The sequence below is a fragment of the Flavobacterium nitratireducens genome, assembly GCF_029625335.1.
Lineage (GTDB): Bacteria > Bacteroidota > Bacteroidia > Flavobacteriales > Flavobacteriaceae > Flavobacterium > Flavobacterium nitratireducens.
Genome location: NZ_CP121111.1, coordinates 2,306,719 through 2,422,061, shown reverse-complemented (window position 1 = coordinate 2,422,061; position 115,343 = coordinate 2,306,719). Strand labels below are relative to the sequence as shown.

99 protein-coding genes, 1 tRNA gene, 5 pseudogenes and 1 riboswitch (2 of these 106 only partly in view) are annotated in these 115,343 nt (G+C 33.9%); of the genes and pseudogenes, 55 read left to right on the top strand and 50 right to left on the bottom strand.

Annotated features, from left to right (window positions below):
- The 3 genes from P5P90_RS11370 to P5P90_RS11360 form a co-directional block, all read right to left on the bottom strand.
- A protein-coding gene (locus P5P90_RS11370; protein ID WP_278034796.1) for a SusC/RagA family TonB-linked outer membrane protein crosses the window boundary here: on the bottom strand, positions 1-2,698 show its 5' portion. Its footprint begins 257 nt before the window's first position; 2,698 of the gene's 2,955 nt are visible here — the first part of the coding sequence; the start codon lies at positions 2,696-2,698; the stop codon falls past the left edge of the window.
- 391 nt (positions 2,699-3,089) lie between these two features.
- On the bottom strand, positions 3,090-5,099 hold the full coding sequence (locus tag P5P90_RS11365) for a kojibiose hydrolase (RefSeq protein WP_278034795.1): 2,010 nt from the start codon (positions 5,097-5,099) through the stop codon (positions 3,090-3,092).
- A 135-nt stretch (positions 5,100-5,234) separates the two neighbouring features.
- Positions 5,235-7,454, bottom strand: coding sequence for an alpha-galactosidase (locus P5P90_RS11360; protein ID WP_278034794.1), 2,220 nt, complete (start codon positions 7,452-7,454; stop codon positions 5,235-5,237).
- A gap of 201 nt (positions 7,455-7,655) precedes the next feature.
- On the opposite strand from P5P90_RS11360, the gene P5P90_RS11355 reads away from it, so the two are divergent.
- From P5P90_RS11355 to P5P90_RS11320, 8 genes are all read left to right on the top strand, one after another.
- Positions 7,656-9,242: a glycoside hydrolase family 32 protein gene (locus P5P90_RS11355; RefSeq protein WP_278034793.1), complete on the top strand. Its 1,587-nt coding sequence runs from the start codon at positions 7,656-7,658 to the stop codon at positions 9,240-9,242.
- A gap of 45 nt (positions 9,243-9,287) precedes the next feature.
- The gene (locus P5P90_RS11350; protein ID WP_422851711.1) at positions 9,288-10,616 is read left to right on the top strand and encodes a sugar porter family MFS transporter; all 1,329 of its coding nucleotides are present in this window, start codon (positions 9,288-9,290) and stop codon (positions 10,614-10,616) included.
- Between the two features lie 2 nt (positions 10,617-10,618).
- Positions 10,619-11,503, top strand: coding sequence for a carbohydrate kinase family protein (locus P5P90_RS11345; protein ID WP_278034792.1), 885 nt, complete (start codon positions 10,619-10,621; stop codon positions 11,501-11,503).
- A gap of 80 nt (positions 11,504-11,583) precedes the next feature.
- Positions 11,584-12,300, top strand: coding sequence for an alpha-amylase family glycosyl hydrolase (locus P5P90_RS11340; RefSeq protein ID WP_278034791.1), 717 nt, complete (start codon positions 11,584-11,586; stop codon positions 12,298-12,300).
- A 35-nt stretch (positions 12,301-12,335) separates the two neighbouring features.
- On the top strand, positions 12,336-13,280 hold the full coding sequence (locus P5P90_RS11335; RefSeq protein WP_278034790.1) for an alpha-amylase family glycosyl hydrolase: 945 nt from the start codon (positions 12,336-12,338) through the stop codon (positions 13,278-13,280).
- Positions 13,281-13,403: 123 nt separating this feature from the next.
- On the top strand, positions 13,404-15,098 hold the full coding sequence (locus P5P90_RS11330; protein WP_278034789.1) for a glycoside hydrolase family 13 protein: 1,695 nt from the start codon (positions 13,404-13,406) through the stop codon (positions 15,096-15,098).
- 110 nt (positions 15,099-15,208) lie between these two features.
- A complete protein-coding gene (locus P5P90_RS11325; protein ID WP_278034788.1) occupies positions 15,209-16,228 on the top strand; it encodes a LacI family DNA-binding transcriptional regulator in 1,020 nt (339 codons plus the stop codon).
- 79 nt (positions 16,229-16,307) lie between these two features.
- A complete protein-coding gene (locus tag P5P90_RS11320; RefSeq protein ID WP_278034787.1) occupies positions 16,308-17,333 on the top strand; it encodes a LacI family DNA-binding transcriptional regulator in 1,026 nt (341 codons plus the stop codon).
- Between the two features lies 1 nt (position 17,334).
- On the opposite strand, the gene queG is transcribed toward P5P90_RS11320, so the two are convergent.
- The 10 genes from queG to P5P90_RS11270 all read right to left on the bottom strand — a co-directional run bounded on the left by queG (position 17,335) and on the right by P5P90_RS11270 (position 30,768).
- The gene (gene queG / locus P5P90_RS11315; RefSeq protein ID WP_278036517.1) at positions 17,335-18,258 is read right to left on the bottom strand and encodes a tRNA epoxyqueuosine(34) reductase QueG; all 924 of its coding nucleotides are present in this window, start codon (positions 18,256-18,258) and stop codon (positions 17,335-17,337) included.
- A 69-nt stretch (positions 18,259-18,327) separates the two neighbouring features.
- Complete coding sequence (gene ruvB / locus P5P90_RS11310; protein WP_278034786.1) at positions 18,328-19,350, bottom strand: Holliday junction branch migration DNA helicase RuvB; 1,023 nt, start codon at positions 19,348-19,350, stop codon at positions 18,328-18,330.
- Between the two features lie 100 nt (positions 19,351-19,450).
- Positions 19,451-21,247 (bottom strand): cytochrome c oxidase subunit I, encoded by a 1,797-nt coding sequence (locus P5P90_RS11305; RefSeq protein WP_278034785.1) that lies wholly within the window; start codon positions 21,245-21,247, stop codon positions 19,451-19,453.
- A 27-nt stretch (positions 21,248-21,274) separates the two neighbouring features.
- A complete protein-coding gene (locus P5P90_RS11300) occupies positions 21,275-22,429 on the bottom strand; it encodes a cytochrome c oxidase subunit II (protein ID WP_278034784.1) in 1,155 nt (384 codons plus the stop codon).
- Between the two features lie 19 nt (positions 22,430-22,448).
- Entirely contained in the window at positions 22,449-23,816 is a 1,368-nt protein-coding gene (locus P5P90_RS11295; RefSeq protein WP_278034783.1) for a quinol:cytochrome C oxidoreductase, read from the bottom strand.
- 27 nt (positions 23,817-23,843) lie between these two features.
- Positions 23,844-24,389, bottom strand: coding sequence for a c-type cytochrome (locus P5P90_RS11290; RefSeq protein ID WP_278034782.1), 546 nt, complete (start codon positions 24,387-24,389; stop codon positions 23,844-23,846).
- Positions 24,390-24,396: 7 nt separating this feature from the next.
- On the bottom strand, positions 24,397-24,921 hold the full coding sequence (locus P5P90_RS11285; RefSeq protein ID WP_278034781.1) for a DUF3341 domain-containing protein: 525 nt from the start codon (positions 24,919-24,921) through the stop codon (positions 24,397-24,399).
- Entirely contained in the window at positions 24,914-26,317 is a 1,404-nt protein-coding gene (gene nrfD / locus P5P90_RS11280; RefSeq protein WP_278034780.1) for an NrfD/PsrC family molybdoenzyme membrane anchor subunit, read from the bottom strand. Before nrfD ends, P5P90_RS11285 begins: the two co-directional genes overlap by 8 nt.
- A 33-nt stretch (positions 26,318-26,350) precedes the next feature.
- Complete coding sequence (locus P5P90_RS11275; RefSeq protein ID WP_278034779.1) at positions 26,351-29,404, bottom strand: TAT-variant-translocated molybdopterin oxidoreductase; 3,054 nt, start codon at positions 29,402-29,404, stop codon at positions 26,351-26,353.
- Between the two features lie 32 nt (positions 29,405-29,436).
- Positions 29,437-30,768 (bottom strand): c-type cytochrome, encoded by a 1,332-nt coding sequence (locus tag P5P90_RS11270; RefSeq protein ID WP_278034778.1) that lies wholly within the window; start codon positions 30,766-30,768, stop codon positions 29,437-29,439.
- A 217-nt stretch (positions 30,769-30,985) separates the two neighbouring features.
- Here P5P90_RS11270 and P5P90_RS11265 point away from each other — a divergent pair, with 217 nt between their 5' ends.
- The gene (locus P5P90_RS11265; protein ID WP_278034777.1) at positions 30,986-31,375 is read left to right on the top strand and encodes an SPOR domain-containing protein; all 390 of its coding nucleotides are present in this window, start codon (positions 30,986-30,988) and stop codon (positions 31,373-31,375) included.
- A 636-nt stretch (positions 31,376-32,011) separates the two neighbouring features.
- Here P5P90_RS11265 and infB read toward each other — a convergent pair.
- The 3 genes and pseudogenes from infB to rimP all read right to left on the bottom strand — a co-directional run bounded on the left by infB (position 32,012) and on the right by rimP (position 36,691).
- A pseudogene (gene infB / locus P5P90_RS11260) lies at positions 32,012-34,908 on the bottom strand (translation initiation factor IF-2).
- Positions 34,909-34,958: 50 nt separating this feature from the next.
- Positions 34,959-36,212, bottom strand: coding sequence for a transcription termination factor NusA (nusA, locus tag P5P90_RS11255; protein ID WP_278034776.1), 1,254 nt, complete (start codon positions 36,210-36,212; stop codon positions 34,959-34,961).
- A gap of 14 nt (positions 36,213-36,226) precedes the next feature.
- On the bottom strand, positions 36,227-36,691 hold the full coding sequence (gene rimP / locus P5P90_RS11250) for a ribosome assembly cofactor RimP (RefSeq protein WP_278034775.1): 465 nt from the start codon (positions 36,689-36,691) through the stop codon (positions 36,227-36,229).
- Positions 36,692-36,868: 177 nt separating this feature from the next.
- On the opposite strand from rimP, the gene P5P90_RS11245 reads away from it, so the two are divergent.
- Positions 36,869-37,693, top strand: a complete 825-nt coding sequence (locus P5P90_RS11245) for a universal stress protein (RefSeq protein ID WP_278034774.1) — start codon at positions 36,869-36,871, stop codon at positions 37,691-37,693.
- Between the two features lie 42 nt (positions 37,694-37,735).
- Here the strand turns inward: P5P90_RS11245 and P5P90_RS11240 are convergent.
- Positions 37,736-37,806 (bottom strand) — tRNA-Gln (locus tag P5P90_RS11240).
- Positions 37,807-38,044: 238 nt separating this feature from the next.
- Between P5P90_RS11240 and P5P90_RS11235 the strand changes: the two genes are divergently transcribed.
- Entirely contained in the window at positions 38,045-41,323 is a 3,279-nt protein-coding gene (locus P5P90_RS11235) for a glycosyltransferase family 117 protein (protein WP_278034773.1), read from the top strand.
- Between the two features lie 93 nt (positions 41,324-41,416).
- Complete coding sequence (locus P5P90_RS11230; RefSeq protein ID WP_278034772.1) at positions 41,417-42,064, top strand: polysaccharide deacetylase family protein; 648 nt, start codon at positions 41,417-41,419, stop codon at positions 42,062-42,064.
- Between the two features lie 2 nt (positions 42,065-42,066).
- Here P5P90_RS11230 and P5P90_RS11225 read toward each other — a convergent pair whose 3' ends face one another.
- Both P5P90_RS11225 and P5P90_RS11220 read right to left on the bottom strand, forming a co-directional pair.
- Entirely contained in the window at positions 42,067-42,363 is a 297-nt protein-coding gene (locus P5P90_RS11225) for a thioredoxin family protein (RefSeq protein ID WP_278034771.1), read from the bottom strand.
- An 81-nt stretch (positions 42,364-42,444) separates the two neighbouring features.
- Entirely contained in the window at positions 42,445-43,674 is a 1,230-nt protein-coding gene (locus tag P5P90_RS11220; protein WP_278034770.1) for a metallophosphoesterase, read from the bottom strand.
- A gap of 253 nt (positions 43,675-43,927) precedes the next feature.
- On the opposite strand from P5P90_RS11220, the gene P5P90_RS11215 reads away from it, so the two are divergent.
- Positions 43,928-44,368, top strand: coding sequence for a DUF3805 domain-containing protein (locus tag P5P90_RS11215; protein WP_278034769.1), 441 nt, complete (start codon positions 43,928-43,930; stop codon positions 44,366-44,368).
- A gap of 194 nt (positions 44,369-44,562) precedes the next feature.
- On the opposite strand, the gene P5P90_RS11210 is transcribed toward P5P90_RS11215, so the two are convergent.
- Entirely contained in the window at positions 44,563-44,910 is a 348-nt protein-coding gene (locus P5P90_RS11210; RefSeq protein ID WP_278034768.1) for a transposase, read from the bottom strand.
- A gap of 48 nt (positions 44,911-44,958) precedes the next feature.
- Between P5P90_RS11210 and P5P90_RS11205 the strand changes: the two genes are divergently transcribed.
- Together P5P90_RS11205 and P5P90_RS11200 are read left to right on the top strand one after the other, a co-directional pair.
- Positions 44,959-45,786: a helix-turn-helix transcriptional regulator gene (locus P5P90_RS11205; RefSeq protein ID WP_278034767.1), complete on the top strand. Its 828-nt coding sequence runs from the start codon at positions 44,959-44,961 to the stop codon at positions 45,784-45,786.
- 89 nt (positions 45,787-45,875) lie between these two features.
- Positions 45,876-48,113: a TonB-dependent receptor family protein gene (locus tag P5P90_RS11200; RefSeq protein WP_278034766.1), complete on the top strand. Its 2,238-nt coding sequence runs from the start codon at positions 45,876-45,878 to the stop codon at positions 48,111-48,113.
- A gap of 102 nt (positions 48,114-48,215) precedes the next feature.
- Here P5P90_RS11200 and ltrA read toward each other — a convergent pair whose 3' ends face one another.
- Complete coding sequence (ltrA, locus tag P5P90_RS11195) at positions 48,216-49,478, bottom strand: group II intron reverse transcriptase/maturase (RefSeq protein ID WP_278034765.1); 1,263 nt, start codon at positions 49,476-49,478, stop codon at positions 48,216-48,218.
- A 1,192-nt stretch (positions 49,479-50,670) separates the two neighbouring features.
- Between ltrA and P5P90_RS11190 the strand changes: the two genes are divergently transcribed.
- From P5P90_RS11190 to polA, 3 genes are all read left to right on the top strand, one after another.
- Positions 50,671-50,871 (top strand): hypothetical protein, encoded by a 201-nt coding sequence (locus P5P90_RS11190; protein WP_278034764.1) that lies wholly within the window; start codon positions 50,671-50,673, stop codon positions 50,869-50,871.
- Positions 50,859-51,182 (top strand): hypothetical protein, encoded by a 324-nt coding sequence (locus tag P5P90_RS11185; RefSeq protein ID WP_278034763.1) that lies wholly within the window; start codon positions 50,859-50,861, stop codon positions 51,180-51,182. The genes P5P90_RS11190 and P5P90_RS11185 overlap by 13 nt, the downstream gene beginning before the upstream one ends.
- A gap of 389 nt (positions 51,183-51,571) precedes the next feature.
- Positions 51,572-54,415: a DNA polymerase I gene (polA, locus tag P5P90_RS11180; protein ID WP_278034762.1), complete on the top strand. Its 2,844-nt coding sequence runs from the start codon at positions 51,572-51,574 to the stop codon at positions 54,413-54,415.
- 65 nt (positions 54,416-54,480) lie between these two features.
- On the opposite strand, the gene P5P90_RS11175 is transcribed toward polA, so the two are convergent.
- Positions 54,481-55,530 (bottom strand): LacI family DNA-binding transcriptional regulator, encoded by a 1,050-nt coding sequence (locus P5P90_RS11175; RefSeq protein ID WP_278034761.1) that lies wholly within the window; start codon positions 55,528-55,530, stop codon positions 54,481-54,483.
- A gap of 355 nt (positions 55,531-55,885) precedes the next feature.
- Between P5P90_RS11175 and rplM the strand changes: the two genes are divergently transcribed.
- The 17 genes and pseudogenes from rplM (at position 55,886) to P5P90_RS11090 (ending at position 69,457) form a co-directional block, all read left to right on the top strand.
- Entirely contained in the window at positions 55,886-56,341 is a 456-nt protein-coding gene (rplM, locus tag P5P90_RS11170; RefSeq protein WP_278034760.1) for a 50S ribosomal protein L13, read from the top strand.
- Positions 56,341-56,727: a 30S ribosomal protein S9 gene (gene rpsI / locus P5P90_RS11165; RefSeq protein ID WP_278034759.1), complete on the top strand. Its 387-nt coding sequence runs from the start codon at positions 56,341-56,343 to the stop codon at positions 56,725-56,727. Before rplM ends, rpsI begins: the two co-directional genes overlap by 1 nt.
- Before the next feature lie 176 nt (positions 56,728-56,903).
- Positions 56,904-57,668: a 30S ribosomal protein S2 gene (gene rpsB / locus P5P90_RS11160; protein WP_278034758.1), complete on the top strand. Its 765-nt coding sequence runs from the start codon at positions 56,904-56,906 to the stop codon at positions 57,666-57,668.
- 147 nt (positions 57,669-57,815) lie between these two features.
- On the top strand, positions 57,816-58,778 hold the full coding sequence (gene tsf, locus P5P90_RS11155) for a translation elongation factor Ts (protein ID WP_278034757.1): 963 nt from the start codon (positions 57,816-57,818) through the stop codon (positions 58,776-58,778).
- Positions 58,779-58,868: 90 nt separating this feature from the next.
- Positions 58,869-59,354, top strand: coding sequence for a transposase (locus tag P5P90_RS11150; protein ID WP_278034756.1), 486 nt, complete (start codon positions 58,869-58,871; stop codon positions 59,352-59,354).
- The gene (locus P5P90_RS11145; RefSeq protein WP_278034755.1) at positions 59,323-59,994 is read left to right on the top strand and encodes a glycoside hydrolase 100 family protein; all 672 of its coding nucleotides are present in this window, start codon (positions 59,323-59,325) and stop codon (positions 59,992-59,994) included. The genes P5P90_RS11150 and P5P90_RS11145 overlap by 32 nt, the downstream gene beginning before the upstream one ends.
- Before the next feature lie 148 nt (positions 59,995-60,142).
- Positions 60,143-60,919 (top strand): annotated as a pseudogene (locus P5P90_RS11140) (carbohydrate kinase family protein).
- A gap of 131 nt (positions 60,920-61,050) precedes the next feature.
- Positions 61,051-61,698, top strand: a complete 648-nt coding sequence (locus tag P5P90_RS11135; protein ID WP_278034754.1) for a queuosine precursor transporter — start codon at positions 61,051-61,053, stop codon at positions 61,696-61,698.
- Positions 61,699-61,700: 2 nt separating this feature from the next.
- Positions 61,701-62,261 carry a DNA-3-methyladenine glycosylase I gene (locus P5P90_RS11130; protein ID WP_278034753.1) on the top strand — a complete coding sequence of 187 codons (561 nt, stop codon included), beginning with the start codon at positions 61,701-61,703 and terminating at the stop codon, positions 62,259-62,261.
- 160 nt (positions 62,262-62,421) lie between these two features.
- Positions 62,422-62,517: riboswitch (TPP riboswitch) on the top strand.
- Positions 62,518-62,585: 68 nt separating this feature from the next.
- Entirely contained in the window at positions 62,586-62,792 is a 207-nt protein-coding gene (gene thiS, locus P5P90_RS11125; protein WP_278034752.1) for a sulfur carrier protein ThiS, read from the top strand.
- Between the two features lie 114 nt (positions 62,793-62,906).
- Positions 62,907-64,730: a phosphomethylpyrimidine synthase ThiC gene (gene thiC / locus P5P90_RS11120; RefSeq protein ID WP_278034751.1), complete on the top strand. Its 1,824-nt coding sequence runs from the start codon at positions 62,907-62,909 to the stop codon at positions 64,728-64,730.
- A 59-nt stretch (positions 64,731-64,789) separates the two neighbouring features.
- The gene (locus P5P90_RS11115; RefSeq protein WP_278034750.1) at positions 64,790-65,389 is read left to right on the top strand and encodes a thiamine phosphate synthase; all 600 of its coding nucleotides are present in this window, start codon (positions 64,790-64,792) and stop codon (positions 65,387-65,389) included.
- Positions 65,362-66,117 (top strand): hydroxymethylpyrimidine/phosphomethylpyrimidine kinase, encoded by a 756-nt coding sequence (locus P5P90_RS11110; RefSeq protein ID WP_278034749.1) that lies wholly within the window; start codon positions 65,362-65,364, stop codon positions 66,115-66,117. The genes P5P90_RS11115 and P5P90_RS11110 overlap by 28 nt, the downstream gene beginning before the upstream one ends.
- Positions 66,110-66,748, top strand: a complete 639-nt coding sequence (locus P5P90_RS11105; RefSeq protein WP_278034748.1) for a thiamine phosphate synthase — start codon at positions 66,110-66,112, stop codon at positions 66,746-66,748. Before P5P90_RS11110 ends, P5P90_RS11105 begins: the two co-directional genes overlap by 8 nt.
- A complete protein-coding gene (locus P5P90_RS11100; RefSeq protein WP_278034747.1) occupies positions 66,729-67,505 on the top strand; it encodes a thiazole synthase in 777 nt (258 codons plus the stop codon). Before P5P90_RS11105 ends, P5P90_RS11100 begins: the two co-directional genes overlap by 20 nt.
- Positions 67,506-67,598: 93 nt before the next feature.
- Positions 67,599-68,720, top strand: a complete 1,122-nt coding sequence (gene thiH / locus P5P90_RS11095) for a 2-iminoacetate synthase ThiH (protein WP_278034746.1) — start codon at positions 67,599-67,601, stop codon at positions 68,718-68,720.
- Positions 68,721-68,746: 26 nt separating this feature from the next.
- Positions 68,747-69,457 (top strand): HesA/MoeB/ThiF family protein, encoded by a 711-nt coding sequence (locus P5P90_RS11090; RefSeq protein ID WP_278034745.1) that lies wholly within the window; start codon positions 68,747-68,749, stop codon positions 69,455-69,457.
- On the opposite strand, the gene aat is transcribed toward P5P90_RS11090, so the two are convergent.
- The gene (aat, locus tag P5P90_RS11085) at positions 69,446-70,081 is read right to left on the bottom strand and encodes a leucyl/phenylalanyl-tRNA--protein transferase (RefSeq protein ID WP_278034744.1); all 636 of its coding nucleotides are present in this window, start codon (positions 70,079-70,081) and stop codon (positions 69,446-69,448) included. The two genes, P5P90_RS11090 and aat, sit on opposite strands and share 12 nt — an antisense overlap.
- Before the next feature lie 326 nt (positions 70,082-70,407).
- Positions 70,408-70,779, bottom strand: coding sequence for a DUF3127 domain-containing protein (locus tag P5P90_RS11080; protein WP_278034743.1), 372 nt, complete (start codon positions 70,777-70,779; stop codon positions 70,408-70,410).
- 326 nt (positions 70,780-71,105) lie between these two features.
- On the opposite strand from P5P90_RS11080, the gene P5P90_RS11075 reads away from it, so the two are divergent.
- On the top strand, positions 71,106-72,254 hold the full coding sequence (locus P5P90_RS11075; protein ID WP_278034742.1) for a sensor histidine kinase: 1,149 nt from the start codon (positions 71,106-71,108) through the stop codon (positions 72,252-72,254).
- Here the strand turns inward: P5P90_RS11075 and P5P90_RS11070 are convergent.
- The 4 genes from P5P90_RS11070 to greA form a co-directional block, all read right to left on the bottom strand.
- Positions 72,251-72,916, bottom strand: coding sequence for a hypothetical protein (locus tag P5P90_RS11070; RefSeq protein ID WP_278034741.1), 666 nt, complete (start codon positions 72,914-72,916; stop codon positions 72,251-72,253). The genes P5P90_RS11075 and P5P90_RS11070 overlap by 4 nt on opposite strands.
- 23 nt (positions 72,917-72,939) lie before the next feature.
- A complete protein-coding gene (locus P5P90_RS11065) occupies positions 72,940-73,422 on the bottom strand; it encodes a transglutaminase domain-containing protein (RefSeq protein WP_278034740.1) in 483 nt (160 codons plus the stop codon).
- A 63-nt stretch (positions 73,423-73,485) separates the two neighbouring features.
- Positions 73,486-73,875, bottom strand: coding sequence for an HIT family protein (locus P5P90_RS11060; RefSeq protein ID WP_278036516.1), 390 nt, complete (start codon positions 73,873-73,875; stop codon positions 73,486-73,488).
- 63 nt (positions 73,876-73,938) lie between these two features.
- The gene (gene greA / locus P5P90_RS11055; protein ID WP_278034739.1) at positions 73,939-74,415 is read right to left on the bottom strand and encodes a transcription elongation factor GreA; all 477 of its coding nucleotides are present in this window, start codon (positions 74,413-74,415) and stop codon (positions 73,939-73,941) included.
- A 162-nt stretch (positions 74,416-74,577) separates the two neighbouring features.
- Between greA and P5P90_RS11050 the strand changes: the two genes are divergently transcribed.
- Positions 74,578-74,997 (top strand): Rieske (2Fe-2S) protein, encoded by a 420-nt coding sequence (locus tag P5P90_RS11050; protein WP_278034738.1) that lies wholly within the window; start codon positions 74,578-74,580, stop codon positions 74,995-74,997.
- Positions 74,998-75,051: 54 nt separating this feature from the next.
- Here P5P90_RS11050 and P5P90_RS11045 read toward each other — a convergent pair whose 3' ends face one another.
- The 5 genes and pseudogenes from P5P90_RS11045 to P5P90_RS11025 form a co-directional block, all read right to left on the bottom strand.
- A complete protein-coding gene (locus tag P5P90_RS11045; RefSeq protein WP_278034737.1) occupies positions 75,052-77,250 on the bottom strand; it encodes a TonB-dependent receptor in 2,199 nt (732 codons plus the stop codon).
- Between the two features lie 281 nt (positions 77,251-77,531).
- Positions 77,532-77,933 (bottom strand): alternative ribosome rescue aminoacyl-tRNA hydrolase ArfB, encoded by a 402-nt coding sequence (gene arfB, locus P5P90_RS11040; RefSeq protein WP_278034736.1) that lies wholly within the window; start codon positions 77,931-77,933, stop codon positions 77,532-77,534.
- 25 nt (positions 77,934-77,958) lie between these two features.
- A complete protein-coding gene (locus tag P5P90_RS11035; RefSeq protein ID WP_278034735.1) occupies positions 77,959-79,557 on the bottom strand; it encodes a DUF4301 family protein in 1,599 nt (532 codons plus the stop codon).
- Positions 79,558-79,568: 11 nt separating this feature from the next.
- A pseudogene (pnuC, locus tag P5P90_RS11030) lies at positions 79,569-80,170 on the bottom strand (nicotinamide riboside transporter PnuC).
- Between the two features lie 38 nt (positions 80,171-80,208).
- Positions 80,209-80,934: a phosphoglycerol geranylgeranyltransferase gene (locus tag P5P90_RS11025; protein WP_278034734.1), complete on the bottom strand. Its 726-nt coding sequence runs from the start codon at positions 80,932-80,934 to the stop codon at positions 80,209-80,211.
- Between the two features lie 91 nt (positions 80,935-81,025).
- Between P5P90_RS11025 and P5P90_RS11020 the strand changes: the two genes are divergently transcribed.
- The 3 genes from P5P90_RS11020 to P5P90_RS11010 all read left to right on the top strand — a co-directional run bounded on the left by P5P90_RS11020 (position 81,026) and on the right by P5P90_RS11010 (position 82,371).
- Positions 81,026-81,622 carry a Crp/Fnr family transcriptional regulator gene (locus tag P5P90_RS11020; RefSeq protein WP_278034733.1) on the top strand — a complete coding sequence of 199 codons (597 nt, stop codon included), beginning with the start codon at positions 81,026-81,028 and terminating at the stop codon, positions 81,620-81,622.
- A 74-nt stretch (positions 81,623-81,696) separates the two neighbouring features.
- On the top strand, positions 81,697-81,978 hold the full coding sequence (locus P5P90_RS11015; RefSeq protein WP_278034732.1) for a hypothetical protein: 282 nt from the start codon (positions 81,697-81,699) through the stop codon (positions 81,976-81,978).
- Positions 81,979-82,371 carry a group III truncated hemoglobin gene (locus tag P5P90_RS11010; protein ID WP_278034731.1) on the top strand — a complete coding sequence of 131 codons (393 nt, stop codon included), beginning with the start codon at positions 81,979-81,981 and terminating at the stop codon, positions 82,369-82,371.
- A 1-nt stretch (position 82,372) separates the two neighbouring features.
- Here the strand turns inward: P5P90_RS11010 and P5P90_RS11005 are convergent, their stop codons facing one another.
- A complete protein-coding gene (locus tag P5P90_RS11005) occupies positions 82,373-83,005 on the bottom strand; it encodes a 4'-phosphopantetheinyl transferase family protein (RefSeq protein WP_278034730.1) in 633 nt (210 codons plus the stop codon).
- Positions 83,006-83,330: 325 nt separating this feature from the next.
- Here P5P90_RS11005 and ahcY point away from each other — a divergent pair, with 325 nt between their 5' ends.
- Entirely contained in the window at positions 83,331-84,647 is a 1,317-nt protein-coding gene (gene ahcY / locus P5P90_RS11000) for an adenosylhomocysteinase (protein ID WP_278034729.1), read from the top strand.
- Between the two features lie 178 nt (positions 84,648-84,825).
- Positions 84,826-87,615, top strand: a complete 2,790-nt coding sequence (locus P5P90_RS10995; RefSeq protein WP_278034728.1) for an outer membrane beta-barrel protein — start codon at positions 84,826-84,828, stop codon at positions 87,613-87,615.
- 325 nt (positions 87,616-87,940) lie between these two features.
- Here P5P90_RS10995 and rpmA read toward each other — a convergent pair whose 3' ends face one another.
- Both rpmA and rplU read right to left on the bottom strand, forming a co-directional pair.
- Positions 87,941-88,207 carry a 50S ribosomal protein L27 gene (gene rpmA, locus P5P90_RS10990; protein ID WP_026712573.1) on the bottom strand — a complete coding sequence of 89 codons (267 nt, stop codon included), beginning with the start codon at positions 88,205-88,207 and terminating at the stop codon, positions 87,941-87,943.
- A 24-nt stretch (positions 88,208-88,231) separates the two neighbouring features.
- On the bottom strand, positions 88,232-88,654 hold the full coding sequence (gene rplU, locus P5P90_RS10985) for a 50S ribosomal protein L21 (protein ID WP_278034727.1): 423 nt from the start codon (positions 88,652-88,654) through the stop codon (positions 88,232-88,234).
- 240 nt (positions 88,655-88,894) lie between these two features.
- Here rplU and P5P90_RS10980 point away from each other — a divergent pair, with 240 nt between their 5' ends.
- The 3 genes from P5P90_RS10980 to P5P90_RS10970 are packed head-to-tail and all read left to right on the top strand — an operon-like array spanning position 88,895 to position 91,651.
- Positions 88,895-90,220, top strand: coding sequence for a M16 family metallopeptidase (locus tag P5P90_RS10980; RefSeq protein ID WP_278034726.1), 1,326 nt, complete (start codon positions 88,895-88,897; stop codon positions 90,218-90,220).
- Positions 90,210-90,785 carry an insulinase family protein gene (locus P5P90_RS10975; protein WP_278034725.1) on the top strand — a complete coding sequence of 192 codons (576 nt, stop codon included), beginning with the start codon at positions 90,210-90,212 and terminating at the stop codon, positions 90,783-90,785. Before P5P90_RS10980 ends, P5P90_RS10975 begins: the two co-directional genes overlap by 11 nt.
- Before the next feature lie 8 nt (positions 90,786-90,793).
- Positions 90,794-91,651, top strand: coding sequence for a M16 family metallopeptidase (locus tag P5P90_RS10970; protein WP_340696468.1), 858 nt, complete (start codon positions 90,794-90,796; stop codon positions 91,649-91,651).
- A gap of 74 nt (positions 91,652-91,725) precedes the next feature.
- Here P5P90_RS10970 and P5P90_RS10965 read toward each other — a convergent pair.
- The 5 genes and pseudogenes from P5P90_RS10965 to mutY all read right to left on the bottom strand — a co-directional run bounded on the left by P5P90_RS10965 (position 91,726) and on the right by mutY (position 96,085).
- Positions 91,726-92,591: pseudogene (locus P5P90_RS10965) on the bottom strand (DMT family transporter).
- 61 nt (positions 92,592-92,652) lie between these two features.
- Positions 92,653-93,240 (bottom strand): gliding motility lipoprotein GldD, encoded by a 588-nt coding sequence (gldD, locus tag P5P90_RS10960; RefSeq protein ID WP_278034724.1) that lies wholly within the window; start codon positions 93,238-93,240, stop codon positions 92,653-92,655.
- A complete protein-coding gene (locus P5P90_RS10955) occupies positions 93,233-94,531 on the bottom strand; it encodes a gliding motility-associated protein GldE (protein WP_278034723.1) in 1,299 nt (432 codons plus the stop codon). Before P5P90_RS10955 ends, gldD begins: the two co-directional genes overlap by 8 nt.
- Before the next feature lie 23 nt (positions 94,532-94,554).
- Positions 94,555-94,995, bottom strand: coding sequence for a single-stranded DNA-binding protein (locus tag P5P90_RS10950; RefSeq protein WP_278034722.1), 441 nt, complete (start codon positions 94,993-94,995; stop codon positions 94,555-94,557).
- Positions 94,996-95,050: 55 nt separating this feature from the next.
- Positions 95,051-96,085 carry an A/G-specific adenine glycosylase gene (gene mutY, locus P5P90_RS10945; protein ID WP_278034721.1) on the bottom strand — a complete coding sequence of 345 codons (1,035 nt, stop codon included), beginning with the start codon at positions 96,083-96,085 and terminating at the stop codon, positions 95,051-95,053.
- An 83-nt stretch (positions 96,086-96,168) separates the two neighbouring features.
- Between mutY and P5P90_RS10940 the strand changes: the two genes are divergently transcribed.
- The 5 genes from P5P90_RS10940 to P5P90_RS10920 all read left to right on the top strand — a co-directional run bounded on the left by P5P90_RS10940 (position 96,169) and on the right by P5P90_RS10920 (position 101,232).
- Positions 96,169-96,510: an HU family DNA-binding protein gene (locus P5P90_RS10940; protein WP_255283850.1), complete on the top strand. Its 342-nt coding sequence runs from the start codon at positions 96,169-96,171 to the stop codon at positions 96,508-96,510.
- 383 nt (positions 96,511-96,893) lie between these two features.
- The gene (locus P5P90_RS10935; RefSeq protein ID WP_278034720.1) at positions 96,894-98,441 is read left to right on the top strand and encodes a ribonuclease E/G; all 1,548 of its coding nucleotides are present in this window, start codon (positions 96,894-96,896) and stop codon (positions 98,439-98,441) included.
- A gap of 188 nt (positions 98,442-98,629) precedes the next feature.
- Positions 98,630-99,334 (top strand): phosphatase PAP2 family protein, encoded by a 705-nt coding sequence (locus P5P90_RS10930; RefSeq protein WP_278034719.1) that lies wholly within the window; start codon positions 98,630-98,632, stop codon positions 99,332-99,334.
- Complete coding sequence (locus P5P90_RS10925) at positions 99,335-99,712, top strand: GtrA family protein (RefSeq protein WP_278034718.1); 378 nt, start codon at positions 99,335-99,337, stop codon at positions 99,710-99,712. It begins immediately after the preceding gene.
- A 2-nt stretch (positions 99,713-99,714) separates the two neighbouring features.
- Complete coding sequence (locus tag P5P90_RS10920) at positions 99,715-101,232, top strand: ArnT family glycosyltransferase (RefSeq protein WP_278034717.1); 1,518 nt, start codon at positions 99,715-99,717, stop codon at positions 101,230-101,232.
- A 4-nt stretch (positions 101,233-101,236) separates the two neighbouring features.
- On the opposite strand, the gene P5P90_RS10915 is transcribed toward P5P90_RS10920, so the two are convergent.
- Positions 101,237-101,680, bottom strand: a complete 444-nt coding sequence (locus P5P90_RS10915) for a nucleoside deaminase (protein WP_278034716.1) — start codon at positions 101,678-101,680, stop codon at positions 101,237-101,239.
- 38 nt (positions 101,681-101,718) lie between these two features.
- On the opposite strand from P5P90_RS10915, the gene P5P90_RS10910 reads away from it, so the two are divergent.
- Both P5P90_RS10910 and P5P90_RS10905 read left to right on the top strand, forming a co-directional pair.
- Positions 101,719-103,512 carry a 1-deoxy-D-xylulose-5-phosphate synthase gene (locus P5P90_RS10910; protein ID WP_278034715.1) on the top strand — a complete coding sequence of 598 codons (1,794 nt, stop codon included), beginning with the start codon at positions 101,719-101,721 and terminating at the stop codon, positions 103,510-103,512.
- 24 nt (positions 103,513-103,536) lie between these two features.
- Positions 103,537-104,610 (top strand): DUF3078 domain-containing protein, encoded by a 1,074-nt coding sequence (locus P5P90_RS10905; protein WP_278034714.1) that lies wholly within the window; start codon positions 103,537-103,539, stop codon positions 104,608-104,610.
- Between the two features lie 4 nt (positions 104,611-104,614).
- Here P5P90_RS10905 and P5P90_RS10900 read toward each other — a convergent pair whose 3' ends face one another.
- The 7 genes and pseudogenes from P5P90_RS10900 to P5P90_RS10870 form a co-directional block, all read right to left on the bottom strand.
- Entirely contained in the window at positions 104,615-105,961 is a 1,347-nt protein-coding gene (locus tag P5P90_RS10900; RefSeq protein ID WP_278034713.1) for a deoxyguanosinetriphosphate triphosphohydrolase, read from the bottom strand.
- Between the two features lie 76 nt (positions 105,962-106,037).
- Positions 106,038-106,358, bottom strand: coding sequence for an RDD family protein (locus P5P90_RS10895; RefSeq protein WP_278034712.1), 321 nt, complete (start codon positions 106,356-106,358; stop codon positions 106,038-106,040).
- A gap of 132 nt (positions 106,359-106,490) precedes the next feature.
- A pseudogene (locus tag P5P90_RS10890) lies at positions 106,491-107,665 on the bottom strand (IS3 family transposase).
- A gap of 137 nt (positions 107,666-107,802) precedes the next feature.
- Positions 107,803-108,300 carry an RDD family protein gene (locus tag P5P90_RS10885; protein ID WP_278034711.1) on the bottom strand — a complete coding sequence of 166 codons (498 nt, stop codon included), beginning with the start codon at positions 108,298-108,300 and terminating at the stop codon, positions 107,803-107,805.
- Between the two features lie 175 nt (positions 108,301-108,475).
- The gene (locus P5P90_RS10880; RefSeq protein WP_278034710.1) at positions 108,476-110,866 is read right to left on the bottom strand and encodes a ribonucleoside-diphosphate reductase subunit alpha; all 2,391 of its coding nucleotides are present in this window, start codon (positions 110,864-110,866) and stop codon (positions 108,476-108,478) included.
- Positions 110,867-111,047: 181 nt separating this feature from the next.
- Positions 111,048-112,037 carry a ribonucleotide-diphosphate reductase subunit beta gene (locus tag P5P90_RS10875; RefSeq protein ID WP_278034709.1) on the bottom strand — a complete coding sequence of 330 codons (990 nt, stop codon included), beginning with the start codon at positions 112,035-112,037 and terminating at the stop codon, positions 111,048-111,050.
- A gap of 253 nt (positions 112,038-112,290) precedes the next feature.
- Positions 112,291-112,869: a DUF3109 family protein gene (locus tag P5P90_RS10870; RefSeq protein WP_278034708.1), complete on the bottom strand. Its 579-nt coding sequence runs from the start codon at positions 112,867-112,869 to the stop codon at positions 112,291-112,293.
- A gap of 203 nt (positions 112,870-113,072) precedes the next feature.
- On the opposite strand from P5P90_RS10870, the gene P5P90_RS10865 reads away from it, so the two are divergent.
- The 3 genes from P5P90_RS10865 (at position 113,073) to P5P90_RS10855 (ending at position 114,586) form a co-directional block, all read left to right on the top strand.
- Complete coding sequence (locus P5P90_RS10865) at positions 113,073-113,651, top strand: MarC family protein (protein ID WP_278034707.1); 579 nt, start codon at positions 113,073-113,075, stop codon at positions 113,649-113,651.
- Positions 113,652-113,772: 121 nt separating this feature from the next.
- Entirely contained in the window at positions 113,773-113,976 is a 204-nt protein-coding gene (locus P5P90_RS10860) for a hypothetical protein (RefSeq protein WP_278034706.1), read from the top strand.
- A gap of 4 nt (positions 113,977-113,980) precedes the next feature.
- Positions 113,981-114,586, top strand: coding sequence for an FAD-dependent oxidoreductase (locus P5P90_RS10855; protein WP_278034705.1), 606 nt, complete (start codon positions 113,981-113,983; stop codon positions 114,584-114,586).
- A gap of 3 nt (positions 114,587-114,589) precedes the next feature.
- Here P5P90_RS10855 and P5P90_RS10850 read toward each other — a convergent pair whose 3' ends face one another.
- A protein-coding gene (locus tag P5P90_RS10850; RefSeq protein ID WP_278034704.1) for a S41 family peptidase crosses the window boundary here: on the bottom strand, positions 114,590-115,343 show its end. It continues 821 nt past the right edge of the window; 754 of the gene's 1,575 nt are visible here — the last part of the coding sequence; its start codon lies off the right edge, out of view; it ends in the stop codon at positions 114,590-114,592.

Genomic DNA, 115,343 nt, shown 5'->3' with positions numbered 1-115,343 from the left:
CAAGATATTTAGTAGATGGTGTATTAGCATCAGAATTTGATTGAACTGAATTAGCAACTTCCGGAGTTACGTTTTTACCTCCCAATTGGTTTTTATAGAACAAAGCTACATTAGTATTATTGAATAAATAATGACCAAAATTACCATAAAGTGATGTTGAGAAATCGAAATCTTTATAAGCTAAACTTGTTGAAAATCCTAAAGTCATTTTTGGAAGAGGTTGTTTATTCAACATTTTTGGAGCACCTCCGTCAGCATACTGAGAAAGACCATTTGCATCATACCCAGTGAATTCAGCTAAGTAATAATTATACAAAGGATATCCATCTTGTATTCTTTGAACATAAGAATCAGTTAAACCTGCACCATCAATTGCACCAACATTATAAATATTAGATGCGCCTAAATCTTTTACTTCATTTTTTAAGAAAGCAGCATTTCCTGAAACATCCCATCTTAAATCTTGAGTATCAATTACATTGTAATTTAATGCAACTTCAACACCTTTATTAATTAAATTCGCTGGTAAATTAACATATTTAATACCTTGTGGTGATGGCTGTCCAGATGTTGAAGGAATACCAACAATCAAATCAGTTGTATTTTTTTGGAAATAATCAACAGATCCAGATAATTTATTTTTTAACAAAGTAAAATCAACACCAACACCATATGACGTAGTAGTTTCCCAAGATAAATTTGGATTAGCATTATTCACTACATTAAATTTATAAGGATCTTGGTACTCAATAATACTAACAGATGAGTTACGAGGGAATTCTGTATTACCAGTTTTTCCAACATTAGCTCTTAATTTCAAGTCATTTACATTTCCGTCTTTTCCAGAAACTAATTTATATGCAAGACCTAAAGAAGGGAAATTACCATACTTTTTACCAGCAGCAGCTTTAGAAGAACCGTCACGACGGATTGTTAAATCTACATTTAATTTATCATAAAAAGCCATAGAAGCTCTTGCGAAAACAGATTGCATTTCAACCAAACCTTTGTAAGAAGCTGTTCTGGTTTCAGTCGAAATTCCTCCCTCCATATTTTCCAATAAATTTCTTTGCGTAGAAGCAAATCCTTTAGCAGATACAAAATTTCCAGTAGATAAGTAATTATAGTAAGAATAACCTGCAACTGCATTTAAACTAAAGTTTTTACTAAATTCTTTATTGTAAGTAATATTATGCTCAACTGTTTTATTCACTCTCTCATCGTTTGATACAACAGCTTGCCCTCTATACTCTTTCAAATCAGAAGGGTTTGTAGCTCTTGCAAAATCTTGAATATCTAAATCCGGTGTAGCTTGTTGTTTAACTATAGAGTTAGATGTTTCAAAACCTATCAATGCAGTATATTTCAAATTATCAGTCAATTTTACAGTAGTCGTAAGACTTCCTAAAAATTTAGACAAATCACCTCTGTTAGAATAAGAATTCAACAAATGAACAGGGTTAATATAATCTCCTGAAACTCTAACATATGACCCATCAGAATTTTTAACATTTCTTGTTGGATTCCAGTACAATGCAGAACTTAATACGTCACCAATATATCCAGTATTGGTAGTTGTTAAAGCTCTTTGATCTTTTAGATTTGAATAAGAAATACGAGTTTCTAATTTCACTCTTCCATCTATTAAATCATTTGAATTATACAAACTAGCAGTGTATTTATCTAATCCAGTATTTCTGATAATACCATCAGTATTAGACATACCCAAGGAAATTCTTGTATTTGATTTATCTGTACCGCTTGAATATGATAAATCATGATTCATAGCCCCTCCTGTTTGTAACACTTGTTTTTTCCAGTTATAAGACCCTCCAAATTGTTTTTCTGGCGCAGTAAGCTTAATGAATTCTGAAGTTGACAAAACATCAAAGTCTGAAGCAAAAGAAGAAGTTGCAAAAGATGTAGAATAAGTCAATTCAGGATCTTTAGATTTTCCTTTTTTAGTTGTAATGATAATTACCCCATTTGCACCACGAGCACCATAAATTGCAGTAGAAGAAGCATCTTTCAAAATAGTCATACTTTCGATATCATTTTGATTGATGAAACTTAATGGATCTTTGGCACTCATTGTACCATTACCTAAACTTGCACCTCCAGCACTAACGTCTCCTCCAGCCAAAGGCACACCGTCTACAACGATAAGAGGACCATTTCCTGAACGCAATGTACCATTACCACGAATTCTGATTGAATTTGAAGCTCCTGGCTCACCACTTGAAGATGTAATTTGAACACCTGCTACTTTTCCTTGTAACAATGATGCTGGGTTTGTAGCAGCCACATTATCAAATTTCTTTGCTGAAATTTGATCTACTGCTCCAGTTGCATCTTTTTTCTTCACGGATCCGTAACCAACTACAACAACTTCTTTCAATTCTGCTGACTCTTCTTTTAAAGTTACATTTACCGTCGACTTGCCATCCGCACTAATTTCTTGTGTTTTAAAACCAATAAAAGTAAAAACTAATACAGCTTTAGACCCAATATTTTTGATGGTGTATTTACCAGCAAAATCTGTCTGAGTTGATTTAGTAGTTCCTTTAATTGATACAGTAACCCCCGGAAGAGGACCTCCTGCGTCTGATACAGTTCCTGACACATCCTGCGAATATGTCAAACTTGTACATAGAATGGTTACAAGCACCATCAAGCCTTTAAGTAGACTATTTTTCATACGTAATAAATAAGTTGGTTAATAATAATTTTGAATGGTTTTTAAATTCGAGGATAAACATAATGATAAAATTATGTTAAATAATCAAAATCGAAAATCGAAAACGTTTTAGATGAATCGAAAACGTTTTCGATTTTTAGATGATAATATTATAAAATATCAATATCAATATTAATTTTACATTAATAATAATTATTTAATTTAAAAAAAACACATATTACATTTTTTACAGGATTTGCTTTGTGATTCACAAATTAGTAAAACTTTAACTTTTATAAGATTTTAAGACAACTTCATCATTAATATAAAAAAAGGACTGCCTCAAAAGCCGAGACAGTCCTTAAAAAAACTTTTTCAAAAACGATAAAAGATTTATTTAATTTTTCGATTTTTATTTTTTGATTACAATTGTATTTTCTTCAGAACCTACACCAATAATTTTTAAAGATTTCCATTTTTCGGGTAAAATTCCTTTATTGAATTTCAAACCACTATCCGTTAACTCAACTCCTCCAAAACCATAAATAACTGCTTGCAGCATAGCTCCAGCGCCTGTAGCAAAATAGGGATTATTACTATTAGCCGATTCAGAAAACACTCCGAATGGAGGTCGACTATTTGGTAAATACGATTTTACAAAATAATCATAAGCTTTTTGGGCATTGCCCTGACGGGCATATAAAACAGATAATACACCGGATGCCATAGCCGGACCATCTTTAGGATCAATCTTAGCAGAATAATACTCTAAATCTCTTTCAATTTGTTTTGTATCTGTAATTACATGCAATGGATAAGCTAACAAATTTACATCAGCCTGTTTAATCATTTGCCCATCATAACCTCTGTAATTTTGTGTAATACCATTTTTGGCATGAATTAATAAACGCTCAGACACCTCTACCCACCGCTTATCAATTGGCTCACCAAGAATTGTAGCTGCCTTAATAGTGTTTTTTAAAGATTCAATTACAGATGCATTTGTAAATGCATTATCATCAATGTGCTGTGCATACTCATCTGCACCAACAACATTTAAAATCGAATAACTCCCATCACTATTCTTATGCACACGACTAACCCAAAAATCGGCAGTTTCTTTTAAAACATTCCATTCTTTTTTTAACCAAACCTTATCTTGCGTATAAGAGAAGTAATTCCAAAATGCAATTGAAACATCTGCGGTAATATGTTGTTCAAAAATTCCTGTCAATGCCCAGGTTGGGGTAGCTTCTTCACCAGTATCATCAGATTCCCAGGGATACATTGCTCCTTTGTAACCGTAAACAATCGCTTTTTGCTTGGCTTTTTCTAAACGGTCAGAACGGTAATCCAAACAGGATTTTGCCATATCAGGCTGAAAGGCCAAAATAGTTGGATACATCCAAAGTTCACTATCCCAAAAAACATGACCATTATAACCTTGAGAAGAAAGTCCCATAGGAGTGAAACTTTGTCTCGAACCAGGACGGATAAAAGAATATAAATTATAAAGGGCAAATCTTACTCTTTGTTGCGCATCTAAATCACCTTCAATTTGTATATCTCCAGTTTTCCATAATTCATCCCATGCAACTTTATGTTTTTCTAATAATTTATCAATTCCTTCCTGCAAAGCAAAAATAGGCTGCCTTTCAGATTCATTTATTGGATCATTAAAATCTTTAGAAGTACAAATCCCACCCGCAATTGCAAATCGATACTTTTGTCCTTTTAAAAGTTTTTTTGAAAAACCTACTTCATCAGCTGTTTGTTTTAACAGCTCCTTTCGACCATCAAATAAAAAGGTTGTTGAAGCCGATACCGTATATTTCCCAAACAATGTTTTTGCAGTGGTTCTAAAAACCGGCATAACAAACTCATTATCTTTTAAAACCCTATATACACTTTTAACATCTTTCAATTCCTCCGGAACATTCATATAATTATTGACAGAAAGAAAAACATCTTCTTTTGGAAGTATTTCCACAATAGCCATTCCGGAATATGGAATAGCTCTATTGGCTAAAATGGTATAATTCACTGAAACCAAATTATTAAATGTAAAAGTAGTTGTACTCAATCCTTCTTTCATATTAATAGATTGACTCCAATTATCAATATTATCTGAAGTGATTTCCTTATTATTTACTGACAAATGAAGATTTAAAAATTCAATTCCTTTTACAATTCTGCTAATTCCGTTTTCAGGACTTCCTTCATAAACCCCGTTTAGGATAATTTCTTTTGTTTTTAACGGTGTATCATCCGTAACAATCCCTATCTGACCATTAGCCATAGCTACACCATTATAATTTTCTCTTGAAGTAGTGTACAAATTCCATTCATCAGATTTAGACTGCCCTGAGACAATAGAAGTTAAGAAAAAAATTGACACAATAGTTTTTAAATTTGAAATCATATTTTTTTAATTTACTATTATTTAAAGCTTTTGAATTTATTCACATCCATTATTTTAAAAAAGCAAAATCATTTTCTAAGCATAAAAAAGCGTCTAGGTTTTTTATAATTAAACACTAGACGCTAAAAAAACCTATTATTTTACTTCATTTATCTCTAAAATGACACTTGTTCTTTTTAAATTAACATCAGGATTATACCCCGCTTTCATCAAAAAATCACCAGAATAAACTTTGTTTTGCTCTAAGGTTGACGGAATATCAGGATATAAGTTAATTTCTTTTATTGAATATTTTTTATTTTTATCCAATCCGTTAAAAACAACCGGTCTTTTGGTAGCTGTAATATTAAATCTGTTATTAACAAGATAATTAAAAACAACTGCCCTTGATTTATCTTTCGTAACATACATTATAGAAGCAATATCATTTTTATATGGATCTACTAATCTATATTGATTTCCATGCCAAACAATATTTTTAAAAGTTTGATAATTAGAAATAGCTTGCTTACAAAATATTCTATCTTTTGGACTCAAATGATCGGTTACAATATCGAATCCAAGTTTCCCCATACTTGCAACATCTACTCTAAATTTCAAGGGTTGTTTACCCCAATCGGTTACGTGATTATCTGTAGTTATTGACGGGAAAAAATACGAATAATTCCATTGTAAAAAAATTCTCTCCAAAGGTTCTGTATCATCACTTGGCCAAAATTCCGTAAAATATTTAAGAAACTCATAATCAGCTCTACCCCCGCCTCCAGAACATAACATCATTGGAACTTTAGGATATTTTGCACGTAAACGCTCTAAAACACTATATAGGCCTTTTACATAATCGACATACAAGTTAGACTGAGGTATCCCTTGTTTATGTAAGTATTCTGAATATGCATTAAAAATTACAGCATTACAATCCCATTTAATAAATGCTAATTCAGGATTTTTTACAAATAAATCATCTACAATACCAAACACAAAGTCTTGAACTTCAGGATTGGTCAAATCCAAAACCATTTGATTTCTATAATAAATTTCAGGACGTTGCGGTTGTCTAATAACCCAATCTAAATGTTTTTCATATAATTCACTTTTAGGATTTACCATTTCTGGCTCAATCCAAATTCCAAATTTAACACCTTCCTTCTTGGCTTCTTTTACCAAGTAACCAATACCATGCGGTAATTTCTTTTTATTCTCCTGCCAATCTCCTAATCCGGCATCATCATTATTCCTAGGATATTTATTTCCAAACCAACCGTCATCTAATAAAAACAAATCAACACCAATATCCTTGGCTCCTTTAAATAATCCTACTATTTTATTTTCATTGAAATCAAAATAAGTGGCTTCCCAGTTATTTAATAACGTAAGACGTTCGCCCTGACCATCTAAAACCCTATATTTTCTAGCCCAGTCTTGTAAATTCCTACTCGCTTCGCCAACACCATTATTTGACAAAGCATAAATCAAAGAAGGAGTTGTGAATGTCTTATTAGGAGCGAGCGAATATTCTGAGGCAAATGGATTAATTCCCGTTATTAATCTTAAATTTTTATTTGAATCTATTTCAAAATCTAATTTAAAACTTCCACTCCATGCTAATTGTCCAAGTAGTACAGTCCCTTCAGTTTCTGAAGCCGGATGACCGAATGAAATCATAAAATTAGGAGTTTGCATAAGCATTGCTCTGGTCCCTAATTTAGAATCAATAGTTTTTATTCCTTGTTCCAATTTATTTTCAATTGGCTGCATCTCTTTTAAATATTCTCCCTGAAAACTTGTCAAATAAAAGTCCTTATTCGAGAAAAACAAATTAGCAGAAGCATATTTTTGAAGTAAAACAGGATTACTTTCATTGTGTTTTATTGCTACCCATTGCTCTACCAAGTTCTCATTCTTCCATACTTTATAATACAAATTTACTTCAAAAGGATAAACTGGATCTTTAAGTAAAATATTAATTAATGTAACATTTCCATCTAATTGTTCCTGTTTATGACTAACATACTTTAATTCTAATGAAGTATTACCGTCTGCATGTTTCACCTGAATTGCAGGATCAGAAAGATTCCAAGTTCCTGCCGGAGTATATGCATTATTATAAATACCTGAATTATTCTCGTCATACTTTGATAATGAACTTACCGATTCCCATTCACTTTCATTCTCAATAGGTTTACCAAAATAAACTGTTCTAAGTCGATTCTGATTATCAGTCTGCAACAGAAACATATGATCTGCAGTAGCGATTGGAATAGTTACTTTTTGAGCAAATGATGGACTAAGTAAAAATGTAAAAAAATATAATATAAGCAAATAATCAAATCTGGTAATATGTTTTCGGTTCATAGTAATATGTTTTCGGTTCATAGTAAAATATTTATTGTGTCAAACTTAAAACTTTTAAAGTTATAATAATTTGAATCTCAAGCAAAATAACTTGATTTATGACCGATAACGTTTTCGAAATATCGAAAACGTTATCGGTCATAAATTCCCCTTCATTAATGAAAAATTTATACTAATTTGGAAATCCTAAAATTCATTCTAATGAAATTTAAACCCAATAAAACCTTAATTTTTAAACTCTTAACAAGCTTCCTTTTCTATTTTCCTTGTTTGGCACAAGAGAAGAATAGTTTTTCTATTTCATCAAAAAATAATATCACAGCAGACTCAACACTATACTACAAAGAATCATACAGATCTCAATTCCATTTTTCCCCTGAAAAAAACTGGATGAACGATCCAAATGGAATGGTATATTATAAAGGCATTTATCATTTGTTTTACCAACACTATCCGGAAGATATTGTCTGGGGGCCTATGCATTGGGGACATGCCACCAGTACTGACTTAATTCATTGGGAACATAAAAAAATAGCATTGTACCCGGATCAGTTGGGATTGATATTTTCAGGAAGTACAGTCATTGATTTCAATAACACTTCAGGATTGGGAACAAAAGACAACCCTCCTATGGTTGCTATTTTTACTTACCATAATATGGAAAATGAAAAAGCAGCTAAAATCAACATACAAACTCAAGGTTTAGCTTATAGTCTCGATGGAGGTGAAACCTGGATTAAATTCAAAAACAATCCTATTATTGACAATTCCTCTTTTCGTGATTTCAGAGACCCAAAAGTTTTCTGGAATGACGAAATGAAAATATGGAATTTGGTTTTAGTTGCTGGTGATCGTGCACAATTTTATACTTCAAAAAATTTAATCAATTGGAAATTAGAGAGTGAATTTGGGCAAAATTCAGGCGCACATGAAGGCGTATGGGAATGTCCGGATTTATTTAAAATAAAAGTAAAAAACACTCAGGAGGAAAAATGGGTACTTTTAACAAGCATAAATCTTGGTGCCCCTAATGGAGGATCTGGTACACAATATTTCATTGGTGATTTTAACGGAAAAACATTTAAAACAGAACAAAAAGACATCAAATGGATTGATTATGGCACCGACAATTATGCGGGAGTCACTTTCAATAATACACCTAATGGAGAACGTATTTTTCTGGGTTGGATGAGTAATTGGAACTATGCACGAAATACTCCTACTACAAATTGGAGAAGTGCAATGACACTTCCAAGAACACTATCACTTTCCAAAATTAATAATGCATATTGTTTGCAGAGTCAAATTATTGAACCATTCAAAAAACAATTAACTACTGATTTTTTGAAAAAAAATATTATACTACAAAAAGACCAAGAAAAAGTTTTTTCATACCCCAATCTGAACCAATCACAAATCAGTTTAAAAACAGCAAACAAAGATTTAAAATTAGTTTTTTCAAATGATTCAAAAGATTCACTGTTTCTAAATTATAATGCTAAAAAACAAAGCTTTTCTATTGACAGACGCCATTCAGGAAAAGTAAATTTTGAAAAAAGTTTTGGAGAAAAAACACACATCACAGCTACACCAAATCTTATTTCAAAAACAATTGATTATCAAATCATTTTAGACTGGTCGTCAATTGAAATTTTCTTAGATGGAGGTATTTATACTTTTACGGAGCAAATATTCCCTAACCACCCTTACACCAAATTAACCATTCAGTCTAATGAAAATCAAAAGATTCATAATATAAAATTCCAATCTATAACCAGAATTTGGTAAGAACAGCAACTATTAACTTTAAAATTAACCAACCAAAACCAAAAAATGAACAAAAAAAAATTATTATACTGGTCAGTTGTAGTAGCTCTAGCGGGCTTCCTATTCGGATTTGACACCGTAGTCATTTCAGGAGCAGACAAACAATTACAATTATTATGGGGATCGTCTGATCTTTACCACGGATTAGTAGTAATGTCCTCTGCTTTATGGGGAACAGTAATTGGAGCCCTTTTTGGTTCCTACCCAACAAATATTTTAGGAAGAAAAAAGACCTTAATATTAATTGGTGTACTGTTTTTTATTTCAGCAATAGGAACAGCTTTTGCCAATGATTCTATCATTTTTTCAATTTTCAGATTCCTTGGCGGAATTGGAATTGGGACATCTACTATTGCAGCTCCTACCTATGTTTCCGAAATAGCTCCTGCAAAAGACCGTGGAAAATTGGTGGCATTATATCAATTTAATATCGTTTTTGGGATACTCATTGCCTTTACTTCAAATTTCTACTTACAAGACATTGGTGAAAACTCCTGGCGTTGGATGTTAGGAATCCAATCTTTCCCAGCTTTTATTTACACTTTACTCGTTTTAGGAATTCCGGAAAGTCCACGTTGGATTTTCGAATATAAAAAAGACAGAACGCAAGCAATTGCGATTTTAAAACAAATCAATACAGATGAACAAGTAGCGGAAGAAATTGCAGCAATAGAAAATGAAACTGCTCACGAAATAGACAATGAATCTATTTTTATGAAAAAATACAGAAAACCATTATTATTAGCATTTTTTATTGCTTTTTTCAATCAACTTTCCGGAATTAATGCCTTTTTATACTATGCACCCCGCATTTTTGAATTAGCTGGATTAGAAAAATCAGCTTCTTTTTTGAGTAGTATTGGTATTGGTATTATCAATTTGTTATTTACTCTAATTGGAATATCATTAATCGACAAATTTGGCCGAAAAACATTAATGTATTTAGGCTCTGTTGGGTATATTATCTCTTTAGGACTGGTAACCGCTGCGTTCTATTATGAATGGAAAGGAATAGCAGTTCCTGTTTTCTTTTTCCTTTTTATAGCCTCCCACGCTATTGGTCAGGGCGCAGTGATATGGGTGTTTATCTCCGAATTATTTCCCAATAAATTAAGAGCGACAGGAACTTCATTTGGCACCTCAGTGCACTGGATATTAGCTGCATTAATACCTTCTTTCATTCCGTTTTTATTCAAAGAAATTGGAACTACGATAGTATTTGCTATTTTCTGTATCATGATGGTATTTCAATTACTTTGGGTAGTATTTAAAATGCCTGAAACGAAAGGAAGAACACTGGAAGAATTATCCGAAAGTTTATCAAATAAAAATTAAATATGAACACAAGAATAGTATGTTTCGGTGAAATTCTTTTTGATGTATTTCCTTCTCACAGAAAAATTGGAGGAGCGCCATTAAATGTGGCTGCCCGAATGGCTTCATTGGGAATTGACACTCAAATTATCAGTCGAATTGGTGATGATGAAGCTGGAAAAGAATTGCTCCATTTTATTGATAAAAACGAAATAAACACAAAAAACATACAAATAGACAGTTCTCTTCCCACCGGTGAAGTACTAGTACAATTAGACGAAAAGGGCTCAGCATCTTACACCATCAATTACCCTGTAGCCTGGGATAAAATTGAAGCAACTTCAGAAGCTCAAAATGCAGTAAAAGATGCTGATGCATTAGTATTTGGCAGCTTGGCTTGCAGAGACATAACTTCTTATTTAAGTTTATTATCATTATTGAATGTTGCCAAATACAAAATATTTGATACTAACCTAAGGCCTCCTTTTTATAACAAAGAACTACTTTTGGATTTAATGGAAAAAGCCGATTTTATTAAATTCAATGATGATGAATTGTATGAAATTAGCACTTATTTAGATTCTCCCTACCACTCTTTGGAACAAAACATTTATTTCATTGCCGAAAAAACCAATACCCCACATATTTGTGTAACTAAAGGCAGTCACGGAGCTGTTTTACTTTATAACAAACAATTATTTTACAATAGTGGTTATAAAATAACCGTAGCAGATACTGTAGGTGCCGGTGATTCTTTTTTAGCAGGATTACTAACAAAATTACTAAACAGGGTTGAGCCTCAAAAAGCAATTGATTTTGCTTGTGGTTTAGGAGCCTTAGTTGCAAGCAAGGTTGGGGCAAATCCTAAAATCACTGAAAAAGCAATTATTAAATTTATGAATATTTAAAACTAACTATAAATATGAAACAAAAAACCAAATTATCACTCATATCTTGAATTCTGACCCTACTATCTGTTGGATCAACATTGGCACAAGAAACAAAAGCATCTATTGAAAGAAAATGGTGGAAAGAAGCAGTTGTTTACCAAATTTATCCTAGAAGTTTTATGGATACGGATGGTGATGGAGTTGGGGATTTAAAAGGTATTATTTCTAAACTTGATTACATTAAGAGTTTAGGAATAGATGTAGTTTGGCTGAACCCTATTTACGGCTCGCCAAATGCAGATAATGGATATGATATTTCTGACTATCAATCGATAATGAAAGAATTTGGAACAATGGATGATTTTGATACTCTCTTGAAAGGAATGCACGAAAGAGGTTTGAAATTAGTAATGGACTTAGTTGTTAATCATAGTTCAGACGAACACAAATGGTTTCAAGAAAGTAGAAAATCCAGAGACAATCCGTATAGAGATTATTACCACTGGTGGCCGGCAGAAAAAGGAAAACCTGCTTTTCGTCCGGGTAATTTTGAAACCGATGGCAGCGGATGGAGATATAATCAAGCAACCGATTCTTATTATTTACATTATTTCAGTTATAAACAACCCGATTTAAATTGGGAAAACCCAAAAGTACGTCAGGAAATCTATGCTATGATGAATTGGTGGTTTAAAAAAGGCATTGATGGTTTCCGTATGGATGTTATTCCTTTTATAGCTAAAGACACCACTTTCCCAATAATTACACAAGATGATTTAGATAAAATTATCAGGGAAGATGGGACGTATATCTAGCCAGCGGACCGCATTTACATGATTATTTGAAAGAAATGAATAAAGAAGTTTTGAGTAAATATGATTGTATGGCTTTAGCCGAAGGTGCAGGAATGACATTAAAATCAGCCCATGACTTTGTAGATGCTGACAGAAAAGAACTAGATATGGGATATCATTTTGAAGGTACAAACTTAGGGTATATTCCAGGGTATTTCAAAAAAATGGGAAAATACTCCTTAGTCAATTTCAAAAAAATATATACGGATTGGAATGATACTTATTCTGAAAAAGGCTGGGGAACAATATATCTCGGAAATCATGACCAACCAAGAATGACATCACGCTGGGGTAATGATTCAGATCAATTTAGAGTATTATCTTCTAAAATGTTAACTACATTTTTATTATCAATGGGAGGAACTCCTTATTATTATAATGGAGACGAACTAGGAATGATAAATGCTAAATTCGACAAAATAGAAGATTATAAAGATATTGAAACTCTAGCCGAATATGAAAAAGTAAAAAATGCAGGTGGCGATTTAAATCAATTTATTACTGACCAAAAAACAGGTGGCGCCAGAGACAACGAAAGAACCCCTTATCAATGGAACACCTCTAAAAATGCAGGTTTTTCAACTGGAAATCCATGGATAAAAGTCAATGATAATCATACTTATTTAAATGCTGAAGCTCAAGAAAATGATCCAAATTCAAACTTGAATTATTTTAGAAAAATGACAAAATTAAGAAAATCAAATCTTGCTTTAGTTTATGGAAAATATAGCCTTTTAGACAAAGAAAATCCAGATATCTATGCTTATACAAGAGAACTAGATGGTAAAAAATTATTGATATTACTGAATTTCTCAAATAAAACTGCAACTGTAAACACCGATTACAATATAGCTGATGCTAAAGTTTTAATTGGAAATTATACAGACGTTTCATTAGATAAAACTTTAAAACCTTATGAAGCAATTATTTTAGAATTATAACAATACTCATTACAAATTATTCAAAAAAAATATAGCGTAGTAGAAAAATTAAATTTTAAATCCTTAACTAAAAAAATAAACGATGAAAAAAATTATTCCATCCTGAGTCTTGCCGCTGGCCTAATGCTATCTGGTTTAGGTTTAAAGGCTCAAGTTAAAAATCATGCCACTGATAAAAAATGGTGGAAAGAAGCTGTAATCTATCAAATTTATCCTAGAAGTTTTAATGATAGTGACGGAGATGGTATTGGGGATCTGAAAGGAATTATCTCAAAATTGGATTATCTAAAAAGCTTAGGTATTAATGCTATATGGCTAAACCCAATATACGAATCACCAAATGATGACAATGGTTATGATATTAGTAACTATCGTGAAATCATGAAAGATTTTGGAACGATGGAAGATTTTGATCTTTTACTAAAAGGAATGCATGAACGTGGCATAAAACTAATAATGGATTTAGTGGTAAATCACAGTAGTGATGAGCACGAATGGTTTAAACAAGCCAGCAGTTCCAGAGACAATCCTTATAGAGATTATTACCACTGGTGGCCTGCTGAAAAAGGTAAACCACCTTACAGATGGAGTTTCTTTGATGTAAATAGTGATGCATGGAAATACGATGCTAAAACAGATTCGTACTATCTTCACTATTTTTCCAGAAAACAACCTGATTTGAATTGGGAAAACCCGAAACTAAGACAGGAAATTTATGATATTATGCGTTTTTGGTTAGATAAAGGTATAGATGGGTTCCGTATGGATGCATTTCAATATATTTCAAAAGACACATCCTGGCCCGTATTGCCTGAAGGTTATCAAAAAGAGGTTCAAAAATATTACGGTGAAGGCCCTCATTTACATGATTATATACAAGAAATGAATCGTGAGGTATTGAGCAAATATCCAAATGTAATGACCGTTGCTGAAGGAGCTGGTAGCTCTCCTGAGGATGCAATGCGTTTTGTTGATCCAGAGCGAAAAGAACTTAACATCGCATACCATTTTGAAAGTGTAGATATAGGGAAACATATTAGAGAATTTGGTTTGAATAAATACAAAAAAATATTCTCAAGATATGATGAATACTTCAAAGACAAAGGGTGGCTATCTATTTTCATGGCTAATCATGACCAACCACGTATGGTTAGTAAATTTGGAAACGACACTCCAGAATTCAGAACTATTTCCTCAAAAATGCTTTCTACTTTTGTGATGACCATGAGGGGAACTTCTTTTTATTATTACGGTGATGAAATTGGAATGAAAAACATTCGTTTCGATTCTATCGAGGATTATAATGATGTTGATACCCGAAACAAATATCTTGGATTAAAAGAAAAAGGCGGTGATCTAAAAGCATTCTTAGAAGAACAAAAACAAACTTCAAGAGAAAATGGACGCACACCAATGCAATGGAATTCAGATAAAAATGGAGGATTCACTACTGAAAAACCTTGGCTAAAAGTAAACCCTGATTACACTAGTGTTAATGTTGAAGCTCAAGAAAACGATCCGAATTCAATTTTAAATTATTTTAGGAAACTAGTTGAATTACGAAAAAATGAACCTACTTTGGTTTATGGTACTTATACTTTATTAGACAAAGAAAATCCAAATGTATTTGCTTACCTAAGAGAGTTAAACGGAAAAAGAATAGTAGTGTTATTGAATTTCACAGCAAACAATAGCGTTTTTGATATTAATATTTCAACAAAAGGATCTAAAATCATACTAGATAATTACAACAATACAAAAGAAATAAGTAAGAATACATTAAGACCTTATGAAGCTGCAATTATAGAACTTAAGTAAACAACAGACATATTTTTTTAATAAACTGTTTTATAAAAATTGATTTACAGAAATAAATTGTAAATTCGTTTTTATTTAACAGTTTTTTTTGATTTTATTATATAAGCTACATGAACAATACTACTCTCAAAGAAATCGCTGAACAATTAGGAATTTCGATTGCGACAGTATCTAAATCATTAAAAAACTATCCAGATGTAAGTGAAAAAACTAAACAGGCTGTTATTGAATTAGCTAGTCAATTAAATTACACGCCTAATAGCTTTGCTGTTAACTTAAGAACGAAAGAATCAAAAACTATCGGGCTAATTATTCCTACAATTGTACATCATTTCTTTTCTAATGTAATTAAAGGAATTTTAGAAGAAGCAGAAAAAAGAGATTATTTGGTTATCATATTACAGTCTGATGAAAATTTTGAATTAGAAAAAAAACAAATTAAACTACTCATAAACAAAAGAGTAGACGGAATTATTATCTCACTATCCAATGGAACAGGTGATTTTTTTCATTTAAATGAAATTCTTTCACAAAAAATTCCCTTGGTGCTTTTTGACAAAATTGCAAAAATTGTCGAATGCTCGAAAGTAATGATTAATGATCAAAAAGCAGCCTATGATGCTGTAGATTATTTAATTAAAAAAGGATACAAAAAAATCGCTCATTTTAGAGGAGCCTACATCCCTCAAAATTCAATTGATCGCTTTTTAGGTTATAAAAAAGCACTAGAAGATAATCAAATTGAGTATAACCCTTCATTAGTCTATGATTGTGATAACAACAATGATTTTGAGGATGGATATGAAAATGCTAAAAAATTGATTATTGAAAATCCTGAAGTAGATGCCATTTTTGCTGTAACAGATCTAGTTGCCATAGGAATAATAAAATATTTTAATGAAATAGGTATTTCAATCCCCAATCAAATTGCAGTTTTAGGCTTCAGCAATTGGTTTATTTCAAATGTCATTTCACCTACTTTAACTACTATTGATCAACCAGGATTTGAAATGGGAAAAAAATCAGCAGAAATATTATTTAATGAAATTGATTTAAAAAGAAATAATCTACCTGTATCTTTTCAGTCGATTGAGATTGAAACAAAATTAATTATAAGAGAATCAACATAAATCGCCCTAGTAGTACAGTCCTAACATATTAATTAACTTAAAAAAGACTAAAAAAACCAACCCAAACCCAAGTCTATTTATGAATAATATAACTCTTAAAGAAATAGCAGAAAAATTAGGTATTTCAATAACAACAGTTTCTAAGGCACTTAAAAATTATCCCGATGTAAGTGAAAAAACAAGAAAAGCTGTTATTGATTTAGCCCAAGAACTACATTATACTCCCAACAGTTTTGCAGTTAATTTAAGAACAAAAGAATCTAAAACTATTGGACTTATAATTCCAGAAGTAATGCATCATTTTTTTTCGAATATAATTAATTCAATTATTGAAGAAGCTGAAAAAAATGGTTACTTAGTAATTATCCTTCAGTCAAATGAATCTATAGAATTAGAAATCAAACAAGTAGAATTACTTATCAACAAGAGAGTTGATGGTATATTGATATCGCTATCAAATGAATCCAATTACAATGAACATCTACAAAATATTATTAATAGAAAAATTCCTTTAGTAATGTTCGACAAAATAGCAAAATTAGCAAACTGCTCTAAAGTTATCATAAATGACCAAAAAGCTGCTATGAATGCTGTCCAACATTTAATAGACCAAGGATGTAAAAAAATTGCGCATATACGTGGTCCAGAAAATCCTCAAAATGCTATAGATCGATTTATAGGTTACAAAAAAGCCTTAGAAAAAAACAATATCACTTTTGACCCAAATCTTGTTTACACCTGTAAAAATGTAACTTTTGAAGAAGGAATTGAATTTGCCAAACAAATTATTAATGAACATCCAGATGTTGATGGGATATTTGTTATAACTGATTTAGTAGCAGTAGGATTGCTTTCTCATTTTAATGAAATAGGTATCAAAGTACCGCAACAAATAGCGGTAATAGGTTTCAGTAATTGGTTCATCTCACAGGTTTTTACTCCAAAAATAAGTACAGTAGATCAACCAAGTCATGAAATGGGAACCGTTGCGATCAAATTACTTTTGGAGGAAATAAACAGCAATAAAGATAAAATACCTTTTTCTCCAAAAACCATAGAATTAGATACAAATCTAATAGTCAGAGAATCATCGAAAAGAGTCTAATTTAGCGTAAAAACTTAATATTTCTCATTAATCCCTGATACTTTGTTCTTTTGACTGGAGAATCTTTAAAAACAATTTTAAAAGTTTCCTCAGTCATTTCTTCCCAATCCTGTTTAGTCATGGTAAGTAAAGTAGGATTGGAATCAAAAAGTGGTTCATTATGACTTTTGGCAAAACGATTCCATGGGCAAACATCCTGACAGGTATCACAACCAAAAGCCCAATCATCAAATTGACCTTTCATTTCTATAGGAATATTATCTTTAAGCTCAATTGTAAAATAAGAAATACATTTACTACCATCAACAATATAAGGGGCAATAATAGCTTGTGTAGGACAAGCATCGATACAGGCAGTACAGCTTCCACAATGATTCGTTGTAGGATGATCGTATTCTAAATCAAGGTCGATAATTAATTCGGCTATAAAGTAAAATGAGCCTACTTTTTGAGTCAATAAATTACTGTTCTTCCCTATCCAGCCCAAACCACTTTTAGCAGCCCAGGCCTTATCTAAAACAGGTGCAGAATCAACAAAAACCCGACCAGAAACCTCTCCGATATTTTCCTGAATAGAGAACAGCAACTCCTTTAATTTCTCTTTGATCACAAAATGATAATCTTTACCGTAAGCATATTTAGAAATCTTGTACGAATCTAAAACCTGTTCTTTATCGGGATAATAATTGAGTAAAAGAGAAACCACACTTTTTGCATCATCAACAAGCAAAATAGGATTGAGTCGTTTATCAAAATTATTCTCCATGTAACTCATCTGCCCATTGAGGTTTTTATTCAACCAATTTTCTAATCGAGGAGCTTCTTCTTCTAAAAAACCAGCCTTAGATATACCACAAGACAAAAATCCGAGGCGTTTGGCTTCGGATTTGATAAATTGTGAATATTTTGATTTATTGTCGATGATTTTTGAGTTTTGAATTGTCAGTTATGAGTTGTGGGTCATGTGTAAGTTTTAAACTCACAACTCATAACTTTAGAAAAGTCCTCCCTGAATATTGGTTCTTACTTTTCCTAAATGCTTATAAGCCTTTTCGGTAACTTCTCGTCCACGTGGAGTACGCATAATAAAACCTTCTTGGATTAAAAAAGGTTCATACACTTCTTCTATGGTTTCACTACTTTCAGATACAGCAGTAGCCAAGGTAGTAAGACCAACAGGACCACCTTTAAACTTATCAATAATAGTATTGAGTATCTTGTTGTCCATTTCATCTAAACCATGAGCATCTACATTCAATGCTTGTAAAGCATATTTTGATATTTCAATATCAATAGTACCATTCCCTTTTATTTGAGCAAAATCTCGAACTCTTCGTAAAAGCGCATTGGCTATCCTTGGAGTCCCTCTACTTCTTCCTGCAATTTCTATTGCAGCTTCCATTGTAATTGGCATTTTCAAAATAGAAGCACTACGCTGAATAATAGTCGACAATAATTCAACCGTATAATATTGCAACCTAGATTGAATCCCAAATCGGGCGCGCATGGGAGCAGTTAAAAGTCCAGAACGTGTTGTAGCTCCAATTAATGTAAAAGGATTTAGATTAATCTGAACCGTTCTTGCATTGGGTCCTGATTCAATCATAATATCAATTTTGAAATCCTCCATAGCCGAATACAAATATTCTTCAACGATAGGACTCAAACGATGAATTTCATCTATAAACAAAACATCTCTTTCATCAAGATTAGTTAATAACCCTGCTAAATCCCCTGGTTTATCTAATACTGGCCCCGAAGTTATCTTAATACCTACACCTAATTCATTTGCTAAAATATTAGCCAAAGTAGTTTTACCTAAACCTGGAGGACCATGAAACAAAGTATGATCTAAAGCTTCACTACGCTGATTAGCTGCTGCAACAAATACTTTTAAATTTTCCAAAACCTGATCTTGACCAGCAAAATCATCAAAACTGAGAGGTCTTAATCTTTTATCAAGATCAAGCTCTTCGGAATTATATCCTCGCGTTGTTGGGTCTAAATTTTCATTCATTTTGCAAAGATAAAGAAAAGCATTTGTGTTTTAGAAATAATAACAAAAGTAAAAATAAGGCATAAAAAAAACCTCTGAACTATCAGAGGTTTTATATTTATTAGTGGTGTAAAACTGATTCACCTGGTTTCATTGGAACCGTTTGAGGTACGAAATCATCCTCGTGCTCTGGGTTACTATAATCATAAGCCCAACGGTGAACTTCAGGAATTTCACCTGGCCAGTTACCATGAATATGCTCTACAGGAGTTGTCCACTCTAATGTAGTAGATCTCCATGGATTTTGCTCTGCTTTCTTACCGTAGAAAATACTACTAAAGAAATTATACAAGAATACTAATTGGAAAGCTGCTCCAACTAAAGCAAAAGTTGTAATTAATACATTCACGTTTTGCAAATCGTCGAATAGTGGAAAGTTTGTATTCGTATAATAACGTCTTGGTAAACCTGCTAATCCGATAAAGTGCATTGGGAAGAAAACTCCATAAGCACAAACTGCAGTAATCCAAAAGTGAATATAACCTAAGTTTTTATTCATCATTCTTCCAAACATTTTAGGGAACCAGTGGTAAATACCAGCAAACATTCCATAAAGTGCAGAGATACCCATTACTAAGTGGAAGTGAGCAACAACAAAGTAAGTATCGTGAACATTGATATCTAGTGTACTATCTCCTAAAATGATTCCTGTTAAACCTCCAGTGATGAAAGTAGAAACCATCCCGATAGAGAACAACATCGCAGGATTCATTTGTAAATTTCCTTTCCATAAAGTTGTAATCCAGTTGAAGGCTTTTACAGCAGATGGAATTGCAATTAATAATGTTGTAAAAGTAAATACAGAACCTAAGAAAGGATTCATACCTGAAATAAACATGTGGTGACCCCATACAATTGTAGAAAGGAACGCAATTGCAAGAACTGACATAATCATCGCTCTGTAACCAAAGATAGGCTTACGAGAGTTTGTTGCCATAATTTCAGATACAAGACCCATTGCAGGTAAGATTACGATATATACCTCAGGGTGACCTAAGAACCAGAATAAGTGTTCAAACAATACTGGTGATCCACCTTGATTGTGTAAAACTTCTCCAGCAATATAAATATCAGACAAGAAGAAAGAAGTACCAAAACTTCTATCGAAAATCAATAATAAAGCTGCAGATAATAACACTGGGAAAGAAAGTACCCCAATAATAGCAGTAATAAAGAATGTCCAGATAGTAAGCGGAAGTCTAGTCATAGACATTCCTTTAGTTCTTAAGTTGATTACAGTAACAATGTAGTTCAAAGATCCCATTAATGAAGATGCGATGAAAATAGCCATAGATACCAACCAAAGAGTCATACCCGTTCCTGAACCAGGAATAGCTTGTGGTAAAGCACTTAAAGGAGGATAAATTGTCCATCCAGCTGATGCAGGTCCTGACTCAACGAATAAAGAAATAATCATTACTACTGCTGATAAGAAAAACAACCAGTAAGAAATCATATTCATAAATCCTGAAGCCATATCTCTAGCACCAATTTGAAGTGGAATAAGTAGGTTACTAAAAGTACCACTTAATCCAGCAGTCAATACAAAGAATACCATGATAGTACCATGGATTGTCACTAATGCAAGATAAACATCATTAGCCATTACACCTTCTGGTGCAAATTTATCACCTAATAAAACATTGAATATTTTAAAAGATTCTTCTGGCCATGCTAACTGCATTCTGAAAAGTAAAGACATGACAATACCAATAATCCCCATAATAATACCTGTAATAAGGTATTGCTTAGCAATCATTTTATGATCAATACTAAAGATATATTTAGTAATGAATGTCTCTTTATGGTGGTGTTCGTGTTCGTGATCGTGAGCGTGATCGTGACCTTCTGCTGACATATATAATACTTTAAATTTTCTTAATAATTATTTCATAGCAACTTTAGCAGCCGCTACAGTATCGTTTCCTTTAACATCTCCCTCTGCAGCTGGTTCTCCTTCTGCAGGTTTATCTAATGAAGCTTTAACTTCATTAACAAGAGTAGTTTGTTGAGCTAACCATTTTTTATACTCTTCAGGAGTATCTACAACAACTTTCATTTGCATGTTATAGTGAGAGGCTCCACAAATTTTATTACAAAGTAACAAATAGTCAAAAGTATAAGGATCTAAACCTGGTTGCCCATTAGCAACTAAATCTAAACTTTTCTTAGCTCTTAACTCATTAATATGAGCCACTTTTTCAATCATTTCAGGCATCTCTCTGTATTCAGCCGTTGTATAGATTGGTGTAAAAGCAAACTCAGTAACCATTCCAGGAACACAGTTCATTTGCGCTCTAAAGTGAGGAAAATAAGCTGAGTGCAATACATCTTGAGAACGGAACTTAAAATGAATCTTTTTACCTTTAGGGATATGAAGTTCAGTTACAACAATATCATCCTGAGCATTAGGATCAGATAAATCAACTCCTAAAGTATTTACTCCTTCAATATATCTAACATTAGCCTTACCTAAAACATTATCTTCTCCAGCAATTCTGGCAGTCCATTTAAATTGTTGAGCATATAATTCAACCACTACAGTATCTTCTTCCTCATCAATAAACATAATATTTGTCCAAGCATACAATCCGTAAAGAATTAATCCAGCTAAAACTACTGCAGGAATGATACTCCATATCGCTTCTAATTTATTGTTATCAGCAAAATATAAAGCTTTTTGATCTTTTCTACCTTTATACTTAAAAGAAAAATAATATAATAAAAGTTGAGTTATTGCTTGAACCACAAAAATTAAAACCCAAGTAATATTCATTAAATTATCTACTTGACCTCCATGAGCTGAAGCCGGAGTGTGTAATGGTAAATTACCCCACTTGAACAAACCATAAATTGTAAAAATATAAAGGAATGCTAAAAACCCGAACATCAAATACCCTTGTAAGTTGTTGTCTTTATCATTAGCTACTTGAGAGCTATCTGAAGATACACCAACTTGAGTTAGGTCGAATATTTTAGTCAATTGCCATAAAGCAATAGCTAATAAAACTAAAACTATAATTACCAACAAACTTGTCATCTGTTTATCTCTTTAAAAATTAATAATGAAAATGTTTACTTTCTTCGATATAAGGATTTCTTTTTGCTAATAATGGAGCTTTAGTTAATGCTGTAAATACAGTAAAAATAAACAACCCAAGGAAAAAAAGAACTGATGAGATTTCTGGAACACCAATAAACCATTGGTCTCCAACTGTTCCAGGCATAATCATATTAAAGAAATCAATATAGTGACCTAATAAAATAACGATACCAGCCATTACAATAACCCAAGTGATTCGTTTGAAATCAGTATTGATAAGAATTAATAATGGGAAAACAAAGTTCATAACAACAGCACCAAAGAATGGTAAGTTGTAATCATTAATTCTAGTTACGAAATAAGTAATCTCTTCAGGAATATCAGCATACCAAATCAACATGAATTGAGAGAACCATAAGTAAGTCCAGAATACACTGATACCAAACATAAATTTAGCTAAGTCGTGAATATGACTTGTATTTACATAATCTAAATATCCTTTTGATTTTAAATAAAGAGTAACCATGGCAATCATAGTAATACCACTCACAAAGAAACTTGCAAATACATACCATCCAAATAATGTAGAGAACCAGTGAGGATCTACAGACATAATCCAGTCCCAAGACATGATAGACTCAGAAACGATAAAGAAAACTAAGAATCCAGCAGATAACTTAAAGTTCTTTTTGTAGTTAGTATTATCATCAGATTCATCTTGAGCCAAACAGTTTTTTCTAGAATAGTGACGGTATAAGTTCCATCCAATTAAGAAGATAGCCGCTCTTACGATCCAGAAACCAAAATTTAAATATCCTGATTTACCAGCAATAATTTCATCATAATTAGGACTATTAGGATCTGTTACACCTTCACCTAACCACGTAAATATATGATTAAAATGAAGACCACACATCACTAAAATAACAAAGAAAATAGCAGAACCATAAGGTAAATAAGCTGTAATACCTTGCATAACTCTAAATAACACTGGTGACCATCCTGCTACCGCAACTTGTTGAATAGCATAGAAAACTAAAGTTCCCATTGTTAATAACATAAAGAAAATACAAGCTACATATAAAGCTGACCAAGGTTTATTTTGCAATTGGTGCAAAATATGATTTAAATGCTCTTCATGTTCAGCATTCTCTTTTACTTCACTTTTAGCCTCATGAGTTGTTGTTGCGTGAGCATCGTGTAAAGCAGCTTTTGCTTCTTCGTGATGAGCCTCACCATGACCACCGTGAGATGATGCAGAAAGGATATTCTCAACTTCGTGAATATCTTTAGGTGCGTTTAAAAAACCATAACCTATTCCTAATATACCAACGGCCATTAAGATTATAGAAAAAGTTTTTAATTTACTTGAAAATGTATACATATCTATTACGATCAGTTTGTTCAACAATTATAATTGGCTTCTAAGTTTCATAACGTAGTCAGCAACTAACCAACGTTCATGAGCACTTAATTGATTGGCATGAGAACCCATCGCATTTAAACCATACGTTTCTACGTGAAAAATACTTCCTTCTGTAATTTCTCTATCTTTATAACTAGGAACTCCAAGGAATTTTTCTCTTTCCACTAATTTTCCTTTACCGTTACCTGTTGCACCATGACAACTAATACAATAGATATCGAAAAGTTCTTTTCCTTTGTCAGAATTTCTATCTAAAGAATCCAAAGGAGATTTTAAATTAGCTTTTGCTAATTCATATCCTTCTGTTGTATTAGGATATTCATAAGGTTCAAAACCTCTATTGATACTTCCTTCTGCAGGAAGTAAACCTACTTTACCACCAGGAAATACTTTAGACTCTGAATAAGTTTCGTAGCCTACTGATTCATACATATTTGGAAAGTACTGATAATTCGGCTCTTTATCATTATGACATGATGCTACTAAAGCAGTTATGCCTAATAATAGTGTTATTTTATATACCCTTTTCATATCTAAATTAATTCTTTTCTATTACTTTAACTTCTACAGCACCTGTATTTTGGAAAAAAGAAACCAATTCTTCTTCGTTATTATTAACAGCAACTTCCATTAAAAAATGATCATCTGTAGTTCTTACATCAGGATTCTCAGCTTTCTTGAAAGGCCATAATTTACTTCTCATGTAAAAAGTAATTACCATTAAGTGTGCTGCAAAAAATACAGTCATCTCAAACATAATAGGCACAAAAGAAGGCATATTTTGAATATAACTAAAACTTGGTTTACCTCCAATATCTTGTGGCCAATCATGAATCATGATAAAGCTCATCATAGATGTTGCAACAGAAATACCAACACATCCATATAAGAATGCACAAATAGCTAATCTTGTAGGGGCTATTCCCATAGCCTTATCCAAACCATGAACAGGGAATGGAGAAAAAACATCTTCAATATGATGGTGAGCTGCTCTAGTTTTCTTTACAGCATCCATCAATATATCATCGTCATTATAAATGGCGTAAATTACTTTATTACTCATGGTGTGAATCTTTATTTGCTTCTCTTTCTCTTATGTAATTGTCTCCTGTTGCTTTTAAAATTGTTTTAACCTCTGCCTGTGCAATTACAGGGAATGTTCTAGAGTATAATAAAAACAATACAAAGAAGAAACCTATTGTTCCAATGAAAATTCCAATATCAACAAATGTTGGAGAGAACATTGTCCAAGAAGATGGTAAGTAATCTCTATGTAACGATGTTACGATGATTACGAAACGCTCAAACCACATTCCAATATTTACTACGATAGAAATAATAAATGAAAACATGATACTTGTTCTTAATTTCTTGAACCACATAAATTGTGGAGAGAATACGTTACAAGTCATCATAGACCAATATGCCCACCAGTAAGGTCCAGTAGCTCTGTTTAAGAAGGCATATTGCTCATACTCTACTCCAGAATACCAAGCAATAAACAACTCAGTAATATAAGCCACACCAACGATAGAACCAGTAATCATGATAATTAAGTTCATCAATTCGATGTGTTGTAAAGTAATATAAGCTTCAAGATTAGAAACTTTTCTCATGATGATAAGCAAAGTATTTACCATTGCAAATCCTGAGAATACCGCTCCAGCAACGAAGTACGGAGGGAAAATTGTTGTATGCCATCCAGGAATTACAGAAGTAGCAAAGTCCATAGATACAATAGTGTGTACCGAAAGTACAAGAGGAGTTGCTAAACCAGCAAGTACCAACGATACTTCTTCAAAACGTTGCCAGTCTTTTACTCTACCACTCCATCCAAAACTTAAGATTGAATAAACTCTTTTATTAAATGGTGTGATTGCTCTATCTCTTAACATTGCAAAATCAGGTAATAAACCAGTCCACCAGAAAACTAATGAAACTGATAAATAAGTTGAGATTGCAAATACGTCCCAAAGAAGAGGTGAGTTAAAGTTTACCCAAAGAGATCCAAATTGGTTTGGAATTGGTAATACCCAGTAAGCTAACCAAGGACGTCCCATGTGAATGATTGGGAACAAACCAGCCTGAACTACTGAGAAAATTGTCATCGCCTCAGCAGAACGGTTAATAGCCATTCTCCATCTTTGACGGAATAACAATAATACTGCAGAGATAAGTGTTCCAGCGTGTCCAATACCTACCCACCAAACGAAGTTAGTGATATCCCATGCCCAACCAACTGTTTTATTTAATCCCCATGTTCCAATACCTGTAGATATTGTATAAACTATACATCCTATTCCCCAAAGAAAGGCTGTTAAAGCGATTGTAAATACAATCCACCAATGTTTATTAGCCAAACCTTCGACAGGCGCTGCCACATCTACTGTTACATCATGATAAGTCTTATCACCTATAACTAAAGGCTTTCTAATACTAGAGTCGTATATATGAGACATATTCCTTTATATTGATTTTAAATTTATTTCTTCTTAAGAGTTTCTAACTTTTACGTGATATACCACATTTGGTTTTGTTCCAATATGCTCTAATAAATGATATGATCTTTCATCAGCAGCTAATTTGGCTACTTTGCTTTCTTTATCATTAACATCACCAAAAATCATTGCTCCACTAGAACAAGCACTAGAACAAGCTGTTTGGAATTCACCATCAACTACTTCTCTTCCTTCTCTCTTCGCTTTTAAGATAGTTGCTTGTGTCATTTGAATACACATAGAACATTTCTCCATAACACCACGAGAACGAACGTTAACATCTGGATTTAATACCATACGTCCTAAATCGTCATTCATGTGATAATCGAATTCACTGTTTTTGTTATACAAGAACCAGTTAAAACGACGTACTTTATAAGGACAGTTATTAGCACAGTAACGAGTACCAACACATCTGTTATACGCCATATGGTTTTGACCTTGACGACCGTGAGAAGTTGCAGCAACAGGACAAACTGTCTCACATGGAGCGTGATTACAGTGTTGACACATTACAGGTTGGAAAGCTACTTGTGGGTTATCAGAAGCTTTCTCCATCTCATTGAATGTAGAAAGTGAACTAGACAATCCAGCGATTCCTTCTTTTCTTTCATTATCTCCCTCAAAAGTTTCTTCAGAAGAATAATATCTATCAATACGTAACCAGTGCATATCACGGCTTCTTCTTACCTCAGACTTACCTACAACTGGTACGTTGTTTTCAGCGTGACAAGAAATAACACAAGCACCACAACCTGTACAAGCATTTAAATCAATAGATAAATTAAAGTGATGTCCAGTAGAACGATCAAAAGATTCCCATAAATCTACAGTTGTAGATTCAACTTCTTTGTGATCTAAAGATACTTTTGGAGTTGGATTCCACTCTTTAGAATCTTTAGTATTAAATATCTCCAAAGAAGTTTCTTTAATGATATCTCCTCTACCCATCAATGTTTTTTGACCTTGAACACAAGCAAACTCATGTTCACCACTAGCTTGAATTAATGTTACAGCCTGAACATCATTAAAACCTTTATATAATGAGTAAGCATTAACACCTACTTGCATTTCTTCTTTTAAAGCCGCTTTACGCCCATAACCTAAAGCTAAACCAACAGTTCCAACAGCTTGACCAGGCTGAACGATAACTGGAACATTTTCTAATGTAGCACCATTAGCAACAGTAATAGTAGCATAACTACCATTTAAACCTCCATTTGCAACAATTTCATTAGATAATCCTAAAGCTTTTGCATCAGCATTAGAAACTGTAACATAGTTATCCCAAGAAACTCTTGTGATTGGATCTGGAAACTCTTGCAACCAAGGGTTATTAGCTTGCTGTCCATCTCCCATTCCTGTTTTAGTATACAACACTAATTCTAAACCTGAAGCAGCTTTAGATTTAGCTAATTCATTTGCGGCAGAAGCATAATCAGCAGTTCCACCAGCAGCAGCTTGAGGAGCACCAACAAACACACCATCATGTAAAACTTTGTTCCAAGTTGAACCAGCGATGAAGTTTGATGAATATGCTTTTATATAATCGTAATAAGAACCTGTTAATCCATTCAAAGACATCAAAACTTCTTGGAATTGTTTTGTTTTGAATAATGGACGAATAGTAGGCTGTGTTAAACTGTAAGTTCCTTTAGTAAGAACTAAATCACCCCAAGACTCTAAGTAGTGTGGTACTGGAGCAGCGATTGTAGCAACACTAGCAGTTTCATCTTCTTTTAAAGATAAAGCAACTGAAGTTTTTACTTTTTTAAGACCTTCTACAAAAGAAGCTGAATCAGCTAATGTATAAACTGGATTCACTCCACTCATAATTAATGTATGAACACTTCCTGCCTTCATATCAGTAATCAATTGAGCCACTTGTGCATCAGAACCTTTTCTAATTTGTCTAGTTCCTACAGTAGTATAAGCTTCACTTGCCAAAACTTGGTTGATAGCAATAACTAACAACTGAGCATTTTTATCTTGAATACCTGAAACTAAAACTCCTTTAGAACCAGCAGCTTTTAATTGTTGAGCCGCTTTAGTTACTTCTGCTTTTAATTTAGCATCTAAATTAACAGCTACAGAAGAACCTGTAATAACATTATATATTTGAACTAATGCTTGTTTTTGATTAGCAACCGTCATTGGTAAACGCTTATCAGCAGCCGCACCAGACAAAGTCATATTAGCTTCTAATTGGAAATGACGAGACATTTTTCCGTTTTTAGGAATTCTACCTTGTGCATATCCAGCATCAAATCCTCCACCTTGCCAATCTCCTAAGAAATCAGCTCCAACAGAAACAATTAAAGAAGCTTTTGAAAAATCATAATCCACTAAAGCTCTCTCACCATAAACAGTTTCAAAAGCATCTAATGCAGCAGATGAAGAAACCGCATCATATACTACATGTTTTGCATTTGGATTAGCAGTAATAAAATCAGCAATTAATTTTTCAGTTGATGGACTTGCTAAAGTATTCGTTAACAGAACCACTTGTTTACCATTAGCCTTAGCTTCAGCAACACTTGATTTAATTTTCGATTCTACCGCAGACCATTCAGCATCCTTTGCTTCAATTTTTGGTGCTTTCAAACGCATATTATCATACAATGACAATATTGAGGCATGAATCCTAGCATTAGCCGCAAATTTAGCACCCGCAATAGTATTATTATCTATTTTAATCGGACGCCCTTCACGTGTTTTAACAAGTAGATTTGCAAAATCAAAACCATCGAAAACAGAAGTCGCATAATAATCTGCTACTCCAGGGATGATTTGTTCTGGTTGCAATACATAAGGAATCGACTTGTGCACAGGCCCCTCACATGCTGCTAAAGTTGCTGCAGCAGTACTAAAACCTACGTACTTTAGAAAGTCACGTCTTGAAGTTGAAGAAGACGCTAAAGCCTCATTATTTCCTAAAAACTCATCAGTAGGAATTTCTTCAACAAACTCGTTATTTCTAAGCGCCTCAACAATAGAACCATTTTCTAGTTCCTCAACACTTTTCCAGTATTTTTTGTTTGATGACATTGTATATATATATTAAAATCTTAATAATTTGATTAATAGTGGCATTTTCCACACTCTAAACCTCCCATTTGCGCTTCAGTCAATTTATCCACACCATATTTCTTAGAAAGTTCTTCATGTATCTTAGTATAATACCCATTTCCTTCCATTTTAACATCTGTTTTTCTGTGACAATCCACACACCAACCCATAGTTAATGGAGCAAATTGTTTCTGAATTTCATAAGTCTCAACCGGACCATGACATGTTTGACACTCAATTCCTCCTACAGTTACGTGTTGAGAGTGGTTGAAGTAAACAAAATCAGGTAAATTATGTATACGAACCCATTTAACCGGTTGTGTTTTTCCAGTATATGACTGAGTTGTTTTATCCCAACCCACTGCATCGTATAATTTTTGGATTTGAGCATCGTAGAATGCCTTGCTGTACTCAGGAGTAGCAGTCGTTTCAGCAACCTCAGAAATATTTTTATGACAGTTCATACAAACATTTAAAGAAGGTATACCTGCATTTTTACTTACTCTGGCAGCAGAGTGACAATATTTACAGTTAATCTCATTATCACCAGCGTGAATTTTATGAGAATAATGTATCGGTTGAATTGGAGCATAATCCTGATCAACACCAACCTGCATAAAATAGCCATACACAAAATAACCACTAGCAAGCAATAAAAAGATACAAGAAACTAAAACCAAGAACTGATTTTTAACAAAAGCTTTCCAAATAGAAACACGCTCTACCTTTGGTTCAACTTCGATTCCATTCGCTTTAGCTACTTTTCTTAAAACATTGTTAACCATGAAAAGCATCACAACTAACACTACTAAAACTAAAGCTAATACTCCTAATATAACACTATTAGAGCTACCGCTTTCAGTAACAGTTCCAGGAGGAGTAGCTGCACCAGTTGCCGCACCAGCTGCTGGTTCCGCTTTTGGCTCAGAAGTATAGGCTAAAATATTATCAATATCCTCGTTAGACAACTGAGGAAATGAAGTCATTACCGCCTTATTGTTTTCTTCAAACAACTTAACCGCAGCAGCATCACCTGACTTAATCATGTCAGAACTGTTATGAATCCACTTGTAAAGCCATTCAGCATCATGTTTATCAGCAACCCCTCTTAAAGCAGGCCCTGTTGACTTAGCATCTAGCTTATGACACGCAGCACAATTAGCATTAAAAAGCGCTTTACCTTTTGCCGGATCACCACCAGCAGTAGCAGCTGCAGGAGCAGCTTCGGTTGCAGCTGCAGGAGCAGCATCTTGCGCAAATGAAGAGAAGGAAACAGCTAGCATCAAAGCTATGCTTAAAAACAGTTTCCTTGAGTTCGAATTATGGTTACCCACCTTTTTCATAAAGTATAATGATTATCTACTAAAAATTGGCAAATTTTTTATGCAACAAATTCACATAAAAAACGTTCCTTTATTTTAAACAGCCACAAAAATACGACTTAAGAACTATTCTCAAAACCCTAATACAACTCAAATAACAATTTATATTAATTCTAAATAAGTTTTTTATTTCACATTAAGTATATAATTAGTAATTTTACTTAAAAATCTTCACGTTATGAGAATTTTAACAATTCGAAACCACATTTTTCACATTGCCTATCTAAGTATTTTAAGTCTAAAAATATCAGCTCAGGAAGCAAAAATCAACATTCAGCAAAACCCAAAATTTGAACAGCTTCTAAATGAAAAAAGAAAAATCAATAGTTCAATAACTGTAAATGAGTCATATAAAGTTCAAATTTACAGTGGCGTAAGTGAAAAAGCAAAAAGCACTCTGAATGAATGCAAACAACTTTTTACCGACCTAGACGGAACCATCGTATTTAACACTCCTAATTATAAGGTTTGGATAGGGAATTTTAAAAGCCGTATTGAAGCCGAACGCAATTTAGTCGAAATCAAAAAAAACTATCCAAATGCTTTCCTGATTAAGCCCAAAAAATAAATTTTAACACTTTTTGTTATAAAAAAAGAGCCTGAAAAAGCAGCAAAATTACTTTTTAAGGCTCTTTTTCTTTACATACTAATCAATAAGAAAAATTTCAATAAACACCTTGTACAACAACAAAAAGCCTCTCCGTTTATTGAAGTGGCTTTGTTGTTTTAACCGCGTTAAAAACGCTACGTTTTATCTTTCAATTTATGTAGTTACTCGCCACAGGCAAGCACCATAGTTGCCGACAAACGAGCGCCAGTAGGAAATTATTTATAAAGACAAAACCTCGCTAATTGCGAGGTTTTTTTATGGTTTAGATTAACTTGCTCAGCTTTATGGGCACAGGCAAATGCCTGCGCTAACCTTTTGTCTATATCTGCGCGATCGGGGACACTCCGTTATATTAGAAGTGACCTTATTTATTTTAACCGCATTGCAAATGCTACAATTTATCTTTTAACGTATGCTGGCACTCGCTGTAAGCAAGCGCCAGAGTTATTGACAAACGAGGACGAGTGGGAGTTTAAAATTTACAATGAAACAGTACAGTTTAAAATCAGTATGCCACACGAAAGGATTCGCAAAAAGTCTAAAATACAAAAAATCCCGATTGCTCGGGATTTCTTATAAATTCTATTCGAAAAATTATTTCAATTTTTTCTTGATAGCTACTTCGTGATACGCTTCAATCACATCGTCAATTTCGATATCATTGAATCCTTTTACCTGGATACCACAGTCGTAACCTTTAGTTACTTCTTTCACATCGTCTTTGAAACGTTTCAAGGCAACTAATTCACCTTCGTGAACTACTACTCCTTGACGGATAATTCTGATTTTAGCCTGACGGGTAATCTTACCATCTGTAACCATACATCCAGCAATTGTACCCACTTTAGAAATTTTGAACAACTCTCTGATTTGCGCATTTCCTAATACTTCCTCTTTCATTTCCGGAGCAAGCATTCCTTCCATTGCATCTTTCAAATCGTCAATAGCAGCGTAGATAATAGAATAGTAACGGATATCGATTTCTTCTTTATCTGCTAATTGTCTTGCATTTCCAGCCGGACGAACGTTAAATCCGATAATAATTGCATCAGAAGCAGAAGCCAACATAACATCGGTTTCAGTAATTGCTCCAACCCCTTTATGGATAATATTGATTTGAATTTCTTCAGTCGATAATTTAGAGAACGAATCAGATAATGCTTCTACAGATCCATCCACGTCCCCTTTAAGGATTACATTCAATTCTTTAAACTGACCTAATGCAATACGACGACCAATCTCGTCTAATGTAATATGACGTTGTGTACGTACTGATTGCTCACGCATTAATTGAGAACGTTTAGCTGCAATTTGTTTTGCTTCTTTTTCATCTTCAAACACATTAAACTTGTCCCCTGCTGTAGGAGCACCATCCAAACCTAAAATAGATACTGGAGTTGAAGGTCCTGCCTCAGTAATTACGTGACCACGCTCATCATGCATAGCTTTCACTTTACCATGGTGTTTACCTGCTAACAAGTAATCTCCAATTCTTAAAGTTCCATGTTGTACCATGATAGTAGAAACATATCCTTTACCTTTATCTAGGAAAGCTTCCACAACTGCTCCTTGAGCTGGTTTATTAGGATTCGATTTTAAATCTAAAATTTCAGCTTCTAACAATACTTTTTCTAAAAGATCTTTTACTCCAAGACCTGTTTTAGCAGATATATCGTGCGATTGGATTTTTCCTCCCCATTCTTCGATAAGCAAGTTCATCCCTGCTAATCTTTCTTTAATTTTATCTGGGTTAGCGTTTGGCTTATCAATTTTGTTGATTGCAAAGATAATAGGAACTCCAGCAGCCTGAGCGTGAGAGATTGCCTCTTTAGTTTGCGGCATGATATCATCATCCGCAGCAATAACAATAATAACAATATCTGTTAATTGCGCTCCACGAGCACGCATTGCTGTAAAGGCTTCGTGACCTGGTGTATCTAAGAATGCAATTTTTTGACCATTCTCCAATTTCACCCCATAAGCTCCAATGTGCTGTGTAATACCTCCAGACTCACCAGCGATAACATTTTCTTTACGGATATAATCCAGTAAGGAAGTTTTACCGTGGTCAACGTGACCCATTACCGTTACAATTGGCGCTCTGTTTACTAAGTCTTCTTCTTTATCTTCTACAACTTCAATCGCTTCTTCGATATCAACTGTGATAAATTCAACATCGTAACCAAACTCATCAGCAACAATAGTTAATGTTTCTGCATCTAGACGTTGGTTCATGGTCACCATGATACCTAATGACATACAAGTTCCGATTACCTTAGTAATTGGCACATCCATCATTATGGCAATTTCACCTACAGTAACAAACTCAGTAACTTTAAGAATTTTACTTTCTTCATCTAAAGCTCTTTGTTCATCATCTGATTTTTGACGGTGAGAATCTCTCTTGTCTCTTCTGTATTTAGCTGCTTTAGATTTTCCTCCTTTTTTACCTTGAAGTTTTTCTAAAGTCTCTCTAATTTGGTTTTTTACTTCTTCTTCTGTTGGCTCAACCTTAGCCACAATTGCAGGACGATTTCCTTTTACAAATCCAGGTCTAGCTCCTTTATTATCTCTGTTAGCATTAAAACCACCAGCATTTGGAGTTATCTTATTTGGATTTGGTGCACCTGGTACTCTTGGTGTTGCCGAAGCATTTGGAGCACCAGCACCTGGTTTAGGAGCAATTCTTTTACGTTTACTTTTGTTAGAATTAGCCCCTTGAGCTCCTGGAGCACCCGGTTTATTAGCCGTAATTTTAGGATCTTCTTTTTCTTTTTTGGTTTATCAAACTGTGATAAATCAATAGTTTGCCCCGTTAATTTAGCTCCTGAAAGCTTTTGGTATTGAGTCGCGATTGCATCTTCTGCAGGAGCTTCTTCTGTTTTCACAACTTCTTTAACTTTAGGTTCTACAACGGTAGTTTTATCTTCTTTTTTAACTTCCGTTTTAGGAGTTGTATTTTCAACAACTGGCTTACTTACTTCGGCTACAATTTTTTCTTCTTTTTTGTCTGAAAGCGATTTCTCTGGAGAGCTAATTTTAGCAGCCGGTTTTTCTTCGGCAACTTCAGGCTTAGTAGCGCTTACTTTTTCTTCAGCTACTGGAGAAGGTGTAGGTTTAGATGGATTTAAATCAATTTTCCCCACTTGAACAGGTCCTGAAATTACAGCTCTTGCTTTAATAACTTCCTGTTGTTGTCTTTGTAATTCTTCTTCTTGCTTACGTTTATCTTCAGCTTCTCTATCGCGCTCGATACGTAAAGCTTCTTTTTCTTTTCTCTTCTCTTCGCTTACTTCTTTCGAAGCCTCTTTTTTCCCTCTGTCACCCGCAAACTGACCGCACAAGACATCGTATACTTCATTAGAAATTTTTGTGTTCGGATTTGACTCAATCGCAATTCCTTTATCCTTAAGATAATCCACAGCTCTTTCTAAAGAAATATTCAATTCCCTTAAAACTTTGTTTATTCTTATTACTCTCTCTTCAGACATATAAACTTTTTATTATTACCTATTCCGTTGTGTTGATTAGAAGCTTTAGTCTAGCTATCAAACTCTTCTTTCAATATTTTCATAACATCTAGAATTGTTTCTTCTTCTAAATCTGTTCTTCTTACTAAATCCTCTACATCATGTTTCAAGATACTTTTAGCAGTGTCTAATCCAATTTTTGCAAATTCTTCAATAATCCACTCATCAATTTCATCTGAAAACTCTGTTAATTCAACATCGTCTTCATCAGCAGCAGCTCCAGCAACATCTCCTTCTCTAATAACATCTAACTCATAACCAGTTAACAAACCAGCTAATTTAATATTATGACCTCCTCTACCAATTGCTTTAGAAACTTCTTCTAATTTTAAAAACACATCTGCTCTTTTTGTTTCTTCATCAATTTTGATTGAAGATACTTTTGCAGGGCTTAATGCTCTTGTAATAAATAATTGAATATTATTAGTATAATTAATAACATCAATATTTTCATTCCCTAATTCACGAACAATTCCGTGAATACGTGATCCTTTCATTCCCACACATGCTCCAACTGGATCAATTCTATCATCATAAGAATCTACAGCTACTTTTGCTTTTTCACCTGGGATTCTTACCACTTTTTTAATTGTTATTAAACCGTCAAAAACTTCTGGAATTTCTTGTTCAAATAATTTCTCTAAAAACTTCTCTGAAGTTCTAGACATAATAATTTGAGGTTTGTTTCCTTTTAATTCAACGCTTTCAATAATTCCACGAACGTTATCTCCTTTACGGAAAAAGTCGGATGGAATTTGTTTTTCTTTTGGTAACACAATTTCGTTTCCTTCATCATCCACCAAAATTACTACTCTTGGTCTTACATGGTGCACTTCGGCTGTGTAAATATCACCAATTAAATCTTTAAATTGTTTATAAAGATTTGTATTATCGTGTTCATGTATTTTTGAAATCAAATTTTGACGCAATGCTAAGATAGCTCTTCTTCCTAGATCAATTAATTTAACCTCTTCAGAAACTTCTTCTCCAATCTCAAAATCTGCCTCAATTTTTCTAGCCTCTGTTAAAGTAATCTCTTCATTTTCGAAATCCAAATCTTCGTCGGCAACGATTACTCTCCTTCTCCAAATTTCCATATCACCTTTATCAGGATTGATAATGATGTCAAAATTTTCATCTGAACCGTATTTTTTCTTCAATGCATTTCTAAATACATCTTCTAAAATTGCCATAAGCGTTACACGATCAATAAGTTTATTATCTTTAAACTCTGAAAATGAATCGATTAATGCTAAATTTTCCATGCGAATTCTTTAAATTAAAATGTTACTGTAACAACTGCCTCTTTAATATCTGAATAAGGTATTTGTTGTTCTTTCTGTACTGTTTCTTTTCCTTTCCCTACTTTTTTAGGTTCTCTTGCTTTCCAAGACAAAATTATGAAATCTTCATTAGCATCAACTAATTCCGCTTCTATTTTTTCAGTATTTGTAGTCACAATCAAAGTTCTACCAATATTTTTGATGTATTGACGGGTCAATTTCAATGGTGAACCAATTCCTACCGAAGCTACTTCAAGAGAATAATCCTGCTCTTCTCTATCTAACTTACTTTCTATTGCACGACTAATATCGATGCAATCCTGCAAAACCACTCCATTATCATCGTCCAAAGTTATCATCACTTTAAACGCATCTGTAATAGTTAAGTCAATCAAAAAAAGCGAAGGTCTTTCCTCTAGAACTTCCTGCAATAATGAATTTACTTTTTCTTTAAATGTCATATTTCTTATAAAAAGAGGGGACATTTAGTCCCCTCATTACCTAGATTTTAATAAATAACCGTGCAAATATAGTGTTTATTTTTATATTCCAAAAATAATTGAATAACACTATTAAATTCCTTATCTTTATATAACCTGAATTTCACCAAAAATCTACTATTAAAACCCAAAAAAGCCATGAAACGCATCTTAGTTCCTACCGATTTTTCTTCAAGAGCCGAAAACGCTCTTAAGGTTGCTGCTCAAATTGCTAAAAAAAACAATTTTGAAATTCATCTACTACATATGCTGGAAATTCCCAGCCAAATGAACGATGCTATTACAGGCACCACTCCGATACCAGAGATCATGCTTTTTATCCAAAAAGCCAAAGAAACTATGCAACAAACTCTAAATAAAAGCTACCTTAAAGACCTAAGCATTATTGATGCTATCAAATTAGAAAAAGCTTCTCAAGGAATTTTATCATATAGTAAAGACAATGCTATAGACTTAATTGTCATGGGGTCAAACGGCGCTTCTGGACTGACTGAGTTTATCATTGGATCAAATACCGAAAAAGTTGTTCGATTATCCACTGCCCCAGTGATTGTTATTAAAGAAGAAATCAACAACTTCGACCCAAAAAACATCGTCTTCGCTTCTGATTTTTCAGAAGAAATAAAAAAACCGTTTCAAAAATTACTAAACTTCAAACAGTTATTCGATGCAAAACTTCAATTGGTTACTATTTGCACGCCAAATAGTTTCAAACCAACTGCCTTGGCAAAAAAAATCATGACTGATTTCATAAAAGAATTTAATCTAGACAATTATTCTATTAACATCTACAACGATACTAACGTAGAAAAGGGAATTATACATTTCTCAAATGAAATAAATGCCGACCTAATAAGCCTTTGCTCCCATGGCCGTACTGGACTAGCACATTTCTTCACAGGAAGTATTAGTGAAGACCTCGCCAATCACGGAAACAAGCCTTTAATCATTTTTAAAATTTAAAAAAAAGCATAAAAAAAGCCTCTCGAATGAGAGGCTTTTTTGTTGGTCCACTAGGACTCGAACCTAGAAAGACGGCACCAAAAACCGTAGTGTTACCATTACACCATGGACCAGCATGTTTTGCTTTACATCACTGTTGTTTTGTTTAGCGAGTGCAAATTTAGAGCATTTTTTAGTTTTCACAAATTTTTTTCGATTTTTTTTCAAAAAAATTCAATAAAAACAGAAGTAATTCATTATCAAATAATTAAAAAACCAGCTGATTTTGTAGAATTTTTTGTTAATGCCTATATCCTTAAATAAAAAAACATTTTCTTTGTAACTCAAAAAAATTAAACTAAAATTTACTACATGAATAAGGAGTCTTTCAATTTTAAAAAATGGAATACTATTATAGGATGGATTGCATTTGGAATCGCTTTAATAACCTATTCACTTACCGTTGAACCCACAATGAGTTTTTGGGATTGTGGAGAATACATCGCTACAGCCGCAAAGCTAGAAGTAGGTCACCCTCCAGGAGCTCCTTTATTTCAAATGATTGGTGCTTTTTTTGCCATGTTTGCCTCAGATGCCCAACATGTAGCACTAATGGTAAATATGACTTCTGTTTTTTCAAGTGCCTTTACTATTCTTTTTATGTTCTGGTCTTCGACTATGATTTTAAGAAAAATAGTTTCTAATACCGATGAAACTAACAAAAACAATGATTTTGTTATCTTAGGAAGTTCGTTTATTGGTTCTCTAGCCTATACTTTTTCAGATAGTTTTTGGTTTAATGCAGTTGAAGCCGAGGTTTATGCGATGGCTTCGTTACTTATCGCACTACTATTCTGGTTAGGATTGCGCTGGGAGCAAGACATGGATAAACCAAGAGGAAACAAATGGCTACTAGTAATTTCTCTAGTTGTAGGACTTTCATTTGGAGTTCACTTTATGGCATTACTAACCATTCCTGCAATTGGTTTTTTATATTATTTTAAAAATTACAAAACCGTTACAGTCAAAAACTTCATCATTGCCAATGTAGTAGTCGTTTCAATTTTATTATTCATTTTCAAATTATTGCTTCCGTTAACGATGGCATTTTTTGCAAAAGCAGAAATATTTGCTGTTAACAGCCTTGGTATGCCATTCAATTCAGGAACTATTTTAGCTGCTTTGGCTGTAATTGCAGGTTTTTATTTTGGATTAAAATACACAAAAGAGAAAGGCTTAGTTACTTACAACACGCTTATCCTTTGCGTTTTATTCATTCTTATTGGATTTTCAACCTGGCTGATGTTACCTATTCGTGCTAACGCCAATGTAATTATTAACGAAAACAAACCTTCGGATGCTCGTGAAGTTTTAGCCTATTACAACAGAGAGCAATATGGATCCAATCCTTTATTTTACGGACCACAATATACTGAAACCTTTGCCGGTTTAGACAAAGACACTCCTTATCTTGACAAAGCACCTAACTACGAAAGAGATTACAAAACAGGAAAATATGCAATTGTAAACAACTATAAAAACGCCGAACAAAACAGTGACAACGCACACAAAGCGATTTTACCAAGAATGTGGAGCCCAGATCATATTGAAAACTACATCAATTTTACAAATCCGCCTGAGTTTAGAATTAACCCTGATTATCCATACGAAAATGACTTGGCTAATTATGGCGTAGATGCAAGCCAACTTTCGCCAGAAGATTACAACAAAGCCATTGCACAACTAAGAGGTGAAGTTGAAAAAAACGTAGCTGAATTTAGACAAGCCTACGCTCAAAAACAAATTGACAACGAAGGTTTTGTTAAATTCCTACGAAGCTATAGTGATTACTTAATCATTGATAAACCTACCACTACTGACAATCTACGTTTTATGGCCGAATACCAATTTGGCTATATGTACTGGAGATACTTAATGTGGAACTTCGTTGGTCGTCAAAGTGACAATCAAGGTAAATATGACAACCAAGATGGTAACTGGTTAAGTGGAATTTCATTTATTGACGACATGCATTTAGGCTCACAGGACTATTTACCTGCTGACGCCCTAAACAACAAAGGCCGTAATGTGTATTATTTTATTCCTTTTATTTTAGGACTTATAGGTTTAATGTACCATGCAAGCAAAGACTTAAAAAGTTTTTATGTACTATTAGTCTTGTTCTTATTCACTGGAATAGCTTTAAAAATCTACCTGAACGAAAGACCTTTTGAACCTCGCGAAAGAGACTATGCATTAGTGGGCTCGTTTTACGTATTTGCTATTTGGATTGGACTTGGAGTGTATTCCTTGTATGAAAGTGCTAAAAAAAGTCTTTCACCTAAAATTGTAGGCCCCGTAATTGTAGCAGCATCCTTATTAGCAGCTCCAGTAATCATGGCATCTGAAAACTGGGACGATCACGATCGTTCAGGAAAATACACCGCATTAGCAATGGCTAAAGCCTACTTAAGTTCTTGCGATCCAAATGCAATTTTATTTACCATTGGTGACAATGACACCTTTCCATTATGGTACGTACAAGAAATTGAAGGCTACCGTACCGATGTCAAAATTGTCAATACAAGTCTTTTTATGACAGATTGGTACATTGACCAAATGAAAACTAAAACCTACGAATCAGAACCACTACCTATTTCGTTTACCCACGATCAATACGTAGGAGACAAATTAGATTATGTGGTTAATATTCCAAAAACAAAAAGCCGTTGGAGTGTAAAAGGATTGATGGATTTTATTAAACTTCCTAAATCAACCGTACAAATGCAAAATGGACAAACTATCCATTTTTACCCTACAAACCAACTTAGAATTCCAGTAGACAAAAACACCATTATCAAAAACAAAATAGTATCTGAAAAAGATTATGATTCCATAGTTCCTTATATTGATATTGACACCAAAGGAGGCGCATTATACAAAAACCGTTTAATGATGCTGGATCTAGTTGCTAATAACAATTGGAAAAGACCTATTTATTTTAGTGGTGGAGCATTTGATGATGAAGAATACCTTTGGATGAAGGATTACCTTCAATTAGACGGTATGGTTTACAAACTAGTTCCTGTAAAAACTACAATTCCAAAAGACGGAAACCCTATGGAAATGGGTAAAATTGACAGTGAAAAAATGTATAATATTATCATGAAATGGGATTGGGGGAACAGCAATGGCGACATCTATCATGATCCAGAAACGCGCCGTGAAAGTATCACCTACAGAACCAATATTTCACGATTGATGTACCAATTAATCCAAGAAGGCAAAATTGATAAAGCTAAAAAAGTAATTGCCTTAGCAATGGATAAAATGCCTGTGGACAAATTTGGCTACTACTCTCTACTAGAACCATTTGCCGATGGCTATTATAAAGTGGGCGAAAAAGCAAAAGCACATTCGCTTTTAGAAAAACTAGTGGGTAAATACCAAGACAACTTGAATTACTACGGCAAAATGACACCTTCAGATCAATCGAGTCTAGCCATGGATATTGTAACTGATATAGAACGTTATCGTGGATTACTGGAAGTAATGAAGAAAAATAATGATCAAGCACTTTATCAAAAACACCGTGTAGTTTTCAATACATACATCGAAATCTTCAACCGATTTGGCAGAGAAAAAGAATAACTTAAAAATATTCCTTTGATTAAAAAAATGTAGCAATTCTAATAAAATAGATTGCTACATTTTTTTTATCTTTCAGTAAACAAGTACAATAAAATGAAACCCTATTGGATTAAGACCCACTTTATCATCAAGAAACTATTTCCAAATCTCATTTGGGACATTCCTAATAAAGAAAAGAAAATCTACTTGACTTTTGATGATGGTCCCACTCCAGAAATAACCCAATGGGTACTCGCCGAATTAGAAAAACACCAAGTAAAGGCTACATTTTTCTGTATAGGTAAAAACATCGCTGCACATCCTGAAATTTTCAATACAATCATTGAAAAAGGGCACAGCATTGGCAATCATACCTATAATCATTTGAATGGATGGAAAACAAAAACTGAACATTATATTGAAAACTCATTGTTATGTGAAAACAACATTTCAAATCTGCAATCTAAAATCTGTAATCTAAAATCTAAACTCTTCCGTCCGCCTTACGGCAAAATAACAGCAGCCCAAGCTAAAGAACTAAGACAATTGGGTTATAAAATAATTATGTGGGATGTTCTGAGTGCCGATTTTGACCAAACGATTAGCCCAGAAAAATGTTTAGAAAATGTACTGAAAAATACCCAAAACGGAAGTATCGTCGTATTTCACGACAGTGTAAAAGCGTATAAAAATTTAAAATATGTATTGCCTAGAGCCTTGGATTATTTAACCAAAAACAACTATTCTTTCGAAAAATTGTAGTGCTAAATTTGCTCTTGAACAATGCTAATAAGCGAATTAGCATCTAACTCTCCAGATTGCCTCCAAACCATTTGACCGTTTTTGTACACCATCAATGTTGGCAATCCCTTAATTCGTAAGGCTTCGGCTAGTTCTTGATTTTTATCCACATCAATTTTTATCACCTTTGCTTTATCACCTAGAGCAGCAGCAACATCTCTTATTACTTCATGCATAGAAACTGAAGATTCATTCCATTCTGTATAGAAATCTATTAACACTGGAACATGTGCACTTATAAGTTCTCCAAATTTTGACATAAAACCAACGAATTATTTTTTTTAAATCTAAGAAAAAATTCTGTTTCTTACATACAAATGTAGCATTTTTCACGAATTATGCTACTCCATTCCCTTTTTTAGTTCGATAACTGTAATTTCGGGCATAATACCTACTCTACCAGGATACGCATGAAAACCAAAACCGCGATTTACATACACATAACGCCCTAAATGCTCGTACAAACCTGCCCATTGCGCATATACATATTGCGCCAAACTCCATTTAAAATAACCTGGAATTTCAATCCCAAACTGCATTCCGTGCGTATGACCTGAAAGTGTTAAATGAAAATGTTTCTCATTATTTTTAACCTCGTATTCCCAATGGCTAGGATCATGACTCATCAATATTTTAAACGCGTCTTTAGTCAATCCTTCAGAAGCCTTATTCAAATCACCAGCCTGTTTAAAATTTTTACCCCAATTCTCCACTCCTACCAAGGCTATTTTGTCCTCCCCTTTTTGAATAAGTCTATGCTCATTCAACAACAACTCAAAACCAATTTGCCCATACAAATCTTTAATTTCTTTGAAATTCTGGTCTTTTTCCGTTTGGGAAGACCAAGTCACATACTCACCATAGTCATGATTACCTAAAACGGAATATTTACCATATTCGTGTGCTTTAATTCGGTTAAAAGTTTCAATCCACGGATGCATTTCTTTAGCATGTGTATTCACAATATCGCCAGTAAACAAAATTAGATCCGAATTTTGTTCGTTGACCAAATCAATCGCGTAATTAATCTTCTCAGCATCATCAAAACTCCCCGAATGAATATCTGAAATTTGCGTAATCGTAAAGCCATCAAAAGCATCTGGTAAATCCGGGAAAAAGATACGTTGCTTAATCACTTTGTAATTGTATTTCCCAACCGTAATTCCGTAAATCAGCGACAAAAAAGGAATCGCAGCCAATCCTAAACCTAGCTGACTAACAAACTTTCGTCGGCTGGGCATAATTTCGTTTCGAGGCACATTGTACAGGGTATAACTGACTAAACTAGTCCCCACACGCACAATATCTTCGGTCAACAAAACAATCGCCAACACAATTTTAGGAACATACACCACCAGCATCAAGCCCATCACAAACATTGTTTGCTTAGTTTGTCCCACCGAGCGGTCAAAACTAAAAAAACCATACACAATATAAACCAAGATAGCCACACTAATTGCGGCATAACTGATCAAAAACCATTTGTCTTTAAGAATTGTTTTAAAAGCCTGAAAAGCATACAATTCGATGATAAAAAGAAAAACTATAAAAAACAACAACCTAAAACCCATTGCAAAATATTTTTACACAAATTAACAACTTCTCTCCCTTACTAAAGAACAACTTAATTAAACTTTAACGGAATCTTTTTATTTTTTGTAAGAATAATTTAATATATTTGAAAAAATATATTGCGAAATAAAAGCTGCGCCAATCTACCCTATTTTGGCTGTATTTGCGAAAGTTTATTGCGTATATTTATGAGTTATGGGCAAGTTTAATACAGAAATGAAATACACAATTCTTTTAATATCTTTTTTATTTATGAGTTGTAATTCACAACCAAAGAACAATCTTTTTACTTCCGAATTTGGATACTCAATAATACTTCCAGAAAAATGGGCTGAATACGAAGACGAAGAAAATGTAAATGCATTCTTTGATACAGAAAATTGGACTGGTAATTTAAGAATTACTGTAATTGAATTAGACAGAAACATTGATGACAATTATATTGAAAAGGAATACAAGAGTCTGAAAAACGCCGAAAAAATTATTACTCAAAATGGTTATATTGGATTTAAGTATTTAGAAAAATCTCAGGACGGTTTAATGTATTATTGGCAATTATTTTATAAAAATAAATTGTTTGTTTGTTCATTCTTATTGAACCCCGAAAATAATACAAAGCTAAAAGAAACCGAACTTGAAAAAGTTGGAAAAATTATAAATTCATTAAAAGCTTTTAATAAAACCAGCCCATAACAGCAAGGGATTCGTTGCGTGCGAAGCACGAACAATGAAGCCCGTGTTGAACAGCTTGTCCCGATAATTATCGGGAGAACCGCTGCCATTCCACAACTATGGAGTTATCGTAAAGTTTTGATAGAGAATTTCAAGAGGATTTAGTGTCCTCTTTTTTTGAAGTGGTTTCAAAGATGGTTTTGTCGTGTTTTCCTTCACCTTAGGGCATAAGTTCCCTTACCCATAAAATCAACTTTCACAGGGAATTGGGTTTTGGCCTCCAAAAGCCATTGTACTTCGATATTACGGAAACATTCTTTTTCCAATCGTCTCGAACTGCGAACGCCGTTGAGATAACCGTATAAATACAGTTTCAAAAATACTGCTATGGCAAAACTTGGACGACCTTCTTTTTGTAAAACCTTGGACGGAAAACCTATTCTCTCAAAATCGATATGATTTACAAAAGATTCAATAAAACGAACAGGATTATCTGCTGTAATTTTATCTTCTAAACTACTTATCTGTAGCTGATGGCGAGGAATTCCTTGGATATATTGCATATATAAAAATACGATTTTTCTCTCTACAAAAGAAATAAAAAACTATATTTGTTTGTAGATTGTGAGGTTTTTTCACAGTCTGACGTTGTAGGCAATCTTAAAGACCGACACACCCAAACAAATTACTATCTTTGTAAAATGAAATTGGTTAACGAATACATTTATTTAGACATATCTCAAAACGCTGACATTGACAGTTCGTTTTGTGTAACAACACAAGACCAAACCTATATATTATTAACTTTTGGCTTGTTTGCTAACGACTGCCTGTTTGACTTGGCCGACAATAATTATCTAATAAACATACGATTTGCAAAGACTTACTTTGAAAAGTATAATGAAAGCCTTGAAATAAATATTGAAAAACAAAGTATTTGTTGCAACACACAGACAAAACTTTTAGACTTGATTAATTGCAAGTTGACAGGTATTCACAAAAAAATATTTTTAGAAAGCACCATTTTGTTTTTACTTTATCAATCTCAAAAAAGTAGTTTGATATTTCAGTTGGGTTGCGACACTTGTGCAGTTTTAAGCAAACCAACAGTCATAGAAAAAATGCAATTGGCTAAAAATTATATTATTGATAATTTATCAAATAATATCACAATACCCATTATTGCAAGTGCAGTAGGTACAAATCAATGTTATCTTAAAAAGGGCTTTAAAGAAGTTTTCAATCAAACTGTTTTTGAATTTATACAAGAAAACAGAATGATTAAAGCCAAATATTTGCTTGAAAACACATCTCAAAACATTTCAGAAATTGCCTTTGCTGTGGGCTATGCTTCATTGAGTAGTTTCAGTCAAGCATATAAAAATTATTTTGGCATTACACCATTGGAACAATCCAAATCAATTATTCCCAATTTCTAAAATTCTATTCCCTAATACTAAAACTTACTATTCATTTTATTTAGACTTTTGCAACTCAATTTATAACAAATCTAAATAAAAATAAAATAATGAATAAAATTTTAGTATTACCATTAATGCTTTTAAGTATTTCAACCTTTGCCCAACTATCAACACAGGACACTTTAACAAGTCGAAATCTTGAAGAAGTAACAATTATTGGAGATAAAGGTAAATCATTACCAGGGGCAGGGCAATATATTGGGGTTCGTAAATTAGAAAAACTCAATCAGCCTAATGTAAATAATGTACTAAGGATTATACCCGGGGTGAATGTAAGAGATGAAGAAGGCTTTGGTTTAAGACCCAACATTGGTTTAAGAGGAACACCCGTAAACAGAAGTGCGAAAATTACTTTGATGGAGGATGGTATTCTTATTGCACCAGCACCGTATGCTGACCCATCGGCATACTATTTTCCAACTTTTGCTCGTATGCAGGGCATCGAGGTTTTAAAAGGAAGCAGTCAAATAAAATATGGTCCATATACAATCGGAGGTGCAGTAAATCTACTTTCAACAACTATTCCAAGCACATTTAAAGGTTTTGCTCAATTATCGTATGGTAGTTTTGGTACTAATCAACAAAGAGTTTGGGTGGGAGATAGTCGTAAAAATTTCGATTATGTTTTTGAAGTAAATCGTATTGCAAGCAACGGGTTTAAGAAATTAGATAATGGCGGTAATACAGGTTTTGATAGACGAGATGTAATGGGAAAATTACGTTGGCACACAGATGAAAATGTAAGAATACCACAATCTGTAACATTAAAAGTATTAAATACTACCGAAGAAGGAAATGAAACGTATTTAGGACTTACCTATGAAGACTTTAAAGCAAACCCAATAAAAAGATATGCAGGGACACAAAATGATATTTTAGACTTAAAACATAATCATCTTTCATTAAATCACACTATCATTCCATCTAAAAATTTAGCCATTAACACAACAGCATATTATTCATATACTCTTAGAGATTGGTATAGAGCCAATACCTTTGGTGGGAAAAGCATCAACAATATTTTAGCAGACCCAATCACAAATCAAGAAGGATATAATATTATGTCAGGTAAAGCAAATGGTGCTATCGAAGGGCAAGCGTCTAATAGAACTTATCTTTCAAAAGGATTACAAACCAATGCTCAATATTCATTCACTACCAATGAAATAAGCCATAAATTTCAGGTAGGTATTCGTTATCACACAGACCAAGCTGACAGGTATGCAACAAGTTCAACCTCCACAATGACAAATGGAGTTTTGATACAGACTGGAATTGGTTTCAAAGGAAATAAAGAAAACCAAATCAGAAATGCCAAAAGTTTTGCTACATTCTTAAGTTATGATTTAAGTTACAAAGGATTAAAAGTAAGTCCTGGTGTTCGTTATGAAAAAGTAAATATTGATTTTCAAAATTATGGAACAGCCGATAATGCTAGACTAGGAACAGCTTTGAAATCTGCCAAAAATGATTTATTTATTGTATTGCCAGGTATTGGAATAAATTATGAATTAAATCCAAATATGAGTGCCTTTGGTGGGGTACACAAAGGCTTTTCACCCCCAGGGATGCCATCTATAACTTCTACCACAGGACAAGCAAAAGTAGAAACTTCAATAAATTATGAATTGGGTTATCGTTTTAATAAAAGCGGATTAAATGCTCAGGTTGTAGGATTTTTAAACAACTATGACAATATTTTAGGTTCAGACAATGTTTCTGGTGGCGGAGCTGGTACAGGCGATTTGTTTAATGCAGGAAATGCAAAAATTCAAGGATTAGAAATTGGAATAGAATATGATTTACTGCACAAAAAGAATGCAAATTCAGACTTAAAATTACCTGTTAGCATTGCCTACACTTATACTGATGCGAAATTTCAAGAAACCTTTGTAAATGGTGGTGGCGACTGGGGAAGTGGAACAATTAACAAAAATGATTTAATACCTTTTATCACTCCTCATTTATTAACGACAAGTATAGGTATTGAAAATAAAAAATTTAATGCCACTATTATAGGCCGATATACAGGAGAAACAAGAACGAAGCCAGGTCAAAGTGATGCAATAGTACCAAATGATAATATAAAGTATAATGATGTGAACACAATTACAGGATTTTTAATTATAGATGTATCTGCAAATTATAAATTCAGTCAAAACTTTTCAGCTTTCGCAACTATCAATAATATAACTAACAACAAATCCATCGTAGCTAACCTTCCGCAAGGATATAGACCTAATATGCCTTTGAGTTTTAACATAGGATTAAAAGCCGAGTTTTAAGACAAAAAAGTCGAGTAGGTAAAGGGGTGTTTCACCCCTAAACCTCTCGCAGAACCGTACGTGAACCTCTCGATTCATACGGCTCTTCTTAATTCAAGTCTTTTAAGGTCTGAAGCCTTCGTATTGCCAATGTTCAAACAAGTTTGGAAAGTCTCTTGATAACTTTTGCAGGTATTTATATCCTACGTACCAAGGTTTCTTTCTAAATCGACGGTATTTGTTGCGTATCCATTTGGTCAAGCGTAGATGCAAAATCTTGAAAAGCTTTCGCATTTCACTCATTCGGAACTTGCCATAGTAATTTATCCAACCTCGGAGTTTGAGTTTTAATAGTTCCGCAATTTTACTTATCGGAAATTGAACCCATCGATGAAAATTCATTTCTTGGAGTTCTTTCACTATTCTACTCCTACTCTTTTGGCTCATTGCCGGCGAAAATCCTAATCTAATTTTCCCCCGTTCTTTCACTACTCGTGGCTTAAAGGTATATCCTAAAAAGTCGAACTTTTGATATCTTACCTTAAATGGAGGTTGGCGTTTTTGATTGCTTCGGCAATAGACGATTTTTGATTTCTCTTGGTTTAATTCCAATTTGCAATCTCGCAATCGCTCTTTTATTGCTTGCATCAATCTTAACGCCTGCTTGATGTTCTTGCAATGAATTACAATATCATCGGCATACCTCTGAAAAGGTGTCGTTGGACTTCTTTGGATTATCCATTTATCAAACACGATATCCATAAAGATATTGGCAAGCACAGGACTGATTACTCCGCCTTGTGGCGTGCCTTTTCCCTCTGGGTGTTTGATGGTTCCGTCTGCTAACTGAACTGGTGCATTGAGCCAGCGTTTTACATACATCAAAATATGTTTCTCTTGTGTGTAAAACTGTACTGCTTTTAGCAATAATTCGTGGTCAATGTTGTCGAAAAACCCTTTGATGTCCAAATCGATTACCCAACTGTATTTCATACTGTTGATTCGGCATTGTTCTATGGCATCGTGTGCCGATTTGTTTGGTCGATAACCAAAACTGCTCGGATGGAAGTGTTCCTCTACAATTTGCTCCAGTTCTGTAGCGATTACTTGTTGGGCAACCCTATCGACAATGGTAGGAATGCCCAATGGGCGCATTTTTCCATCGCCTTTGGGTATCAAAACCTGTCTGACTGCTTTGGGGTAGTAACTGCCACTTGCCATTCTATTCCACATCGGGTACAGATATTTGCGAGTGTTTTTGGTTACTGCTTCGATGGTTACTCCATCTACTCCACTAGCTCCTTTGTTGGCTTTTACTCTCTTAAAAGCTTCTTGTACCTGCAACTTACTTATCGGTTGCGACTTGGGTTGTTCATTAAAAATCATACTTAAATTGCTTTAAGGTGTTATACAATAAATCAACTAATTAAGTGAAGTCCTTCGCTCGCCCCACATTTCTGTGGAGCTCTTTTGGATATGTTCGCTACTACGACTTCATCCGCCCCAAGAACTAAACATTGCTACTTTCTGCCTTTTCCGCTCTGGGATTTTTGACATTTTTGCTTACCATTTTAGTCTTGGTTCTCCTGTTCCTTATTAGAGCCTGGTTATAGTTCTTGCCCTCTTTATGCCGTGTGCCGTGTAGCCAGTAATCAGGTTATCCGCTACACTCTGTCTCGCTGGGTCGCCGACCCCATAGATTTTGACACAGTAAAAGTTATTTTCGACACCTCAATAAGGGTTTGCTTGCGCTCAACTCCTATAACCGCACCATACAGCTACTCAACATACAAACGTTGGCACTGCTTTGACCTTGACGCTCAATACCAAATCTCTTTAATTCAGCACCTCAAGGCGGTTTGAAAACAACTCCTGAAAGTCCTATCCGATAGTCCAATTCTTTACTCGCAATCCTTTGTGAGTCCTCCACGCTTCTTGGCGTGGCTCGTTTCTGAACCCTCATAAAGCCTATCATCTCTAATAAAGTTATGTTGCCTTTTCAAAGAACTTTTATATCTTCGTATCCTAAGGCAACGCAGGACACACGCCGAACGCACAACGAACGCACAACAGCAAGGGATTCGTTGCGTGCGAAGCACGAACAATGAAGCCCGTGTTGAACAGCTTGTCCCGATAATTATCGGGAGAACCGCTGCCATTCCACAACTATGGAGTTATCGTAAAGTTTTGATAGAGAATTTCAAGAGGATTTAGTGTCCTCTTTTTTTTGAAGTGGTTTCAAAGATGGTTTTGTCGTGTTTTCCTTCACCTTAGGGCATAAGTTCCCTTACCCATAAAATCAACTTTCACGGGGAATTGGGTTTTGGCTACCCGATAGCGCGGATTTGTAATCCGTGCCCACAACAGTGAGCAAATAAAAAACAAGACCATACCTTAAAGCCCCGCGCTACCTCACGAAATAAAATTCGACGAAGTCAATCCTTTCGTGTGCCACTTTTATCCAATCTTTATTGAATAACTTGATGAGATTTCTCCTTCGTCGAAATGACAAGATTGCGAAAACAAACACATCAAAAAAATAAAAATTAGTCGTATCTTTGAATAAATCATTGTATTTATGAATGTTACTTCCAAAAAAAATGAATTGATAAAATGGTTATCCTCTATTGAGGACAAAACTATTATTGATCAAATTGACAATTATAGAAAACACCAAACTTCTTTTGATATTGACAAAGAAATAAATACTGCCATTACAGCTGATGAACTTAAAAAAAGAACTTCTGATTTTTTAAAGTCATTAGAATGGAAGAAATAAAAATCTTCTATAAACCTGAAGTTGAAAATTACATCAACGAACTCATCCTGATTCTTTACAACGATAATTATTTTAGCTACCTTGAAAATGCAATCGCATACAAAGACAAAATAATTGATTTTATTGAGGTCAATATAAGCTCTTTCCCCTCAAAACCAACTCCCTTAGAGTTATACAATTTAGGCTCTAACTATATTTTTTACAAAAGCAACCCAAGAACAACATGGTATATTTTCTTTGAACGAAGAAAAAACACTTACTTAATAACTTATATATCAAACAATCATACTGAAATAGCACAGTTTTTATAAGTGATTTTAAAATTTCCCCGCTCGGGTGCTTCGTTCCTCGCAATAACTCACTAAACAGTTAATTCATTACTAACTTTTAACTGCGTGAGTGATAGCAGTGGAAAGCCCGCAAACAAGTGTAGCGTCAGCGCAACTTGTTGAGGACTTGCAACGAATAGCACGACCTCGTTGCTGTTATCATTTTTCTAAAACCACAAAACATTCCGCAACGAGGGCACGCCCATAAAAAATCAGTTGTAAAAACCAATCTTTGTAGAGTTACTGGATGAGATTTCTCCTTCGTCGAAATGACAAGATTGTGAAAAGTCTCGAATAACCAAATCAACAATTAGATTAAATGAAGTGTTTTTAAAAAGCTTTGTTTATTTTTACATCCAAATACTATAATTATGTCAGCTCAAAAACGTCTTTTTCTACTCGATGCCTATGCTTTAATTTTTAGAGGTTATTATGCCTTTATTAAAAATCCTAGAATTAATTCTAAGGGCATGGACACTTCGGCCATTATGGGATTTATGAATTCATTAATGGATGTAATTAAGCGTGAAAAGCCAGACCATCTGGCAGTAGCTTTTGACAAGGGCGGTAGTGATTTGCGCAACGAATTGTTCCCAGAATACAAAGCCAATCGTGATGCCACTCCGGAAGCAATTAAAATTGCGGTTCCTTACATTCAGGCTTTGCTTAAAGCCATGCACATTCCTATTATTGAAGTGGCAGGTTACGAAGCGGATGACTTGATTGGGACAATTGCCAAACAAGCCGAACAACAAAATTACAAGGTGTACATGGTAACTCCGGATAAGGATTTTGCCCAATTAGTGACCGAAAATATTTTTATGTACAAACCAGCCCGTATGGGTAACGGCATCGAAATCTGGGGAATTCCTGAGGTTTTAGAAAAATTTGAAATCGAAAGACCGGAACAAGTAATTGACTATCTGGGCATGATGGGCGACTCTGCCGATAATATTCCAGGATTACCGGGTGTGGGTGAAAAAACCGCTAAAAAATTCCTGGCTGAATACGGTTCGCTGGAAAATCTTTTGGCGAATACACACCAATTAAAAGGTGCTATCAAAGATAAAATTGAAGCCAATGCCGAATTGGGTTTATTGTCTAAAAAATTAGCCACTATCCTACTGGATTGCCCAGTAACATTTGACGAGAAAGATTACGAACTTTCAAAACCAGACGTTGAAAAAACAGATGCTTTGTTTAACGAATTGGAATTTAGAAGAATGGCAGAACAGTTTGATGCTATCTTCAAAAATCCTTCGCCAGCTCAGACTGAAGGACCAGCGATTGACGAAGCCAAATTATACAAAAAACCGCAGCCCAAAAACGAGGATCAATTTGATTTGTTCTCGGCAACTACGCCGGGACAGGATGCCGAAGTGGCGCATACGCAATTTTACAACACACTTGAAAACACACCACATTCGTACCAAGTGGTTCAAGGTGATTTAGGTATTCGCTTGCTGTTGCAAAATTTACAAAAACAAACTTCCGTATGTTTTGATACCGAAACTACAGGATTGGATGCCTTGCATGCCGAATTAGTAGGTATGTCTTTCTCTTATGAAAAAGGCAAAGGTTTTTATGTTCCGTTTCCGGAAAACCAGGAAGAAGCGCAAGCTTTGGCAGAAAAATTCAAACCGTTTTTTGAAAATTCAGAAATTGAAAAAATCGGTCAGAACATCAAATACGATTTAAAAATATTATCAAGTTATGGTATTCGCGTAGCTGGAAAATTATTTGATACTATGATTGCGCATTACTTGATTAATCCAGATATGCGTCATAATATGGATATTCTGGCAGAGACGTATTTAAAATATTCACCAAAATCCATCGAAGATTTAATTGGCAAAAAAGGTAAAAACCAAAAATCAATGCGTGATGTCGACCTAGAAGATATCAAGGAATATGCTGCTGAAGATGCTGATGTAACTTTCCAACTGAAAGAGCTTTTTGCTACCGAATTAGAAAAAACAGCCACTCAAAAATTATTTGACGAAATCGAAATTCCGCTTGTGCCTGTGTTGGCTGCTATGGAAACCGAAGGAATCAAACTGGACGTTCCTTTCCTAAAAGAAATGTCGGTAGAAATGCAAAAAGAGATTAACGCATTCGAACAAAAAATATACGAAAAGGCTGGAGAAAAATTCAATCTGGCTTCTCCAAAACAATTGGGTGATATTTTGTTTGACAAATTGAAAATTGGCGGTGCCAAACAAAAGAAAACCAAAACTGGCCAATACGCAACCGGTGAAGAGGTATTAAGTTACTTAGCAAACGAACACGAAATAGTACGTGACATATTAGAATGGCGCCAAATGGTGAAATTACAAAGTACTTATATTGACGCATTACCCAACCAAGTTGATAACAAAACAGGTCGCATCCATACCGATTATATGCAAACGGTAGCCGCAACGGGACGTTTGAGTTCGAATAACCCGAACTTACAAAACATTCCTATTCGTACCGAAAGAGGAAGATTAATTCGAAAGGCCTTTATTGCCCGCGATGAAAATTACACCTTAGTTTCTGCCGATTACTCTCAAATTGAATTGCGTGTAATTGCAGCGTTAAGTGGTGAAGAAAATATGATTAAGGCTTTCCAAAACAACGAAGACATTCACAAATCGACGGCTTCTAAGGTTTTCAATGTACCTCTGGATGAAGTAACGCGTGAACAACGTAGCCATGCTAAAACAGTCAACTTTGGAATTATCTACGGAGTTTCGGCATTTGGACTATCCAATCAAACGAGTTTATCCCGTTCGGAAAGCGCCGATTTGATTGAGGCTTATTATAAAACTTATCCAAGATTGAAGTCTTTCATCACTGAGCAAATTGATTTTGCACGAGATCATGGTTATGTACAAACCATCTTAGGACGTCGTAGGTATTTGAAAGATATCAATTCACAAAATGCTATTGTTCGTGGTGGTGCCGAGCGAAATGCGGTGAATGCTCCTATTCAGGGTTCGGCTGCAGATATTATCAAAATTGCAATGATTAATATTCATAACAAATTGGTTTCAGAAAACTGGAAATCGAAAATGTTATTGCAAGTACATGATGAGTTGGTATTTGATGTTCACAACTCGGAATTAGAACGTATCCAACCGATGATTCAACACGAAATGGAAAATGCTTTTAAACTGGAAGTTCCTTTGGTGGTGGATTTAGGTATGGGGAAAAACTGGCTGGAAGCACACTAAGATTTTAGATTGCAGATTGTAGAATTCAGATTTCAGCAGCCTCAAAAAATAAAAAATCCATTTCTTTATTTCTTAGAAATGGATTTTTTTTTGGTTCTGGATGATTCTCTTTCTTTCAGATTCGTTTTAATAACGACGGTTTGGTAAGGTGCTTCGTTTTCTTCATCGGCTTCTAAGCGGTCAATGAGTAATTTGGCCGCTACTTCGCCAATTTCTACGCCGTGTTGGCTTACGGTACTTAAACTTGGTGTCAATCTTCGAGAAGCTAAAATTCCATCGGCAAACCCAATAATAGAAAGTTCTTCTGGAATTTTATATCCTTTTTTTATCGCTAACTTTAATACCGCTACCGAATCGCGCTCATCAAGTGCAAAAACTCCATCTATAGTGTTATTATCAAAAATGGCTTCGATTCTTTTCTTCATATCCTCTTCCGAATTGGTACGAAGAATGATATTTTCATTCAGTTCCATTCCGTTATTTGCTAGAGCCTTTAAATAACCTTCGGTTCTTAGTTTACCCACACTTAAATCATCTACCGAAGAAATTAGCGCAATATTTTTACAACCTGTATCAATTAAACGTTGGGTTACATTAATTGCCGAATCATAATCGTCTACCACTACTTTATCGCATTCGACCTCTTCGGCAATACGATCGAACATGACAATTGGGGTACCTTCATTAATGATATCCGTAAAATGAGAATAATCATGAAGTTTTTGAGCTTCCTCAGAAACCGACAGAATAAAACCATCAGTTGTTCCATTACTCAACATTTCGAGTGTGTTGATTTCTTTTACAATAGATTCGTTAGAGATACAAGTAATCACATTATACCCTTTTTGATCGGCAACTTTTTCAATACCACTAAACACTTTAGCAAAAAAAGAATTCATAATGTTAGGTATAATAACACCAATCGTTCTGGTTTTTCTGTTTTTTAAATTTAACCCAATAATATTAGGTTTGTAATTTTTAAGTTTAGCGTACTCCTTAATCTTAACCTTAGTTTGATTACTAATCTCTGGACTATCATTCAGTGCTTTAGAAACTGTAGAAACAGAAACATTGAGTTCTTTGGCAATTTGTTTCAGTGTAGCTTTAACTTTCATATTGAATATATTGTCTTAATTATTTGTTGTTTAGCTTGAAAAATAAAGTGAAAATTTGTTTAAATTCAAGAAACAATGGGCTTGAAAAAGAATAATTTTCACCCTTCCTTCTATATACAGCAAGAATGCAAGGTAATCAAATTATTTTTGAAATCAAATGTAAGATAATTTTAAGACCGAAGCACCAAGTCTAATTATAAAAAAGAAGGCCTCTAAAACAAAATAAATATCCAATTGATAATCAGCATAGAAACCAAATAAAATTATTTATTTTTGGATTTGTATTTAAAATAATTAATTGTACTTTTGCAACCCCTTTATTGGGGACGGAATGTTTAATTAAAAAATTTTTATTGTGAACGCATTAAGCTACAAGACAATTTCAGCTACAAAGGCAAACTCTACTAAAGAGTGGATCGTTGTAGATGCAGAGGGTCATAACTTAGGACGTCTTGCTTCTAAAGTCGCTATGATTTTAAGAGGAAAGTACAAGCCAAGCTATACCCCACACGTGGACTGTGGAGATAACGTTATTGTTATCAACGCTGAAAAAATCAACCTTACAGGTAACAAAATGGACGACAAAATTTACATGCGTCATACAGGTTATCCAGGAGGACAAAGAACTTTAACTGCTAAAGTATTGCAAGCTAAAAACCCTGCAGCTCTAGTAGAAAAAGCAGTAAAAGGTATGTTACCTAAAAACAAATTAGGTGCTGAACTTTTCAGAAATTTAAATGTTGTTGTTGGTTCTGAGCACAAACAAGCGGCCCAAAAACCAAGAACTGTTAACCTAAACGATCTTAAGTAATGGGAGTTATTCACAAAATCGGTAGAAGAAAAACCGCTGTTGCACGTGTTTATGTTTCAGAAGGAACAGGAAAAATCACTGTAAACAAAAAAGAATTAGCAACTTATTTCCCAACAGCTACTTTACAATACAAAGTGATGCAACCTTTGTCTATGACAGAAAACGCTGAAAACTTTGACGTAAATGTAAATGTTTACGGAGGTGGGATTACTGGTCAAGCAGAAGCTGTAAGAATGGCAATCGCTCGCGCTATGTGTGAAGCAAACGCTGAAAACAGATCTATCTTAAAACCAGAAGGATTATTAACAAGAGACCCAAGAATGGTTGAACGTAAGAAATTCGGTCAGAAGAAAGCTCGTAAGAGATTCCAATTCTCTAAACGTTAATATTACCTGTCTTGTACAGATAGTGCAAGACTTTATCAATTATTTATTGAAATTAAAAAACACAGTTATTGTTGCTCTCCTATCGAGGTAGGAAATAGTTTAGCATCTAAATGTATAAAGCCGATCATGTCGCCATTTATACATTGCTAATCAACAGAACGTAAACTAGTACAAAAATGGCAAACAAAGTAGAAGTAAAAGAATTACTAGAAGCAGGTGTTCACTTCGGACACATGACTAGAAAATGGGATCCAAACATGGCTCCTTACATTTATATGGAGCGTAATGGAATTCACATTATCAACCTATATAAAACTGCAGCTAAAATTGAAGAAGCTAATGAAGCTTTGAAAAAAATCGCTGCATCAGGTAGAAAAATCTTATTCGTAGCTACCAAAAAACAAGCAAAAGACATCGTTGCTGAAAAAGCAAAAGCTGCAAACATGCCTTACATCACTGAAAGATGGCCAGGTGGAATGTTAACAAACTTTGTTACTATCCGTAAAGCAGTTAAAAAAATGTCTTCTATTGATAAAATGAAGAAAGATGGTACTTTTAACACGCTATCTAAAAAAGAGCGTTTACAAGTAGATCGTCTTCGTGCTAAATTAGAAAAAAACTTAGGTTCAATCGCTGATATGTCAAGACTACCAGCTGCATTGTTCGTAGTAGATATCAAAGCTGAGCACATCGCAATAAAAGAAGCACAAAAATTAAACATTCCAGTATTCGCAATGGTTGATACTAACTCTGATCCACGTGAAGTTGATTACGTTATTCCAGCCAATGATGATGCTTCTAAATCAATTGAGAAAATTTTATCTATAGTAACTACTGCAGTTATTGAAGGACTTTCTGAAAGAGGTGCTGAAAAAGAAGTTGCAGAAGAAGCTACTGAAGAAGCTCCAGCTGTTGAAGCTGCTCCAGCTACTGAAGAATAAATCAAATTTTAAATTCCAAATTTTAAATCCCTGTCTGCCGACAGGCTGGCAAATTCCAAAATCAGATTTTTAACTTTCTGATAACCTTGGAATTTGGGATTTGAAGATTGGAATTTTTACTTTTAACATTAAAATAAAAAATACATTATGGCAACAATTACTGCTGCAGACGTAAATAAATTAAGACAAGCTACAGGAGCCGGAATGATGGACTGTAAAAAAGCCTTAGTTGAAGCTGAAGGAGATTTCGACAAAGCAATCGAAAACCTACGTAAAAAAGGACAAAAAGTAGCTGCTAACCGTTCTGACCGTGAGTCTTCTGAAGGAGCTGCTGTTTCTTTTATTAATGCTGACAAAACTAAAGGTGCAATCATCACTTTAAACTGCGAAACTGACTTCGTAGGTAAAAATGAATCTTTCGTTACTTTAGCTAAAGATTTAGTAGAAAGAGCTATCAATTTCTCTTCTAAAGAAGAATTTTTAGCTTCTGATTTCAATGGAATCACTGTTGCTGAGAAATTAATCGAGCAAACAGGGGTTATCGGTGAGAAAATCGAAATCGGTGGTTTTGAAATCTTAGAAGGTGCTTTCGTTGGATCTTACGTTCACGTAAACAAAATTGCTGCTTTAACAGCTATTTCTGCTCCAATTGCTAACGCTGAGACATTAACTAAAGATATCTCTATGCAAGTTGCTTCTATGGGAGCTGACACATTATCTTACAAAGATTTCGATCCTGCTTTCATCGCTTCTGAACTTGAAGCTCGTATTGCTGTAATCGAAAAAGAAAATGAAGAAGCTGCTCGTTTAGGAAAAACGTTGAAAAATGTTCCTAAATACATCTCTTATGCTCAATTAACTGAAGAAGTATTGAAACAAGCAGAAGAAGATGCTAAAGCTGAATTAAAAGCAGAAGGAAAACCAGAACAAATCTGGGATAAAATCATCCCTGGAAAAGTACAACGTTTTATTTCTGACAACACTACTTTAGATCAAGAGAAAGCTCTTTTAGATCAAAACTTCATCAAAGATGACAGTAAAAAAGTGGGTGACTATGTTAAAGGATTCAATGTTGAAATCTCAGGTTTCAAAAGAGTTACTTTAGGATAATCCAAACCGTATTCTGAAATACAAAAAGAAGCTGTCTCACAACTTGAGGCAGTTTTTTTTTTACAACAGGATTTAGCTTATATTTAAGTGTTGATTTTAAGTCCTCTGAAGACGAAATTTAAACATTACAATCAAAATCAAACCACCCTTTTACCTTATTCATTTGATGAATTTATTGTAGCCCAGCATCCTGTTCGTATTGTAAATCAGGTTGTAGAATCAATCAATATCAAACCCCTACTCAAAGCCTACAGCGAAGAAGGTAACCCAGCGTATCATCCCAAAATGTTACTTAAAGTCATGTTGTATGCCTACATGAACAATGTTTATTCTTCTCGAAAAATTGAATTGGCCATAAGAGAAAATATAAATTTTATGTGGCTTACTGGTATGACAGTGGTGGACCACAATACCATTAGTAGATTTAGAACCAATAAACTCAAAGATTCTTTTAAAGAAATTTTCAAGCAAGTTGTTTTAATGTTAGCTAGTGAAGGTTTAATTTCTTTAAAGCATTACAGATGGTTATGTTTTATACGATCAATTGTTACGAATATGGGCGTTAAAAAGTTATAATTATTTTGCAAATGATGTCAATATCAGTACTAAAATTGAGCAAATAAAAGATCAAATCGAATCTAATTTTATTCCAAATACAACAGGCGAAAAATACCATGAACGAACATACAATGATTTAAAACTAGTTAATTTCATGCCTTGTTCCTTCTCCCCTGCGGGATACAAAACCCCCTTTGATGCTTTTGCTCATTCCTTAGCTTTACTGTTAAACATTGGGGCACAAGATTTTCAGGAAGCCATAATTCAACATGCAGAAAAAACCAGAACCGAAACTAAATTAGGAATTCTTCCTGCCTTTTGGCCTCCTATCACAGAAACAGATGCCGACTGGAATTTATTAAAAAACAATTTCAAATACGAATTTAGAAATTATCCAAACGAGTTTCATAACGGAGGGAGCTGGCCCATGGTAAATGGATTTTATGGTTTAGCCTTATTGAACAAAAAACAAGTTAAAGTGGCTAAAACACTTCTAAGCGCAATTAATAATGCTAATGCAAAAGAAGACTTTAGTTTCTATGAAAACTTCAATACCGAAACAACAGCAGTAAATGGAGTCCCTTTTTGTACTTGGAGTGCAGCCGCAACAGTGCTATTGACCCAAGGAATCACAACTAATTTTAAATTATTGATTTAAAATGGAAAAAACAATCGACATTATCTGTATAGGGGAATTACTCATAGATTTCATTGGTCATGAAATTAATACTCCAATAGCCGAAATAGAAAATTACAGCCGTTTTTTGGGAGGATCCCCAACTAACGTCGCCATATAAAGTTCGAAAATAGGACTAAAAACCGCTTTGGTAGCCAGTTGTGGAAAGGATGGACTTGGTCATTTTATGCTAAAAAAACTCAATGAAAGTCATGTGAACACGGCTCATGTAAAAGAGCAAGAACACTATCCATCCTCGGTAATTTTTGTAACAAAATCAAGCGATACTCCTGAATTTATTCCTTATAGAGAAGCAGATTACCATATCCATGAAACACAAATACCAGATGTTTTATTAGAAAAAGCCAAAATTTATCATACCACCTGTTTCGCTTAAAGCAAAAACCCAGCTCGCGAAACTATTTTAAATAAAGCCGAAAGAGCATCCCAAATGGGATTACAAACCAGTATTGACTTAAATTATTCTGAAAAAATATGGCCTGACCGAGCCGAAGCTTTTGAAACTATCAGAAAATATCTTGCTACTAAACCTTTAGTAAAATTAAGTGATGACGATTGTTTTCGATTATTTAATGAAACTAAAAGCGACGATTTTATAATTAATTATTTCAGCCAATTAGGTGCAAAAAGCATCTGTTTAACAAAAGGAAAAAACGGAGTAGTCCTTTGGGATTCTTCAATAGGAACAGCCCATAAAAATGCGCCTTTAGTTGAAAATATCAAAGACACTACAGGGGTAGGAGATGCTTTCTGGACAGGTTTTTTATATGGCAAATTACAGCAAAAAGAACCGCTAGAGTGTATCAAAACTGCACAAAAATTAGCCAGTATCAAATTGCAGCATCTTGGACAACTTCCAGATAATGTTCAAATCGAAGAGTCATAAAACAACTATAAAAACTTTACCCTAAAACAAATCCGATTAAGTTCCATTTTAAATTTTAAAGTGGAACTTTTTTATTAAATACTATTTCTAAAAATAAAAAAACTAAATTTGGTTGAATCAAATCTTACAATATGTTTCAATCCAAAAAAGACATTGTTTATATCATTCTTGCTGGAATATTTATTACCAATGCAGTAGTCGCCGAATTAATAGGAGGAAAACTCATTTACGTAGGACCATATTTAATGAGTGTTGGAATTCTGCCCTGGCCTGTCGTATTTGTCACAACCGATTTAATTAATGAATATTTTGGAGAAAAAGGAGTAAAAAAACTTTCCCTGATCACCGCTTGTTTAATTGCATACTGCTTTGTGCTATTGTATGTTGCCTTAAAAATACCCGCAGTCAAAGGCGATGGATTAGTGACCGATGAACAGTTTTATGCCGTTTTTGGACAAAGTATGTGGATTATTGTAGGAAGCATCACAGCATTCCTCGTTTCCCAATTAATCGACGTTACCATTTTTCACTTTTTCAAAAGAAAAACAGGCAACAAAATGATTTGGCTAAGAAGTACGGGTTCCACTGTTATTTCGCAACTTTTTGACAGTTTTATAGTATTGGGAATCGCTTTTTGGATGACTGGAAAAATTAATACAGAACAATATATCGCTTCAGCATTTACAGGCTATTTTGTAAAGTTGACTATTGCTATTTTATTGACTCCATTGATTTATCTTGGGCATTCGCTAATTGAAAAATACATTCACAGTAAATAAACATGGAAAACAAAACACGCTGTACCTGGTGCGAAAAAGACGATTTATACCGTAAATACCATGATGAAGAATGGGGAATTCCGGTTTATGATGATGCTACATTATTCGAATTTTTAATTCTGGAAACCTTTCAGGCAGGATTGAGTTGGTACACTGTTTTGGCAAAAAGAGACAGCTTTCGTGAAGCTTTTGACCAATTTGATTACCAAAAAATAGCCCAATATCCGGAAGATAAAATTCAGGAATTAATGGCCAATCCGAGTATTATTCGCAATCAGTTAAAAATTCGGGCTACTGTTTCTAATGCTGTTGCCTTTATGAAAGTTCAGGAGGAATTTGGCAGTTTTTCTAAATACATCTGGGGATTTACTGATGGAAAGCCTATCGATAATAAACCCAAAACCCTTAAAGACGTTCCTGCCACTACTCCACTATCGGACGCCATTAGCAAAGATTTAAAAAAACGCGGATTCAAATTCGTTGGATCTACCGTAGTTTATGCCCACATGCAAGCCACTGGAATGGTCAACGATCATATCGAAAGCTGTTTTACAAGAAAATAGTAAAAGTTTCACCATTAAGAAATTAAGAAAGTTAAGTTTCTTAATCAACTAAACTTCTTAATGGTTTAAAACTTGAAGTGAAAAATACTTCTTTTAAATCACAAAATTGTTAAACTTCTATCATTTAACTTCTAACTTCTAACTTTTTAACTACATTTGACGCACACTTTAGGGGTGTCTGCATTAGCAGGCTGAGATTTTACCCTCTGAACCTGATCTAGTTCATACTAGCGTAGGGAAAAGTAAGATGACTTCCGTAGTCCCATTTTTTGGGTCACCTTGTAGCCATTCCTAAAGTATTTTTTCATTTAAAAAAATACGAGAATGGAACTAAAAATCAACAATCAAACCAAACAATTTCAAGTAGAAGCATTGAGCATTCAAGCCTTGCTCGATATTGAAATTCCGCAAAAACAAAACGGCATCGCTGTAGCCGTAAATAACAATGTGATTCCAAAATCCAATTGGAACAGTCACCTCCTATCCGAAACTGACGATATTTTGATTATTTCTGCTACACAGGGCGGATAGTATTCAGTTTGCAGATTTCAGTTTGCAGTTACTCCAAACAAAATAATCCTACAATAAAAATGTATCGTTTGCAAAAACTCATAACTATAACTCATAACTCACAACTTCAAACAAATGAATAACGAAGAAAAAATATCCCGAATCCCATTCCCTAATTCGACCAAAGTCTATATAGATGGAGAAATCCACCCGATAAAAGTGGCGATGCGCGAAATCAAATTATCCGACACTAAACTGGCCAAAGGCGGAGCAGAACACAATCCATCCGTTACTGTTTATGACACCTCTGGTCCTTACACCGATCCAAACATCGAAATTGATATTCGCAAAGGATTACCACGCCTTCGCGAACAATGGATTTTAGACCGTGGCGATGTGGAAGAATTAATCGAAATCACATCGAATTACGGAAAAGAACGCTTAGCCGATGAAAAATTAAATCATTTGCGTTTTGAATACCTACACAAACCCATGCGTGCCAAAAAAGGAGCGAATGTGACCCAATTGTATTATGCCAAACAGGGAATTATTACGCCTGAAATGGAATACATTGCCATTCGTGAAAACCAACGCATCGAACAATTAGAAAATGCAACTCCGGCAATGAAATGCCAACATGCAGGACATAGTTTTGGTGCGAATATACCAAAAAACAAAATCACTCCAGAGTTTGTTCGTTCTGAGGTAGCAGCCGGTCGTGCTATTATTCCAAATAACATCAATCACCCAGAAAGCGAGCCGATGATTGTAGGTCGTAATTTCTTGGTAAAAATCAATGCTAATATCGGAAACAGTGCGGTAACTTCCTCCATCGAAGAAGAAGTAGAAAAAGCGGTTTGGGCTTGCCGCTGGGGAGCCGATACCATTATGGATTTATCTACCGGAAAAAACATTCATGAAACCAGAGAATGGATTATTCGAAATTCACCAGTGCCAATTGGTACAGTACCCATTTACCAAGCTTTGGAAAAAGTAAACGGAATTGCCGAAAACCTGACTTGGGAAATTTTCAGAGATACTTTGATTGAACAGGCAGAACAAGGCGTTTCGTATTTCACGATTCATGCGGGAGTTTTGTTAAGATACATTCATTTGACAGCTAATCGTGTAACTGGAATTGTTTCTCGTGGTGGTTCGATTATGGCAAAATGGTGTTTGTTTCACCACAAAGAAAACTTCCTTTACACGCATTTTGAAGAAATCTGCGAAATCATGAAACAATACGATGTGGCTTTCTCTTTGGGAGATGGTTTACGTCCAGGTTCTATTGCCGATGCAAATGATGCTGCTCAATTTGCCGAATTAGAAACGCTGGGCGAATTGACAAAAATCGCTTGGAAACACAATGTTCAGGTTTTCATCGAAGGACCAGGACACGTACCGATGCACATGATTAAGAAAAACATGGACAAGCAATTAGAACATTGTTCTGAAGCTCCATTTTATACTTTAGGTCCGTTGACGACAGATATTGCTCCGGGTTATGACCACATTACTTCGGCTATTGGTGCTGCGATGATTGGATGGTACGGCTGTGCGATGTTGTGTTATGTAACCCCTAAAGAACACTTAGGATTACCTAACAAAAAAGATGTAAAAGACGGAGTGATTACCTATAAAATTGCCGCTCATGCTGCCGATTTAGCCAAAGGGCATCCGGGTGCACAATACCGTGACAATGCCTTGAGCAAAGCCCGTTTTGAATTCCGTTGGGAAGACCAGTTCAATTTATCATTAGATCCAGATACAGCAAGAGAATTTCACGATGAAACCTTACCTGCTGATGGTGCCAAAGTAGCGCATTTCTGTTCGATGTGCGGACCTAAATTCTGTTCCATGAAAATATCACAGGAAATCCGTGATGTAGAAGAAGCCAAAAAAGGAATGCAAGAGAAATCAGAGGAGTTTGTTGAGCAAGGAAAAGAGATTTATTCTTAGTATCAAGACATTAGTATTAAGTATTAAGACTAAAATCTTGATACTTAATACCCCATAACATGATAGTCTTTTCCAATCCAACTGCGATAGCAAACGAAATCCCAATAATCCATTCTCTTTTTGAGGAAGGACTGGAATTATTGCATGTTAGAAAACCTGAATATTCAGCTGAAGAAATGAAAAAATTTGTAACTGCTATTGGATTGGAATTTCGAAATAAACTGGTTTTACACAGTCATCATCAATTAGCAGAAGAATTAGGAATGAATAGAATTCATTTCACAGAAAAAATGAGAACAGAAACTTTTAACTCTCCTGCAAGGTTATCAAAACCTTGTAGGTTCTTAAAATCAACTTCTACTCACTCCGTTGAAGAATTTAATGCTTTGGCTGCCGAATTTGACTACGCTTTTTTAAGTCCGGTTTTTGAGAGTATTTCGAAACCAAATTATGCTTCAAAAACGAATCTTTTGACAGCTATAAATAACCGAACCAATTTCAAAACCCAACTCATTGCTTTAGGCGGAATTCAGGCTTCGAATATTGAAACCACTTTAAAAGCAGGTTTTGATGATGTAGCCCTATTAGGAACCATTTGGAACAGCCAAAATCCAATTCAAAATTTTAAATTATGCCAACAAATCGCCCTTTCGTTTTAAGCATTGCCGGTTTTGATCCTTCGGCTGGTGCAGGAGTTTTGGCCGATATTAAAACCTTTGAACAACATCAGGTGTATGGCTTGGCTGTTTGTACTGCTAATACAATACAAACTGAAAATGAATTTGTGAACATCCAATGGACAGCACTAGAATTCGTTTTACAATCTATTGAAACCTTATTTGGCTCTTACAACATCAAAGCAGTCAAAATTGGAATTGTTCCCTCTCTGCCTTATTTAAAAGAAATTGTTTTTTTGATAAAAAAACTTTCGCCAAAAACCAAAATAGTTTGGGATACCGTTTTAAAATCGACTACCGAATTTGATTTTCTGAATATTGAAAACCAAAATGATTTAGTTGCAATTCTAAAAGAAATCGAACTCATCACTCCCAATTACAATGAAATATTGAAATTAGACACTAAAGAAGCTACTATCGAAATCATTACTGAAAAAATATCGAAACACTGCGCTATTTTATTAAAAGGCGGGCATAATCCTAACGAAATTGGCACTGATTTTTTACATAGTCAGCAACACTTTTTCAGGCTTTCGCCAAATACTACTCATATATACGAAAAACACGGTTCAGGCTGTGTTTTATCTGCAGCAATTACTGCCAATATTGCCTTAGAACAAGAACTGTTAAGAGCCTGTAAAAATGCCAAAGCATATACCGAAAACTTTTTATTATCAACCCCAAAACTACTAGGAAATCATTATGTATAATCGTTTTCAATATATCTCACAGGGAAACTCCGTTGACGAGCAATTAGCAAACATTAGTCAAGCCTTAGAACATGGTTGCAAATGGATTCAGCTTCGTTTTAAAAAAGCAACGTCTGAAGACATGGAAACTATGGCGGAAGCCGTAAAAAAATTGTGCACTGAATTTGGAGCTACTTTTATCATTAACGACAATGTTTCCTTAGCTCAAAAAATCAATGCTGATGGCGTTCATTTAGGTCTAAAAGACATGAAAATATCGAATGCCAGAGAAATTTTAGGACCAAATAAAATTATTGGTGGTACTGCCAACACCTTGGAAGACGTTCAAAAACAAATCAAAGAAGGAGCTGATTATATTGGTTTGGGACCATTCCGTTTTACTAAAACGAAAGACAATCTAAGTCCGATTTTAGGTCTGGAAGGCTACCAAAATATGGTAACAGAATTAAGACTTCTGGGAATTTCAACTCCAATTTATGCGATTGGTGGTATTCAATTAGAGGATGTTCCTGCAATAATCCAAACAGGAATTCATGGCATTGCTGTTTCGGGATTAATTACCGAAAACGACAACAAAACCGAATTAATAACAAAACTTAATGAAACATTATATGAACCAGTCAACATTTAAAATTGGTGATAAAGAACTAAATTCACGATTGTTTTTAGGAACAGGAAAATTTGGTTCGAATGTTCAAATGGAAGAAGCAATTCTGGCTTCGGAGAGCGAATTAGTAACGGTAGCCTTAAAACGTGTCGATTTAGAAACGGATACCGATGCTATTTTATCGCATTTAAAACACCCTAGAATCAATTTATTACCAAATACATCAGGTGCTAGAAATGCCAAGGAAGCTGTTTTTGCAGCACAATTGGCCAGAGAAGCACTGGAAACAAATTGGGTAAAACTCGAAATTCATCCTGATCCAAGATACCTTTTACCGGATCCCATTGAAACCTTAAAAGCAACAGAGGAATTGGCTAAACTGGGTTTTATCGTTTTACCTTACATCCATGCCGATCCTGTTTTGTGCAAACGTTTAGAAGATGTAGGAACAGCAGCAGCTATGCCTTTAGGATCGCCAATTGGCAGCAACAAAGGATTAAAAACCATTGATTTTCTGGAAATCATTATCGAACAGTCTAAGGTTCCTGTAATTATTGATGCGGGTATTGGAGCTCCTTCAGACGCTGCGAAAGCTATGGAAATGGGAGCAGATGCTGTTCTTGTGAATACCGCAATTGCGGTTGCCGGAAATCCAAAACTAATGGCAGAAGCTTTCAAAGAAGCCGTTATTGCTGGTCGAAAAGCTTACGAAGCCCAATTAGCACAGCAATTCAATCAGGCGGTAGCTTCGAGTCCTTTGACGGCGTTTTTATATGAATAATACTTTAACCGCAAAGTTCGCAAAGCAAAGCGCCAAGAACGCAAAGCTTAGCGAACTTTGCGTAAATCTTTGTGCCCTTTGAGGTTAAAAGCTATGACAACATTTAAATCGGTTTTTGAACAATACAACTGGAACGAAATTCAATCCAAAATTTATAACACTACAACTAGGCAAGTAGAACAAACCTTAGCAAAATCCAAAAGAAATCTGGATGATTTTCTGGTATTGATTTCTCCTGCTGCCCAAGGCTACTTAGAATTGATGGCCCAAAAAAGTCACGAACTGACTAAGAAACGTTTTGGGAAAACCATCCAAATGTATGCGCCTTTGTATCTAAGCAATGAATGCCAAAATATTTGTACCTATTGTGGTTTTAGTTTAGATAATAAAATCAAGCGTAAAACCCTAACGGATTCTGAAATCAAAATAGAAGCTCAAGCCTTGAAGAATTTGGGTTTTGATCATGTTCTGTTAGTTACTGGCGAAGCCAATTATACGGTAAATATCAATTATTTCCTTAACGCAATAGAACAAATAAAAGCACAATTTTCCCTTATTTCAGTAGAAGTCCAACCGCTTTCACAGGATGATTATGAACGTTTGCACAAGGCTGGCGTGTATTCGGTATTGGTGTATCAGGAAACCTACCATCAGGAAGTGTATAAAAAATACCATACCAAGGGTAAAAAATCAAATTTTGATTACCGTCTTGACACTCCTGATCGCATTGGAAAAGCAGGAATTCACAAAATAGGTTTAGGCGTTTTATTAGGTTTGGAAGATTGGCGCACCGATAGTTTTTTCAATGCCTTGCATTTGTATTATTTGCAAAAAACCTATTGGCAAACCAAATACTCTGTTTCTTTCCCTAGATTACGACCTGCCGAAGGCATTATCGAACCTAATTTTATCATGGACGACAAAGATTTAACCCAATTAATTTGCGCCTATCGCTTGTGGAATGAAGATTTGGAAATTTCAATCTCAACCCGAGAAAATGAAAAATTTCGAAACAACATCATCCCAATTGGAACAACCAGTATGAGTGCAGGTTCTAAAACCAATCCAGGAGGTTATGTGGTTGACCCACAATCATTGGAGCAATTTGAAATTAGTGATGAACGTTCAGTAGCAGAAATTGCAAAAATTATTACCGAAAGAGGATACGAACCTGTTTGGAAAGATTGGGATAGAACTTTTGATTTTAAATTTTAGATTAACGATTTTAGATTGCAGATGTAATGAGCGTTATACAAGATTTTTTAAGATACAATCGACAGGTAATTTTACCTGAAATAGGAGAAGAAGGACAAGAAAAATTAAAAAGTGCCAAAGTACTTGTTATTGGTGCCGGCGGTTTAGGATGCCCCATTTTGCAATACATTGCTCCTGCAGGTGTTGGAACCATTGGCATTGTAGATTTTGACACTATCGAAATTCATAATCTTCACCGCCAAATTTTATATACCGAAAAACAAGTTGGATTAGCCAAAGCTTCAACAGCGAAAACAACCGTTGAAAAACTAAATCCATTGATTAAGGTTCTGGCTTTTGAAGAAAAACTAACTCTTGAAAACGCTGCAAAAATTATAGCTGAATTTGATATTGTAGTGGATGGTTCGGATAATTTTAAAACACGTTATTTAGTGAATGATACCTGTGTAGCCTTAAACAAAACGTTGGTTTATGGAAGCATTTTAGGCTTTGAAGGTCAAATTGCTGTTTTTAACCATCAGGGAAGTAAAAACCTACGGGACTTATTTCCGGAACCACCCAATCCAAAAGATGTTCCTAATTGCAGTTTTAATGGAGTTTTGGGTACTTTACCTGGTATGATTGGAACAATGATGGCGCATGAAACTTTAAAATTGATTATTGGATTACCGAGTTTACAAAACCAATTGGTCTTATTCAAAACCCTAGATTGGAGTTTTACCAAATTAACTTTTTAAAATCGACATAAAATCATCCCTACTAATTTCGCGACAACCTAAACTTTCTAAATGCGAATTGTACACCTGACAATCGAGCAGTTTGTAATGCTCTTTTTTTAGTTTTTCGACTAGAGCTATAAAGGCAACTTTAGAAGCATTGGAAACCTTAGAAAACATACTTTCGCCACAAAAAACATGACCCAAATCAACACCATAAAGTCCGCCAACTAATTCATCATCCTGCCACACCTCAACTGATTTGGCTATCCCTAAATCATGCAATTTACAATAAGCCTCAATCATATCATCGGTAATCCAGGTGCCGTTTTGTCCTTCTCTTTTGATAATTTGACAATTGGAAATTACAGCTCGAAAATCCTTATTGAACGTAACTTTAAAAATCTTTCTATTGCGAATATTTCGCATGCTTTTAGAAACGACCAATTCGTCTAAAAACAGCACCATCCTAGGATTAGGAGACCACCAAGTAATAGGTTCTCCGTCTTCGAACCAAGGAAAAATTCCGCTTTGATACGCTAACTGAAGCCTTTCTGGAGACAAATCACCACCTAAGCCAATAATTCCGGAAGAATGGGCTAAATGAACGGGCGGGAAAAATAAATCTTCGGTAAGATAAAACATGATTCAATCAATTTCCAATATGACTATCCGTTTCTTATATCAATCATTGAGAATGGCACACAGATGAAACGGATTGAACAGATTATCGCAGATTGTGATTCACAAAGAGCTTTAAAAATCCGTTTTTATCTGTTCAATCAGTGTCAACTGCCTGTCGGCAGACAGGTCTGTGGCCTATTTTTTATTTAGTCCGCATAGCGGACAGTCCTAATATCCAATTCAATGACAATTCAAAAATCAATAAAAGTTCCAAAAAAGAAATTCCAAATTCCAATTAATAAAGAGCTAATTGGAATTTGGAATTTTAAAAATTTAGAATTTAAATTTTAGAATGGTAAATCGTCTGGTTCGTCTTCGTTTAAATTAGTTGCAGGAGCAAAAGCTGGCGCAGCTGGCATAGGAGCAGCAGCAGCTGGAGCTTCAGTAGCTAGTCTTTCAATTCTCCATCCTTGAATACTGTTAAAGTATCTTGTTTCTCCTTGTGGATTAACCCATTCTCTACCTCTTAAATTAATAGATACTTTTACGGCTTCACCAATATTGTAATTACTCAATAAATCACATTTATCTTGTGTAAATTCAATCAATATATGTTGAGGATATTGTTCCTCTGTAGTTACAACTACTTCTCTTTTTCTAAATGAGGCACTAACTTGTTGTTCTGGATTAACAACTTTAATTTTCCCTGTAACTTCCATCTTCGCTATTTTAACTGTTATATATTATTATTTATCAAAAGTGTTTTTATGCCAGACCAAGTCTTTCATTTTGTATGAATATCTCAAAATCAATCGAATGGAAAACCGAAACTAAAAAACATTTGATATACAAATATAACAACTTCTTCTATCTGATAATAAAGATTGTTTTACAATTTCAATTTTATTTTTAAATAGCTGGCAAACAAGGGAATCCTGAAGTTGAATTATTCCTTACTCCTTCTTGTTGAACATGAAAAACTTTGAAGTGAAACTAAAACAATCCTTAGTATATTTCGTTATATTTATAGCTCAAAAAATTATTTATGCAGTTTTCTGATAAAAGAAGTACCGGAAGATGGATACTTATTTTTGCTTCATTTCTTATCATTTCATTAATACTATGGAATACCTATACCTTTTTTCAGATTTTTAAAAATGAAGAACGTCTTAAAATGAATCTTTTGGCGAAAGCCCAAAAAACACTTATAAATGCCGACGAAAATACTGATGTAGAACTGCCGCTTCAAATTTTTAAAAACAACACCTCAATTCCCGTAATTCTTACCGAAAACGATAGTATTATTAACACTATTAATATTGACGAAAGCATCATTAATGACAAAGAAAAAGCAACACAATTTTTAGCCGAATTAAAAAAAGAAAACGAGCCCATAATCATTGAATATGCCCCTCATAAGTTCCAAAAATGGTATTATGGCAACTCGGCTTTATTGAATAAATTAAAATATTATCCTATCGCCTTGTTACTAATTATTTTCCTCTTTTCGGCACTGATTTATTATTTTTATCGAAGTACCAAAATTGCTACTCAAAATAAACTTTGGGCTGGTATGGCTAAAGAAACGGCGCATCAAATAGGAACTCCGCTCTCTTCTTTAATAGGCTGGGTGGAGATTTTAAAAACAGAGGATATTGATCCTGCGACCACTTCGGAAATTGAGAAAGATATCAACCGACTTCAAACTATTACCGATCGTTTTTCTAAAATTGGCTCGGAACCTGTATTAGAAAAATGCGACATTGTTGAGACCACATTTCAAACCTACAACTACCTGCAATCGCGATTTTCTAAACAAATTGAATTTTCTTTTGAAAGTCCCAAATCGGAAATTTACACCCTTTTAAATCCAACATTACACAGCTGGACGATTGAAAATCTTATTAAAAACGCTATTGATGCCATGAAAGGCAAGGGTAAAATTGTGGTGAGTATTCACGAAGATTCTGATATGGTTAAAATTAATGTAACGGATACCGGAAGTGGTATTCCTAAAAATCAGTTCAGCACCATTTTCGAACCTGGATTTACCACTAAAAAAAGAGGTTGGGGATTAGGTCTTTCTTTAACTAAACGTATTGTAAAAGAATACCACAAAGGAAATATCAAAGTTTTACAATCCGAAATAGGAAAAGGAACTACAATGCAAATTAGTTTGAATAAATTGTACTAATTTAAAGGAACTCCAAACCAGCTCACTTTAGAAAACATCGTCTTTCGTTTAATTTTAGAAGCATTCAAATACTCTTTTACGAACAAAGCGTGTTCATCGGCTTGAACCAGAGCTTGCGCAATTGACTTTTTTAAGGAACTTAAATTAGACAAATTTTGACTATCCACCATTACAATTTTAAAAACATCATTTTGACATTTTTGTAATTTCTCTCTTGGTATCTGTATCATCTTAGCAACCTTTTCATCTGGAAATGTTGGCTTGAATTTTTTATTTCTGTACATAATAAAATCATTTAGCTGTAACACTGCCTCATTTAATTCGGCAACAATTGCATCCATTTTATCTACATTTTCATTTTGCATTAAGCCACTCCAATGCTCTTTTTTATTTTGATAATAGGAAGAAATCAAGCTGTTTTTTAATCCTAACTTCTCTACTCTTTTAGCTGTTTCAAACAATTGATCTTTCTGCTTTAATTTAGAATACAACGTGATTTCTTTCTCAAAATCAAAATATTTTTGGGCCTTATCCAATTGTGTTTTGCCTTCATAAAATGCGTCATGAGAAACTGGATAATTCAAAAATTGCCACATATAATCAAAGGGCATATGCGAAACAATCATTTTTGAAGGTTCTACTTTGAAGTAAACATTGTTCAATTTTTTAACAAACTTTCCATTATTCACCCCCCAGAACCCCATGTTGGATCAAAAACAAACCATTTATTATCAATTTTGGCGGCGCTCCAAGCATGAGATAATTGGTCGATTTTTCCATGCTGTTTGGTATAACCATAAATAATTTCAGATTGAATCCCCACTTTTCGAGCAATATCATTAAAAACTTCGGCATAATGAATACAAACTCCTTTTTTAGTATTCAAGGTATTTTCAATTTTTTCTTGCGAAGTCTGAAATTGATTAGGATTATTCATATTCGCCACATCGTAACTAATATTAGTAGCTGTCCAATAAAAAACGGCTCTAATTTTTTCGTTATCCGATTTAAAATGATCATTGATAAATTGAGCTATTCCAGTGGTTGATTTACTCAATTCAACAGGAATCTTGGAAATTTTAGTATCGATATCTAAGTAAGGTAATTTTGTTTGGGCCGTATTTAAAACCGATACTAACAAAAAAACAAAAGATACAAATTTTCTCATATCATCATTTTTGGGTGAAAAAAAACACGAATAAATTCGTGTCGTTTATAGTGATAAATTGTATTATAAATTAGCGCTAATTTCCTGAGCTAAACTTTCAAATTCCTCTTTAGACAAAGTTACTTTTTTCTGAAATCGAATGTCTTCCATAGTGTTCAAAGGAATCAAATGCACATGAGCGTGTGGCACTTCTAATCCTATAACCGAAATAGCAATTCGATTACAAGGAACCGTTTTTTCGATTGCTTTGGCAACTTTTCTAGAAAAATGCATTAGCCCTAAAAAATGAGCTTCGTCCATATCAAAAATCTTATCGACTTCAAATTTAGGAATACATAAAGTATGCCCTTTTGCATTAGGATTAATATCCAAGAAAGCAAAGTAATTTTCATCTTCAGCTATCTTATAACATGGAATTTCTCCTTTTACTATTTTGGTGAATATACTCATTATTAATTGGGTTATTTGGTTATTCGTTTATCCGATTAAACAAAAAAACAAATATAAATTTAAAAACTACTCTCTTGTGATTTCTAAAATTTCGAATTTCAATTTTCCGTTAGGAACTGTTATTTCGGCTACTTCACCTACTGATTTTCCTAGTAATCCTTTTCCAATTGGAGAAGTTACCGAAATTTTACCTGTTTTTAAATCGGCTTCACTTTCGGCTACCAAAGTATATTTCATTTCCATTCCATTAGCTTGGTTTTTTATCTTAACACTAGATAAAACCAACACTTTAGAAAGGTCTAATTGTGATTCATCAATTAATCTTGCATTAGCATATAACTCCTCCAATTTAGAAATTTTCATTTCTAACAAACCTTGAGCTTCTTTAGCTGCATCATACTCAGCATTCTCAGACAAATCCCCTTTATCACGAGCTTCGGCTATATCTTGAGATGCTTTAGGACGCATCACCGCTTTTAAATACTCTAATTCTTCCTTTAACTTTTTTAATCCTTCTGCAGTATAATAAGATACGTTACTCATAATTTCGTCGTTTATATAAATACAAAAAATCCCATCGCAACGGGATTTCTTGCTACAAATATAGTATAATTTTTAATAGTCTATAATTATCTGTTAAGCTTATAACATTTCAAAAGTAAATAAATTAAATTTGTTTCACTAATACTTTCACAAAATATAAACATGAAAAAAATCCTCAGCATTTCATTAGTCGTTCTTTTATTTTTTTCTTGTTCAGATAATGGATTTAAGAACAATAATCCTTATATCCCTAACTATAATTTTTCGATAACTTTCGATTTAAATTATCCAGCTTATTCAAAACTTAATTATGCTAGTAACGCTATTTACTATTCAGGACCAGAAGTAGGACCTAAAGGCATTTATGTGTTTTATACTGGGTCAAGCTATAATGCTTTTGATGCTGCTTGCCCTAATCAGGCATTGAGTAGTTGTTCTACATTAACTATAAAAGGAATAAATCTACTTTGTCCATGTGACAATGAAGAATACAGTATGTTTACAGGACAAGGCAAATTACAATATCCTTTAAAACAATACCGCGCTGAGAAAATTGGAAATATAGTTAGAGTGTACAATTAAAACAAAAAGCCTGAAAGTATTAAATTTTCAGGCTTTTTAAATAGAAACTACAAATTAAAACTTCAAAGTCAATCCTGCTAAGAAATTAGCTCCCGCTTGAGGATAATAATACACATAACCTCCTCCATAATCAGCACCATTAGAAACATAGCTTCTGTTAGCAAAATTATTAGCCAAAACACTAATAGTAACTGATTGGAAAACAGATTTAGGGAAAATGGTATAAGTAGCATTAAAATCGTTCACGAAATAATCTTTCAATTTACCCTGAGCATCATCAATATTATTCATATACTGACTTCCGACAAATTTTGATAATAAATTCAATTGCAAATTGGCAATTGGAGAAAACACCACACTATTCGCAGCAATAAACTTTGGAGAAAAAGCAATAGTTGTATTTCCTAAATCAACTAAATCAGTTCCGTCTTCCAATACAAAATCGATATTTTTATTATCACTTAAAGTAAAATTTGGACTGATTAACCATTTCTTAGACAACTGAATTTTAGCCTCAGCTTCTAAACCTAAACGATAGCTTTTACCTACATTTGTTCGTATTGGATTACCTACATCATCCAATTCCCCCGTTAAAACCAATTGGTCCTTGTAAAGCATATAAAATCCGTTAAGATTGATTTGCGTATTTGGTGCTACAAAACGCCATCCTAGTTCAAAATCATTTAAGCTTTCTGGCTTTACACTTCCTCCTTCATAATCGGTGCGGTTAGGCTCACGATTAGCTCTGGCATACGAAAAATAAACAGCATTTGCATTATCAACCGTATAAGTCAAACCAGCTTTAGGATTAAAGAAATTAAAGTTATCATTAACCAACCCTGTTTCTGGGCTGTTGGCTTTATAATGTACATTTCTTAATTGCGCATCAGCAAAAAAGTTCACATTTGTACAAAGTTGGTAATTGATTTTAGCAAAAACATTTACATCATTTTTTGTCGCCATGTTATAATTCATTGGCACTCCTATTTGACTATCCGAAGGATATTGTAACCATAAAAGTTCTGTAAAATGAGCTCCTTCATAACGATTGGCTCCTCCACCTAAAATCACATTAAGGACTTCATCCTGATAATTAGCCGAAAAAGTAGCTCCATAAAAATCATTATCCAACCATTTCCTTCTGGTATAATCAGTTGAAGATATGGTTTGTCCATCTACCACAATTGGATTTAAACCTAAAAACGAATATTGAGCATCATCAGCATAATACAAATTGGTATATTTCCAATCGTCTACATATTCTTCATAATAGCCATTACCTTTGGTATAATGAAAAGCTAAATTGGTATTCCACTTATCTGAAACTTTTTCATTCCAATGCAATTGTGCGTGATCCTGATTGTAATTATCTACCTGATTTTTATAAAACCCTTCAAAATTCCCTGAATTATCAAATATTTCACCTACAGAGTTGTACTTTCTATTAGAAGCCATCGTAACCGCATCGATTCCGTTCCAGGATTGATAGGTTCTTTCTTTTCCACCAAAAACCAAAGCTTTTATCAAAGTAGTTTTACCCACATAAGTTCCTTGTAAGAAATAGGATTTCAAGTCCGAACTCGCTCTATCCACATATCCATCTGATTTTAAAGTTGATAAACGACCGGCTATTTCAAAATGATTATTCATTAATCCGGTGCTGAATTTCACAGTGTGCTTATGTGAATTAAAACTTCCAAAAGAGTTAGAAATTTCGCCACTGCTTTTTTTCGAATAGGAATCCGTTAACATGTTCAAACTAGCTCCAAAAGCTCCTGAACCATTCGTTGAAGTTCCAACTCCACGTTGTAATTGTAAACTCTGCAAAGAAGAAGCAAAATCAGGCATGTTTACCCAATAAGTTCCATGACTTTCAGAATCGTTATAAGGAATTCCATTAATAGTCACATTCACACGAGTTGCATCGCTACCGCGCACACGAATACCTGTATAACCAAAACCATTTCCGGCATCTGAAGTTGTCACTACCGAAGGCATATAGTTCATCAAAACAGGAATATCCTGACCTAAATTGCGTGGAGCAATATCCTTTTTGTCCAAATTACTAAAACTAACCGGTGTTTTAGTTGTAACACGAACCGCAGATACTAAAACGACATCTAATTGATTAACTTTTGTGGTGTCTTTTACTTGTGAAAAGGAGAAAAAAGAAAATAGAGAAAAGATTAAAGACATCAAGAAAGTAGAACTTAGTGTCTTTGTGCCTTTGCGGCTAAAAAAATTAACGTTCATCCGTAATTGTTTTTTTACGAATAAAAGGGGGAATTATTCTTTTGTTACTGTTATAAAATGATTTATTTAACTCATATACTAATGGCTTTCACCATCAATTTATCTTAATTTCCCTTAGCAACATTACTTGCTCAGGTTCATTGGGTATGATCTCAGCTCGTTATTTAGAGCACCCCTTTGAGACGGTGCAAAGATAGAAAAGAATTAAAATAAAAGCATCAAGTATTATGATTTTTAGATAATCCCAAATATCTTAATACTTAATTCTCCAATTCTTGATACTAAAAATCCGGTTTTCTTCTTGATTTTTTTAAATCCGAAAGATTCTTTTTATCCTTAATTCGTTTTTTAATCACCGATTTTCGGACTTTTGTAGCCTTTCTGATTTTAGGAACATGGAGCCCTTTTTTAATCAGTTCCAAAAAACGTTTCGTAACTATTTCTTTGTTTTTAAGTTGGCTTCGGTCTTCATCACATTGAAGTATCAAAACCAAATCAGCAGTTAATCTTGACGCTAAATTTGTTTCTATCAACAATTTTTCCTCATCGGACAAAGCCTGAGAATTTTTCAAATCAAAAGACAAAACCACCTTAGACGAAACCTTATTTACATTTTGTCCTCCTGCACCGCTACTTCTAACCGCTTTGTATTGTAATTCCGTTATGATTTTTGGGATCTCCATTGATGCTGAACTTGTTTCAGTATGACTACAAGGACTGATGTGCTTCTTTCAATAAATCGTTGACTGTTTTTACAGGATTAAAAGTAATCAAAGGTACTTCAACAAAAACGGTCAACCAATTAGCCATTGCTCCATTCCACAATCCAGGTAATTCGTAGCCTTTAATATCTTTGCCTTGATGATTTTTTTCGACAATAAAACCGGTGTTTTCATCTACAAATTGGTGCAAATCAAACTTCTCGTTTTTATAATTTTTAGTAGCACAAACTAAATCTACTGGATTAAAATGCGTAGCATTTTCCATTATTTTAGCTTGTTTTTTATCGGATAAATCCACTTGCGAAGATTCTACAATTTGCAATGAAATTCCTTTTTGACCATTTTTTACCCAAAAAGGACCACCTCCAGGTTCGCCTTCGTTTTTAACCATTCCGCAAACACGTATTGGACGGTCTAAAATACCACGTAATACCTTGATTTTATTTTCAAAAGTGTACAAATCAAAATCTGATTTTACATTTACATTTAGTTTTGATTTCAAGAAAGTTTTGATTTTCTCTATTTGTGAATCGGCAACATTAGAATAATCCATTAGATTCAAACAGGCAAAAATTTCTTGTTGTAATTCTAACAATACTCCTGCTAGCGCTTTTTTATAAAGAGCAATGGTTTCGTTATTATGAAGAATTACATTATCAATATTTTTGATAAAAATAATATCGGCATCCAATTGATTTAAATTATCTATCAACGCACCATGTCCTCCAGGTCTAAAAAGTAATTTACCTTCCTCAGTTCTAAAAAGCTTATTATTCATGGTTACCGCAATGGTATCGGTGCTTTTATCTTGATAGGAATAGCTTACTTCAATAGTAGTTTGGGTCTCTTTTTCAACATTAGCTTTAACATCATTTATAATTTTTTCAAATTCTTCCTGATGTGATTCTGTCACCGTAAAATGCAAATATGATTTCCCCTTAGAACTAGAATAATACCCACATTCATACAAATGTTCTTCTATTGGAGTAGCAATTCTAGTAGCATATTTATGGAAAGGCAAAATCCCTTTTGGTTTAGAAGCAAAATCAAAATACTTCGAATCCAACATGAATTTGATGAAATAATAATTTTTGTAATCCCTAGAAAGGTTGTCAAAATTGGCAATTTCAGACTTTAATTTTTGATAAATCATTTCAAAAAAAGGCAATTTCTCCATTCCCACTATAAAAACAGGTAGTTTACTATCCTTTTTCCTATTAATATAGGCATTAATAGACTCTTTTTCAATATTAAAATCAGCGACAAAAACAGTCAAAAACTTAAACATTCTTGTGGCTGCGCCCGAAGCAGGAACAAATTTTAATAGTTTAAAATTCGACTTGTGCTCATCAAAGAAATTAGCTTTGTCTATAAACTCATCCGTAGTGAATTTTAAAATGCCATTCCCTATTGTTGCCGCTTCTACTAATTCCATCTTAGCAATTCCTTTTTTAAAGATTGCTAATTGCTTTTTTACAACATCTAATGAAACACCGTGTTGGTTCATTTGTTCCAAATCTTGTTCAGACAAACCCATACTTTTACTATTATATAAATCTTCAATTGATTTTGAATTTTCTACCACTAACTCTTTTATTAAGTTACAACTGTATTTTCAGATTGCATTTTTTGAACTTTCCATATTTCTTTCCATTCAAAATAAGCTAGTACAGCCAAAATTGTAAAAATGAAATACTGCAAACTTGTAAATGTATATCCCTTACAAAAATACAAAGGTATAGAAATGAAATCTCCTACAATCCAAAAAATCCAATTTTCGACTTTCCTTCTTGCCATTAACCACATCCCAACAAAAAAAAGTGCTGTTAAGAACGTATCTACATAATTATACCAATTAACAAACTTATCAAAATATTGATAAACCAGATAGACAAATACAAGTGTCAACACAAATAAAACCGCTGCAATACTGCCTTCTTTTTTTGTCATTACCGAAATAGGAAACTCGACCTCATTGCTTTTTTTCGAGTCCAATGGTACCAACCATAAATACTCATGATGAAATAATAGCCATTAATCATCGAATCGCCTAATAAATTCCACTTCCAAAGTAAATAAGCATAAATAAAAGTACTTACTAATCCTGTTGGAAAAACCAATACATTGTCTTTTTTTGCAAACCATACACTAGCCAAGCCAAAAAAAACAGCTACTAACTCCAGAATAATTTCGGAAATAGGATAAGTAGCATATTGAGAAAAAAATAATCAATCATTTAATGTTCGTTAAAAAAATTACTATTTCTTTCAAAAGCTGTACCTATCACTACTAAATCAGCTCCAGAATCATAGGCATTTTGAATTCCTTGTGTGTCTATAATTCCTCCACCTACAATAAGTGGAATAGAACTATTTTGAGCCACAGCAGCAATCATTTCTTGGGGAACAGCTTGTTGTGCGCCACTACCGGCTTCCAAATAAATTAGTTTATTACCCAACATTTCGCCTGCCAAAGCGGTTGCCAAAACCAAATCTAAATTATTCCTATCAATCGGTTTAGTATTACTTACACGCTCCACGGCTGTTGTTGTACCACTTTCAATCAAAATATACCCTGTGGAAATAATTTCCAATTGAGTTTGCTTCAAAATTGGCGCTGCATTTACCTGATGCGTTATTAAATAATCGGGATTTCGGCCTGACAATAATGTTAAAAACAAAATCCCATCTGCATATTTTGAAATTTGAGAAGGATGACCTGGAAAAAGAACAATGGGCAAAGTACAATCTTCTTTAATTCTAACAATCAAATCATCCAAAATTGTAGTACCAACATGGCTTCCACCAATAAAAACATGCGTTGCCGGCGATTGATTAATCTTAAAAATCAATTCCGGCAGACTTTCCCAAACTATTTTATCAGGATCTAAAAGAATCGCTAATAATTGCTTGCGCACTAACTTCGCCTGAAGGATTTCCTGATATATGGTATTATTTTTCATCTGAGGTAAAAGTAAAAAGTTTTTACAGTACCGGAACCATTTTGAAACAATTATCTTTGTTAACAGCTAAAAACACTAAAATTTCTTCCTTATGATTACTGTTACTTTACTCGAAAAATATGGCGGAATTAGAAAAAATTATAAATACAGTGATTTTATTTTCAAAGAAGGAAATCTGGCTTTACAGTATTTCCAAATCATTTCGGGCGAAGTAAAAATGAATAATTATAACGAAGAAGGCAAAGAATTTATTCAGGGAATTTTCTATGAAAACCAATGTTTTGGCGAACCTCCCTTATTTATTGAACAAGTTTATCCCGCCAATGCGGTTGCTGTTACTGACACCGAATTGATTGTGATTACCAAAAACCAATTATTGGATTTGCTGCAAAATCATTCAGATATTAGTTTAAAATTCATCAAAAATCTTTCCCAACGATTGTATTACAAATCGGTAATGGCAGCTGAAATTTCCTCACAGGATCCCGAACATCGCATTTTAAGACTAATTGATTATTCGATAAAACAATTGAATTTCAAGAAAGAAACGGCCGGTTTTCATATTCATTTTACCCGCCAGCAAATAGCCGATTTAACCGGATTGCGGGTAGAAACCGTAATCAGAGCCATTAAATCACTGGAGAAAAAAGGCGATTTGAAAATAATTAACCGAAAAGTGTACCGATAATTTCGTTTTATGATTTAAGTCATAAAATACGACCTGCAAGCCGTTGTAATATTGTATTATTAAAACAAATCATTATGACACTTTACAACAACTCCTTCGAAAAATTTGATACTAATTATTTTGCATCTGCTTCATTAAGTATCCTAGTACAAAGCTGTTTAGGCGGAGCTGCTGCAATGGCTGTATTAGCTAACGGAACATCTATAACACAAATGATTCAACTCGTTCTTGTTGTTTTCATTAGTATGTTTGCTAACACCTCTATTTTAGCACAAATGAAACACAAAATTGTTTTTAATGCCGTTTTGTTAAGCATGATTTCAAGCGTATTCTTCATCATTATAAACAATTTATAAATGAAAAAAGACATTGAAAACAGAGCTGATATTTCGGTTCTAATACATCAATTCTATGATAAAATAAGGGCTGATGAGGAAATTAGTCCTTATTTTAACGAACTCATTGCTGACTGGGACTCCCACCTAGAAAAGCTAATTGATTTTTGGGAAACTAATTTATTCGGCATCCGTAAATACAAAGGCAATCCAATTGCCGTTCATAACAAAGTAGACGAATATTTTAATAGTCAAATTAGCGCTAACGAATTTGGTATTTGGTTAAATTATTGGTTTCAAACCTTAGATGAATTATATCAAGGAGATAATACAAGTCTTTTAAAAGATAGAGCACGAAAAATGGGAAGCTTTTTTTACCTCAACATGTTTAAAAACCGAAGTGTATCGGCATAGATTATTTGACTAAAGCATACACTAACGTAAAATTTTCAATTTCTTCAAAGTAAATTTTGAATGTTTTATTTAAACCTGAAAAATTAAGATTAGCAATAGTTTCGGTTTGATTTAAATCGAAAGTATTAACAGCAATATGATCTTTAAAACTGATTCCTTTTTCGTTTTGAATTTTAAAAATAGCTTCTTTGGCTCCCCAGATTACTGTTAATTTTTTAATGTATTCTGAAATAGCTTCTTTGTTTAAATATTGTAACTCGGCATCACAAAATTTATCAGCAATACGGATGATTTTTTCTCGTTGCAATTCGATATCTATTCCTACTACTTCGTCGCTTACAATAATTGATGAAAATTCGTGAGAATGGGTTATAGAAATATGTTTCCCGTCCTGTAAATGAGGCTTACCAAATTCATCATAATACAAGTCAAAATCGGTATAGCCCGCTTCATTTAGTAATTTACGTACACTTAAAAAACCACGTTGATGCATTTCTGATTTCATATTCAAAATGCGCTCTTGACATACTGGATTTAACTGTACTTCCTGAGACAATTGTTCGAAAGATTCGGTTATTTTCCAAATGTATACTTGTGTAGTAGCGTTAAATTCTATCTTTTTAAATAAAGGCATTCTTTTGAGTTATGGGTTATAAGTTAAGTGCTAGGTGTTTGAGGTATGTTTAAAAAAGTATCTTTTATTTTTTTTGCTTTCTGTTCTCTGCTTTCTGCTTTCTGCCTACTCTCTTTTTAGCCCTGATGGAAGCGACATCCTTTTTCAGGCTTCTTTAGCCTGGAAAAGATACAGCGTACAGCAGGAATAGCTTCTAAAAAATATTCTCAAACTAAAGTTCTAACTATTAAGACCTTAAACAATTCATAAATATTAGATAAATTAGTTTAATTCTAAAGTTATTATGTAATTTTGCAAAAAATTTATAATTACAAATATACTATAAATGAGTACTACAACAATTCCATATGTACCATACAAAGTTAAAGACATTGCTTTGGCTGAATGGGGAAGAAAAGAAATTCAATTAGCTGAAGCTGAAATGCCAGGATTAATGGCAATTCGTGAAGAGTACGGTCCAAGCCAACCTTTAAAAGGAGCTCGTATTGCAGGATGTTTACACATGACTATCCAAACTGCTGTGTTAATTGAAACTTTGGTTGCTTTAGGAGCTGAAGTTACTTGGTCTTCTTGTAACATTTTCTCTACTCAGGACCACGCTGCTGCTGCAATTGCTGCTGCCGGAATTCCGGTTTATGCATGGAAAGGTCTTAACGAAGAAGAATTTGACTGGTGTATTGAGCAAACATTATTCTTTGGTGAAGACAGAAAACCATTGAACATGATTTTGGATGATGGTGGAGACTTAACAAATATGGTTTTTGACCGTTACCCAGAATTAACTGCAGATATAAAAGGACTTTCTGAAGAAACTACTACAGGAGTTCACCGTTTATACGAAAGAATGAAAAACGGAACTTTGGTAATGCCTGCAATCAACGTAAATGATTCGGTTACTAAATCTAAATTTGATAACAAATACGGATGTAAAGAGTCGGCTGTTGATGCTGTACGTCGTGCTACTGACGTTATGTTAGCTGGAAAAAGAGTTGTTGTTTGTGGATACGGTGACGTAGGAAAAGGAACTGCTGCTTCTTTCCGTGGAGCTGGTTCTATCGTAACAGTTACTGAAATCGACCCAATTTGTGCTTTACAAGCGGCTATGGACGGTTATGAAGTAAAACGTTTAGATACTGTAGTGGATAACGCTGATATCATCATCACTACAACTGGTAACTTTAACATTGTAAGAGGGGAACACTTCTTAAAAATGAAAGACAAAGCTATTGTTTGTAACATCGGACACTTCGATAACGAAATTGATATGGCTTGGTTAAATGCTAACTACGGTGCTACTAAAACTGAAGTTAAACCACAAGTTGACATTTACAATGTAGAAGGAAAAGAAATCATTATACTTGCTGAAGGTCGTTTAGTAAACTTAGGATGTGCAACTGGTCACCCATCATTTGTAATGTCTAACTCATTCTCAAACCAAACTTTAGCTCAAATCGAACTTTGGAATAACTCAGCTGCTTACGGAAACGAAGTATATATGTTACCTAAACATTTGGATGAAAAAGTGGCTGCTTTACACCTTAAAAAATTAAGCGTAGAATTGGAAGTACTTTCTCAAGAACAAGCTGATTATATCGGTGTTGCAGTTGAAGGTCCATTCAAACCAGAATATTACAGATACTAGGTCATTTCGAGGAACGAAGCAATCTCACTATAATTTTCAAAACCCTTACAGTAATGTGAGGGTTTTTTAGTTTATACTAACTTTTTTAATACTTATAAAAAAATAAATATAAATTTTACACTTATAATTAAACCTTTCTGGTTAAATGACATCTTACGATAAGTTTAACCTATTTATTATGTGTAAATATTTATCTTTTCTATTGGTACTGCTGTTTTCTTTAAATGCATCAGCTCAAAGCTACATTTTAAAAGGAAAAGTACTCAACATCAACAACCAACTTCCATTAGAATCGGCTACCGTATATATTACAACGGTAAAAGATTCAACTGTTTTAGAGTATACATTAACCGATAAAAATGGAGACTTTAGCTTTGCAGTTAAAAAAAATGACAAACCAGTGTTCTTAAAGGTAACCTTTATGGGCTTCGATACTTTTGCAGAAGAACAAAATGGAGTATTTGCTAATAAAGATTTTAGCAACATCTACCTATCGGAGACTGTAAACTCACTGAAAGAAGTAACTGTAAAAGCGGAAGACCCCCCTATTAGAGTTAAAAACGACACAATAGAATTTAAAGCTTCTTTATTCAAGGTGCGCCCAGATGCAAATGTGGAAACATTATTAAAACAACTACCTGGAATAGAAGTAGACAGCGATGGAAAAATTACCGCTAATGGTAAAGAAGTAACACAGGTATTAGTAAACGGCAAGCCCTTCTTTGGGCGTGATGGAGCGATGGCTTTAAAAAACCTGCCTGCCGAAATCATCAATAAAGTTCAGGTATCTGACTTTAAGACAAAAAAAGAAGAATATTCTAAAGACCAAGCTGCTTCAGACAATTCAAGTATTAACCTAACCATTGACGAGGATAAAAACAAAGGTTATTTTGGAAAATTCATGGGTGGCTATGGAACTGATGATCGATACGAATCTAGTTTTATCGTAAATCATTTCAACAACAATAGAAAAATTAGTCTATTAGGCTCTTCTAATAATATTAATGCGCAAGGATTTTCTCAGGATGAAGTTTTTGACAACATGGGCGGCGGAAGAAACAACCGTGGAACAACTGTAAACAGAAGTCAGGCAAATGGTATTACTACATCAAACTTGTTAGGGTTAAATTACTCCGATGAAATATTTAAAAATTTCCAAACCAATGCCAGCTACGATTATTCAGATACAAATACTGAAAACAAGAACAGCTCAAACTCTATTGAATTGAGACCCGATGGAAATTTCTTTGAAACTAAATCAAATTCGAACACTAACAACGGAAACACTAGCAACAAAGCTAACTTAGAAGTTGAGTACAAGATTTCACCCTCTATTCGATTATTTGTTGCTCCAAAATTCAATTCATCTATATCCGATAGCAATTCTGAATCAAACAGCTCGAGTACAAATTTAACCGACAACACTCTAGCAAACGATGCGTTTTCAAAAACAATGAACAAAAATGAATCGAAAAATTTTAGTAATGCAATAAATTTCAATAAGTCTTTTGAAAAAAAAGCTAGAAATTTAAGTTTATCATTCAACAACAACAATTCGAACGCTGATTCTAATAACTTTGTTGGATCTGAAACGAATTTCTATACCACAAACAGAAGTATTATTCGTGACCAAAATATCAAAAACAGCAGCAATAGCGATTCCTATAATGCTGAGATTGAATTTACTGAACCCGTAACAGATTCTATCCGTTTTAGAATTGGAGTGTCTTATGACTACCAAAATAACATCAATGATAATAAAACTTTTGATGATATAGGTAATGACAATTACACTTCTGTTAATCAAGAACAAACTACCTATATGTCTTCAAAACAAAATAGTATTGCTCCAAAAGCTGGTTTTAGAATTCAAAAAAACAAATATACTTTTGACATCAATTCGTCAACATCCATTTTACAATACGACAACCATGCATTGTATAAAGGAGTAGCAACAGATTTAAGCAAAAAATATATTTTACCTAGTGCAAGTACCCAAATTAGATATAGTGTAGATCGTTCTAAAAATTTAACATTTAGATACAATTATAATCAATCGGTACCATCCGCCAGTCAATTATTACCTGTAGAAAATGTATCCAATACTTTGAATACAGTTACTGGTAATCCTGACTTGTTAACTAGCGAAACCCATACTGCAAACTTGAATTATAGAAATTTTGATTTCCGAACTCGCTCAGGATACAACTTTTACATTAATGGAAATTACAATTATAATGATGTAATAAGCACAGCCATTTATAACTCTGACAATAGTAGAACAACAACTTACACAAATATATCTGGTAACCACTCCATTTCTGGTGGTGGTAGCTGGAACAAATCTATCAAACAAGAAACCAACTTATTACGTTATGGAATTGCTTTAAATGTTAATTATAGATTTGAAAAAGGATTCACAAACTCCATTCTTTATGGAGCTAAATCAATAGGATTTTCTCCAAGAATTTATTTGAATTATGATTACGGAGAATTTTTCACTGTTGCTCCTTCTTATAATTTTTCATACAATGAATCAAAATATGATATCAGTACCCTTAGATCAAGATCAAATGTAGTTCATAGACTTAATCTACAAACTACAAGTTACTGGCCAACTAACTGGACTTGGGGTAATGATTTTGGATATACTTACAATTCTATCAACCAAGACTTTTATTTATGGAATAGCAGCTTATCCTACAGTTTAATGAACAAAACTTTTGTTGCTAAAGTCAAAATTTATGACGTTCTAAATCAAAACCAAAGTATTACGCGAAATATTTCATCAACTGCAGTTACCGATAACGAAAACACCGTATTAAAACGCTATGCTATGTTTTCTTTAACGTATAAAATTCAAAATTTCTCGGGAACACAAAGACCTCCTGGACGAAATTTCAGGAACATGGAAGGTATGGATCGCCCGGGTGGTTTTGGTGGCTTCGGTGGAGGAAGGATGGATTAACCTTCCTTTTTAATCATTCAAGTATATAATACAACAAATCCCTTTCTCTATAAAAGAAGGGGATTTTTCATTAAACGGTATCCGTCCTGAAATAACGATACACAAAAACATCTTTATCCCAAATTCCGCATTAGAAAAAGCGGAATCGATAAAGTAAATCTAACCATTGTTTTTTTAAAATTCAGGGTTAAGCCTAATGGAATCATTAGTGTCTTATTATCATAACTTCCAATGATTAATTCGGATTTATTCAAAACGGCACAATAAAACACAAAAAAACCGTCTCGATTACTCGGGACGGTTTTTAATAAATTGAGAAAATCAATTAAGCTTCTACTTCAAATGGAAGGATAGAAACATAAGATTTGTTATCTCTTTTCTTTTGGAACTTAACAATTCCATCTACTTTTGCATGTAGTGTGTGATCTTTACTGATGTAAACATTTTCACCTGGATTGTGTTTTGAACCTCTTTGTCTTACGATGATGTTCCCTGCGATAGCAGCTTGTCCTCCAAAAATCTTAACACCTAAACGTTTCGATTCTGATTCTCTACCATTCTTAGAACTACCGACACCTTTCTTGTGAGCCATGATGTTTAAGTTTTAATATTGTTATTACTCTTGAGTATCTTCTTTTTTAGCTTTTGCTACTTTTTTCTTTGGAGCTTCAGCTGTTTCTGTAGTTGCTTCAACTGCTGCTTTTTTAGAAGCTGCTTTTTTAGCACCTGTTGCAGTAATACCCTCAATTACAATTTGAGTAAGATATTGTCTGTGACCATTTCTTTTTTTGTATCCTTTTCTTCTTTTCTTTTTGAAAACGATAACTTTGTCTCCTTTTAAGTGTTGTAACACTTTAGCTTCTACTGAAGCACCTTCTATAGCTGGGGCGCCTAAAGTTACATTCCCATTGTCATCTAACAAAAGAACTTTATCAAAAGAAACTTTTGATCCTTCTTCGTTAGCTAAACGGTGAACATAAACCTTTAAGTCTTTGCTTACTTTGAATTGTTGCCCTGCTATCTCTACGATTGCATACATACCAAATTGATTTATTAATTTTTAAGGCTGCAAATATACAATTATTTTTTTATCACGCAATTCTTAAATTTAAAAAAATATTAGTTATTACTTTAAGCTTATTTTCAATACTTTAGATGCAAGAATTTTATCCTTTTTTATATTCCAAAAATAGATTTGGTTATTCAAATCTAAAAAAAGTATTTTTGGAACTACAATAACGCTGATCTAAGTATTGAAACCTCTTTTTATTAATCTTATATGAAAAAAATTATAATGGCAATTAGTTCTTCTCTTTTACTCGGTGGCATTGCCACAGCACAAAAAATTGCTTTCGAAGAATACACCCTCGACAACGGTTTACATGTAATTTTACATCAAGATAATAGCGCACCAGTGGTAATCACATCTGTAATGTATCATGTAGGCTCAAAAGACGAAGACCCAAACAAAACGGGCTTTGCACACTTTTTCGAACATTTATTATTTGAGGGAACTGCCAACATTAAACGCGGCGAATGGTTTAAAATAGTCACCTCTAATGGCGGAATTAACAATGCAAACACCTCAGACGACAGAACCTATTATTATGAAGTTTTCCCTTCTAACAATTTAGAATTGGCTCTTTGGATGGAATCAGAACGATTAATGCACCCTGTTATTAATCAAATTGGGGTAGACACTCAAAAAGAGGTAATCAAAGAAGAAAAAAACTCTCGCTACGACAACCAACCTTACGGAAGAATAATTGAAGCTGTCAAAAAAAATCTATTTGTTAATCATCCTTATCGATGGACCACTATTGGTTCTACCGAACACTTAAACTCGGCTAAACTAGAAGACTTTAAAGCTTTTAACGAAAAATTTTATGTTCCTAACAACGCCGTTTTAGTAGTAGCAGGAGATTTTGAAAAAAACCAAGCCAAAGAATGGATACAAAACTATTTTGGTCCAATTAAAAAAGGAAAAGAGATTGTTCGAGAAAAATTTGTCGAAAAACCAATAACCGAAACGATCAAAGCGACTCATATCGATCCAAATATCCAAATTCCGATGCTAGCAACGGCTTACAGAACTCCTTCTATGAAAACTAGGGATGCTCGTGCTTTGGATTTCATTTCTTCCTATCTAAGCGACGGAAAAAGTTCGAAATTGTACAAAAAAATTGTAGACGAGAAGAAAAAAGCATTACAAATTGGAGCCGTAGCATTTAATCAAGAAGATTACGGAATGTATATTCTGTATGGTTTACCAATGACTAATTTCACCACCAATGATTTATTAACAGAAATCGACGAAGAAATTACTAAAATACAAACCGATTTAATATCTGAAAGAGATTATCAAAAAATACTGAATCAATTTGAGAATCAATATGTAAACGAAAACTCAAACGTCGAAGGTATCGCCGAAAATCTTGCCCGCTACTATTTACTTCACGGTGACATCGAACTCATTAATCAAGATATTGAAATCTACCGTTCTATTACAAGAGAAGAAATTAGAGAAGCCGCAAATAAGTATCTAAAACCAAATCAACGTTTGATACTGGACTACATTCCAACCCCTGCAAAGAATGAAAATTAAGCCATTTCATATCATGAAAAAATCAATTATATTATTTACTCTAATATTAGCTACCGCAATCATGCAAGCACAAGAACGCAAACAACCTATTCCAGGTAAACCACCTGTAGTAAACATAAAAAAACCACAAAGTTTTACACTAGCAAATGGACTAAAAGTAATGGTTGTTGAAAACCATAAATTACCTAAAGTAACTTTTAACCTTACAATAGACAATCCGCCATTTGCCGAAGGCGATAAAAAAGGCGTTGATGAACTATGTAGTAATTTATTAGGAAACGGTAGTTTGAATATTTCAAAAGAAGACTTTAACGAAGAGGTCGACTTTATGGGAGCGAGTATGTCATTCAGTTCCAGCAGTGCCTTTGCGAGTGCTCTTTCCAAATTTTCTAAACGCAGCTTAGAACTTTTGGCTGAAGGTGCTTTAAACCCTAATTTTTCTCAAGAAGAACTCGATAAAGAAAAAGCGAAGCTTATTGAAAGTTTACGTTCCCAAGAAAAAAGTGTCTCTGCTATTGCAAACAGAGTAGTCAACGCACTTGCTTTTGGAAAAATCATCCCTTAGGAGAATTTATCACCGAAGAAAGTTTAAACCGCATTTCACTAGCAGATATAACGAACAATTATAAAAAACGATTTGTACCACAAAATGCCTATTTAGCAGTTGTAGGCGATGTTAAATTCAACGATATTAAACCCATTATTGAACAACTTTTTGGCACTTGGCAAAAAACAACAATCAACACCACCAGCTACAAAGACCCTAAGAATGTAGAAGGAATCCAAATCAACTTTATCGATGTGCCTAATGCTGTACAATCTGAAATAGCTGTTGTAAATACTTATCACCTAAAAATGAACGACAAGGACTTCTTCCCTACCGTAATTGCAAGTTACATTTTAGGTGGTGGTTTTAATAGTTACCTCAACATGAATTTAAGAGAGGCTCATGGCTGGACCTACGGAGCAAGCACAAGCATAGGTGCCGGAAAATACATAACTAGTATTCGATCTTCATCGGCAGTAAAAAATCATGTGACAGATAGTGCGGTGGTTGAATTTATCAAAGAAATTAAAAAAATAAGAACCGAAAAAGTAACCACTGAAGAACTAGAAAGCGCTAAAGCAGGTTACATAGGCCGATTTGTAATGAAAGCCGAAAAACCAGAATCGGTGGCCCGATACGCACTCAACACAGCCATAGAAAACTTACCAGCCGATTTCTATGAAAACTACATTAAAATGCTGAATGCTGTAACCAAAGAAGATGTTTTGGCTGTTGCCAATAAATATTTTTTAATAGATAACTCCAGAATTGTTATTGTAGGCAAAGGAAAAGATGTAATTCCTGGCCTGGAAAAACTTAATATTCCTATTTTCTATTTTGACAAATTTGGTAATCCTGTAGAAAAACCGTTTTCAAATAATTAAAAATGTTATGGGTTATGAGTTATGGGTTGTAACTTTTTACACAGCTCAACTCATAACCCACAACTCACAACCGCTTACTTCTTAGCACTCAGATAAACGCCAATTAAAATAATAAATGCGCCAAAAAACTGGATTGGAGTAAGCATTTCTTGATCTAACAAACCCCAAAAGAAAGCAACAACAGGAATTATATAAGTTACCGAAGTCGCAAAAACCGCCGAAGAAATCTGTATTAGTTTAAAAAATAAAATATTAGCAATCCCAGTCCCTACAACCCCCAAAATCACTATAAAAAATACCGAAGTCTGCACTTTTTCAACCGCAATAACATCATAAAAACCAGTAAAATAAAGAATTAGTAAGGCTGGAAAAATCAGAAATAAAAAATTACCAGTTGTAATACTAATTGGATCTAAATCAGACAAAAACCTTTTTATCAAATTGACATTTACCGCATAACAAAGTGAGGCAATTAAAACCAAAATAGCGTAATAATAATTCTGCCCCGGATGATTCACCGCTCCGTTAAAAACCAAAAGTAAACTACCTATTAAACCAATAACAACACCTAGTATTTGTTTCTTTTGAAAATCAACACCAAAAAACATCACCCCTAAAACCAAGGTATTCAAAGGAGTCAATGAGTTTAATATGGAACTTACGGAACTATCAATTTCAGTTTGAGCTAAGGCAAAAAGAAAAGCTGGAAAAAAGTTCCTAATAACGAAGTTAGCCCTATAAATTTCCATCTGTCTCTTGGGATTTTAGACAAACTTCTAAAACCAATCAATAATAAAAAAAGTGAAGCAAAAATAATTCGCAAGGAACCCACCTGAATAGCCGATAGCCCAACTAAACCCTTTTTAATCAATATAAAAGAACTTCCCCAAACTAAGGAAAGTAGCAATAAAAACAACCATTTTACTTGTTTTGATTCCAAAGCTTCAATTTTTTATCAAAATTGTACAATTTTGACGAGATATCGCAATCTTTACGAATGATTATTTCCAAGACAATGTTTCCATTAAATGCTGCATATCATTTTTGATATAACTTGCAGCCGGCATGATGGAATCAAAATTTGGTTTGGCATAAAAATAAACAGAACCCGTGATAAAATGTCTTGTACTATCGGTGAGATAAAATTGTGAATTGGTTGCCGCATTACCATCAACTTGATAAAACATTCCATAAACCTTTTTATCTGAATTCAAATAAGGTTGCTCCAAAATATCATCGGCTTTAATCACATGTTCAAAAGTGAGCTTTTGAGCATCACGCAACAATTTGTTCAGATTATTATTCACAGGCTTATAAGTAAGATATATGGTTGCTTTCATCTTAGGATATGTAATGGTAAAACCACAATCTTTTTCTCCTTTTATGACAGCTTTTGAATTCATATCAAATGCAAAAGGGCATTGGTTTTCAAAATGCATATAATTTACCATTGGATAATCCAATCGCAAATAACTTTGTGGTTTAGGCAAGACCTCTTTTTTACAACTAGAGAACAACACAAGAGCTAAGAAAACTAACACAACCGCTTTAAAATGGTATTGCTTAGCGGTATATTTTACATTAAACATTAATTGTTACTTTTATTTGTTTGATACGCTTTTTATCTACCACCTCAATGGTAAACACACAATTATGAAAGACAATTTTTTGTCCTTTAGCCGGAAAATTTCCTGAAATTTCCAATATAAATCCAGCCAAAGTTTCTGCCTCTCCTTTTCTCTCTTCAAAAACTTCCTCGTCTACATCAACAATTCTATAGAAATCTTTTAGATTAATTTTCCCTTCAAAAAGAAAATTTCTATCATCAATTTGTGAAAAATTAATATCCTCATCATCAAACTCATCACTGATATCGCCTACAATTTCTTCGATAACATCTTCTAATGAAACTAAACCTGAAGTACCTCCGTATTCATCAACTACAATGGCTAAGTGACTTTTCATCGACTGAAAATCCTTTAGTAAATTGTCCAGCTTTTTATTCTCAGGAACAAAGAAAGGTTCTCTTATTAAGGTAGTCCAATCGAATTCTTTTTTATCAATATGCGGTAGTAAATCTTTGATAAACAAAACACCTTCGATTTGGTCAATATTATCGCGAAAAACAGGAATTCTGGAATAGCCTTTTTCTAAAATTTTAGAATAAATATCTTCAAATGATTCGGTGATTTCTAAAGCAAAAATATCAATCCTAGGACTCATTACCTGTTTGGTATCTGTATTCCCAAAAGAAACTATTCCTTCTAAAATCTTTTGTTCGTCGGTCGAAGTTTCATCCGTTGCTGTTAATTCTAAAGCCTGCGATAATTGGTCTACCGAAATATTAGATTTTTGTTTTCCTAATTTATTATGCAAATATACCGTTGCAGCCCGCATAGGAAGACTAATAGGAGTAAGGAAATGATCTAAAACCGAAATTGGATAGGCAATACTCTTGGCAAACTTCACATTGTTTCTACTAGCGTATACCTTTGGCAAAACCTCTCCAAACAACAATAACAAAAAGGTTACTACAATCACTTCGAAAATGAATTTTAATGCAGGAGAACTTACTCCCGAAAACAAATCCGAACCAATAAAAGAAAACAAAATAACGACTCCAATATTAATGAAGTTATTTGCTACTAAAAGAGTCGCTAATAATTTTTTGGGTTTTTGTAATAATTCCGATAGAATTTTTCCTGTGGAAAGATTTTCTTGTAGGGTATCGTCGAGGTCTTTTTGCGAAAGCGAAAACAAGGCTACTTCGGCTCCAGAAACAACTGCTGAACAAAAAAGCAACACAAACATTCCTGCAAAACCAAACAATAGATCAAAGTCTAATGTAGAAACAAAATTTAAACTGGGCTCCGGGTCCAAATTAAAAAAAATTAGTTAAACAATTAAAAAGGCAAATCATTGATTGGCAAACCCTTATTTGGCGTGTCAAAGTTAGTGTTTTTTGTAGTATCAGGACTCTGATTTTGTTTATTGTTTTCAGTATCCTTTTTTGTTGTTAAAAAAGTAAATTCCGTTACTTGAATTTCGGTAGTATGTTTCATTGTACCGTCTTCCGCTTGCCACTGACGGGATTTAATCCTTCCTTCTACATAAATCTTATCTCCTTTTGACAAATATTTTTCACATATTTCGGCAGCTTTATTTCGCACCACAAGATTATGCCACTCGGTAGAAACTATCTTTTCATTTGTTGTTTTATTAACATACACCTCATTAGTAGCTAATTGAAATCTACCGATACAATTACCCCCTTCAAAATAGTGCATCTTAACATCATCCCCCAAATGACCTATTAGCATAACCTTATTTAATGTTCCGTTCATAGCCTCATTATATATATGAATACATATCAAAGATACATTTTTTTGTGTTTCGTTACTATTCTGATTCAATAAAATTATGAATCACAATAGGAAAAGGATATTGTTTTAAATTCTCTTTTGTAATTCCATTCACCACTTTTCCTTTGACTTTTACTTCCCAAAACTTAATATACAAATGCTGATGCGAAAGTTTATGCACCATACTTTCATCATTACAAGCTCTCATACTCATAATAGGATTATCAAAATACGTTGCTTCGCTTATCGCTTTGGAAACAAACTCGAAATCCTCCTCGGCTACTGTTTCAATAAGTGGAAACTCATATAAATTATGCCAAATCCCTTTAGCCGTTCTTTTTTGAATTAGTGTTTTATCCTCTTCATCTAATAGTACTATGTAGTTAAAATACCTATTCTTCACCTTGGTCTTTTTTAACTTTACAGGTAATTGCTCTACTTTCCTTTTTTGCAAAGCCGCACAACTAGCATTAAAAACACAAGAACTACAATCTGGATTTTTAGGCACACATTGCAAAGCACCAAACTCCATAATCGCCTGATTAAATAGAGCAGGGGTATCTTTTGGCATTAACTCATAGGCCAAAGCAGTGAATTCTTTTTTGGCAGACGCCTGAGCAATATCGGTTTCAATATCAAAATAACGCGAAAGCACTCTAAACACATTACCATCAACAACTGGAACGGCTTCGTTATATGAAAAGGAAGCAATAGCCGCTGCGGTATATTCCCCAACTCCTTTTAGTTGCAACAATCCCTCATAAGTAGAAGGAAAAATTCCATTGAGTTCAGTAGCTATATATTGTGCCGTTTTATGTAAGTTCCGAGCACGTGAGTAATACCCCAAACCTTGCCACAACTTCAACACCTTTTCTTCATCGGCATTAGCCAGATCAAAAACCGTTGGAAAAGCCTCTGTAAAAGACAAAAAATAGGGCAATCCCTGAGCAACTCGCGTTTGTTGGAGCATAATTTCCGAGAGCCAAATATGGTATGGATTAGTGGTATTTCGCCATGGCAAATCGCGCTTATTCTGCAAGTACCACTTTATTAATAAGTTATAAAAAATCATTATTAAATATTTGTTGACAAAAGTAAAAGTTTATGTAATTAAAATTTAATGAATTAGCTTGAATAATTGTTTTTTTAATTCTTATATTTGCACACTCAAAAAAATTATTACAAAATAATAAAATAGGAAAGAAAATGACGAAAGCAGATATCGTAGCGAAAATTTCAGAAAAATTAGGTCTTGAAAAAGGAGATGTTCAAGCAACAGTTGAGACCTTTATGGAGGAAGTAAAAACTTCATTAGAAACTGGAGACAATGTATACTTAAGAGGTTTTGGTAGCTTTATCGTAAAAACTAGAGCTGAGAAAACAGGAAGAAACATTTCTAAGAATACCACTATTAAAATCCCTGCTCACAACATTCCTGCTTTCAAACCTGCAAAAGTTTTTGTAGAAGGAGTAAAAACAAATAACGAAGCAAAATAATATTATTAATCATAAAATCTAAAAGATTATGCCAAGTGGTAAAAAAAGAAAAAGACATAAGGTAGCTACTCACAAACGTAAAAAAAGAGCGAGAGCTAACCGTCATAAAAAAGAAAAAGTAGTTTTTAACTACTTTTTTCTTTTTAAACGTTCATTGAAATTTGGTTTTCAGACTTCAGATTTTAGATTTCAGATAGCAGCATAACTGCCGTCTACTTTCTAAATACTGTAAACTGAATTCCTCCGGGTTAATACCTGTTCAAAATATTGTTTAATCCATCCTTGCTGAAAGTTGATGGTTTTTAGTTTTTAGTTTTTAGTTTTTCAACTACAAACAACAAACTCTAAACAACAAACACAAAGTGCGGATAAAAATTTACAACGTGAATAAAGAATTAATCATTCGATCTAGTTCTGATTCCGTAGATTTTGCCTTATTAAAAGATGGAAAACTAATTGAATTACACAAAGAAGAAGAAACAAGCAACTTTCAGGTAGGTGATATTTTTATTGCCAAAATCAGAAAACCAGTTGCGGGACTTAATGCTGCTTTTGTAAATGTAGGCTTTGAAAAAGATGCCTTTTTACATTACCATGACTTAGGCCCTAACCTTACTTCCCAACTGAAATTCATAAAACTTGTAAGCGCAGGTAAAATAAAAGATTTCTCCCTAAAAAACTTTCAGTTTGAAAAAGAGATAGACAAAGACGGAACGATTACTGATGTGATCAATGCCAATCAATCTATCTTAGTACAAGTGGTTAAAGAACCAATATCAACTAAAGGTCCAAGAATTAGCGCTGAGCTTTCTCTTGCTGGACGTTATATAGTTCTGGTTCCTTTTTCTGACCGAGTTTCTATTTCTCAAAAAATAGAAGATAAGAAAGAAAAAGACCGATTAAAAAAACTGGTACAATCTATCAAACCTAAAGGATTTGGTGTTATTGTTCGCACAGTAGCCGAAGGCAAAAACACAGCCGAATTAGAAAAAGATTTGCAGAACCTGCTAAGCAGATGGACTGCAATGTGTAAGAAATTACCAACTGCTCATCATCCCTCAAAAGTATTAGGAGAACTCAACAGAGCCTCTTCTATACTTAGAGATGTTTTTAACGATACTTTTACTAGTATTCAAATAGATGATGAAGAGTTGTACTATCAAACCAAGGATTATCTGCAAGAAATTGCACCGTCCAAACAATCTATTGTGAAGTTTTATCAATCAAACGACACGCCTATTTTCGAGAAATTTAATATAGAGAGACAAATCAAAACTTCTTTTGGAAAAACAGTTTCCATGAGTAAAGGAGCTTATTTAATTATTGAACATACCGAAGCTTTACACGTTATTGACGTAAACAGCGGAAACCGTTCAAACAAAGCTTCTAATCAAGAAGATACTGCCATGGAAGTCAATATGATTGCCGCAGCTGAAATAGCTAGACAATTGCGTTTACGCGATATGGGCGGTATCATTGTAGTGGATTTTATCGATATGTCAAATCCCGAAAACCGCAAAGTCTTATTCGACTTCTTGAGAGAAGAAATGAGCGACGATAAAGCCAAACACAAAATCTTACCTCCTAGTAAATTTGGTCTAGTCCAAATTACCAGACAAAGAGTAAGACCAGAAAGAAACATTAAAACCAGAGAAGAAGATCCAAATAAAGAAAATGGTGAAATTGAAGCACCAATTCTAATCATTGACAAAATCAATGCTGATCTGGAAAGAATTTTAAAAACCCACAAAAAAGTAGTACTTAATGTACATCCCTTTGTGGCTGCTTACCTCAGCAAAGGTTTTCCATCATTACGTTCAAAATGGTTTTTTGAACATAAAAAATGGGTGAAAATTATACCACGTGACGCTTACACGTATTTAGAATATCATTTCTTTGACAATAAAGGAAATGCTATTACAGAAGAATAAACAAAAAACCGCTTTTCGAAAGATTAGCGGTTTTTTTGTATCCTACTTTTACACAAAACAAACCTAATCTTAACAATAAACACTAGCAACTAATTAAACAATAACCTTTTGATTGTATTTTCACAAAACTGGCTTTACACCAAACAAACACCTGAATTGTAGATTTACAAAAATTTAATTTTTGTAAAATGAGTTCGATTATTAAATCAATTGCAGAAAACAAATTCTTCTATTCGCTTAATTTTGCGTTGCTGACAATGGTAATTGTATTGCTAAGCTGCTTCACTAAAGCAGATGGTTTCATATGGTTGAATCAGTTTCATACTAAATTCTTAAATTACATTTTTGAATGTCTAACTTTTTTGGGAGATGGATGGTTTGTTATTGTTTTTTCCCTGGTTTTTATAGTCTTTTTCAAAGATCACAGAGCACTGGGTCTCATTATCTTACTTTCGTACATTAGTTCAGGGATTTTTGCACAATTCATTAAAAACATAATTGTAGCCCCAAGACCAAAAGTATATTTCGAATTACATCATTTTCAGTATTACCTTGATACTTTTGCTTCAAGTCGAATAGGTCAAAATAGTTTTCCATCCGGCCATACCGCTTCATTTTTTGCTTTTGCAACTGTTATATCCAATTATTGCAAAAGAAATTACATTTGTATCACTATGCCTTTACTTAGCATCTTAGTAGGGTATTCCAGAATTTACTTGGGTCACCACTTTTTGATGGATGTTTTTGCAGGTGCCTTAATCGGGGTTGCTTTCGGATCATTATCCTCAATATGGTTTAATCAAATAACCGAAAATACTTTCATTAAAAGAAAAATATACTTCCCAGAATACAACACTCACGAATTTTCAAATCCTGGATTAAGCCAACATTAAATGGATATTTTAAAGTTTTTTAAATTTGGATTTGTAGGCTTTTCAGGCCTTATCATTGACTTTGGAATCACATGGATTTGCAAAGAAAAATTAAAACTCAATAAATACCTAGCCAATGGTTTTGGATTTCTGTTTGGAGTTACCAATAACTATTTTCTAAACAAATATTTTACTTTCGACAATCATAATGAAGAAATTGGGTTTCAATTTTTAAGTTTTTTAATTATCGCCATCATAGGATTCAGTATCAATACCGGCTTTTTGTATTCACTCCAAAAGAAGACAAAAATTAATTTTTATGTTTGCAAAATCATCGTTACAGTCCTTGTATTCGTTTGGAATTTTGGAGCGAATAGCTTTTATACATTCAAAAGTTAAGCATGCTCTTTAAAAATAAAATAACAACCCTCATTTTACTTGCCTCAATTGTTAGATGTATCATAGCTTTTTCAATTGGTCTAGGAAACGACGAAGTATATTATCTAAGCTATGCTCAGCATTTACAATGGAATTATTTTGACCATCCTCCTTTGGTGGCGATATTAATTCGGTTAACGACTTTAAACCTAACTTTCACGAATGGTTTTTTTGTTCGTTTAGGTTCCGTTATTTTGGCTGCTGCCAATACTTATTTAATGTTTCTAATTGGCAAAAAAATCAAGGACGAAAAAACGGGATACATTACGGCATTATTATATACTTCATCAATTTACACAAGTATTATTTCAGGAGTATTTATTATGCCAGATGCTCCTCAATTATTCTTTTGGATTCTAAGTTTATACTTTTTAACCCATTTAATCACTGATGAAGAAAGCCAATCTAAACGTAATCAAAACTTACTTTTATTTGGATTGAGTGTTGGTCTGTGTGTTATGAGCAAAATTCATGGGATTTTTTTATGGATTGGATTTGGTCTCTATGTCCTTCTATATAATCGAAAACTACTTTTAAACACCTATTTATACCTCTCTGTTTTATTATCGCTATTGATTATTTCTCCAATACTATTTTGGAATATTGAAAACGAATTTATCACCTATACTTTTCATAGTAATCGGGTAACAATTAATCAAGGGATTAATCCAAATAGTTTTATTAGAGAACTTTTTGGCGGAGTGGCTTACAATAATCCCGTCAATTATTACTTACTAATTATTACTTTGATTGCTTGCTGGAAAAATAAAATCAATATTTCAATTAATCACACACGACTTTTACTCCTAATGAGTCTGCCTTTAATTGAAATTCTATTATTTGTTTCATTGTTTCGGGATACTTTACCACATTGGTCAGGACCAGGATACACCGCTTTACTAATACTTTCATCATGTTATCTATCCGACATAAAAACCAATTACCTTCTAAATAAATCAGTCTATTATGCTAATTACCTCATCCTGATAGTGAGCCTAATTGGAATTTTGGCTTTAAACTTTTATCCTGGAACTTTAGGAAATAAGACCGAAGCCAAATTAGGAAAAGGCGATGTTACATTAGATATGTATGATTGGGATTTTTTCAAACACGAAGTCGCTAAAATTATTCAGAAAAATAAATCAGATGGAAAATCCAAAACCGAGTTTATCATTAATAACAAATGGTTTCCTGCAGCTCATATCGACAATTATATTGCTCAACCTTTACATTTGAATTTTTTAGCTATCGGAAAACTAGAAGACATACATACTTACCATTGGCTAAATCAATATCGAAATTCAATCAAAAAAGGAGATGATGCTTATTACATTACCGTTTCAAATAATTACAGCGACCCAAACGAAATTTACAAATACGACTTCGAAAAAATCAATCCTCCAATAATTATTAAGCAATTTCGAGGTGGTAAATCCGTGAGAAATATGCTTGTGTATTTGATGGAAGGCTACAAAAATTAACTACTTATTTTCTTCTAGTAGCAAAAAACCGCTTCATCAGTTCAGCTGCCTCATTGGCCATTACTCCTGAAACAACAGTGGTTTTAGGATGCAGTTTGGTTCCCATACTCAGAAATCCACGTTGTTCGTCGCGGGCTCCGAAAACAATTTTTGCAATTTGGCTCCAATACAAAGCACCAGCACACATCTGGCAAGGTTCCAAAGTAACATAAAGCGTACAATCTTTCAGGTATTTTCCGCCTAAATAATTAGCCGCTGCTGTTATGGACTGCATTTCGGCATGGGCGGTAACATCATTGAGCATTTCGGTTAGATTATGACTGCGGGCAATAACCGTGTTATTAATAACAACAACTGCTCCAACAGGGATTTCGCCTTGTTCAAAAGCCATTTCTGCTTCCTGCAAAGCCTTTTTCATAAAATACTCGTCGGTGAAAATATTTTCCATGTAACAAAAATACTGTATTCAATTCGTACATTTGCACTATGCTGAAAAATTTACTTTCAAACATAAACAACCCGTCTGATTTACGCTTACTTGACGAAGCCCAACTTCCACAGCTAGCGCAGGAATTACGCGACTTTATTATTGATATTGTTTCGGTTAAAGAAGGCCATTTAGGTGCCAGTTTAGGTGTAATCGAATTAACCATTGCTTTGCATTATGTATTCAAGACTCCCAATGATCTATTAATTTGGGACGTAGGACATCAGGCCTATGGACATAAAATCTTAACTGGTAGAAAAGATATTTTTCACACCAACCGACAATTAAATGGAATTTCTGGTTTCCCCAAAAGAAGCGAAAGCGAATACGATGCTTTTGGCGTAGGCCACTCTTCTACTTCTATTTCGGCAGCATTAGGAATGGCAATTGCATCCAATTTAAATGGTGATTTCAACAAACAGCATATTGCAGTAATTGGGGATGCTTCTATTGCATCAGGGATGGCATTTGAAGGATTAAATCATGCCGGAGTAACCAATGCTAATTTATTAGTTATCCTTAATGATAACGCCATCGGGATTGACCCAAGCGTGGGAGCGCTAAAAAAATACCTGACTGCGGTAAAAGAAGGCAAAAACCCGAGGCAAAACAATATGATTAAATCCCTGAATTTTAATTATTCAGGACCTATTGATGGCAATGATATTTTTGCCGTTATAAAAGAATTAAAGCGATTACAAAAAGTAAAAGGACCTAAATTTCTTCACGTAATTACCACAAAGGGAAAAGGATTACAGCAGGCTGAAGAAAATCAGGTGCAATACCATGCGCCAGGAAAATTTGACCCAATCACTGGGGAAATTATTCCGAAACAAGAAGAAAATCTTCCTCCAAAATATCAGGATGTTTTTGGGTTAACCCTATTAGATTTAGCGCAAAAAAACCAAAAAATTGTGGGCATCACTCCCGCAATGCCTACTGGAAGTTCGCTAAAATTCATGATGGACGCCATCCCTGAAAGAGCTTTTGACGTAGGAATTGCCGAGCAACACGCAGTAACTTTAGCCGCTGGTATGGCTACACAAGGTTTAACTGTATATTGCAATATCTACTCCACTTTTTTACAAAGAGCGTATGATCAAGTCATTCACGATGTGGCTTTACAAAACCTTCCTGTAATTTTTTGTCTGGACAGAGCAGGATTAGTTGGAGAAGATGGAGCAACTCATCATGGCGTATTTGATATTGCATATTTACGTTGCATCCCTAATCTAATAATTTACGCTCCCCTTAACGAAATCGCTTTACAAAACATTTTATATACTACACAATTAGAATTACATCACCCAATTGCTATTCGCTACCCAAGGGGAAGAGGAATGCTAACAAACTGGAAAGAAAACTATTTCGGAAACTATCAAACTATTAGTATCGGGAAAGCCAATTGCCTGAAAGAAGGAACTAAACTCGCCATTTTATCAAATGGAACGATAGGAAACAATGTAATCCAAGCATTAGATGAGATAAACAACCCAAGCGAAATGGCACATTACGACTTTGCATTTGTAAAACCATTGGATGACAAAACATTGCATTCCATTTTCAAAACATTTAAAAACATCATCACCATTGAAGATGGCACAATTATTGGTGGGTTTGGAAGTGAAATTCTAGAATTTGCAGCTAAAAACAATTACCTAACAAAGGTACAAACACTAGGAATTCCTGACCATTTTATAGAACAAGGAAGTATCAATCAGCTACAGCAACATTGTGGAATTGACGTAAAAACACTAAAATCAGTTTTTTTAAGTTATATAGAAAGTATTTAACAAAACTAAAATTCGAATTTGATAATGAAAATACGACATCACTTCTTGCTTATAATTGGTACTTTATTCCTGTCGTTTACTTCCGTTGTTGCACAAGAAACTCCCCAAGAAAGCACTAACGATACACTCAAAAAAATTATCCTTCCAGTTTTAAACGATAATTTTTATAGAAAACCTAAACCAGAACCTTTAAAATTCTCACTAGCCCGTTATGTAGCTCCTGTGACCATTATCAAAGCACCTCCTTCTCATTGGTCTAAAAAAAGCGTACTTGGATTTGATATTTCTGAAATTGCCTTTGTAAACTGGAGTGCTGGGGGAACCAACTCGGTATCAGGATTATTAAAAGGAGACTTTAACAGAACCTATGAAAATAAGTTAGTTAAATGGGTTAACGAACTTAGTGTTCGATACGGTATGAATAAACAGGACGGAATTGAAATTCGTAAAACGGATGATGCTTTTCGTTTGAACTCTACTTTTGGTTATCGTAAAGACAAAGAAAGCAACTGGTTTCATTCGGCTAAATTGAATTTCAACACACAGTTTACCAATGGATACCGTTACCCAGACAAACAAAACCCAATTTCTAGACTTTTTGCCCCAGCCTATATGTTTCTAGGAACTGGAGCCGAGTATAGCACAAAAACCAAAAGTCATGTGGTATATTTTTCACCATTTACCTATAAAGCGACTTTTGTTTGGGATCAGACCTTAGCTAACAAAGGAGCATTTGGGGTTGAAAAAGCCATCTATGATTCGGAAGGAAATATAATCACAGAGGGAAGAAGAGCTAAAAACGAACTTGGTGTATTATTAACAAACCAATACAAAAAAGAAATCTCTAAAAACGTTGTCTTTGTTAATAGTCTGAGTCTTTATTCGGATTATCTCAATAAATTTGGAAACGTTGATGTTGACTGCGACTTAGCCCTAAATTTAGTGGTAAACCAATATGTTAGAGCCAACATTGGAGCCCGAATAATTTATGACGACGATATTAAAAACAAAACAGAAGTTGCAGGAGCAACAGTTACCGAAGGTCCAAAAACCCAAATCAAACAAGTTCTGGGTGTTGGACTTACCTATGCTTTTTAAACTATTATCGTTTTTTTCGACCATTAATAGTTTCATATATTTCCAGAGCATTACCATCAGTAAGCAAAGAAACATAATGACAGATATGCAATAAACGGTCGTACAAACTTTCTTTTTCTAAATGGTGTTTTTCAGGTAATAACTTAAGGATTAATTTGTCGTAATTAGAATCCGTACCATTGAATTTATTATCATAAGCGGTAATAAATTTATCAAGCAGTGTTTGAATAATTTGGTAGCCCACTAATTCCTTTTCAATTACCTCTCGGCTTTGGTAAATATTATCGATGCTAATTTTGATGATATCATCCATTTGTGCTTTGTATTTACTTTTATCCATTAAGGCAAAAGGAAATTTCCCCTGCAAAATTGCTTCTTCATTGGCGATAAATACTTTTACCGCATCATTAATTAAACTACTTATTGCTAAAGCTCGCAAATAACTGATACGATCTTCTTTAGTAACTAAGGTTTTATATTTGGCCGTATCAATATTGTCTTTCACCAATTTGATTAAATATTCTAAGGCGAAATCCTCAGAAACCAGCCCTAAGTTGATTCCGTCTTCAAAATCAATAATGGTATAACAAATATCATCGGCCGCTTCAACTAAATAAGCCAACGGATGTCTTTCAAAACCGATATCCTCTCCGGATTTATTTGGGATTAAGCCCATATCTTTTGCTGCTTCCTGAAAAAAAGCTTTATCAGCCTGAAAGAATCCATATTTTTTATCCGCTATATTTCGAGTTGGTTTTTTTGGCAAACTCTCTTTTGGATACTTCATAAAAGCACCTAAAGTCGCATACGAAATACGCAAACCACCTTCAATTCCCGGACGACTGGAAGTCATCACCGAAAAGCCATTGGCATTACCTTCAAAATCGATTAAATCCTGCCATTGTTTTGGAGTTAAATATTCTTTGTATTTCTGGCCTGCACCTTTAGAAAAATATTCACCAATTGCTTTTTCTCCTGAATGGCCAAAAGGCGGATTCCCAATATCATGTGCTAGCGAAGCTGCAGCCACAATTGCCCCAAAATCATTCATATGAAACCCATGAATCTCTTTTAAATACGGATACTTTTCGATAATTTTTTTTCCTACCAAACGTCCTAATGAACGCCCCACTACCGAAACCTCCAAACTATGTGTCAATCGCGTGTGCACAAAATCGGTTTTAGAAAGTGGAATTACCTGCGTTTTATCTTGCAAACTCCTAAAAGCAGCCGAAAAAATAATTCGATCATAATCTACTTCAAATCCTAAACGGGTATCATCCTGCTCAATTCGTAATCGCTTGCTTGTATCGCCTTGTCGTTTTAAAGATAAAAGTTGTTCCCAGTTCATTTGATTTTTGATTGAAGATTAACGAAATATAATTTATGATTCAAAAAACCAAAAATACATTTTATTTTAGGACTTGTTATAAAGATTCTAATTCATGATATTCTTTTATTTGTTGATCCAACTTAGATTTCAACACAACAAAAGTTTTAGAATATTGATCATGCAATCCCATACTGCGCCCTCTTAAAAAGCTAAAAGGCTCAAATGGAAAAATAAGTACCAAACTTCGAATTAAAACAGTCATTACATCTGGTTTTGAACCATCTTCCATAACAACAATTGTCTTTGTAAAATATTTAGCTAGAGAACGAGAAAGAAAAATTTCTGTAATTCCATAATACATAAAAATGATAATACTCCAGAAAAAATAACGTTCAATCATATCAAATGATTTCATTCAATTTGAAAATACTGAAGAATTACTAAAAATCAACACTAAATAAACAATAAAACGAATTATCATTAAATCAATAATCCAATTTACAACTCTAATCTGTTTTGGATATGCAAACAAAAACGGCACATTAAGTTAAGCTACATTTTTGTAATTAATTTGATTGTTAAATTCTTCAATAGTTGCATAATTCAAAGTGGAATGTCTCCTTTTTCTGTTGTACCAAATTTCAATATATTCAAAGATTTCCAGTTTCATCTGTTCTTTAGAAATCAGTTTGTTCCCATAAATTAATTCCGTTTTCAAAGATTTGAAGAAGCTTTCCGCCACAGCATTATCCCAGCAATTTCCTTTACGACTCATACTGCGGGTTATTTTTTTATAGGAATCAAGAACATTTACAAACTTTTTACTGGCATATTGAACACCTCTGTCAGAATGAAAAATCAAACCTTGATCAATATCTCGGTTTTTAACCACCATTTTCCAAGCTCCAAGCGTAGTTTCTTCTGTACTCATTCCGTCACTCAAACTCCAACCGATAATTTTTCTGTCGTATAAATCCATAATAGTGGTCAGGTATACAAAACCCTCTTTAGTTTGGATATATGTAATATCCGAAACCCAAACTTTTGAAGGCATTTTTACAATAAACTCTCTGTTTAATACATTTTCGACAACTAAATAATTATGATTTGAGTTGGTTGTAACTTTGAACTTCTTGCTTAATTTGCTTCGTAAGCCAAGTTCTTTCATATATTTTGCAACTGTAATTCGTGAAACTTTATAACCTAAATACTGCAGTTACAATGTTATTCTAGGACTTCCATATCTTTGTTTGGCTCCAAAATAAATCAATGTTATCTGTTCTTTTATGGCAATTTTTAGTTGTTGTCTTGCTGTGACTGCTTGTTTTTTCCATCGGTAATAACTTCCGCTGCTCACTTTTAGAACTTTGCACATTTTTTCGATCGGGAATAGTTGTTCATTGCTTTTTATGAAACTATAAATCATCGACCGCTCTTGGAAAAAATGCCGATTGCTTTTTTTAATATATCACGTTCTAACTCGGCATCTTTGAGTCTTTTCTCTAGTTCGTGAATTTTTTCTTGCTCGGGAGTGAGTTTTAAATTTCCTTTCCCAGGAAAACTTCCTTCTCCAAATTCCTCGAACTCTTTACGCCATTTATACAACTGTGGTGCTGTGATTCCCAACTCTCTGGCGAGTTCTGATACATTTGTTCTCTCATAACTCAATTGAACGGCTTTTTCTTTAAAAGCTTTGTCATAAATTTTGAGGACTTGTTTCATAGGTTAAAATTAAGATTATTTCTTAACTTTATGTGATGGCTAAGTTAGCACGTCCATACGCCATGTGGAGGCAGCAAATAGGCGAGAGAAAACAATAAGTTAGGATTTGGACTTAAACAAAATTTAATACAATACAATCATGCTTTAAGCACATCGGCATAGGCAGTATTGTGTTTAAGTACTTTATTCAATTTACGTTTTTTCACCACATAGGTTTCCGACATAGCATCGTGCCAGCCTCTTGGATTTTCTTTTAAAAAACTAAATGCTTCAAAAGGATTAAAACGACAGCAGCTTCTAATAAAAATACGTTTTTTGGAAGGCTTAGAACCATCACTATTCACAACAATAGTATGCGTAATTAACTTGGCTATAGTTCTTGAAAAATAGACCTCGGTACTATAATAGTATAAAAAAGCAACAAGTACAGAATAAAAACTTACTTCTAAAATACTAAGATTATCTACCCAATTTGAAAGTTCAAAATGATTAGCTGATAAAGCAACTAAAATGATGGTGGTTCCTAGACTTAGCACAATGATATAAATAAACATTAAATCGATGCAAAGATTAAGAAATCGCTGAAATTGAGTGGCTCGCAAATCGTTTGTTATTGTAAATTCTTCCGTTTTCATGACTAGAATATTTAGTATTAAAAGAAACCGAAAACAATATAACCTACTCAAATATAGTAAATTATCAGCAAAAAATAAACTAAATAAGATTTAAATATTTGATTATCACCAATAAAAAAACAGCCATCATTTGATGGCTGTTTTTGTAATTATTATGAATTAATAATAAACGTTATTAAGATCCACACATTTCACAATCTTCTGGACCACCTGCCTGAGCTTGCAGAATCATTGCTTTGTATTCATTAATATCAATAGATTCTGTTTTTATTTCTTTGGCAACTGGTTGTTCCTTTTTATCATTATTCAAAGTAAACTTAATCGCATCAACTGCCGATTTTGTTCTTAAATAATACATACCTGTTTTCAATCCAGATTGCCAAGCATAGAAATGCATCGACGTTAATTTTGCATAATTAGCATCTTGCATGAACAAGTTCAATGATTGCGATTGGTCAATAAAATATCCTCTTTGACGAGACATATCAATAATATCTTTCATTGACATTTCCCAAACGGTTTTATACAAGTCTTTTAAGTCTTGAGGAATGATATCGATATTTTGTACCGAACCATTATGACGCATAATTTCTTGTTTCAAACTTTCGTTCCACAATCCACGCTCTACTAAATCATTCAATAAATGTTTGTTTACTACGATAAACTCTCCTGATAATACACGACGTGTATAAATATTAGAAGTATATGGTTCGAATGCTTCGTTGTTTCCTAAGATTTGTGAAGTAGAAGCAGTAGGCATTGGAGCTACTAATAAAGAGTTACGAACACCGTGCTCCATTACTTCTTTTCTTAATGAAGCCCAATCCCAACGACCTGATAATTCTTCGTCTTTTAATCCCCACAAATTGTGTTGGAATTCTCCCTGAGAAATTGGAGATCCTTCATAAGTTGAATATGGTCCTTCTTCTTTAGCCATTTCCATAGAAGCAGTAACCGCAGCGAAGTATAATGTTTCGAAAATCTCCTGATTTAATTTCTTAGCAGCATCACTGGTAAATGGCATACGCAACATGATGAAGGCATCTGCTAAACCTTGCACACCTAATCCTACTGGACGGTGACGTAGATTTGAATTTTCTGCCTCTGGAACCGGATAATAGTTTCTGTCAATTACCTTGTTTAAGTTTCTAGTTACACGTTTTGTAACATTGTATAATGCTTCGTGATTGAATTCTCCGTTTTCAACAAACATTGGTAACGAAAGAGAAGCCAAGTTACAAACCGCAATTTCATCTTTAGAAGTGTACTCCATAATCTCCGTACACAAGTTAGAAGAACGAATAGTCCCTAAGTTCTTTTGATTTGATTTACGGTTTACCGCATCTTTATACAACATGTATGGAGTACCAGTCTCGATTTGTGATTCAAGGATTTTCTCCCATAATTCACGAGCTCTGATTGTTTTTCTTCCTTTTCCTTGGTTTTCATAATTTGTATACATAGCTTCAAATTCTTCGCCATATACATCATACAAACCAGGACATTCGTTAGGACACATCAACGTCCATTGTCCATCCTCTTGCACACGTTTCATGAATAAATCAGAAGTCCACATAGCGAAGAATAAATCTCTTGCACGCATTTCTTCTTTTCCGGTATTCTTTTTCAAATCCAAGAATTCGAAAATATCCGCATGCCAAGTTTCGATATAAATAGCAAAACTACCTTTACGTTTTCCTCCTCCTTGATCTACATAACGAGCAGTATCGTTAAATACTCTCAACATTGGAACAATTCCGTTAGAAGTACCATTTGTACCACGAATATAAGAACCTGTAGCACGAACGTTATGAATAGAAAGCCCGATTCCTCCCGCTGATTGCGAGATTTTAGCAGTTTGCTTTAAGGTATCATAAATTCCATCAATACTATCATCTTGCATTGCTAAAAGGAAGCAAGAAGACATTTGAGGTTTTGGAGTACCCGCATTAAATAATGTTGGAGTAGCGTGTGTAAAGAACTTTTTAGACATTAAGTCATAGGTTTCTAAAACCGCCTGTAAATCATCTAAATGAATACCTACAGCAACACGCATTAACATATGTTGTGGTCTTTCAACAATTTTTCCGTTTATTTTCAACAAATAAGAACGCTCTAATGTTTTGAAACCAAAATAATCATAATTAAAATCTCTATTGTAAATAATATGAGAATCTAAAAAAGCTGAATTTTCTTGAATAACCTTAAAAACCTCATCTGAAATTAAAGGCGCTTTTTGTCCATTTCTTGGATTTACATAATGATACATTTCAGTCATAGTTTCTGAGAATGACTTTTTAGTATTCGAATGTAAGTTTGAAATCGCAATTCTTGCTGCCAATAAAGCATAATCTGGATGCGCAATTGTCATCGAAGCCGCGGTCTCGGCTGCCAAATTATCTAACTCTGACGTAGAAACTCCATCATATAATCCTTCAATCACGCGCATGGCCACTTTTACGGCATCCACTAAATCATTTAAACCATAGCAAAGTTTTTTAATTCTTTCTGTGATTTTGTCGAACATTACTGGCTCTTTCTGGCCGTTTCTTTTTACTACGTACATAAGTTTTAGTTTTTAATAAAACAGAAAATCCCTTCTCTGCTTTGGGTTATTTGTAATCGTTTTTTGGAGCTGTTTCCAGCTATCCGTTGCAATCTTTTTATCTCAAAAAAAAGATAAAAAGGATTTTCACTTCTATCTGGGCTAAAAACACCCAGAAAAAAGAAGAAAATATTTTTATAAATTAAAAATCGGCGTCGAATGAAATTTCCTGAGCATCCGAATCATTAGCTTTCCCACTATTTAAAACTCCAGCTTTTTGATATTCAGACACTTTTTTCTCGAAGAAGTTTGTTTTTCCTTGTAACGAAATCATATCCATAAAATCGAATGGATTAGCAGTATTATATACTCTTTCGCATCCTAATTCCACCAATAATCTATCCGTAACAAACTCTAAATATTGAGTCATCAAATTAGCATTCATCCCAATCAAACTTACCGGAAGCGACTCAGTGATAAACTCTCTTTCGATATCTAATGCATTAACAATGATTTCTTTGATTCTTTCTTTAGGAACTTTATTCACCAAGTGGTGGTTATGTAAGTGTACTGCAAAATCACAGTGAACTCCTTCATCACGAGAAATCAACTCGTTAGAGAAAGTCAATCCCGGCATTAAACCACGTTTTTTCAACCAATAAATAGAACAGAAAGCTCCTGAGAAGAAAATCCCTTCAACTGCAGCAAATGCAATTAATCTTTCAGCAAAAGAATCCGACTCAATCCATTTTAAAGCCCAATCTGCTTTTTTTCTAATAGCTGGAAAAACATCAAGTGCATTGAACAATTCATCTTTTTCCTTTTCGTCTTTTACATAAGTATCAATCAAAAGCGAATAGGTTTCGCTATGAATGTTTTCCATCATAATTTGGAAGCCGTAAAAGAATTTTGCTTCAGCATACTGTACTTCATTTACAAAGTTCTCCGCTAAATTTTCATTAACAATACCATCCGAAGCAGCAAAAAACGCTAAAATATGTTTGATGAAATATTTTTCGTCTGAATTTAATTTATTGTTCCAATCGTGTAAGTCTTGAGACAAATCAATTTCTTCAGCCGTCCAAAAACTAGCTTCCATTTTTTTATACCATTCCCAGATATCATGGTGCTTAATAGGAAATATTACGAAACGATTTTTATTCTCTTGTAAAATTGGTTCAACTTGCGACATTGTAATTCTATTTTTAATGAGATTTAAGGATAGTTTTTTGCTTTTTGAAGCATTACAAAGATTGTGAAATATTGCCGCAATTAAAAGCCAAACTTATTCACAATAACCCCTAGTTTTTAACAAAGACAGAAAAGACCTCTAATTCTTTATAAAAAAATAAACCATTAAATATCAGTAGTTTAAAAATTCGAAAACATTGTAAACACTGGGTAAAATATAGAATTTATAAAATAGAAAACAAGAAAAAAATAGTTTATTTTGACTTCACTTTTTTCCACTCTCGAGCCACTTCTTCAAGCTCTAAATACCAGTCTTCGCCAAATCTTCTAATTAATGCTTCCTTGACGAATTTATACACTGGAACTTCTAATTCTTTGCCCAAAGTACAGGCATCATCGCAAATATCCCATTTGTCATAATTCACCGCCGCAAACTCTGTAAAATCTTTCACTCTCACCGGATACAAATGACAAGAAACGGGTTTTTTCCAATCTACTATCCCTTGATTATAGGCTTGTTCAATACCACAAAGCGCGGTTTTACCATCAAAAATAACATAAGCACAATCCTTATTATCTATTAAAGTGGTTTCTAGATCACCATCGGTTCCTTTTACCCATGTTCCCTGTGCCTCAATAGCTTCAATACCTTCTTTTCGCAAAAAAGGTTTCACTTTTGGATATATCTCTTCTAAAATTTTAGTTTCTTCTTCATTTAAGGGCGCACCCGCATCTCCATCTATACAACAAGCCCCATGACATGCCGATAAATTACACACAAATTCCTTTTCTAAAATATCCTCTGAAACGATTGTTTTTCCTAGTTGAAACATAATTTTTGAAACGCTACTATTATAAGCCACAAAGGTAGTCAATCTAACACTAAGAAAAGAAAGATAATTCGGCTGATGCAAACAAGATTAAAAGACAATTATTGAGTATCTCAAAAAATAATTATACTTTTAATAAAAAAATGATATTGTATCAATGTTAATATAGTCTACAAAGTGTTCCTTTGTACAAAAAAACAAAAAACATGTCCTTATTTGATCTTAAAGAAATTATCACCGTTGGAATGGTCCTTTTTGCGGTTATAGATATTGTTGGTTCTATACCTATTATTGTAGACCTTAGAAAAAAACACGGCCATATCGAATCTGAAAAAGCATCAATAGTTGCTGGATTTATCATGGTAGCCTTTCTATTCATTGGAGAAGATTTCCTGAAAATCATAGGTATAGATGTGCATTCGTTTGCAGTAGCGGGTTCATTTGTATTATTTTTTATTGCTTTAGAAATGATTCTGGGTATTCGAATATACCGCGACGAAGAAGCGAGTTCTGCCTCAATTGTCCCTTTAGCTTTTCCATTAATAGCAGGAGCAGGAACTATGACTACCTTACTTTCTTTACGCTCTCAGTTCCACACGATAAACATTGTAATTGCCATTCTATTAAACATTTGTTTAGTTTATATTGTATTAAAATCATCCTCAAAAATTGAAAAATTATTAGGAAAAGATGGACTTGGGGTTATACGCAAAGCATTTGGAGTAGTACTTTTGGCCATAGCTGTTAAATTATTTGCTGCTAATGTTAAAGGTCTGTTCTTATAAATTATTTTTTTTTAATTTAGCCCCATAATTTAGCTTGTAACAGTAATTTTTGAGTTCGACTAAACAAATAAAACTTCTTGTTTTTAATCGACTTCTTGAGTTACAAGCCAATATAAATGTCATGAAAATTTTTACTAACATATTAGTGTTTGTTGCTTCAGCACTTGTCATTTTCAATATCACTCAATTAGATTTCAACAATCTTTTTAAAGAAGACAACGCTGTAGCTTTTATTGGAATAGCCGCTTCTTGTTGTGCCATCTTAATTCTAATTATTTTTAGAATGTCTAAAAAAATAGAAGACAAAATGAACGACAAACAATAGTTTTATGTTTGACGTTTTAATCATTGGTGGTGGAGTATCAGGGATGTCATGCGCTTTAGTGCTTGGCTCTGCCAAAAACAAGAGTTTTGTATCCGATAAAAAAATTGGTATTTTTTCTCATCAAAAATCTTCCTCTTTGCAAGATGCTTTGTTTAACAATGCATACGGAATTCCTGCTGGCAAACTTGGATCAGAATTATTAACAGAAAGTATTGAGCATCTCAACCAATGCTATCCTCATATTACTCAAATTCATAACGAAAAAGTACTTCGCATTGAAGGAGAAGCAGCTAACTTTACGGTTGTTACCAATAAAAACAGTTACCAAACTAAAGCAATTGTAATAGGAATAGGCTCTGCTAATACATTTGCTATTGAAGGATTAATGCAATATGTGATTCCGCATCAAAAAGCAGTTCCTGAAAAACAACGAATTCAATTAAAAAACAACGACCATTTAGTTACTGATGGCATCTATGTCATTGGAACTTTGGCAGGATGGAGAAGTCAACTAGCAATTGCTGCCGGAAGTGGCGCTGCAGTAGCCACAGATATTCTTACTTTATGGAATAATGGCACACAAACACACGCCCACGATAGTATTCGATAAAAACTATTTTTTATTCAACACTTTATTTATCATTAAATCGTCCTTTAAAAGGATGTCATAATAAACTTTTTCACCATACAATTGTTTGGCAAATTCGGCATTGATATGTCGTTTTACAAGCGCTTTGGCTTTTGCCAACTGAATACCAGGAATATGTTTGCTCAAAAAGCGATCAAACAAAACAAAATACGCATCAGTTGTATTCATGTTCTTCAAAAACTGATCCAATGAAAGCCCATTAAAAGCAGTTCTTTTTTCATCTAATTGTTCAAAAACAAAATTACCTACAACTCCAGTTTCCAACAAATAAACAGTTGCTTCATCGGCGTTTTCAAATTCAAGTGGCACAAAAACATCTGGGACAATTCCGCCTCCACCATAAACTATTTTTCCTTTAGGTGTTTTATATTTCAAACTATCAGCAACTTCTATACACTCTTTATCGTATAACTCGCCATTTTTATAACGCATTTCCGACTCCCTAAAATAGTATTCTTGCCCTTTTTTATAAGGTTTTTGAATCGATCTACCTGTTGGTGTGTAATAGCGCGCCACTGTTAATCGTACAGCCGAACCATCATCAAAATTCATTTCACGTTGTACGAGACCTTTACCAAAAGATCGGCGCCCTACAATAGTTCCCCTATCATTATCCTGAACCGCGCCAGCCAAAATTTCACTAGCCGAAGCTGAATTTTCATTGATTAAAACAAATAAATTCCCGCTTTCAAAATCTCCTCGTTCAGTAGCATAAGTC

Coding starts and splice junctions, on each gene's coding strand:
- P5P90_RS11365 (WP_278034795.1), bottom strand. CDS start 5,099: ATGATTTCAAATTTAAAAACTATTGTGTCAATTTTTTTCTTAACTTCT.
- P5P90_RS11360 (WP_278034794.1), bottom strand. CDS start 7,454: ATGAACCGAAAACATATTACCAGATTTGATTATTTGCTTATATTATAT.
- P5P90_RS11355 (WP_278034793.1), top strand. CDS start 7,656: ATGAAATTTAAACCCAATAAAACCTTAATTTTTAAACTCTTAACAAGC.
- P5P90_RS11350 (WP_422851711.1), top strand. CDS start 9,288: ATGAACAAAAAAAAATTATTATACTGGTCAGTTGTAGTAGCTCTAGCG.
- P5P90_RS11345 (WP_278034792.1), top strand. CDS start 10,619: ATGAACACAAGAATAGTATGTTTCGGTGAAATTCTTTTTGATGTATTT.
- P5P90_RS11335 (WP_278034790.1), top strand. CDS start 12,336: ATGAATAAAGAAGTTTTGAGTAAATATGATTGTATGGCTTTAGCCGAA.
- P5P90_RS11330 (WP_278034789.1), top strand. CDS start 13,404: ATGCTATCTGGTTTAGGTTTAAAGGCTCAAGTTAAAAATCATGCCACT.
- P5P90_RS11325 (WP_278034788.1), top strand. CDS start 15,209: ATGAACAATACTACTCTCAAAGAAATCGCTGAACAATTAGGAATTTCG.
- P5P90_RS11320 (WP_278034787.1), top strand. CDS start 16,308: ATGAATAATATAACTCTTAAAGAAATAGCAGAAAAATTAGGTATTTCA.
- ruvB (WP_278034786.1), bottom strand. CDS start 19,350: ATGAATGAAAATTTAGACCCAACAACGCGAGGATATAATTCCGAAGAG.
- P5P90_RS11305 (WP_278034785.1), bottom strand. CDS start 21,247: ATGTCAGCAGAAGGTCACGATCACGCTCACGATCACGAACACGAACAC.
- P5P90_RS11300 (WP_278034784.1), bottom strand. CDS start 22,429: ATGACAAGTTTGTTGGTAATTATAGTTTTAGTTTTATTAGCTATTGCT.
- P5P90_RS11295 (WP_278034783.1), bottom strand. CDS start 23,816: ATGTATACATTTTCAAGTAAATTAAAAACTTTTTCTATAATCTTAATG.
- P5P90_RS11290 (WP_278034782.1), bottom strand. CDS start 24,389: ATGAAAAGGGTATATAAAATAACACTATTATTAGGCATAACTGCTTTA.
- P5P90_RS11285 (WP_278034781.1), bottom strand. CDS start 24,921: ATGAGTAATAAAGTAATTTACGCCATTTATAATGACGATGATATATTG.
- nrfD (WP_278034780.1), bottom strand. CDS start 26,317: ATGTCTCATATATACGACTCTAGTATTAGAAAGCCTTTAGTTATAGGT.
- P5P90_RS11275 (WP_278034779.1), bottom strand. CDS start 29,404: ATGTCATCAAACAAAAAATACTGGAAAAGTGTTGAGGAACTAGAAAAT.
- P5P90_RS11270 (WP_278034778.1), bottom strand. CDS start 30,768: ATGAAAAAGGTGGGTAACCATAATTCGAACTCAAGGAAACTGTTTTTA.
- P5P90_RS11265 (WP_278034777.1), top strand. CDS start 30,986: ATGAGAATTTTAACAATTCGAAACCACATTTTTCACATTGCCTATCTA.
- nusA (WP_278034776.1), bottom strand. CDS start 36,212: ATGGAAAATTTAGCATTAATCGATTCATTTTCAGAGTTTAAAGATAAT.
- rimP (WP_278034775.1), bottom strand. CDS start 36,691: ATGACATTTAAAGAAAAAGTAAATTCATTATTGCAGGAAGTTCTAGAG.
- P5P90_RS11245 (WP_278034774.1), top strand. CDS start 36,869: ATGAAACGCATCTTAGTTCCTACCGATTTTTCTTCAAGAGCCGAAAAC.
- P5P90_RS11235 (WP_278034773.1), top strand. CDS start 38,045: ATGAATAAGGAGTCTTTCAATTTTAAAAAATGGAATACTATTATAGGA.
- P5P90_RS11230 (WP_278034772.1), top strand. CDS start 41,417: ATGAAACCCTATTGGATTAAGACCCACTTTATCATCAAGAAACTATTT.
- P5P90_RS11225 (WP_278034771.1), bottom strand. CDS start 42,363: ATGTCAAAATTTGGAGAACTTATAAGTGCACATGTTCCAGTGTTAATA.
- P5P90_RS11220 (WP_278034770.1), bottom strand. CDS start 43,674: ATGGGTTTTAGGTTGTTGTTTTTTATAGTTTTTCTTTTTATCATCGAA.
- P5P90_RS11215 (WP_278034769.1), top strand. CDS start 43,928: ATGAGTTGTAATTCACAACCAAAGAACAATCTTTTTACTTCCGAATTT.
- P5P90_RS11210 (WP_278034768.1), bottom strand. CDS start 44,910: ATGCAATATATCCAAGGAATTCCTCGCCATCAGCTACAGATAAGTAGT.
- P5P90_RS11200 (WP_278034766.1), top strand. CDS start 45,876: ATGAATAAAATTTTAGTATTACCATTAATGCTTTTAAGTATTTCAACC.
- ltrA (WP_278034765.1), bottom strand. CDS start 49,478: ATGATTTTTAATGAACAACCCAAGTCGCAACCGATAAGTAAGTTGCAG.
- P5P90_RS11190 (WP_278034764.1), top strand. CDS start 50,671: ATGAATGTTACTTCCAAAAAAAATGAATTGATAAAATGGTTATCCTCT.
- P5P90_RS11185 (WP_278034763.1), top strand. CDS start 50,859: ATGGAAGAAATAAAAATCTTCTATAAACCTGAAGTTGAAAATTACATC.
- polA (WP_278034762.1), top strand. CDS start 51,572: ATGTCAGCTCAAAAACGTCTTTTTCTACTCGATGCCTATGCTTTAATT.
- P5P90_RS11175 (WP_278034761.1), bottom strand. CDS start 55,530: ATGAAAGTTAAAGCTACACTGAAACAAATTGCCAAAGAACTCAATGTT.
- rpsI (WP_278034759.1), top strand. CDS start 56,341: ATGGGAGTTATTCACAAAATCGGTAGAAGAAAAACCGCTGTTGCACGT.
- rpsB (WP_278034758.1), top strand. CDS start 56,904: ATGGCAAACAAAGTAGAAGTAAAAGAATTACTAGAAGCAGGTGTTCAC.
- tsf (WP_278034757.1), top strand. CDS start 57,816: ATGGCAACAATTACTGCTGCAGACGTAAATAAATTAAGACAAGCTACA.
- P5P90_RS11135 (WP_278034754.1), top strand. CDS start 61,051: ATGTTTCAATCCAAAAAAGACATTGTTTATATCATTCTTGCTGGAATA.
- P5P90_RS11130 (WP_278034753.1), top strand. CDS start 61,701: ATGGAAAACAAAACACGCTGTACCTGGTGCGAAAAAGACGATTTATAC.
- thiS (WP_278034752.1), top strand. CDS start 62,586: ATGGAACTAAAAATCAACAATCAAACCAAACAATTTCAAGTAGAAGCA.
- thiC (WP_278034751.1), top strand. CDS start 62,907: ATGAATAACGAAGAAAAAATATCCCGAATCCCATTCCCTAATTCGACC.
- P5P90_RS11115 (WP_278034750.1), top strand. CDS start 64,790: ATGATAGTCTTTTCCAATCCAACTGCGATAGCAAACGAAATCCCAATA.
- P5P90_RS11110 (WP_278034749.1), top strand. CDS start 65,362: ATGCCAACAAATCGCCCTTTCGTTTTAAGCATTGCCGGTTTTGATCCT.
- P5P90_RS11105 (WP_278034748.1), top strand. CDS start 66,110: ATGTATAATCGTTTTCAATATATCTCACAGGGAAACTCCGTTGACGAG.
- P5P90_RS11100 (WP_278034747.1), top strand. CDS start 66,729: ATGAACCAGTCAACATTTAAAATTGGTGATAAAGAACTAAATTCACGA.
- thiH (WP_278034746.1), top strand. CDS start 67,599: ATGACAACATTTAAATCGGTTTTTGAACAATACAACTGGAACGAAATT.
- P5P90_RS11090 (WP_278034745.1), top strand. CDS start 68,747: ATGAGCGTTATACAAGATTTTTTAAGATACAATCGACAGGTAATTTTA.
- aat (WP_278034744.1), bottom strand. CDS start 70,081: ATGTTTTATCTTACCGAAGATTTATTTTTCCCGCCCGTTCATTTAGCC.
- P5P90_RS11080 (WP_278034743.1), bottom strand. CDS start 70,779: ATGGAAGTTACAGGGAAAATTAAAGTTGTTAATCCAGAACAACAAGTT.
- P5P90_RS11075 (WP_278034742.1), top strand. CDS start 71,106: ATGCAGTTTTCTGATAAAAGAAGTACCGGAAGATGGATACTTATTTTT.
- P5P90_RS11065 (WP_278034740.1), bottom strand. CDS start 73,422: ATGAGAAAATTTGTATCTTTTGTTTTTTTGTTAGTATCGGTTTTAAAT.
- greA (WP_278034739.1), bottom strand. CDS start 74,415: ATGAGTAACGTATCTTATTATACTGCAGAAGGATTAAAAAAGTTAAAG.
- P5P90_RS11050 (WP_278034738.1), top strand. CDS start 74,578: ATGAAAAAAATCCTCAGCATTTCATTAGTCGTTCTTTTATTTTTTTCT.
- P5P90_RS11045 (WP_278034737.1), bottom strand. CDS start 77,250: ATGAACGTTAATTTTTTTAGCCGCAAAGGCACAAAGACACTAAGTTCT.
- arfB (WP_278034736.1), bottom strand. CDS start 77,933: ATGGAGATCCCAAAAATCATAACGGAATTACAATACAAAGCGGTTAGA.
- P5P90_RS11025 (WP_278034734.1), bottom strand. CDS start 80,934: ATGAAAAATAATACCATATATCAGGAAATCCTTCAGGCGAAGTTAGTG.
- P5P90_RS11020 (WP_278034733.1), top strand. CDS start 81,026: ATGATTACTGTTACTTTACTCGAAAAATATGGCGGAATTAGAAAAAAT.
- P5P90_RS11015 (WP_278034732.1), top strand. CDS start 81,697: ATGACACTTTACAACAACTCCTTCGAAAAATTTGATACTAATTATTTT.
- P5P90_RS11010 (WP_278034731.1), top strand. CDS start 81,979: ATGAAAAAAGACATTGAAAACAGAGCTGATATTTCGGTTCTAATACAT.
- P5P90_RS11005 (WP_278034730.1), bottom strand. CDS start 83,005: ATGCCTTTATTTAAAAAGATAGAATTTAACGCTACTACACAAGTATAC.
- ahcY (WP_278034729.1), top strand. CDS start 83,331: ATGAGTACTACAACAATTCCATATGTACCATACAAAGTTAAAGACATT.
- P5P90_RS10995 (WP_278034728.1), top strand. CDS start 84,826: ATGTGTAAATATTTATCTTTTCTATTGGTACTGCTGTTTTCTTTAAAT.
- rpmA (WP_026712573.1), bottom strand. CDS start 88,207: ATGGCTCACAAGAAAGGTGTCGGTAGTTCTAAGAATGGTAGAGAATCA.
- rplU (WP_278034727.1), bottom strand. CDS start 88,654: ATGTATGCAATCGTAGAGATAGCAGGGCAACAATTCAAAGTAAGCAAA.
- P5P90_RS10980 (WP_278034726.1), top strand. CDS start 88,895: ATGAAAAAAATTATAATGGCAATTAGTTCTTCTCTTTTACTCGGTGGC.
- P5P90_RS10975 (WP_278034725.1), top strand. CDS start 90,210: ATGAAAATTAAGCCATTTCATATCATGAAAAAATCAATTATATTATTT.
- gldD (WP_278034724.1), bottom strand. CDS start 93,240: ATGTTTAATGTAAAATATACCGCTAAGCAATACCATTTTAAAGCGGTT.
- P5P90_RS10950 (WP_278034722.1), bottom strand. CDS start 94,995: ATGAACGGAACATTAAATAAGGTTATGCTAATAGGTCATTTGGGGGAT.
- mutY (WP_278034721.1), bottom strand. CDS start 96,085: ATGATTTTTTATAACTTATTAATAAAGTGGTACTTGCAGAATAAGCGC.
- P5P90_RS10930 (WP_278034719.1), top strand. CDS start 98,630: ATGAGTTCGATTATTAAATCAATTGCAGAAAACAAATTCTTCTATTCG.
- P5P90_RS10925 (WP_278034718.1), top strand. CDS start 99,335: ATGGATATTTTAAAGTTTTTTAAATTTGGATTTGTAGGCTTTTCAGGC.
- P5P90_RS10920 (WP_278034717.1), top strand. CDS start 99,715: ATGCTCTTTAAAAATAAAATAACAACCCTCATTTTACTTGCCTCAATT.
- P5P90_RS10915 (WP_278034716.1), bottom strand. CDS start 101,680: ATGGAAAATATTTTCACCGACGAGTATTTTATGAAAAAGGCTTTGCAG.
- P5P90_RS10910 (WP_278034715.1), top strand. CDS start 101,719: ATGCTGAAAAATTTACTTTCAAACATAAACAACCCGTCTGATTTACGC.
- P5P90_RS10905 (WP_278034714.1), top strand. CDS start 103,537: ATGAAAATACGACATCACTTCTTGCTTATAATTGGTACTTTATTCCTG.
- P5P90_RS10900 (WP_278034713.1), bottom strand. CDS start 105,961: ATGAACTGGGAACAACTTTTATCTTTAAAACGACAAGGCGATACAAGC.
- P5P90_RS10895 (WP_278034712.1), bottom strand. CDS start 106,358: ATGAAATCATTTGATATGATTGAACGTTATTTTTTCTGGAGTATTATC.
- P5P90_RS10885 (WP_278034711.1), bottom strand. CDS start 108,300: ATGAAAACGGAAGAATTTACAATAACAAACGATTTGCGAGCCACTCAA.
- P5P90_RS10880 (WP_278034710.1), bottom strand. CDS start 110,866: ATGTACGTAGTAAAAAGAAACGGCCAGAAAGAGCCAGTAATGTTCGAC.
- P5P90_RS10875 (WP_278034709.1), bottom strand. CDS start 112,037: ATGTCGCAAGTTGAACCAATTTTACAAGAGAATAAAAATCGTTTCGTA.
- P5P90_RS10870 (WP_278034708.1), bottom strand. CDS start 112,869: ATGTTTCAACTAGGAAAAACAATCGTTTCAGAGGATATTTTAGAAAAG.
- P5P90_RS10865 (WP_278034707.1), top strand. CDS start 113,073: ATGTCCTTATTTGATCTTAAAGAAATTATCACCGTTGGAATGGTCCTT.
- P5P90_RS10860 (WP_278034706.1), top strand. CDS start 113,773: ATGAAAATTTTTACTAACATATTAGTGTTTGTTGCTTCAGCACTTGTC.
- P5P90_RS10855 (WP_278034705.1), top strand. CDS start 113,981: ATGTTTGACGTTTTAATCATTGGTGGTGGAGTATCAGGGATGTCATGC.